Origin of the sequence: Francisella salimarina, from assembly GCF_007923265.1 — a bacterium.
GTDB classification, from domain to species: Bacteria; Pseudomonadota; Gammaproteobacteria; order Francisellales; family Francisellaceae; genus Francisella; species Francisella salimarina.
Genome location: NZ_VOJA01000005.1, coordinates 1 through 115,343, shown reverse-complemented (window position 1 = coordinate 115,343; position 115,343 = coordinate 1). Strand labels below are relative to the sequence as shown.

Genomic DNA, 115,343 nt, shown 5'->3' with positions numbered 1-115,343 from the left:
CCCGATGGTTCATTCCTATGCACTATTCCGAACTCAGCCATTCTAATAGGCAGATCCCTATAACTGTGAAGCTTTGTATTATAAACTTGTACACAAGTTGGACAGTTCATCGGTCTAATTGCAAAATCTCTATTTTCAGATTTTGTTGCAAACATATTCTCAGCATATTTTGAAGCATGTCCTGACTTTTCCCACAGACTAAAATCTGCTATCAAAGGAGTCCTTATTTCACTACACCCATATTTTTTATTTGAAGCACGCATGTAATCCTCTACTTCACGCCAAATTCTAACACCATTATCATGCCAAAAAGCAATGCCTGGTGAATCTTCTTGAAAGTGAAATAAATCCAAAGCTTTACCAATTTTTCTATGATCGCGCTTTTCTGCTTCCTCTAACATATTTAAGTACTGATCTAAATCTTCTTTAGTCGCCCAACACGTTCCATAGATACGAGTCAACATTTCATTATTAGAATCACCTCTCCAATATGCTCCTGCTAACTTAGTAAGCTTAAAAGCTTTGATAACAGATGTGCTTGGTATATGTGGACCACGACAAAGATCACTAAACTCCCCTTGAGTGTAAATCTTAATTTGTTGATCTGCTGGAATACTATCTATTATATCGACTTTATAATTCTCACCTTGAGCTTTAAAAAACTCTATAGCCGCGTCTTTAGAAACAACTTTATAACTTACAGGGGTCCCTTTCTTAGCAAGCTCTTTCATTTTCTTTTCGATCTTCGGCAAATCCGCCTCACCGATAGCTTCTTTGAAAGAAAAATCATAATAAAATCCATTATCAACAACAGGTCCAATCGTAACTTCTGTATTTGGATACAACTCTTTGACTGCATGAGCTAAAAGATGCGCACATGAATGGCGTAAAATTTCTAAGCCTTCAGAATCTTTTGTTGTGATAAGCTTTAATTCACAATCATTCTCAATAATATCTTTAGCATCTGTTAACTGGCCATTTATGTATACTCCCACAGTTACTTTAGCCAAACCTGGAGAAATAGATTTTGCAACTTGTAATGAATTAACGCCTTTTTCAAACTCTCTTATCGAGCCATCAGGAAATTTAATATTTATCATATCTACTAAGTCTTATCTGTTTAATAAAGTTATCGAAAATTTTATAGCGTTTATTATATGTTATAGGCTTTGCTATGTAAATTAATAATCAATTCATGGAATATAATTTGACACAAGTCTACTCTAACAATTTCAACATATAATAATATTATCAACATACCTAAAACCATAATATAAACTTATGCAAAGTTTAAATTTATAACCTCAAGTCAATTGATATTTTATAAAATCCCTCTTTATTAAATAAAAATTAAAGGTATAAATTAACTAGTCACAATATTCATTAATTTTTAATTTAAAAGTCCTTTTTATTAATTTTCTGTAACCCGAAAGTATTAATACACAGGCATTTCAATTTACTTTTAGTAATTGATAATATAGAAATGCAGGTATTTTATTGATATCTGTGTTATTAGATAATGTAGATAAGGAGTCTTATTATGAAACTTAATAAAATCACTTTGACTACCGGGCTAATTTTATTAGCAAGCACACAAGCTTACTCACACGGATATGTTGAAAGTCCAGCTTCTCGTGCGCTGTTATGCAAAGAAGGGAAAAATAAAAATTGTGGAGCTCGTGCTCAGTACGAACCTCAGTCAATTGAACAAGCAGATGGATTATTCAACTTAGGTGCTTTAGATAATAATATAGGTAGTGCTGATGTGGCAGGTTTTGAACCATTAGATGAGCAAGAGCAAAGTCGCTGGGCAAAAACTGTAGTGCGTCCAGGACAACCACTACAAATAAAATGGTTCTTTACAGCTAATCACAAATCTAAGCATTTCAAATTCTATATAACTAAGCCTAATTGGGATCCAGACAAATTACTTACACGTGACAGTTTTGAAGAGCAACCTCTAAATTGCTACAACCCACAACCAACATGGATAGCTCCTAACCAGCCACCTCAGGAGGGTCTAACATTTACTTGTACACTACCTAGTAGATCAGGTTATCAAATTATAATGGCTGAATGGGATGTAGATGACACGAGAATGAGTTTTTACAATTTATTAGACTTAGACTTTACAAACGACAAGCCTGCTGGATCTGTTATCTTACCAAATGGTGATACTACCAACCCTGATGATAATTCAGGTGAATCTAGTATTCCTATATACGATCCTGCTAAATCTTATCCAACACCAGGAACAGAGGTCATCTTTGAAAATAAAATATATCAAAACAAATGGTATGTAAATCCTGGGCAAAAGCCTGGTGCTGGACAGTGGGGACCATGGGAATACGTTAGAGACCATAAACAACAAAATGATCCTACAGATAAGTTTCCAATAGAGGCAACTAAATTCACCATCAACCCTTTAAATATTAAAGAAGGCGATAAGATCACTTTACAACTGTTCAAAGATGGTACTATGTATGAATATCCTTTGCTAACGGTACCAAAAGCTATGAGCACAAGTGATTTATTTACACAGCTAACAAATAAGATAAATACTCTTAGCGCTACTGACTTAGATAATCATGTTATCGCAGGTGTTAAAAATGAAAACAATGATGTTGTTCCAAATAATAACGCTGTTTATGTTTATCAAACTGCTAACAAGCCATATAGTCAAATTAGTTTCTACTATCAGCAAGCAGATCAAAATGTTAAAAATGAACTGCATTTGATGGACTTCAATAGTGAATATAGCGTTGGATCTGACAATAAACTATATATAAATGCTAAAATAATGTCTCACAGTTCAGCTAACGCAAATGTATCTATTGTATTGCAAGATCAAAATGGTAATCAAGTTTATAGAAAATCAGATATTGAAATATCTCCAATGGATACATATAACTTAGCACTACAGATAGGCAATATCAAAGCCGGAAATTATAAAATTGTTATTTCTAGTGAAATACCTGGAGCTGAAGCTTGGCAGAAAGATCTCGATATTAAAGTAACAAATTCAGAAGACTCAGGAGATACACCTCCTGTAGTCGACAAAGAAATAAATGTTACTATCAACGCGAATACTCCTTTCTATCAAGTTAATTCAGATGATACTGTAACTGCACGAGCATGGTCTAGCAGCCTAGGAAATATAAATCTAGCTAATAATCAGATAACCATTACCCCTTGGAATAAAACTACTACATCTAAAGGTAATGACAGCTCTGCATACATAAAATGTCCATTACCTACAAACAACCAAACAAGTGTTACATATCTGGTCAGTGGTGACTTAAACAACATATCTTGTGTAATAAAATAATTCTTAGATCTTTGTAACCACATATAAAATTATTCATATTCACATAGCTCTTATTAGCTATTATGATTATCTAGATTATCACGATATATAAGGTGCATTGTTGCCAATGCACTATTCGTATTATATAGACCCTGATAACCATTCATTTTTGCATTGCACTTATTATTATATTTCTTGTTACACTTATCTAAATAGTAAAGACAAAAGTCTAAAGATATTTTGGTATGAGTTTCATACTCTATACCTTTTTTAGGATTATATATTTTGCAATAATTAAGGTATTCATCACTAGCTTGACCAGATGATATAAGTAAAAATATAGAAATAAATAAAAAGAGTTTATTCAACATGACTCCTGTAATCTTCAGGGAGTAATAATTCTTCAGCCTCTCCAGGTTGAGACATCTCAATTTCAAACAACCATCCCTTTATATAACACGATTGGTTAATCAACTTTGGATTATCTATCAACTCTTTATTTATACTTATAATCTTCCCTGATAGAGGTGTATAAATATCTGATGCCGTTTTAACAGATTCTATTACACAAATTTCATCATCTTTTGAATATTGATTACCTAATTTAGGCAAATCAACATAAACGATTTCTCCAAACTCATTTTGAGAATAATCATCTATTCCTACTCTTGCAGTATTACCCCTGATTTCAACCCATAAGTTAGAGTCTGTGTATAAGTAGTTTTGATTTATTTCAGCCATAATTCCTCTTTAACAAAACATCTTTATATTTTAGCTAATAGATGATAATAACATAAAAATCCTTTAAAATTAATTTGAAAATCAAAAGTTAATTTGTAGGTATTTATGAGCTTGAAAAACAAAAACATAATTATTACCGCTGGCGGTACCGGTGGACATATATATCCAGCTCTTGCAGTAGCTGAACTATTAAGAAAATACGAAGCTAATGTGATATGGGTTGGAACTCCTAATAGTATGGAGGCAGAAATTGTACCTACACACTTTAACATGCAACATATTAAATCTTCTGGAGTGAGAGGCAAAGGGATTATAAGAAAAATAACTTTTCCATTTAAACTTATATCAAGCACTCTAAAAGCACGTAAGATACTCAAAAAACTAAAAATAGACTTAGTTATAGGTTTTGGAGGTTATGTATCTGGGCCTATATGCCTAGCTGCTGCACAAAAAAATATTCCTATAATAATACATGAACAAAATGCAAAAATTGGCTTAACCAACAGAATACTAGCTAAACTTGCAACAAAAATATGCTTAGCCTTCGAGATACAGGATATACATCAACGACTTAATTCTAAACAGATGGCAAAAACAAAGATTGTTGGTAACCCTGTTAGAGACGATATTGTTAATCTTAATAGTAAAGTAAAAAATATAACTAAAAACAGTGAATTAAATCTTCTTATTTTAGGAGGCAGTCAAGGAGCTAAAAGTATAAATGAGATTATACCAGAGCTAATTATAAATACTGCTAAACAAAAGATAAACATAAATGTATGGCACCAAACAGGTAAGCTATCTTTTGAAGCCACTAAAAAGAGCTATGACAAAGTACCTCAAGGTCATATTAAGGATATATCTGCATATATAACAAATATGACCGAAGCTTACGAGTGGGCTGACATACTAATTTGTCGAGCAGGAGCTCTAACTGTTTCAGAATCTGCTATAGCTGGCGTCCCCGCAATATTTATACCATTACCATCAGCTGTAGATGATCACCAGTTTTTTAATGCTCAAACTATGGTAAAGAATCACGCAGGATTCTGTCTCAGACAAGATCAAATGACTTTAGAGAATTTAATAGATATAATAAAGCCACTTTATGATGATAAAAATAAACTCCAAGAATTATCAGAAAAAGCAAAAAAAACATTGATAAAAGACTCTAGTGAACAGATATTAAGATCTGTAGAAGAAATTTTGAATAAAAAATAAGGATTAAAAATGAACTTTGATATGTCAAAGCTAATGCAGCAAGCTCAAAAAATGCAAGAACAAATGAAAAAAGCTCAAGAAGAGCGTGAAAATATGGAAGTAACTGGTGAATCTGGAGCTGGACTTGTTAGCATAATAATGACTGGTAAGTATGATGTTAAAAAAGTCACTATAGATGACTCTCTACTGTCGGAAGATAAAGAAATGCTAGAAGACCTAATCGCAGCAGCGATAAATAGTGCAGTGAAAAAAGTAGAAAGTGACTCATCTTCTGCAGATATTGGTAAAATGGCAAAGGATGCCGGTATAGATTTACCTAATGGATTTAACTTCCCTTTTAAATAATGGACAGTAAGATATTCTCTCCTAAAATCACTGCTGTAATGGAGTCTTTACGTAAATTACCAACTATTGGTAAAAAATCATCACAAAGACTCACTTTACACCTGCTTGATAAGTCTCCAGAAACGGCTGTTGCAATTGCTAACTCACTCTTAGATGCGGCTGAAAACATCAAAAAATGTAAATATTGCCAATCTCTTACAGAAGAAGACATTTGTCAGATTTGTAGTAGCCAAAGTAGAGATGAATCTAAATTATGTATTATTGAGAGTATGCTAGACCTGATTGCTATCGAAGAAGCTGGTTTTTTCAAAGGGAAGTACTTTGTACTAAATGGTAGAATATCTCCTCTTGATGGTATCGGACCAAACGAGCTCAAACTTGATATCTTAGAGCAAATTATTACCGATAGAGATATCAGTGAAATCATCTTGGCAATTAGTCCTACCGTAGAGGGAGAGACAACAGCTCACTTTATTTCCCAAATGATTGATAAAAGTATAAAAATCTCTAGAATTGGATTTGGTGTCCCTTTTGGTGGTGAATTAGAATACTTAGACCAACAAACATTAATCCATGCTTTTAATGCTAGGACTAACATTTAAATAAAATTTATTTATTCAAGATTCTCTCGATATCCGCACAAACATCTATTTTTCTTACTAAACGGATTAGTAAATATAACTCTCTTCTGTTCCTGACAACTACTACACAAGCAAGTTTCGCATGCTTTTTGTCAACAAACATCATATCAAAGCTTCTAATATTCACTCCTTCTCTTGCAAAAGTAGCCGTTATCTTAGCTATAGCTCCTGGAATGTTTTTGAGAGTAATAGAAAGTCTAGCTCTAAAACTAGGATCATCATCAGCATTTGTAAACCAGTCAGCATTGATTTGTTTTACTTGCCCATCTTTAGTTTTAGAGTAAAGTTCATTACAGCTTTTTCTATGCACCTCAACATTGCCATCATCGTTAACAATACCGATTATTTCATCATTTGGTAATGGTAAGCAACAATCTGCTATACGTGAATCATCTCCATAGCGAATTTGTATTTTAGACATAGATGATTTCTTATAAGCACTACGCATATCATTGAAGTTTTTAACAATAAAATCGATAAAATTATTAGGATCAATTAAGCCAAGCCCAGTATCTAAATAAAAACGATTTATAGTATCTATTCCTTCATAATTAAATAAAGCCCCATCTACAATTTCATTAGGGACCTCTCTCAAGTCTACACCAAGTAATCTAAGCTCCCCTTCTACAATATCTTTTCCTCGAATATAATCTATATTTTTATATTGTTGCTTCAAGAAATCTTTTATAGCTGATTTCGCCCTACTAGTTTCTGCAAACTCCAACCAAGCAGGGTTAGGATCAGCAACAGCTGAGGTTACAATTTCAATATTGTCACCCTGTTTTAAGCGATAATTTAGAGGTACTGGCTTTCTATTTACTCTAGCAGATATAGATTTATTACCAATATCTGTATGAATAAAGTAAGCGAAATCTATACATGTAGAATTAATAGGTAACTCAACGATATCTCCTTGAGGAGTAAATACAAACACATCATTACTAAATATATCTGATTTGACATTTTCTAAGAATTCAACCGAGCTAGCTGTATAAACATTTATATCTGATATCTTTTTAAGCCATCTTTGCAATGCTTTGTCAGTTTTCTCGCCTATTTTATAGCTCCAATGAGCTGCGATACCGTACTCAGCTTGACGATCCATATTATTTGTTTTTATCTGTATCTCTAAAGGTATGTTATATGGCCCTAAAACAACTGTATGTATCGAACGATAGCCATTAGCTTTTGGTGTAGCAATATAATCTTTAAACCTTTGAGGAATAGGCTTATAAAGCTCATGAACTCTACCAAGAGCAACATAACAATCAATTCTATTAGGAACAATAACTTTATAAGCATACATATCCATAATCTCATCAAATGAGATACCTTTTTTACGCATTTTATTATAAATGCTATATAAGGTTTTTTTACGTGCTTTGATACCATCATCGATAACAATACCACTTAGCTTATCAACTAATGCATCCTTAACTTGCTGAAAAACTTTTTCCTTATTTTTTTCTACTTTTTTTACTTTTTCTTCTAATATATGGTAACGATATGGATTCATCCCTTCGAATGCAAGAGTTTCTAACTGCTCTTTAAGAGTGTTGATACCTAGCCTATGAGCTAGAGGAGCGAATACATCTAAAGTCTCTTTAGATATCCTACGTTTTTTCTCTGGCTTTAGTGGAGCCAATGTTCTCATATTATGCAATCTATCAGCAAGTTTAATAAAAATAACTCTTACATCTTTAGTAACCGAAAGCAGCATTTTACGAAAATTTTCTGCTTGCTGCTCTATTTTGTTTTTATGCCTAATTTGTGTAAGCTTAGTTACTCCTTCAACCAGCTCTGCTACTTTATCTCCAAATAAGTTAGCAATATCCTCTGCTGTATGATCAGTATCTTCAACTACATCGTGTAGCAATGCGGCTATAATAGTGTCAACATCCATATGAAGCTCAGCAAGTATACAAGCTACAGCTACAGGGTGAGTAAAATAAGGCTCTCCTGAACTTCTTACTTGAGTTTCATGAGCATCAGCACCGAATATATATGCTCTAGCTATCTTAACTCTTTCTTCAATAGGAAGATATTTAGAAATTAAATGGTTTAGACTATAAAAACAAAACATATTTAACAAATATTTTTTAATAATATCTAATTAAATGATAAATTGAATTAAAGGCCAAAGCAATTTATAACTACTTTGATTTGAAAGAAATTAAATATTTTCTTGAAATAAATGCCATAAAGGCTATCAATGCAATATCAATAATAAGTAATGCTGCTGCTAATGTAGTATTATATTTTTTCTGCGAGAACACAGCCCCCTGTCCAGGTGGAACTACAGTAGTTGGATTATAAGTCATACCATATGTTTTAATGATACTAGAGTTTATATCTCTAACATTTACTACAGGTATATCATCTTTCAAAAAATTAACAGCTACAGAGTTCACTGTATTATATTCAGGAGGAAGCTTAGTAGTTACTCCTGTAGGGAAACTATGTAGTTTAATAATTTGCTCATCAGAACTTTTAGTAGTTACTTTTTTATCTTTCTTTGACTTCTTATCAGAGTCTTCAACTTTTACTTTTGGCTGCTTCAAACCAATAGAAGCCATATTACCACCTACATTTACGTAAGCTTTTATACTATTCTCGCCTGCAGCTTCTTTGTACATTTCAAGACGCTTTGCAACAGAAGTGTTTGTAGAATCTTTATATGGAATATTAATTACCTTAAAGTCATTTCTTTTTATCGCATCATTTAATTTAAGTATAGCACCAGGAGTCATTCCATAACCATTATCATGAGAACCTCCCAAAGTAATACCTATAACATCATAATCAAAAACTCCTTTTTCAACTAAGTTCTTGTATATGTCAGGCCATGTAAATCCTGGTCTATTTGCACCGAACTGCGATGCTCCAGCTGAAAATATAATTAAAGGCTTAAGCTTCAATGTCTTAATAGCTGATAACATAGCTATATCTAATGCAGGGTACGATCCTGTTTCTTGTAACGCAACTGTATCGCCTTCTTTTAGATTGAGCTGGCTTAACCAACTAACAAAAATAGCAGCCATATTAGGATTGACAGAAGATCTTTTTGCATACAAATCACCAGAATCTGTAGTAATCTCGGTCATAGACAAACCTATAAGTCCTGTACAAGAGACATCACCCATCGTTCTACATAGATACCCTTTTGACATAAAATATCTTTGAGTCAAATTAAATGCTTTCTCTGTCAGCTCTGCTGCTTGCAATTTTTGAGTGTAACCCTTAGTTTCAACAACTAGGTTTTTCTCAACTATGTATAAAGATATAATCATAAAAATACTTAAAAATAAGATGATATACCTAGATAAAAATTTACGGTGCCAATACATCGTTTTCATATTATATTCCTACTATTTGAGGTCCAATTAAAACTATTAATAACAAACGTATAATAATAGAAGCAATCAATAAAGATCCTATTGTTTCGATAAGACCCTGTCTATCTATTGATAAAGTTATAAGTCCTGGAATAATATATCCTATAACCTGAATCTGATTTGAATAAAAACTCGTTGTCAGATATTGTGAGAACAATATATTAAAAATTGTGCCCAGTATAAATGATAAAAGAACTGTTATAGCAATTCTTCTTCTACCATAAATAATCATGAATTTTGACATAAATCTAACTATACCAAAGATTATGATTGATATAATAATAGTTACTATAACTCTGTCAGGAGCACCCATCTCTAGTGCAAAGTAACCTGGTACAACCATACCACCTGTAGATAAACCTAAAAGCGATACAAAAACTAAACCAACAATAAGACCAATACCTATCGAGAGCGTTAATGGATCCATATTTTCTCCTGTTTATTTTAAAAAATTATAAATTATGCTTTTGCTTATGACTCTGATCACAATAATCAACTAAGCTCATACCAATATCTTTAATATTACCAACTCCCACAAGCATATATGAGCCCGCTGGTTGTGTGGCATTAATCTTTTCCAAAATCTCTAGAGGCTGCATATCTTCACACACAGTAACTTGAGCAGGCTTAATACCCAAAGATTTAGAGTATTTTTTATAAAAGGAAACAAATACATCTGTACCAGTACCTATAAGAGTAACTAAGTCTGGTTTTTCCCAATTTAGTATAGCTTCTGCAATTTGCTTAGATCTATCTTCTCTATCAGCTCTACAGTTTACAACTAAAACTTTTTTATCACACTCTTTATACTTTTCATAAAGTTTATCCCAAAGCATTTTAGTTGAGACAGGATCATTCGCAGCAAAAGCATTAGCAAAATTCATTTCGGAATCTTTAATATCAAAATTATACTCCGTCATAGCACCAGGATCTGGAGTAGCCTCCCACATACCTTTAAGTGCGACATCTCTAGGAATCCCTAGATCATCAGTTATTTTTAAAGCTAAAGCAACATTAATTTTAAATTCAGAATAAACAAACCTATTGATTTCTTCTTCTGAAATTAACTCAGCATCATCTGCTGTAGCTACAACAAGCTCTGTATCTCTATCTTTACAAGCATACTCAAAAAAATCAATATGCACATCTTCTGCTGTAAAGTACTTAGACTTTACCGGAACTGTTCCAGCTAAAGCTTTCGCTACATCTCTTTCAGTTGGACCCATAACATCTAAATGATCTGGGCGAGCATTAGTCAAAACACCATGAGTTGCTTTAATCAATTTCAATTCACACAACGATTGAAGTAATGGTTGAAGAGCCATACATTCAATTATTATAGCATCTGCTTTCGCACGTCTTGCTTTAAACATAATTTTAACCTGTTCAGCAATATTACTGAAACCAATCCTAAAAACTGGCGTCTCAGATCCATCAACATCTATATATCTAGCCAATGTACCGGTAGTTTTTGCTACAGTTCTATATCCTCCAGCCCTAACTCCAGCAGCAATTAACCTTGCAACACTTGATTTACCTCTGGTTCCATTCACATGAATTCTAATTGGAATGCTTTTGATACTAGCATTATGTACAATATTCTCTATTATCAGATACAAACATAAAATTATGAATACTATTATAATTAACCAAAAATCCAAAGCATTTACTCCGTATATAACAAAATTCAAAAATAATTATAACACTATGATTAATAAATATACAGCACGAGAAAACTAAATTTATTTTTCACTAAACTTCCACATGTCTTGTTTCAGGCATGAGATATACTACAGGTATCATACATATTGAAGCCACAATCAAAAGCCATGCCGGAGCTAATAAACTTCCTGTAGACACAACTAGCGACGTTGCAATAAATGGGATTGTACCTCCAAAAAATGAATTACCAATATTGTAACTTAGACCATTACCACTATAACGATACTTCGTACTAAATAACTCTGGCGCCGCTGCACCATAAGCTCCCCATACAGCCATTAACGGTACACTCAAAACAATCATTGAAAGTACAAGTGCTGCAATTCCTGTACCCATAATCATGAAACTAGGATATGAAAAAAATAAATAAACTATAATAGAAAATTTGACCAATGGCTTCCTGCCTAAACGATCACTCAAGTATCCCCATAAAGGTGCAGAAAAAGAGAATATCAAACTAAATATGGTTACCACAGCTAAAGAGAAAAATTCAGAATAATTTAATTCAACAAAGTAATTACTCAAATAAGATAGAACCAAGTAATACATAATGTTCGCATACGCAGACAAAGCAATTGCAAAAAAGAGAGGTTTCTTTTGAATACTAAACATTTCCCTAACAGGCTTTACTGAAATATCACCTTGAGCCTCTAACTCTTCAAAAGAATTACTTTCGGGTATAAGCAATCTCATTACTAAAGCAAGTAATGCTAGAACAAGCCCAATAACATAACCCACTCTCCATCCCCACAGTTCAAGAACCTCATGACTAAATACCCCAAATAAAATCATTGCGACTAATGATGCTAAAAACACTCCCGTACCTGAAGACATCGTAGCAAAACTTGCAATAAACCCTCTTCGATCTGGTTTCGTAGACTCAATCATAAAAACCATAACACCACCATAAGATCCTCCAATAGAAAACCCTTGTAGTAGCCTCATCACAACCAAAATAATTGGAGCCAATACTCCAATACTTTGATATGTAGGAAGTATAGCGATTACAAATATTGGTAATATCATCATAACCACAGAAATAATTAAGGCTTTTTTGCGACCAAAACGGTCACCAAAACTCCCCATAACCATACTGCCAATAGGCCCCATAAAGAAGCCCGCAGCAAAAACACCAAAAGTCATCAATATAGCAGTATATTTGCTAAAATCCGGAAAAAACACGCTTGCAATGATAGGTGTTAAGTAAGCAAAAAGCATAAAATCATACCATTCAACAATCGTACTTGCTGAAGCAAAAAAAACGTGTCTTTTTGAAAAACGATTCATTTATTATAAAAAAATTTATATATTTGAGAATTATACTTTATATTTAAATATATGACTTTTCAATCACAAAATAGATATGATAAAAACTTTGTAAATATTGAAAAATGAATAAAATTTCTTTGTGGTGCGGACGGGGAGACTCGAACTCCCACGGTTGCCCGCTGGAACCTAAATCCAGTGCGTCTACCAATTTCGCCACGTCCGCAATATTCTGGGGTGATTGATGGGACTTGAACCCACGACAACCGGAATCACAATCCGGGGCTCTACCAACTGAGCTACAACCACCATTACAAATTGCTAATTTACATTGTAATGGCACGTCTGGCAGGATTCGAACCTGCTACCCTCGGCTTAGAAGGCCGATGCTCTATCCAGATGAGCTACAGACGCATCAAAAAATGGTCGGAGCAGAGGGATTTGAACCCCCGACCCTCTGGTCCCAAACCAGATGCGCTACCAAGCTGCGCTATGCTCCGACAATCTTAACTTAATGGTGGCCTGAGGCGGAATCGAACCACCGACACGAGGATTTTCAATCCTCTGCTCTACCGACTGAGCTATCAGGCCAATGACGAGTATTATACATACATCTACATGTTTAAGTCAACACTTTTATAAGTATTTTATTACATTTTTTCTTCATAAAAAGTTTTTAGATCATTTCCATCTGCATAAGCATATAAGGTCTGTGCTACAGATGTCGATCCTGAACAAATATTTCCTTTTTTATCAATAGCTATAAGACCAACATAATCTCCATAAACATCACTCTCAGCAATAGATTTATCTATTGCTTGCGATAATGACATCCCATCTTTGACTCTTGTCGCTATTTTTGCAGCTACTGCTTGATTGATAATATGCTCACCAATACCAGTACATGATATGCCCATACATTCGTTCGCAAAATTACCTGCTACAGTTGGACTGTCGCCTACTCTACCAGGATATTCAAAGCCTGCTCCTCCAGTTGAAGTAACTGCACAGATTTTGCCTTTAGAATCTAAAGCTACAACTCCTATTGTACCTGTGTAACCTTTTTTAAGTTCTAAATATTCTTGATATCTTTTTTTAGTCATTGGATCATATTCTGCTAAACCCATGACATCATGCGCAAATGTAGTAGCTTGATTCCCACCCAAAACACTATGATGTTGTTGCAATAATCTATTTGCAACATCTATAGGATTCTTTATATTTTGAATATTTATTACACCTGCAAACTTTTGTTTTTCGCTATCGATTATAGATGCAGACATTCTAATTTGTCCGTCTTGCTGAACTCTTGAACCTGTACCGGCATTAAATATCTCATCGTCTTCGAGAAGTTTAGCTGCAAACACTGCAGCCTCGTTTGCATCGTCGATATCTCTTAGGTAATTATATGCTTTTTGAACAATTGGTAATAAATGTTGGTGATAGTCGCCAAATGATGTGTTTTTATCTTCTCTAGCTCCACACCCACCATGAATTATAATTTTTTGCATAATAGCTCCAGTTTCAAATTATCACTCCATATTAAATAACGATTATATCTAAGATACTTAAAATGTCATACAACAAATATAAATGAAACTGGCTAAAAGATTAGAAGATAAATAAATAAAGTATTAGAACTCTACAAGACAAGTATTAAGATCAAACTTTTGACCTTCTAAAAGCATATGCATACGAATATCAACTAAACTAATAGGAGCATTGTTGCGAGCATTATGTAGTGATGAATGCTTAAGGTGAGAGAAGTCTATAATAGTTACCATACCAGAACCAACAACCTCAATCACATTTTCAGAATTTAGTAATGCTGATGTATCTTCATCAATACCAACACCAACCATGTAAGGATTGTATGATAATGCAGCTAGAAGCCTCCCTAATCTATCTCTTTGAGAAAAATGCTGATCTACTAATAATTTATTAGTTAAACCTAATCCAGGAGCAAGGTTAACCATATTGCACCTAGGCATAAGACCTGCCTGACCACCTGCAATCATAAAACCAGATATAAAGGCCGCACCGGCAGAAGTACCTGCAACATTTACACCTTTTGCATTTAATCTACGAATAAGCTGTGCTATTGGGGTACCACCAAGAGTAGTAGAAAGTAAAAGTTGATTCCCACCTGTCATAAAGATACCTGTGCTTTGAGCAAGCTGATCTTGATAATCTTTATTAGTAGTCGCATCTAAACGAGTTTCAATCTTTAGGTTATAAACATCTTTGACTCCCATTTTAGAGAAAATATCAACATATATATCTCCTGTATCTGGCAGTTTTGATGCTGTAGGAATAACAGCTATCTTTGCGTCGCTTCCACCTGAAAGCTCAACAAATTTCTCTAGTACCGTTGGGCTTGCAAATTTATCTTCTCCACCACCAATTGGCATAATATACCCACGGTGATCCTTTTTTACTGGCTTAGACGGCATCTTGGAAATCTCCTTTTATAAAATTTATAAAAACTATGCATAATAATATTTTGTTAGAATAATACTAATTTATTAGACATTTTTCTATAAAAAAGGTTTATTTTTAGCATATAAATTGATACGCAGTTAATATTATTTACCCTTATTGTAATTGATGGTATGCTATGCGGTAAATATTACTATTAATTTTCAAGTATCTGTGAAATGAAAAAGATCAAAGCTCTAACAATCGGTGGCGCAACACTTGACACCATTATAGAATATGAAGAAATGTTCACTATGAATATGCAAAAAAAGGATACAACTCAATCTTTTATGCTTCTCGAAGAAGGAGCTAAAATTGAAGTTACTGAGCAAAAATCTTTTTCAGGTGGTGGAGCAACTAATGCGGCAGTCTCTTTTAAGAAACAAAATATAGACGTTAGTTTCTTTGGAAAGATTGGCAAAGATATTGCAGGTGAACAAATAACTAACGAACTTAAAGAACACGGTATTGACATTTCTAATATTCGTTATTCAAACAGTTATGGTACAGCAACATCTTACGTTGTACCCACTCTAAGTGGAGATAGAACAATTTTTGCCTATAGGGGTGCTAACAAAGATATTTTGCAAGATGACCTACCATCCAAAGCAATTATAGAGAGCGACTTTATCTATATCACATCGCTGAGCAAGTCATCTGCTGCTAGACTACCAGAGATAGTCAAATTAGCAGCGGATAACAATACAAAAGTAGCCATCAACCCAGGCTCTAGTCAGCTGAGTGTTGGTGAAAGTTTTATCAAAGATTCAATGTTTGGTATAGATATTCTCGTTTTAAATTTCCAAGAAGCTCAAAAACTGATGTTGTCACTTTTGTCATCTGATGACAAAGATATTATAGAATCAAAAGATAGGCTGGAAACTCCTCTTGACAGTAATAAGAGTGACTTTTTGAACTCTACCTTTAGACTTAAAGATTTCTTTAGAATCTGTTTAGATTTAGGTGTAAGAATAATTGTAGTTACAGATGGTGCTAATGGTGTATATGCTGCTTCTAAAGACAAGATATACCATAGTGAATCTTTGAGAATTAATAACGTTGTTAACACTCTTGGTGCAGGTGACTCATTTAGCTCAACATTCTGTGCAAATATTTATAAAGATAAGCCTATAGAACAGGCTATCAAATATGCTCTAATTAATTCTAGCCATGTAATACAGCACTCTGATGCAAAATCAGGTTTACAAACATCCGAAAATCTTGAAAAGATAAAATCAAAAATGAACAATGGTTTAGATAAAAAAATTACAATTACCTCTTGGTAATTTAATTTTAGGACTATTCACCTCGTCTCTCCCTCTATTTCACTCCATCATTCTCTTGTAGATGAGAATCTCATAAATCATAAGTACTAGCCTAAAGATACTCGCCTACGCGGGTATGACAAATTATTTTTATTTACAAATATATTCATATAATCCTACCCAATTGGGATTTAACTCTTTAATGATCCGTTCTTTCCAAGACCTGTTCCATTTCTTTAATTGTTTTCCCTCAATATAACTTCTTTTATACCTTCGTGTATTTTCGTAATAAACTAATTTTTATACTCAAAAACTTTTCTTATAAGATTTGATGTAATACCTATAGTTAATCCGAAAGAAATATGTCATTCTACAACTTGATCGTAGAATCCAAGTTTAACGCTCATAATAAGTGGATCCTATGGTCAAGCCATAGGATGACAAAAATGATTTCAAAAGTTATTTGGATTAGCGATATAGAACAGTATTATTTTTATCTGCAAGTATATAAACATATCCTGCTTTCTTACAAAAACCTTAGTTTATATTTACCCTAGTCACCTACTATCACTTGGCCATTTCCTCGAAGAAAGAAATCTCTAAAACTGTAACTGTATATTACCTACTAGCTAAATAATCTCCATCAAAAAATGACTCCACATCTGCGACATAATAATCTATTTCTTGATTATCATAAAAATTAGCCTCTGACTTATGATCATCTGCATGAACTAATACAGTTTGCATACCTAAATGTTTAGCAGGTACTAAATTGTGTGATGAATCTTCAAAGAATATTGCATTGGTAAAATCAATATCAAACTTGTCTCTACCTATCTCAAAATATTTAGTCTTTGGCTTGGAAACTAAGCCCGTATCTTCTACAGTCAAAATACCATCAAAACTATCATCTAAACCTAACTGTTTTAAAACTCTATAAGTATGAAAGTTAGAAGCATTAGTAAAAATATAAGTACGATTACTTTTTCTTAAATCATTAATATGTTTATTTAGTTTTTCATTTGGTTTGAAGTGACTAATCTCAATATCATCAATATAATCAAGAAATTCTTTAGGTTCGATATTGTGATAACGCATCATGCCAAGCATAGTTGAACCAAACTCATAATATAGTTCATCACGAATTGCATTAGCTTTGTCGGTATCTGAAATATTTAGTTTTAGTTTGATATAATCACTCATTCTTGCCATTTGGCAATCAAACAAACCGTTATTATATGGATATAGTGTATTATCCAAGTCAAATATGTAGGTTTTCATTTCATTCCTTAAAATTTTCTATAATAAATTAAGCTTTTTAAGTTCATCTTCGACAATACTCGCTGTCTTATCCCAATTAAAATCTTTTGCCCTATTTAGTGATTTACTTACTTTCTCAGCATACATTTTTTTATTATCTACAATCTGTTGCATCTGCTTAATCAACTCATCTGCACAATAAGGATCAAAATATAAGCCAGCATCTAATGCTATTTCCTGTAAGACTTCTATTTTAGAGGCTAAAACAGGAGTTCCACAAGCCATAGACTCTACTAATGGTAGCCCAAACCCTTCTTCAAAAGAAGGTAGTATAGTTGCTGTTGCTAATTGATAATATTTTGCCAAAACTTGATCGGTAGTGTCTAACCCTATTGTTTGTATCTTTGAAAGGCAAATATTATATTTATGAGCATAGCATCGTAGTTTATGATCGACCCCTCCTGAGAATACTAAATTATACTCATCATAATATTTAAAGTTTTTAAATGCTTTAAATATTATCTCAACATTCTTATGAGGACGTCTATTACCAATATATAAAAAATATTTTTGTTTAACTATAGTCGGATTGTAATCAAAAGCCAATGATATTCCATTATAAGCAACTGTAACTTTATTACTATCAATACCTGACCACTCTAATATTTGATTTTTTGAAAAGTTTGAAACTGTCATAATTTTGACATTTTCTCTCTTAATAATCGGCTTTAGTATTTTTTCAAAATAGAGTTTCTTTATAAAACTGCTCTCATATTTAGATATAATTGGTATAAGATCATGTATTGTTATAAGTAGTGCTTTATCTGTTTTCAAAAATATTGATAACGGAACATTCGCAGCAAAAGTATAATAGCCCTTAACATCTTTTTTTCTAAGCAAAAAACTTAAATAAAACAAATCTTTTAGAGAAAATGGTTTTATATGCTTGGAAGTAGCAATAAAATTCTGGGGTAAATATTTGATTATTTCACAAGCATATCTACCTATTCCATGTTTACCTTGCCAGCGTGTATCTATTAATAATTTTGGCATAAAATTTATCTATCATCATTAATTAGTAAAAATATTTAATAGTTGTTTAATAACAGCTTTTTTACTATATTTTTCGCAGTAAGTATAATATGCATTCATACCTAAATCACTTCCTTCAGAGAAAACCTTCTCTAAAGCTAATGCTAATGCAGTAACATTTGCCTCTTTCACTAAATAACCATTTACACCGTCTTCAATCAAATATCTAGGTCCTCCACAATCGAATGAAATCACTGGTTTACCATAACTCCATGCTTCTATAATTGTTCTACCAAATGTTTCAGGCCCACCATATTTACTTATAGAGGAATTAACTACAACATCTGCATTATTGTAGTAATATGACAAATCTTTTTTATATGAAAAAAACTTAACCTTATCACTAAGCTCTAATCTATCAATTAAATCTTTTAATTCTTTAAAATATTCATTGTCGATAATCTTTCCAATAATCCATATTTCAAATATAACAATATTTTCTATTTTTTTGGATGATTCAATTAAATAATCAATCCCTTTCCAACGATTTATCATAGCTGGTAATAAAATAATTTTTCTATCAACTATTTCTTTTTCCCCTAAAATAGGCTCACTTGTCCAATTAGGTATTATTTCATAAGAATCTATTATTTTTTTAGAGAAAAAACTCTTATAATCGAAAAATGCTTTCGTTGTTATAATATATTTAACATTTTTTCTTTTTAAAAAAAAAGAAATAAAATGTTGGTATTTCCACTGAAAATCTCTAATATAAATCAATATATTCGTTTTTTTAAATAATCCTAAAAAAGAAAGTATTGAAATAAAAAATGCACCTTTGTTAGTATTTATCAAAATATTACAATATGTATTTGTTTTACAAAGATTTAGAATTATATTCAAAGATTTCACTATACTTAATATTTTATTTCCTTTCGGTAAAGAAATTATATTCGCTTTTTTAGAAATGCTATTTTCATGTTCATCATTTTCAACCAACACATCTACACGGTATAATTTCACTAATTCTTGTATAACTAACTCTATGCTTTTTTCAGCACCTCCATATCCACTTGCATTTGATAGAATCAACACCTTTTTCATTTACATTATTTCAACATTCATGGAAAATATCTCTCGTATAAACTTTATCATTTACATCAAAAAGCTTTTCATCATTCCTATTACTAATAATTAAATCACAAATCTTTTTAAAAGTCTTTAAGCAATCAATTTTGGTAAAACTACTATCCATAGTTTTTAATAATGGTTCATATACTAACACTTTAATATTAAGCTTAACTAACTTGTCAATGATATCAAATACTGCAGATTTTCTAAAATTATCACTACCTTCTTTCATTACTAGTCTATATATACCAACAATATTTGGTTTTTTGCATAGTATTTGTTGTGTAATAAAATCTTTACGTGTTTCATTGGACTGTACGATCGCACTAATTAAATTATTAGGGATGTTTAAGTAATTTGCTTTTAATTGCTTCGTATCTTTAGGTAAACAGTAACCTCCGTAACCAAAACTAGGATTATTATAATAATCACCTATTCTAGGATCTAAACATACTCCTTTAATAATATCTCGTGTATTTAAATCATGTGTCTCAGCATAAGTATCAAGCTCATTAAAATATGCCACACGCATTGCCAAGTAAGTATTAGCAAAGAGTTTAACAGCTTCTGCTTCTGTAGAATCCATGTATAAAAGAGGAATATCTTTTTTTGATGTGCCACCTTTTAACAAATTTACAAAATTTTTAGCAACTTCTGATCTCTCACCTACTATAATTCTACTAGGATAAAGATTATCATATAAAGCCTTTCCTTCTCTAAGAAACTCTGGTGAGAATATAATGTTATCTATTCCTAGCTCTTGTTTTAGAGAGTTTGTGAACCCTATAGGAACTGTTGACTTAATAACAATAGTAGAACTTGGTGATATTTCTAGACAATCTTTAATAGTTCCTTTTAGTACAGATGTATCAAAAGTATTTGTAGTCTCATCATAATCAGTTGGCACAGATATCACAATGTAATCGGCACCAGTATATGCTTCATATTTATTAGTTGTAGCTATATAATTTAATTCTTTTTCAACTAGATATTGCTCAATAAACTTATCTTTAATTGGAGATATTGCATTATTAAGCAGATTAACACGATCTTCATCAATATCTAAAAAACAAACCTTATTATTTTGAGCTAACAAAATACCATTACTAAGGCCTACATAGCCTAAGCCTACTACTGTTATCTTCATTTTTCAGTCAATTTACCCCATAAATTAAAATAGTCAAATACTTTATTAATTTGTATATCATTTAGGTTTTGATGATGATTTATATGATAAAGAGCTTTTTTTTGAGTATTATCTATTTCATGTAAATTCCAAACTATCTTAGAATCTATTTTTTTACATTTGACATTATTCAACAAAGACATAGCTTTAAACCATATATCATCTGCTGTAGGTGCAAGTTCCATAAAAAGTTTTTCATTAGTTACAAACTCACTTAAAAGGTCTAATGAATATATAATCCCTGCACAACCTGTCGGAAAGATTAAAAAAGAAGCTTGTAACTTATTGCTTTCCATTTGCCATTTATTATATGGCTTTAACTTCCCTTTAATATTTATTCTCATATAATGCATTCTATGACAATGGACATAATTTGGTTCATTTAAATATGCTTTATATAACTGCTCAAGCCAAAATTTCGGATAAATAATATCATCATCTGCAGTAACTATCAGATCATTAGGGTAGTCTTTTAAAGCATATATTAGTTTTTTATAACTTTTTATATCTTTACAAAAAATAATTTCTAATCCTCTAGAAATAAATCGTCTTAGATTTTCTGGTATATTTTGCTCAGTAAACTCATCTTCAGCTAAGTACAATAAAACTTTATCAGGTTTTATACTTTGTGAAAAGATAGATTGTATAGTCAGAAATACTGTATCAATCCTATAACTATAGCTAGTTAAACTTACTATTAACTTTTTATCTCTTTTGTTTGCTGTAACACCCATATCATTATCTAAATATGCTTTAGTCATATTTTCAATAGCAATATTCTGTTTCAATAATTGTTGATATGACTTATATGAATACAAAGGAAATGCAAATAAAATTTTTAAAGACTTTTGAATTTTATGTTTTAATACTTTTAACATCCTATATTCACTTATGTTTTTTATTTAGAATTCTATATTTAGATATAGCAAATTTATAAACTATAGGATAATTAACCTTTAGCTTCAATATCAACATCTTTAGTGGTTTTTTTTCTGTATACAATCCATAATAAAAGTTAAATAAAGATAAGTTCAACTTATATAAATCAGTATTCTTTGGAGTATATTTTATTCTCTCAGCAATAGAAAAGCATGCTTTCATATAAAAAAGATTTTTAATAGCGCTCATTTTCTTTTCTATAAGTTTCTTTTGATTGTTTAAAAGAAAAACTAAGCTATAATACTTTTCCCAATTATAATTACTGTTTATTCTACTTCCCTTTCTTTGCAAATAATAATATTTAACCTGATTATTTACATAAATTTTTTGGGATTTGAAAAATAAACTTAGTAGAATATATTCATCTTCATAATATACTCCTTCTGGAAATCTTATTTTATCAAATAAATTACTAGCAAAAAGTTTATTACAAACGCTTGTTGTTCCTAATTTGTTATTCATATAGAGGTTAATTGCTTCGGAAGAAGTTAATACAGTTTTCGGAATATTATCTATATCATTAGTATCAGAAAAATCTTCTTTATCTATTTTTTTGTGCCCTATTATAGATATACCAACGTTTTCTTTTTTTATTCCCTCTAACAAAGACTCTATAAAGTCTTCTTCAACCCAATCATCACTATCTATAAAAGATATATAATCACCCCTACAAATATCTAAACCTAGATTTCTAGCACTTGAAGAGCCTCCATTTTCTTTATTCATCATACTCATACGACTATCTTTTTTTGCATAACTTTCGCATATTTCTAGAGAGTTATCTGTAGAACCATCATTTACTAGGATAATTTCTAAATTTTTATATGATTGATTAATAACTGAATCTAAACATCTAGATAAATAATTTTGCGTATTATAAATTGGAATTATTATAGAAACTAAGGAAAACATCTAACGTCCTTTTTTTAACAGAATTTTTAAAGCTTTATATATCTTAGTATTTCCAAAAGCATTATAGATAAAAACTCTATAAGTTTTGTAAAAGTAGAAAGCATTCGTAAATAATATATTTTTTTTATATCTTATAGCCACTTCTTTACTTTCTCTAAACCTTTCTATGATAGCTGTGCTACTTATTCCCCCCATGTAAAAATAACTAAAACCATTATCTATAAAAATACTTTTGTCTGTTTGTAATATAAGCCTATTAAAAAAATCTAAGTCTGCAGCAATGTTAAGACTAGTGTCAAACTTAATATTTTTCACAAAATGGCTTTTAACAAATAAACTCATATGAGACATTGGCATATATTGATATGCTTTTTTCGTAATTTTGCTTTCAGCTTTAATATATTTTTTTTCACTATTTTTAAAAAAATATGTATTTGAATAAATATAATCATAGTTACTATTTTTTAAATGCATACTATATTCTTCAAAAATAGCTTTTGTATAGTAATCATCAGAATTTAAAAATCCTACATAATCACCTGTTGCTAACATTGCACCTTTGTTCATAGCATCATAGATACCATTATCAGGTTCAGAGACTAAAATGTCTACAATATCACTATACTGATTAATAATCTCTAAGGTTCTATCAGTAGAACCTCCATCAATAATAATATATTCAATATTTTTATAAGTTTGATCTTTGATACTTTGTAGAGTTCTCTGTATAGTTTTTTCTGAGTTATAACAAACTGTTATCACACTAAACTTTAGATATCCATTATTATCTACCATTACTGAACTCTATATATTATATTGACATGCTATATTATTTTTTTTACATCAAGAAATTTTTTATAATATTTTTTAAAATATTCGATATCCATATCCCACCACTTAACTTTTAAAAGTTTTTCAACTTCATCTTTCTCAAATCTAAATTTTATAACTTTAGCAGGTACTCCACCTACAACAGCATATGGAGGCACATCTTTCGTAACAACAGAGCCTGCTGCAATTATGGCACCACTCCCAATATTAACACCATCAACAACTAAAACATTTGCACCTATCCAAACATCATTACCAATATTGATATTTTCAAACTCCGTAAAATAATTTTTATCTACAAATGTAACTTGAGATTGTTTTGACATAGAAAAGAAAGCAGGATGTGTCGATACAAATCTCGATGTCGGATGTTTTCCAAGACCTATTCTACAGCCAGGACCAATACTACAAAACTTACCAATCTTAGTTTGATGAATATGTGTTTTAGAAGCCACATAGGTAAAATCTCCTATACTTACATTCTTTAAAAAAATTTCATCGTATAAGGTAGTATACATTCCAAATGAACAATTATTAACTTCTGTCATATAACCTATTTTGAGATGACTTTTCCTATATTTAAATTCTAACCTCTTAGCTCTCAATAACCTGTTAAACCAAATAGATAATGGATTTCTTAATATTCTTTTCATTGATCAAACAAATCCTCAAACTTCACCTTAGGAAACACCTTTAACAAACTAGAACTAGATGTATTGAAGATCTTACAAGAGTAATTATCATCAAAAATTTTATATTTACTAAATATTTTATACTGTCTCAAAAACTCATTTATATAAAACATATTACCAAAAGTTCTGGCAAATTCATTCTTTTGATGTTTAGCACTACTATACATTCTCATCTCACTCTCATCATTATATAAAAAATAATCATGATCCATACCTACTAAGTATATTTCATCAAATCCCATATAGAGAGCTACAATTAAAGAATAAATACTAACCGCTTCTCCTTCATATATTACTCCTGTAATATCCATTGCGGACTTATCAAAACTCTCATAAAAAAACTTTTTACCTGCGTAATACCAATTTATTTTATGATGTTTAAATATCTTATACTTATCAAATATATACTTTATATTTATATCATCACGATTAATTCCAAACAGCATATTTATATTATTTGGCATATATTTTTCCATATCCTCAAACCATTCCTTCCATTCTTTTTCCGTCTGTGGAGAATGAATTGGGGCTGTCATATAATACTTCTCTATATTTCCACTCATAATTTCAGAAAAATCTTCATGTACATAAAAATTATTTAGAGCAAAAACTATTTCATTTTTTAATTTTTTCAAATTTTCTTTTTTAATAGATGTGCCACTTCCCAATATAAAACATCTCTTACCTTTGTGAATATCTTTTAATTCAGAATTTTTTACAACTAATTTTCTATATCTTGAAAAATATTTATAGTCTTTAGCAAACTGCACTATGTCCCAGAATAATGGTGGGATCAAATTTTTTATAAACTTTTTCACGTTATAAACTTTCATTTTTTCTCAAAATCTATGTTGAAATATCTTCTTATCAATCAATCTAATTTAAAATTTTTTCTATAAATTCTCTAACAGCTCCATCTCCACCTTTTTTTGACAATTTAAGAATATTTGGAATATTTTTTATTTCTTTAAGTGCTGAACTTGGACACGCTGCCATACCAACACTTGCCAATAACTCTCTACAGTTAATATCATCTCCTACATAAGCAACTTCACTTAATGATATATTTTCTTTTTTACATATTTCTTTCACAATATTCAGTTTACCATGATGTTCTAAACCCTGATACAAATAATCAACTTTTAATTTTTTAGCTCTATTTTCAACTATTTTGGTATTCTCACTAGTAATAATACCCGTCTTTATTCCAGCATCCCTTAATAGTTCAAATCCTTTACCATCATGTGTATTAAACTTTTTAAACTCTTCACCATTAGTTCCGTAATACATCCCAGCATCTGTGAGAGTACCGTCAACATCTGCTAGAAATAGTTTTATAGCCGTTTTTGTTCGTTTAGAAAGAACATATTTATACATAAGGCTTTCCGCTATTTCCCAGTCATCCTCTTCATCTATCTCAACTGCCGTAAACTCTTTCATTTCATGTATAGCCACTTTACCACTGAGACGGTTCTTCTCCTTTTTTATATTACCTATAGTATTAATATAAAAAGCTCCATTTTCCATAAATAAACCTGCGAAATCTTGTCGCCTTGGACGCTCCTTATAATTATAATTTAATGGTACAGCATCATTATCCCAAAAAAATCTTTTTGTCCGTACACAAGTAAGAAGTGAATTAGCATTTTGTTTTTTCAATGTTTCTAATGCCATATCAAAGTCTTTTGATTGAGTAAATGGTGAAGTAGCTTGTACTAAAAAAAATAAATCATCATCCTCAAAAGTATGCTTTTTTATAAACTCTAACATTACTGATTCTGAACTTGATGTGTCATTTGCATTTTCATAATCTCGATCATAAATACTAACCTTATCAAAACCAAAGTTATCAACTACAAGCTTGATTTCTTCACAATCTGTAGCTACAAAAACTTTTTCTATACTTGTAGAGTTTTGAAGCGCTTCAAGGCTCCAATAGACTAACGGTCTACCACAAAAATTTTTAATATTTTTAAACGGTATTGATTTACTTCCACACCTTAAAGGAATAAATGCTATATTCATTGATATTTACTTTCTATATTTTAACTTTTCTCTCTGTAATTTTTCTATTGTAAGTATTTCATCTACCTTATACTGAAGTGCTTCATATGTAGCATCTAAATCCCTACATAGCTTCGATAACCCACATGGCTCTAATGATGCTGCATGATCTGTTCCTTTCCATGTTCTATTTTTTGTAAAGTGTCTTTCAATCCATTTTGCACCTAGCGTATATGCTGCTATGTCAATGGCAATACCATTGTGATGGCCAGAAAAACCTATTTCTGAAACTCTATCTCCATAATTATCATATAACCATTTAATTTCTAGCAAAGCCACATCATTAAATGGCACAGGATATCCAGATGTGCAAGCATATACTAAAAGCCTTGATCTTGCCTGATCAGTTTTTTCGAAGAAACTAATAATATCCTCAATTTCTTTTTTTGTTGTCATACCTATAGATAATTGAACTTGTCCACCATACTCATCTCTTAATATTTTTAACAACTCAAAATTATTATTGCATGCAGATGGTACCTTTAAAAATTCTGGTCTAATAGAAATCATTTCCTTCGCACTAGTTACATCCCAAACAGATGTTGAATAAATAATACCTAATGAGTCACAGTACTCTTTCAATTTGCGATGTTGTTCTTGAGTAAACTCAAGATACTCTCTATGCTCTCCATAAGTACTACCATAAGAATTATATGGAACTGGATGTGGCATATTGTATTGTTCTTCTGTTAGTAAATCTTTATTATTTCTTTTTTGAAACTTCACGTAGCCAGCACCACTTTGTTTTGCTAAATATATAAGTTCTTTAGCAATTTCAAAACTGCCCATGTGATTACAACCTATTTCTGCAATAACCTTAGGTTTCTCATAACTAAAATTAAATGACATTTCAAATACTCTCTCTATACCAAACTTATCAACAATCCATCATCTATACTATAAATTATATCATACCCCTCTATAGTAGAAAGTCTATGTGCTATTGTTATTATAGTTATATCTTTTAACTCTTTTATCACATTTGTGACTTCTTTTTCAGTTTCTGTATCAAGAGCTGATGTTGCTTCATCCATCACTAATATTTGTGGATTTTGATACAATGCTCTAGCTATACCTAGTCGTTGGCGTTGACCACCTGAGAGTCTAATACCATTCTCACCAACAAAAGTATCCAAACCTTTATTCAAATTACTGACAAAATCATCAAGCTGCGCCATTTCTAGACATTTCCAAACTTTAGTTTCATCTATATCTGACTTTAACTCACCAAAAGCAATATTTTCTTTGATAGATGTATCATAGAGTATAATTTGTTGTGGAATATATGCAAATAGTCTTTGTATTACCTTAGTACTATTAATTTGCTTATCATCTATATGAAAGTTACCTTTTTGTGCAGTGTAAAATCCCATTAATAAATCAACTAAAGTACTTTTACCAGAACCTGAAGGGCCTATAAAAGCAGTTTTTTTACCTTTTTCTATTGTCACAGAAATATTTTTTAAAGCTTGAGTACCATCAGGATAACTGTAACTAATATTTTCAAAACGGATATTTTTTTCAAACTTTATCTCTAATTGGTGATTATTACCCAATCCATCTGAATAGTTTTGATATTTCTCTAACTCTCCATATATTAGTTTTAATGCCGGAATAGAATATTTGATATTTGAAATTGCTTGCATAATCCTATTAAGTGCAGGTAGTAACTGTGTTGCAGCAACTCCAAATACAGAAAGTAATATAAAGATTGAATTTATTGACTCACCTAAAGCTACAAAAATTAACAAAGTAATCAAAATAAATGTAATTGCTATAGCTTCTATAAAAAATCTTGGCAGAATTTGAGATATTTGACTAATCTGAGATGCTCTATTGAGCATCGCTGCTTTCTCATTGAATTCATTCATAAATACTTTTTCTTTATTATAAAGCTTTATTTCCTTTATTCCTGATAGACCATTCATAGTTGTCTGAGTCATGTTTTTCCAAGCTTCAGCTCTTTGTTTACCGTATTTAGTTAAAATTCCTTTTATTTTTAACATAAAAATAAACAACGAAACTCCCAAAATAAGCAAAGTAAAAAAACTAAACAAAAAATTTATATATAACAACAAAACTACAATAAATATGCATGAAAACAAATCAGTAGCTAATATTCCTAGAGGATTAATTATTCCTCCAGATAATTGATTAGTTTCCGAGTTTATATTACGTATAAGAGTCGGTGTGCTTCTAGTTAAATGAGATTCATAATCCATGGATATATATAGTTTAAATAGCTTCTTTTGAATACTAAGAACTATAGAGTTTAAAAATTTGGTTTGAAACCAAAATAGTGCCACACCAATTATATTCTTTATCCAAAAAGCTAAGATCAATAAAGCTATGCTTATAAGCACTATTTGAAAATGGCTAAAACCACTCAGCAAATGTATATTATCAAACTGATTTGGATTAACTAACACACTCACAAAAGGAATAACAGCTCCAACACCTAGTATCGAAGACATCGAACCTAAAAATAATAAAACAAGGTATAAAAAAAACCTTTTTTTCTGAGTAGTATCTAAAATACCAAAAAAATATTTAAAAAATTGCTTCATTTCACACCACTATCTATCACTTCATCATAAACCGACTTATAACTGACAACCATTTTATCCAAGCTAAAAACATCACCAAATCTAACTTTAGCATTAGCTCCGTACTCTTTAGCTTTTTGCTCATATTGCCAAAGCTCTTTGAGCTTGTTAGCTAGATCTTGATTATCATCTGGCTTTGCTACCAATCCTGTTTGTTTATCAATATTTACAAAGGTTGTACCTGTACCAATCTCGCAAGTTATCATTGGCTTAGCAAATATACTTGCCTCTAGTAAGACTAATCCAAAAGCTTCTGTCCTTATGTTTGAGGGTAACACCAGAGCATAACTTAGCTTTAGTAATGATAGCTTGTCCTTATCATCTAATGCACCGACAAATTTTACATTCTGCAGATTATTTTGCTTAACTTTTTGCTCAAGTAACTCCCTTTGATCACCATCACCAACTATAACAAGTGGATAATCTTGCCCTTGCATAGCATCAATCAAGATATCTAAGGCTTTGTAATACCTCAACCCACCAATATAGATAAAGAATTTCTTAAAACCAATATTATTTTTCCAATATAAATAGTTTTCCTCATCAATATTATAATCTGATTTATCCAAACTCATTGGAATAACTTTTTTAGGTACTTTTATTTCCCTAAGAATCTCACTACTCTCAAGATAATTAGGAGATGTTGGTAAAATATATTTTGCACCATCGAGAAACTTTCTCATTAAAGGTTTATACAATATCATCAACTTTTTTTGCTTGATAATATCTGAGTGATAAGTAACTATATATGGCTTATTTACTCTACAAATAGTCTGCAACAAGTCAGCATAAGGATATGGAAAGTGATAGTGAATAATATCAATTTGTTTAGCTAACTCTTTGAATTTCTTAATTGCCGATAATGAAAAAGTTGTTGAAGCTATATTCAAATTTGTTTTAGCAAAATGCAATGTATAAAAATCTTTGTGTATAGTTTGATTCTCTTTACCCATAGCCAGAATATGTATATCTAAATCATACTTTTTAAACATAGCAACTGATAGCTCATGTATGAACTTTTCTATACCACCATAAGTCTCAGGATAAAATGATTTAAATACATGTAAGATTTTCATTCTCTAAATATCATTCTCTTTGGCGTAATTCTGCCATCTAACAATATCAACGCATATATCATCGATAGTTTTTTGTGTCTCAAAACCTAGCTCCTGTTTAGCTTTGGCAACACTCGCGGACATCTCTGTAATATCACCAGCTCGTCTAGCTACTATTTGATATGGAATCTTTTTACCTAGTGCTTTCTCATAAGCTGTGACAATCTCTAGTACGCTACATCCATGACCAGAGCCTAGATTATATGCTCGCCAATCTGGCCTAACCTTTGAGATATGCTCAATTGCCAATATATGCCCTATAGCCAAATCTACTACATGGATATAATCTCTAATACAAGTACCATCCCTAGTATCATAGTCGCCACCAAAAATGCTAAGTTTAGGCAATTTACCTGACCCCACTTGCCCAACATAAGGCATTAAATTATTAGGAATACCTTGAGGGTCTTCACCAATCAATCCACTACTATGAGCCCCTACAGGATTGAAATATCTGAGACATGTAATACTAAAATTATTATCAGCCTTATACAGATCTGCTAGAATATTCTCTATCATTAGCTTAGTAGCACCATACGGATTAGTTGCACTAAGCTGCATGTCCTCTACAAATGGTGGTATATTGTTCATGCCATATACCGTCGCTGAAGAACTAAATACGAAATCATAAACTTGGTACTCTTGCATTAACTCAAGCAAATTTAGTGTACTTAATAGATTATTATGATAATAAGCCAAAGGCTTCTGTACACTCTCGCCAACAGCTTTCAGACCTGCAAAGTGAATCACCGCATTTATACTATGCTCTTGAAAGATTTTCTCTAACTTATCTTTGTCTAAAAGATCTATCTGATAAAAATCAAAATCTTTTCCTGTGATTGTCTTGACTCTATCAACTACAGATAATTTGCTATTTGAAAGATTGTCAACGACAACAACTTGATATCCTCTATCAAGAAGCTCAACAACCGTGTGACTACCTATGTAGCCTGCACCACCTGTTACCAATACTTTTTTATTCATATCTATACTCTATATAATTGACATTTACTTGATTCACTACTTTGGTATTTACTACTTTCTTCTTGGGCAAAAATATTCCTAATACTTTCATAAAAATAACTCTAACTGTCTCGATAATAATAAGTAAATCAAAAACAAAACTCCATCTTCTAATATATACAAGATCAAGCTTAAGTTTATTCTCAGGAAGAGTTGCATAGCTTGTCAAAACTTGAGCGTATCCTGTAATCCCAGCTTTAACTTTGGTTCTACATAAGAACTCTGGAGTCTCTTTTGCAAACTCATCAATTAACTCTCGTCTTTCTGGGCGTGGCCCCACTATAGACATATCACCTTTTAAGACATTAAAAAACTGCGGTAGCTCATCTAACCACACAGGCCGAATTATCTTACCAACCTTAGTAATTCTATCGTCATCACTACTTGCCCACACGGCACCTGTGTGAGATTCAGCATCTACTTTCATGCTCCGGAACTTTATCAGTTTAAATTTTTTTTCGTTTTTAGAAACTCTTTCTTGAACGAAAAAAGGTGACTTCTTATCTTCTAAAAATATAGCCAAAGCAACTATCAACATAATTGGAGCAGTCAGAATAATAATCACAACACTAAAAATCATATCAAAAATTCTCTTCACTGCTTGAGCTTCAAATGACAAACCAAAATTTTTAACACTCATCGCTAGACTATCACCAAGAGGTATAAGTACAGCTCCCCAAATAGATATTTCATACTTTCGAGGAATAACCACCATCTCAACATTATACTGACTCAAAAGTGATAAATCATTATCAGCAAGTAGCTTTAGAGCTTTATCTGAAATAAAAACTTTAGTATAACTTTTGATAATATCAACCAACGTTAAACCATCCATATCTATACATAGGTAGCCATTCACGGTTTCATTAGGCAACTTAGAATGCATTGCTTTATCAAAAAGCCAGTCTTGTTCACCATGACATCCTATAATCAATACACTGTTATAAATAGTATTCCGCATCAGCCTCCTAAAGTAGACACGTAATACCGATAAAGCTATAAACTGAATAATAAAACCAATAAGAATAATACTACGAGGAAAAGCAAAACCTCTCAAAAAAAAGGCTAAAGATGTAATCACTATTGCTATCGTAAATGAACATAATATTACTTTTAGTATATTTCTTGATTTTGAAATCTTCTCACCATTTGTGTATTCAGCAATAAGAAATGTTAGCAGTGCAATAGCTACTATAAATGATGCTAAAAAGTTAAAGCTACTAAAGTTGCTAATATCATAATCAAAAATATGTAGAGGTATAAAATAGCTCAATAAAACTATTATTACAGAAAAAAAGAGTTCTATAATTTTAAGCTTAAGTATCATACTAGATTTTCTTGAGCTCATCTCTCATCTTATCAATAGTTTGTTTGTAGCTATCTGAGTTAAAAATAGCCGACCCAGCTACAAAAGCATCAACTCCGCAAGCTGCAATCTCTGCAATATTATTAGGGTTAACGCCACCATCTATCTCTAGTAAGATATCTCTACCAGTTGATTTAATCCACTGAGAAACTTCTTTAGCTTTATCCAGCATTGCTGGTATAAATTTTTGCCCACCAAAGCCTGGATTTACTGACATTATCAATATCCTATCAATATGACTTTCAACATATTTTAGACAATCTATTCCTGTAGCTGGATTTAGAGCTAGACCCGCATCAATATCAAAGGACTTGATAAGCTGTAAACTTCTATCTATATGCTCACTAGCTTCTGGATGAAATACAACACTACTAGCACCAGCTTTAGCAAAACTCTCAATCAAGCTATCTACTGGTTTAACCATAAGATGAACATCCATGCCAGCTGTAATACCATAATCTCTCAAAGCCTTAAGAACCATAGGGCCAAACGTAAGGTTAGGCACATAGTGATTATCCATTACATCAAAATGAATATTATCAGCTCCTGCTTCTAAAACTGCTTGAACATCTTCACCTAATCTTGCTAAATCTGCAGATAATATCGATGGATTAATCTGGAATTTTTTCATGGCCATTTGTCTAAATATATAAAAATTAAAAATAATTTTAACATAACAATAAAAAATATTTGAGCTAATAAATCTCAAAAACTATAATATCTAGTGCTAATTGCTTTTTATAATAAATAAAGGAAAATAACAAAATGGATCATATTGAAAATGCCAAACAAACATTTGAACTTGAAATACAAGCTTTAGAGAAGTTAAAGGAATCTATTGGTGATGACTTTAAAAAAGCATGCGACATCATTTTGAAAAACAATCAAGGTAGAGTGATTATAACTGGCATGGGAAAATCAGGCCAGATTGGCAAAAAAATTGCTGCCACACTTGCAAGCACAGGAACACCTGCTTTCTTTGTCCATCCTGGCGAAGCTGGTCACGGTGATTTTGGTATGATTACAAACAAAGATGTTGTAGTAGCAATATCTAACTCTGGTAATTCTAGTGAGATTATGGGAATTATGCCGATGATCAAACATCTCAATATACCTATAATTTCTATTACTAGTAATAAAAATTCACTAATGGCTAAAAATAGTGATGTAACACTCAATTTAGGCGTTGATAAAGAGGCTTGCCCCCTTAACCTTGCGCCCACATCTAGTACAACTGCAACATTAGTTCTAGGCGATGCCTTAGCAATCGCTTTGCTTAAGGCTAAGAACTTTTCTGCTAGAGATTTTGCTTTTTCTCATCCTAGTGGCGCACTTGGTAGAAAACTAATACTAAAAGTTGAAAACATTATGCGCAAAGGTAATGAAATACCAAAAGTCAAATCTACGGATAACATACGTAAAGCAATATTAGAAATAAGTGATAAAGGAGTCGGCGGCACATTGGTTGTTGATGATGACAAGCTCTTAGGCATATTTACTGATGGTGATTTAAGAAGAATGTTTGAAGCCGAGAGCTTTAATTCTCAGAGAGCGATTAGAGAAGTTATGAGTCAGAATCCTAAAACAGTTTCAAGTGATGAAATGGCAATTATAGCACTTGAAGAAATGGAAAAATTTGAGATCACTAGCTTAGCAGTGGTTGACGGTAAGAATAATGTTGAAGGTATAATCACCATGCACGACCTAGTTAAGTTAGGGCTTAGATAACACTAGTTTCTTATAAAAATTTTCTTCAGCCAATGGTCAGCACTTACGTATCTTCCACCACCGTATAAAAATAATGTAAATAACATGATGAAGTATGTAACAGAAAACTCCATACCACCATTAAGCATTACAGGATCACCTAGCGCAGTAACATAGTTATATCTATCTGGGAAGTTTTGTGATAACCATACAAATAGATCATTTAGTCTCTGTGTAGATTCTGCAGTTTTGTCTGCAATCGCAGGCCATCCATGAGCCCAGTGAACCGCAGCACCAGCAACACCCATCACAAACATCATTGGAATAGAAACAAGCCTAGTAAATAAGCCTAATGCAATACCAACACAGCCAATAACTTCTGCAGAAGTTGCTAAGAATGCCATAACTTCTGGCATAGGCATACCTAAACCACCTTGAGAAGCTGGAGCACCAAACCATGCCACAGTTGTACTAAAACCCTCTATTTTTGATCTAGCCCCTACAAACATAGTCGGTACTAAATAGAGTCTTATACCTAACAAAAGTAAAAAGTCGATAGACTGAAACTTTTGGATAATCTTGTAATATATATCATATATTCTATTTATCATAAATTGCTCCTTATACTGATAAAGTAATCATATTTTGGTTATGCCAAGAGACTAAACGATTAATTAAGTACTCTTGTTGTTCATTTTTTATTTGCTTAAAATCATCTGATTCAAAAATATCCACTCCTTTTTCTAATGCTGAACTTAACACAGCGTACTCAAGTGTAGATATTCTTTGGTATGAAGTTCTATGGTTTATATTGCGATAAAGCGCATACATAATATTTTGCTCTGTACTTATTTCTTCATCCAAATCATTTATATCAAAAGGAAGTAGTATAAAAGTTAGTGTTGGATTTTCTTTTATATCTCGGATATCTTTAAAACTTATACTTTTAGCGATTCCTATATTTTCAACAACTTTAGATTCATCTATTTCTATAGAGAAAAGTAGCCACTCAAACTCTATTAATTTAGATAATTTTTCATTCATTTTCACGGACTTTGAAGATTTTAGTATCTCTGTAGCTATTTGATGAAATGCTGGCTCAGATGATATATTATCCTCAAAAAAAACTTTTAAAATCTTATCTTTAATCTCTTGAGAGGCATGTTTATTAAAGTAAGGAAAAGTATTTTCTAAAACACTAGATACATTACCAACAATAAACTCACGATACATTTGTATCTTTTCATCACTAGCATTACCGTAACGAATAGCATGAGTAAAGTTTTGCATTTTAGTCTTTATAGATTCTGATATATTCATATTTTGCCCTCTATAACATTTGTTATGCTATTTAACTCACTCACCAAATCATCAAGCTTTGGTATAAAATGATCGCGTTCAAGTAACATTGGATGCCAACCATGTTGCTCCACAGCAAACTTAGCTAACTCTTTTACTTCCTGTATTACATCTTTACCATGAGTATCTAAAATGAAATCATCTTTTTTATAGTGTCCTGCTATATGGTAATAATTGACGCTACCTTTATTTATACCTTTTATAAATTCATAAGCATCATAGTTGTGATTATGTCCGTTAACATAAACATTATTTATATCAAGAAGCATTTTCGCACCACTTTTCTGTAGAATCTCATTGATAAAATCTAGCTCATTCATATCATTATCATATTGGTAGTAATATGAGATATTTTCTAATGTAAGCGGTCTTTTTATAATCTCTTGAACCTGCTCTATACGATTGCAAATATAAGAAATATTTTCTTTCTCTCTAGGAACTGGTAAAAGATCATATAAGTACCCTTTTTCATCATCAGAAAAACATAAATGATCACTATATATTTCAATACTATAATCATCTAAGAATGCTCTAATTTCATTCAGAAATTTCTTATTAAGTGGTTGAAAACCTCCTATTGATAAACTCAAGCCATGGGCTATGATAGGATAGATATTGGCAACCTTGTCAAGATAATCTCTCTTAAAACCTCCTAAACCCATCCAGTTTTCTGGAGAAAGCTCAAGAAAATCAATCCCTTCAACTTTTTGTGTTGATAATATTGATTGATGCTCAGATCTTAAGCCTATACCTTGACTCTTACCAATCATTGTCCACAAACTCCATTAGAGCATTTACCTAGTTGAGCTACTTCTTTTTTATCTTGCTTACCATAACTTTTACAAACATTTGTACCACAGTTACCATCTCTTGCTCTGACAAGTTTTCCATCTTGCTCATCAGCATCAACATCAACCACCCCAAATTTTTTAAGTGAGCCACATTTACCACTTGCACATTTGCCTTCGCCTTGAGCTATTGGACTACTCTCAGATGAATCCTGAACCTGTGTAACTGGTGCTTTTGCTTCTTCTGCTAAAGCAATACCAAACGACATAGAAGCTGTTAAAGCAATTGTTAAAGGTATTTTTTTCATATTAAATTCTCCTATTTAACTCCATTAACTGGGAAACATGCTAAATCTCGACCTTCATAAACAGGTCCTTTATAATACTTTTTAACTATTTTTGTTGACTCGTCTTTAAGTACCAAACCTTTACCTAAGAAATGACTTAAAACTAATGCTTTTGGATTAACTGCTGCAGCAACTTGTCCAATGACTGATGGTTTAGCATGTAAGAAACTACCTGCTGCATCAGCACTTTCATCAATCGGCATTGGCATCATTAGAATATCTGCATTTTTTGCAAATTTAACAAACGCATCTCTAAACTTATCATGATCATTACTACCACCGGCACCTGTTACAACAATAGTACCTTTCTTAGATACAATCTTATATGCCAAAGTTGGAACATCACCTTTAGGAATACCTAACGCCCAAACAGTAAACTCATCATTTGAAAAGACCTTCGTTGGTTCTAATTTTGTATAGTCAATATTTTTCACAGGGTCAAGCTTAAACGGGAAACCATCAGTAGCTGTAAGTATTCCATGTAAATATGCAAAAGAACCATGCTCTTCACCAAAAACTCGTTGAAGAAAATCAGTTGCACTAGGGAACAAGCCCGAGCCTGTAGGTCCTGAAAATGGGAGATTCTCTGTTCTTTTGGAGAAATATGCTCCTTTTAATATCGCTGGAATATCTGCTGAATGATCGGCATGAAAATGAGTCATATTGATCGAATCTAAATCTTCTAATCTAGCCCCTGATTGACCAAATCTAAGATATGTACCTCCACCAGCATCAATCAAAATCTTAGATTTTCCATCAATCCATATTAGTTCACCTGCTGACGCTCTAGCATCATCTGTAATCGGTCCGCCAGAACCAAGAAGCTGTAGAGTGAAAGATTTATCTAAACACTGTGGGTTTGTTTGTGCAACACCTTGTGATACTCCAAAAGCACATATTGAAGCAAACACAAAGTTTAAAGCTCTTTTTTTCATAAACAACCTTATAAATTTAATTTTGTAAGGTTATTATCAACGATTAAAACAAATAATTAAAACTAATATTTTTTATAAAATATATCAATTTTTATTATAAAAAATATATAAGATTGAGTTAGATAAAACTAAATTAAGATATTTTAAAACTAAAGAACATTACCCATCAAAACGCTATGATAACCAGCATCAACGTGGATGTTTTCGCCTGTAATACCAGAAGCCATATCAGAACATAAGAATGCAACTGTATTACCAACTTCCATAATATCTACGTTTTTCTTAAGTGGCGATACTGTAGCATTATAATCTAACATCTTTTTGAAGTTAGAAATACCTGAAGCTGCCAAAGTTTTGATCGGACCTGCTGAAACGCAGTTTACATTTATTCCATCTGGACCTAAAGCAAGAGCTGTATATCTCATAGTAGCTTCTAAAGATGCTTTAGCAATACCCATAGTATTATAACTAGGCATAGCTTTTTCAGCTCCAATGTATGTAAGACCTACGATAGAGCCTTTTCTACCTTTCATCATTTCACGGCCTTCTCTAGCTAAAGCTGCAAAAGAATATGCACTAATATCATGAGCTATAGAGAAACCTTCACGAGTTACAGTATCGACGAAATCTCCACCTAACTGATCACGTGGAGCAAATGCAATCGAATGAATAATACCATCTAGACCATCCCAAACTTTACCAAGTTCCACAAATAAATCTTTCATCTCTTGATCAGAGGTTACATCACAAGGCAAAACTGCAGCTGGATTAAACTCATCACTTAATTTTTCAACTCTTTCTTTGAATTGACCAACATAAGTAAACGCAAGTTCTGCACCTTCTCTATGAAGAGCTTTGGCAATACCATAAGCGATTGATTTATTACTTAACAGACCAGTAACAAGTATCTTCTTTCCTGCTAAAAAACCCATTTAATATCTCCTTTAGTAGATTAAATTTAAACTCGGCTCGGACATACACAGCCGGCACCGACGATGTAGTATTATCTCAAGCTAATGGATATAATTATATAATAATTTAATAGTATTATAAAACACTAGTTTAATTTAAAGGTAATTATCAATGCATTGGAAAGAAAAAAAAATAGTCTCGGCACCATCTAGCGAAATGGGGTTTGACAAAGCTAAAGCAAGTTGGGATATTATGAAAATATCATCTGAACTTGTCGAAGGATATGAAAGATTAGATAAGATATCTCCGGCTATCAGTATATTTGGTTCAGCAAGAATTTCCGAAGATGATAGGTACTACAAAGATACTGTTGAACTAGCTAAATCTTTGTCAAATCATGGCTTTGCTGTTATCACAGGTGGTGGTCCTGGAATTATGGAAGCAGGAAACAAAGGTGCACAGCAAGGCTCCTGCTCCAGTGTTGGTCTTAACATAACGTTACCGCATGAGCAAAAACCTAACAGCTATCAAGATGTCTTTTTGATTTATAGATATTTTTTTACGCGTAAGGCGATGTTTATCAAACACTCTATGTCATATATAGTTATGCCTGGTGGCTTTGGTACTCTAGATGAGCTTTTTGATATTACAACCCTGATACAAACAGGTAAAAAAGTCAAAATGCCAATTATACTCTATGGTAAAGATTTCTGGGGCGGATTAATGGAGTGGATAAAAACCACCTTGGTTCAAAAAGGCGTAGTTAGTAAAGAAGAAGTTAACCTTCTAACCCTTGTAGATAGTATTGATGAAGTATTAGAAGTAGTAGCTGAACATTATATGCATACCTATAGTTCAAAAGCACACTCAAAAATTGTATTTTAAAGGTTTTAAATATGGATGTAAGTACTATTTCAACAACATTAATCAACAATTCACTACCCATTATTACTGCCTTTACAGTTTTGATTCATATTTTTTGTGGTTTAGGGATAGCTAAAGATATCCCCAGAGTCTTAGACAGAAGAATAACCACAATACTTTTACCAAAAAATATTTGGATACTTGTTGGATTAGTCTTTGGTATATGGGGCTTGCTTATATATTGGTTATTTCATCACTCAACTATATCAAGAGGTTAAAATAAACTATGAGCAATAATAATTTATGGGAACCAAAATCATATAACTCAATAGGTAAGTTTGTCACAGAATATGGCAACGAAATTGTTGAGCTTCTAGGCCCTCAAAAAGATGAGAAAATTTTAGATATTGGATGCGGTACGGGTGAGCTTACTAATAAAATAAGATTACAAGGAGCTAGCATAGTTGGTATTGATGTTTCAAATCAGATGTTAAATCAAGCTAAGAAAAATTATCCAAATATAGAGTTCATAGAAGCAGATGCTCAACAAAATTTACCATTTAACTCAGAGAGTTTTAATGCTGTTTTTTCAAATGCCGCATTACATTGGATGCTAAATCCAACAGCTGTCATAAAAAATGTAAATAAAATTTTGAAGAAAAATGGCAGATTTGTTTTGGAGATGGGCGGTAAAGGAAATATAAAAAATCTATTAGCAAGTTTAGATAAAGCATCTCAAAAATATGCTATCCAAGACTATGCTCTTGAAAATTTTTACCCAAGTATTTCGGAGTATACTTCTCTACTTGAAAGTAATGGCTTTTTAGTCAAATATGCCATCTTATTTGAAAGACCTACTCTATTAGAAGGCTCTGATGGCTTTAGAAACTGGGCTATGACTTTTAGAAAGAATTTATTAGATAAAGTAACTAATACTGATGAATTCTTAGAATATGCTGAAAGAATTGCTAAACCATATCTGTATAAAAACAATAATTGGTATGCAGATTATGTCCGATTAAGAATTATTGCCTATAAGACACAATAGCTAACAGACTTCTTCTCCACCAAAAACTTCTTTTCTCAAATTCTCAATATCTTTTCTAATAATATCTTCAACTACCTCTTTAGTCAGGGTATGATCTATTCCTTTGATTAGATTGACACTTCCCCAAGTACTCTCAAAAAATTTATTATCAACAACGTTATCGTTCTCAGCTAAAGTAACCTTTATTGCTTCATGGAATTTCCCAAGTTTGCCATTAAACAATAGTAATAAGTATGCTCCTAACATCTTTCTAATCTTGATCTTACCAAGAACTCTCATTGTTTTATGATGAATAAAAAATGGTGTAATTAAGTGTAGTCTTTGATATAAGGCTTCATCAATTAAAGATGAAATCCCAGCAGACATTGATATCGCGTAGATAAGATCGTAATTATCAGCACTAACTTTATACTTATTGATAATTCTTTTAAGCTTACGCTTTACAAATACTGGTCGACCTAAAGCCACAGTTGTTACTTTAATTTTGATACCATCAATATCAATATGCTCAACACTATCGCCTTTACTATAGTATCCCCTAATTACTAGTATATTTAACTTGTCTTTATTCATTAATCGATAAGCTCTATTTGATAACCATCTGGATCTTTTATAAATGCTATAACTTGCGTACCACCTTTTACAGGACCTGCTTCACGAGTTACAACCCCGCCCTTTTCCTTGACATCTTCACATGCCTTATAGACATCATCCACCTGCATACACAAATGACCAAAAGCATTACCATGATCATAATCATGATCGCCCCAGTTATATGTCAGCTCCAATACAGTATGATCCGAAACATCCCCATAACCAAGAAATGCTAAAGTATATTTATACTCTGAGTTATCCATCCTTTTTTGAACAGTCATACCTAATATTTTTGTATAAAAATCTATAGATCTATCTAAATCTTTAACTCTCAACATCACATGAGCAAAACGCATTTTAACTCCTTTATAAAGTTTATTTGTTATTGATAAACTATTTTGCTATATTATAGCAGATTTTTGATCCCCTGTTCGTAACTATCCAGGGTTAACAAAACTAAAGGAATATAAATGACAAATTTCAACCTTTTAATACTATTCACTTTTGTAGACTTCTTTGTCTTGTTTCTAGCTTATAAGCTTTTTGGCAAAAAAGGATTACATGTATTTATAGTTATTAGTGTTATTGCCGCAAATATCCAAGTTAACAAAGGCGTTGCTTACGATATTGCTGGTTTTCATATTGTTGCAACACTCGGTAATGTAATGTTTGGTGGCATATTTACAGCAAATGACTTGCTTAACGAGAAATATGGTCGGCAAGAAGCACGCAAAGCTGTCCTAAAATCGATCTTTTTTGGTCTAACATTCGTGCTTTTGATGTTTATCTCAACGCTATTCACAAGCTTAAATGATGATTTCTATAATGATATAAATAACTCTTTAAATTTATTTTTCTCAATAAATGGTGGCGCTTTAAAAGCTGTAATTATCGGAAATCTAGTTTATCTTGTATCTCAACTATTTGATGTACTTATATACTCTAAGATAAAAAACTTTAGTTCTGATATAAAATGGTTATGGCTAAGAAACACTGGTTCAACTTTGATATCACAGATTCTTGATACTACGCTTATAACTTATGGATTTGCATTTACTGGGATTATCCCAATGGAATATGTTTTTGAAGTTATAGTTTCAACATTAGTTATTAAATATATAATTGCGCTTATAAATGCTCCTCTTTTCTATATTTTAGCATTTACAAAGCCTAGAGAATCATAACTATAAGTATAATAATCATAATCACTAAATAAGCCCTATTCTGTATTTTTTGAGAGACTCTACCTGATAAATTAACTCCCATTGATACCCCCATGAATGATCCAACTATCAAACTAATCGCTACCGGTAGATATACAAATCCTAAGCAATAATCAGGTAGATTCGATAACCCATAACCAGCTACAATATATGAGATAGCTCCAAAAAGTGCTAAAAAAGGTACTATTGATGATGCAATTGCAGCTGCTGTTGTGAGTCTATAGTTGCGACCTCTTAAAAAAGGAACAATAATTATACTCCCTCCAATACCCAATACAACTGAAACAAAACCTGTGAAAATTCCATAAATATATAGCAATATTGGCAAAGGTTTATCTACATTAGTATAATATTCATCAGCTGTTGATTTCGCACTATTCAGCATTTTTAAGACTAACTTAATAACTGTATATATCAAAAATATTATAAACAAAGATTCTAATAGACTGCTAGAAAGATAACTTGCCATAGTAGCTCCTAAAACTGTACCAATTATTAACCCCATCTTTAGCTTTAAGGCAATACTCCAGATTATATTGTTAGCTTTATAGTGAGCATATGTTGTTTTTATAGAGGTGAAAAACATAACAAATAACGATGTTGCAACAGCAATATGCATAGAATTAGATACAAATAATGATTCATGAATAGAGATAAATGTTACAATTGCTGGAACAATAATTAAGCCTCCTCCAAAGCCAAACATACCTGCTAACACACCCACCAAAACACCAATTAATACAAAGCTTAAAACTATAACAAACATATTCAATACCCAACCTATTAAACAAGATCTATATCAAGAGACTATTTAGATAAAAATAAGACTGACAGAGTTACTTTTTAGTAATTTTTTCAAGCAACAAAGTATCTCCGTCAATATTTTCTGTAACCAAACCAACACCTTTGCAATAAATCTCATAATCTATTGCATGATGACAATTCTTACTATTATCTTCTTTATTCTTGTAACAGTTATTAACGTTATTATCCATACGTATACAATCTTTATATGTATTACTATTTATTACTATCTCTGGAATTACTTTAGTAAATACCGAAGTCCCTTGACTATCAGACATCTCATCAGAATAATTTATAATTTCAGTCTTATTAAGAATAATTTCTTTAGGAAAAAGTTCTTGTGGTTTACTATCAATATTTTCTATTGTGCCATCAGGTTTACCACTTTTAATAGATGAGAAATAAACTACCCCATCTTTAATCTCATATACTGACTCATTAGCTAAATAAGGTTTATCACTACCCATTTTAGTTACCGTATCATAAACACATTTTGTCTTAGATTCATTACAGCTTTTAACAGTCAGATCAAATGCTGCGGTAAGTTTAGCAGGCTTATCTAAATGATTGTAAACATAAGTATAAGTAGATCCAACATCTGTTGTAATATAATCACTGCCTTTCAATGCTTCTTCATTTGCATAGGCTGTTGATAAAGCCAAAAAACAAAAAGCTAATACAGCTAACTCTCTTTTCATTGTTAACTTTCCTTTTTGCCATTTTTAATTATTGAATGTAAAGATTGAACAACATCTTTTTGACCCAAAACATATTCTCCCTTGTAATTAAACATGCTGTATTTACGATATACCTCTCCAATACCTTCACAGTAAATAATCTTAGACTTGTATATTGTATCTTTGTCAGGATGATCTTTAAAATCAACAACATTATTTAATTCGAGTTGCACACAATTTTTGTAGAGATTATCATTAATACTAATTTCAGGAATCAATTTAGTATATTTTGATGTTTCTTTAATAGTATAGTTATCATAAGTTTCTATGCTAGTTTCAGCTTTGTTTAACTCTATTTTTTGAGGAAATAAAGGAGTATCTTGAAGTTCAGAACCTCCAAGCTTCACTGTCCGAATAGCGCCATCATTATCTTTAATTTTCATGGTATTCGTTTGAAAAACTGCACCATTCTTAATGACATAGGTATACTCACCATATCCATTAACCTTACCTTCTTTATCGTAGTTTCTTAACTGATAAGTACACTCTATTTTGTTTTCATTACAATTTTCAACAACTGTTTCAAATTTTTGATCAGGAGTGTTTGGCGATATATAAGTATAGATGGTTCCCGTATCTGTTGATATTAAATCAGAGCCCTTTAAAGATGTTTGATTTTGATCTGCTGCTAATGCTAGTAGAGGTAAAAAACTTAGAGTAAATATAATTTTCTTATTCATTTATCTTCCTTTGTTTGTTAATTTTAGCCCCCACCACTAAACAAACTACAGAAGAATAAAGTCTAAATCAAGCCTAGCTTTAATAAACCATAATATACACCATCATTATAGTTTGCTTTAGTTATTAGACTTGCTTTTTCTTTTAATTGAGGGGAAGCATTATCCATAGCAACAGCCACATCAACTCGATCAAACATTTCTAGATCATTATTACCATCACCAAATGCGTATGTCTCATATCCTTCAAGATCTAGATATTCTACAACCTTATTTATACCATCTGCTTTGGTATGTCCTGCTAAATAGCAGTCAACATAACCATTTTCATTATGCGGAGCTATCACACACTCGTCTCCAAGCGTATGTTCTAAGGCTACAGTATCAACATTTCTACCCAAAACTAAAGCATTGTAAATTGTTACGTTATATAAGTTATGTGTTGTGATAATCTTATCTTTACTTACTATCACATTATCATAAAAGTAACTAAGATCTTCTGATTCAAGGTTGTTCACATACGCAAATTCACCTTCAAAAAGCCAATCATGATTATGTTTTTCACAAAACTCTAAAACATTATCAATCGCACTTTGTGGGAATAGCTTCTCATAAACAAGTTTATCACCAACACTAACTACAGAACCATTAGCTGTAACATAACCATCCATAGGCAAATCAAGGACTGCTGAAGGAATGAAACTCGGCGATCTACCCGTAGCTATAAAAGTCTTATAACCTTGCTTTCTTAATTTTTTGATTGCTTGGATATTTTTATCTGAGACAAAAAGCTCTCCTTTATGTTCGTATACTAGAGTGCCATCAATATCAAAAAAAAATGCTTTCTTCATTCTCTAACTAACTTAATTTTCATTAATATTGATAATAATAAATTACTAAAAGCTAAAAGGATATAGCTATTGCAAAGAAAAGATTATAATTATCTTAAAGGTGTTAAAAGTGACTATTCACCATCAACTATATTTCTTGAATCGTGACCTATGCTTCTTGTCACATCTCTTGCTGCATGTCCTATTGAGTCACCCATATCTTTAAAGTTACTTTTAATTGATGCATTACTGCTAGCACTTGAAGTATCTTGCTCGTTTGAGCATGAACCTAATAAAACAATTGATATTACACACACTATTGTCTTTAAGTACTTCATTTGAAACACTCCTTATTTTTTAAAAAATAAGCATCGCATCACCATAACTAAAAAATCTATATTTTTCAGCTATAGCATGCTCATATGCTTTCATAATCTTTTCTTTATCCGCAAATGCACTGACTAGCATAATTAGAGTAGACTTAGGCAAGTGAAAATTAGTAATCATTGCATCAACCACATTAAACTTTTTACCTGGATATAAGAAAATATCAGTCTCACCCTGATAAGGCTGAATTTCTCCACTTTGACCTGCTGTTTCAAGTGAGCGTACAGAAGTTGTACCAATAGCTATTACTCTACCACCATTAGCTTTAGTTTGGCGAATTTTCTCACAAACATCTTCAGATACAGATATAACTTCTGAATGCATCTTATGGTTATTGACATCATCAACTTGAACAGGTTTAAAAGTTCCTGACCCAACATGTAAAGTGATATAGGCTATATCAGTACCTTTAGCTTTTATTTGTCGGATTAGCTCTTCTGAAAAGTGCAAACCAGCTGTTGGAGCAGCAACAGAGCCTAAATCTTTTGCATAAACTGTCTGATATCGTTCAGCATCAAACTCTTCATCATCTCGCTTCATATACGGAGGTAAAGGAATATGCCCAAACTCTTCCATCAATTGATAGATATCTTTATTACCCTGCAGTTCAAGTAGATACATTCCGCCATCTTTTTCTAATACTTTTGCTAAAGTGTCTTGGACATATATTTCACTACCAATAGTTGGTGAGCGATTTGCTTTAATATGTGTTTCAAAAATTTTGGGTGTTTTAACTCTTTCTATAAGATATTCAAGCTTTGCGCCTGTAGTTTTTTCACCATATAGTCTAGCTAGCATTACTTTACTATTATTAAAGATAAGCAGATCTTCAGGATTAATAAAATCAATAAAATCAGTAAATTTATGATCTAAGATCTCGCCAGTTTGCTTATTCAACTTTAGCAACCTACTAGCATCTCTGTTTTCTAAAGGATAGCTAGCAATTAACTCTTCTGGTAACTTATAATCAAAATCGTCCGTTCTCATTTAATAAATTTATTTTTAAAAAAATCTTTTGAGCAGAATATTATCATATCTTAGATAATAGATATAACAATTTAGGCCATTATCATCCTAATATGCTATTATCCATATATAACAATTTAAATATACATATTTATGTTATTTTCAGACTTAAACTTAAGCCAAAACATCATAGAAATATTAGAAAATAAAAATATCAAAATACCTACAAACTCACAGATTTTAAGCTTTGAAAAAATCTCAAATGGAGAAAATATCTGGCTAAAATCACCAACTGGTAGCGGTAAAACGCTTGCTTATATTTTGCCAATTATGAATAAATTATTAATAGATAAAAAACCTCTTACACAAGTTGTTTTTTTTACACCTACTCATGAGTTAGCCATTCAAATTAGTAATTTCATAAATGAGACATTCTCAAGTATAGGCATTAAATCACTAGCACTAATTGGCAAAGCATCGATAGACAGACAAAAAGAAAAATTAAAGAAAAAACCAAATATTGTAGTTGGCTCTGTTGGGAGGATTCTAGAACTTATCGATCAAAAAAAACTAAAGGCTGCTCATCTACAATACTGTATCATTGATGAAGCGGATCGTATGCTTGAAGATGACAGCTTAAAGCTTTTAAAACAAATCATCTCTAAAACCACAAATCTACAATATATATTAGGCTCTGCTACTATCAAAAACCACGCCTTTGATATTGCGATTAGTTTTATCGAAAATTTAGAGCTTATTGATAACTCCAAAGAAAAAGAAACTATAGAACATAGCTATATCACAGCTGATGGTAATCGTAAAACCGATACATTACGAAAGTTACTAAACAAAATATCTCCTTCCAAATCTATAGTATTTCTACATAGAAACAATGATGTTGATTTCGTCACAAAAAAAATAGATAAACTAGAATGTGGGGTTGGCTCTATTCATGGTGAACAAAATAAAATTGATAGAGCTAATACCCTCAAAAAATTCAAGAATGGACAAATCAAAGTTTTAGTTGCATCTGATGTTGCAGCTAGAGGACTTGATATTAATGATGTTGATTTTGTAATAAATTATGATATCCCATCCAAAGCAGAAGATTACCAACATCGAGCAGGTAGAACAGGTCGTATGGGTAAGTCAGGCAATAGCATTCTAATTATTAAAGAAACTGAATTTTCTTATGTTGAAAAACTACAAAAGAAGTTAGGAATTGATATTAAGAAGTTTTAATATTTGTAAATTCGCCTATTTAAAAATCTAATTTATAGCCAAAATCATCTGTTTTTATATTTACAACAATATAAAGTTACTGTTAGAAATGATAACTAAGGGATAAATTTATAAAGATTTACTCTTAACTAATATTTTCTAAACATCTGAATATGTTAATATAATTTTCCAAAACTAATTTAATACCCAAAAAGCTAACTATGAAAAAATTTCTATCCATTACAATTATTATATTTGTAACATTATCAGCCTCTTTTGCTAGTAACTGGCCTAGTGGATATATACCCAAAAATCAAATCATAAATATAGATAGTATTATCGGAGCTCCTCCAAGTACAGATTCATTAGCATTTTCTAGTGATAAAGCGATATCAGAAGCAGTATTTAGCCAAAATAAAAATACTACTGATTATAAAATAGCAACTCATGACGCATCTAATGACCAAGATGTTCATATCGCTGATTTTAGCAAAGCTTTTGGCCAAGAAATTACTAAAGACAAAACTCCCGCAATATACACTTTATTAAATAGATCAACGACTGATGTATCGAATATAAAGCAATCAGCTAAAGAAAAATACAAGAGAATAAGACCCTTCGTGTTTTTTGATAGAAAACCTTGCGATCCTGATGAGGATCCTAATAGCTACTCATACCCTTCTGGACACTCATCTAGAGCTTGGAATTACGCTATGATTCTAGCAGAGCTAAAACCTCAAACAGCTAAGCAACTTTTTGAGTTAGCTAATAGAAAATCCCAAAGTCGAGTTATTTGCGGAGTACATTGGAAAAGTGATGTCCAAGCTGCTAGAACTGTAGCTTTGGCAAACTTTGCAATTTTGAATGGAAACCAAGAATTTCTAAAAGATTTAGAAAAAGCTAGACAAGAAATTAATCAATAAGTCTACAACGCCTGTTTTACTACCAAACTTTTGACGATACTATACTTATCAACAAACTCAAATCCAGCTCTACGAGCTTTTTTAATATAGTCACTCTCACTACCAAACACCTCTTTAAAAGCTTTCATAAGAGCTATCATCTTAGTATTATCAAGCTTTCTTTCGCGTTGGTATTTATCTAACGTTGAGATATGGCCAATTAATCTACCTTTAGCAAAAGCTTCACTTACAACTTTACTCAAAGCTATAACATCTTTAAAACCAATATTTACACCCTGACCAGCTAAAGGATGAATAGTATGTGCTGCATCACCAACTAGTACAACATTACTTTTAATATAGCTCTTAGCGTGACGTTGAATTAGTTCAAAGCTAAATCTTTTTGATAAAAGTTTTACACTCCCAAGAGTATTATTAATTGCTTTTGCTAACTCTAATTCAAACTTCTCATCAGCTAAACTCATTAAGAAATCAGCATAATCAGTTTTTACAGACCAAACTATCGAAGCTTTATTAGGATTTTCTAACGGTAAAAATGCTAAAACTCCCTTATCATAAAACCTTTGATATGCAGTTTGATTATGTTGTTTTTCAAGCTCAAGAGTTGCCACTATCGCAGTATGTTTATATGGTTTAACTTTAGTTTCAAAATTAAAATAATCTCTAACAAAAGAGTTAGCTCCATCTGCGCCGACGATCAAGCTAGTTTCGATAATTTCATCAGCTAAAACAACTAATTCCGTGTTACCATTTTTTTGAATTTTTTCTATTTTCTGATTCGTAAAAATTTCAATACCCGTATTACTAATTTCAGTAATGAGCGCTTGTGTTATAACATCATTTTCTACAATATTACCCAAACTATGCTCAGATATCTCTTCTGCTGAAATAGTAATGCTTTCACTAGGAATATCATCCCAAACATGCATTTGATAATACGGTGATATACGATTGATTTTAATGGCATTCCAAACACCCAAATCTTGTAGCAATCTCTTAGAGGTATGATTAACCGCACTTACTCTTGTTTCTACTCTATCTGAATTGAGATGCTTATAATTCATTTCTCTTGCTTCTATTACAGCGACTTGTAGACCATTTTGATGCAAAGATAAAGCTAAACTAAGCCCAACCATACCACCACCAACAATCACCACATCTTTTTGGAGATTTTTAATGTTCATCTTCAACCACCTTTCTCATTAGTGTTGAACCTCTTGTCAGCTTACCCATCATCACTCGAGATAGAACTTTTTTGGCCAATTTGCTTCTTTGTAACAAGTGTAATCCAACATTTCTACTTGCCACAAACTTAAGATCATTTGATACAAACCATTTCACAAATCCATGTGTAATATTAATTGTTCTATCATGATCGGGCTTTCTAACTTTGGCAAACTCTTCTAAAACTGCTGCTATAGAGCTTTGTGAAAAATCACTTTCAACAAGTAAATCATATAAAAAGCCGATATCTCGAATACTTAAATTCATGCCTTGACCAGATACAGGATGTAAAAAATGCAAAGCATTACCAAAAAATAGTACATTATCTTTATATACTTCATTTGATTGAACAAGATATAAAGGAAAAACAGCAGGCTTAGTAGCAACTTCAATCTGACCTAATCTATAACCAAATCTATCTTGAACCAGTTCCTCAAACTCTTTTTTACCTAAGCTTAACTTTGCTTTTGAGTCTTCTCGATCAACAGTCCAAACACAGCCCATTGTAGTTTTTGACTTAGGAAGTATTGCAAGTACACCATCAGTCATAAACCTCTCAAACGCTGTATTATCATTATCAAGATCTGTTTGGATATCAAAAACGACTGCATCTTGTTTATAATCAGTAGTTTGAGCTCCTACATTTAGCATTTTACGTATACTTGAGCTTGCACCATCACAAGCGATTATTAATGAAGCCTGTATTATTTTATCTTGTTGTTCTTGCTCAACAACTAGCGAATAATCATCAGCGTTCTTTTGCAAACTAACCACATTAGTCTTAAAAGCTTTTTCGATGTTTTCATTTTCAGCAACATTCTGCAGTGCAACTGCTAATAGTTCACGCATTGGAGCAATAGCGCCAAGAAATGGCAGATTCTCATCCTTAGCAAAAATCTCAGCTCTACCATATCGTCCTTTATCAGAAACATGAACCTTTTTTATGGATTGAGTTTTACTAGCAACTTTATCCCACAAACCAAGAGTATTCAAGAATGCAATCGATGAATAAGACACAGCTATACTACGGTTATCATTTTTGACTTCTAGTTCATCTTTTTCAACATGAATAATTGTACAACCTGTCTTTGCAAAGGCTAAGGATGTAAGTAAACCAACAACTCCGCCACCAACAATTGCTATATCGTATTTAATATTCATAGAATAACCTAAACTTTCTCGCTATCAATCAATAACACTGCAACCTTTGTATACTCTAACAACTCTATAAAATCTTGTTCACACTCATCATTATCCTCAAGAGCTTCATAATCCATATATGATATTTGCATTAAATCATTAATTGCTTCTTTTACTTCTTTATCTTTTGAATTTTCGAAATCTAGTCCAAATAATCCAACACCTGATAAAAAACCCTTTATCCAATATGTAAGAGCTTCTGCTTTATAAGTTAGCTCTTCTTCATCTTCTGGTAGGAAAAGGTCAAAGGTTAAACCTTTCTCATCAAATTGCGACTTTGTATAATCATATAGTTTTTTCATGGTCTGTAGTGCCGATGTAGCTACTAAGTCTCCTTCTTGTATAGACTTTGTCATCAAAGAATCCGACCAAGCAGTAAATTTAACTTCAGCACCAAAACTAAATAATGCACACAGTAAGCCATGTGCTTCTGAGGCAGAAGTCAAGGCTTGCATTACTTTTAGAGCTTCTACAACATCTTCAAAATTAGGTTTCTCATTTTTCATAGATTAGAATTTATTTTATATATTACTAACTGATATTTTACTTCATATAGATAATTAGTTATAGGTCTTTTTTAATAGTATTAGTCTAAAAAAATATTCATTTCTTAAACAAAAAAACAGATAGCTTAAATCAAACAAAGTCAAGCAATATATCTATAAACTTTTTACCATAAATCATTCAAACGCCGCATTTAGTCGTTTATAATAATCACGTATTCAAAAGTTTAGTTGTCTGGGTTATTGGTGATTTAGCTACAATCTTGAGCCGATACTACTTAGAATAGGGAGTCTTGGTATCCCAACTAGAGAGCAAGCTTTGGTGCCTAGCACTTACAAAGAAGCCCAACGTTGAGATTATGACACCCACTTGATACCAAATGGGATCAAGAATATTGGGCTAAAACGGTACTCCGGACAACTAATTATTTATAGTCTTAGTCATGAATAAAGATAATATACGCCAAAAGCTCTTAAACATTAGAAATAGTTTAGGTAACAAGGATAAGTTATCCTCTAAAATAAACCTTAGAGTTATAGACTATATTCAAAACAACTTTTCAGATCCAAAAATAGCTAGTTTTGTTTCACTCAAAAATGAAGTCAACACATCACTGATCAATGACAGCTTTAAAAATATTTATTTACCTATAGTTCATCCTTTCATAAAGCATGGAATGTGGTTTGCTAAGGATTCAAAAAAATATTATTTAAATAAATATAAAATAAAAGAACCTAAATATTCAGCAAAGGATATTATCTCAGCTTGGGAGCTTGATATTGTTATAGTGCCAATTGTTGGTTTTAATCGTGACAAATTCAGAATGGGAATGGGAGGAGGCTTTTACGACTATACTCTAAGCTTCAAAAAGAACTCTAATTCCCCTTTAACTATAGGCATAGCCTTTGATGAACAGCAAAATAATGATATTATCATAGACATATATGATATTAAGCTTGATTTAATTATTACACCGACAAGGATATTATGAGACATGGATAGTACAGCTGTAGCAACTCAAATTAAAAGTGAAATACTATCCAAAATTGATTCTCAAGCATTAATTGAAGTAATAGATGAGACGCAGAAGCATACCAAACATAAAGGGTTTGTTGAAGGCAAATACCATTATGTCGTTAATATCTCTTCTAAAAAGTTGAGCGACACCTCAAAAATCAAAGCTCATAAGGAAGTATTTAAATCTGTAGAAAAGCTCATGTCATATATCCATGCGTTATCAATAAAAATCAAGCCGGAGTAAAGTAATGTTTGATTTTATTATACACTTTAATGAATACATAAATTATTTTATAGATATGCTAGGCGTGTGGTTTTATATACTACTGTTTTTTATAGTTTTTTGTGAAACTGGCATAGTCCTAGGTATTTTTTTTCCTGGTGACTCGCTTTTATTCACAATAGGCTTAACTGCCGCTGCAACAAGCATCAACATTCATTTAGCAGTTCTGTCAATCTGCTTAGGAGCTATTATAGGAGACTCGTGCAACTATATTACGGGTAAATTTATAGGAGAGAAGCTATTTAGCACACATGCTAGAATTCTCAAAAAGGCATACTTGATCAAAACCAAAGAGTTTTTGGACAAATATGGTACAAAAGCAATAATTTTTTCACGCTTCATAGCTTTTGTTAGAACAATTACTCCTTTTGTTGCTGGAGTCAGCAATATGAACTATGCAAAATTTGTCACATTAGGTATCATATCGGCAGTTATATGGTCTTTCTCAATTACCTATACAGTATACTTTTTTAGTGATAACCATTTTGTTAAACAATATCTAAGCTTGATTATTGTTATAGTCATAACAGCCGTTATGATTCAAATGATTCTCAAAGGCATTATAAATAAAATAAAAGCAAAAAGAGCTTAACCTTTAAGTATTATTTTTTTATAATCTAACGACAAAACATTCAAAATGAATAATTTATGGATACCATTTCAGCGTTGTTTCATATTATCCTGCATCTAGATCAATTTATTAGCACATATATTAATATACTTGGTGACTGGACTTACTTGTTACTTTTCTTAGTCATCTTTTGCGAAACAGGACTTGTTGTAACCCCTTTTTTACCAGGTGACTCATTACTCTTTGCACTAGGACTTACAGGTGCTGCGACTAGTCTAAATGTACACATATTAGCTCCGATACTTGTAACTGCTGCCGTTTTTGGTGACTCCTGCAATTACTTCCTTGGAAGAATGGTTGGTAAACGGATATTTAAAGATGATGCAAAAATCCTCAAAACAGCTCACTTACTTAAAGCACAAGAGTTCTTTAATAAGTACGGTGCTGCAGCAATTATATTAGCAAGATTCACGCCACTTGTAAGAACATTCATGCCTTTTACAGCTGGTATGGCACGCATGAAATATCCTAAATTTGTATTAATGGGAATTATAGGTGCTTTTATATGGGTTTATTCTATTATTTACCTAGCATTTTTCTTTAGCAACAATGCTTTTGTCAAAAAATATTTCGGTTTATTTGTCATTTTAATTATTGTTGTATCTTTAATACCACCTACAGTATCTTTCATCAAAGCTTTTAAGAACAAGCTATCTAACAAAACATAATTACAAAGACTATTTTTTGCCCAAATTCAAATAATCTATCAAAAGTTTGCGGCTTTTTAATTGCTTACCAGCTAAAGCATAATCAATATGGGCACGAGTAACTTTAGAAATGGCTTTTAAATCTTCAGCTGTCCATGAACTGACTGATTGACTGATTTTCAAGAGGCTTTTACCCACAATACTATTTGGTATAGCCGATAGAGTTCTTTTAAATCCAGTGGCATATATCGAATAATTAAGACTTTCATCAATAAGCACACCATCGACATCACAATCAACATAAACTCCCTGTCCAAGACTATCTAGTAACTCAAGCTCAAACATTCTCAGCAAATATTTATAATTAATTTCATTTATATTTTTTAGAATAAAAACATATTTTTCAAATAAAAACTCCTCTTCATGAGAATAGTTTAATAACAAATATATCAACTCATTCATGTACTGCAGTGACAATAAATTAATATATGAACTTTGATAAAATGACTCAACAAACTCTACGTTGTAAATTTTAGATAATCCATCTGACTTTTTCGCAAGACTAATTTGTCCTCTTAACTTGACCAAGGGTTGATATAAATTTATTGTTTTTTTATTAACTCTTATTAATCCAGAAATTTTGCCAAATTCTCGAGTAAATATACTCACTAGTAGAGAATTCTCTTTATACTTACGTTGATGTAATATATAAAAATCATATAGTTGTTGCATTGATTTTCTCGATAAGCTCGATTAGTTGAGAAGCATTTCTGTATTTAAAATCAGGCAAGTTAAATTTATCTACAAGCTGTTGGATCGTTATTTGTTTAATATCATATTTACTCTTTAGCTTTTGCTGTAGCCATTTTGTCATTGCAACTATATAAGCATCTCCATAAACCCTAAATGATATCTTTTTATCACAAATATACATCTGTATTGTCGAAAAACTATCCTTTACTTCATACCTAATTTGCTCAGGTAGAATAATAGCATCATCAAAGTTAACATCTAATAGAAATTTTTTTACTATATCATTATACATTCTCTTCTCCTTCTGGAGATATAGCTCTTAAAAGTTGTACTTTTTCAACCACTTTATTAGCTGCAAAGATGACCTGCTCTTTTGATGTTTGCAAACCGAATGAGATTCTTATTGTAGATTCCGCTTGATCTGCACTCAGGCCGATAGCAGCTAAAACATGGGATGGCTCAACAGCCTGAGAATTGCATGCAGACCCCATAGACATACAAATACCATCAAGCATTGCTAATAAAGTTTCACCTTTTACTCCAATAAAAGTAATACTTAGTATACCTGAATAGCTATTATCAAGTTTTGTATTTATCTTTATATCATCAGTTTCTTTAATAATGCCAAAAAAAATATCTCGTAAATCCTTTATGTACTGAAGATTATTCTGTCTATTAGCAAATATCTCTTTAGCAGCTTCAGCTAAAGCAAATATTTGATAGTTCGCCAGTGTTCCAGCCCTTAGATTAAACTCTTGCGCACCACCATGAATCTGTTTTTCTAGTTTAACTCTTGGTTTTTTAGACCTTACATATAAAAATCCCACACCTTTTGGGGCATAAAGTTTATGACCAGATACTGATAGTAAATCAATATTCATATCATTTATATTAATATCAACCTTACCATACCCCTGAGCAGCATCAACATGGAATATCACACCGTTTTGCTTAGTTACCTGACCAATTCCATAAAGATCATTTAGAGTTCCTAGCTCATTATTCACGGCCATTAAGCTTACAAGTATAGTCTCTGGTTTAATAGCATTTTTAAGTTGCTCTAAATTAATCTGTCCAAATTCATCAACATCCAAATATGTGACCCTGAAGCCTTGAGTTTCTAAAGACTTACATACATCAAGTACAGCCTTGTGCTCAACCTTTGAAGTAATTATATGATTACCTTTATTTTGGTATGCATAAGCAACTCCTTTTATTGCAAGGTTATTCGACTCAGTAGCCCCTGATGTGAAAACAATCTCTCTAGGCAAGACGGACAAAGTTGTTGCAATTGATGATCGAGCCTCTTCAATTTTATCACTAACAAACTCAGCTTGTTCATATGTGGATGACCCCGAGTTAAAAAAGTCAACATCATTATTAATTGAGCTTAGCATTAAATTTTTAACGTTTGCACTGAGAGGCGTTGTCGCTGCATAATCTAAGTAAATAAGACTCATTAAACCCAATAATTCTTTTAATTAATATCTAATATTGCTATTATATCAAATAATTGCGTACATAGTACTTTAACAAAATCGCAAGCTAAATTGGCGCTTGACTAAAGATGGTAAATTTGGTCGGTTTCATATTTAAAGAAATAGCCTGTTAGCACGATTTATTAAAATGGCCGAAATAGGTCTAAACAAAACGAACTAACTCGTTAAACAGTTAGTTATGAACATTATATTACTGAAGGAATTAATAAAAAAATGAAGAAAATACTAATAAATAGTAAAAGTAGTGAAGAAACAAGAATTGCTACTCTAGATAACGGAAAACTTATTGATCTAGATATCGAAAACGTAGATAGAGAACAAAAGAAAGCTAACATTTACAAAGGTTACATATCTAGAATTGAACCTAGCTTAAATGCTATATTTGTTAACTATGGTGAAGATAAAAATGGTTTTTTACCATTTAAAGAAGTTTCTGAGTATTATCTAAAAGATGTGCCAAATGGTGAAAATATAGCACCTCTTCTCTCTGAAGGACAAGAATTAATCGTACAGATTGACAAAGAAGAGCGTGGTGACAAAGGTGCTGCACTAACTACATTTATCACACTAGCTGGTTCATACATGGTTTTACTGCCAAACAACCCAGATGGTGGCGGAATTTCTCGTCGTGTTGAAGGTGAAGATAGAGAGAAATTAAAAAAATATCTAAAGGACTTAAATATCCCTAAAAGTATGAGCGTAATCGCAAGAACTGCTTGCGTAGAATGCTCATTTGAGGAGTTAAAGCATGACTTCGACAATCTAGTTGAATTATGGAACTCAATATTCAAGGCTTATCACAAAATCAAAAAGCCTGCCCTACTTCACAAAGAGAGCGACATAATTGTAAGAACAGTTAGAGATCATCTAAAAGAAGATGTTAAAGAAATTATTGTAGACTCTAAGGAATGTTTTGCAGATGTTAAAAGGCAGCTTGGTCTACTTAGACAAAGCTTCGATACAAACAAGGTTAAACTATACAACGAAGAGCTACCGATATTTGCTCAATTTGGTATCGATCAACAGATAGAAAATGCATACAAGAGAGAGATTAGATTACCTTCTGGTGGATCTATTGTTATTGATACTACAGAAGCTTTAGTTGCAATTGATGTTAACTCATCTCGAGCTAACAAAGCAGAGGATGTAGAAACTACTGCTTTCAAAACAAACTTAGAAGCTGCTGAAGAAGTTGCTCGTCAACTTAGAATTAGAGACCTCGGAGGACTTGTTATAGTTGACTTTATCGACATGTCATTCTATCCAAATAGAAAGCAAGTTGAAGAAAAGTTAATGGAAGCTCTACAGCAAGATAAAGCACGTATCCAAATGTCTCGTATATCTAAACTTGGACTTGTTGAGATCTCTAGACAACGTTTGAGTTCATCAATCAACGAGAGTGTAATGCAAAAGTGTCCTCGTTGTGACGGCCATGGCTTTATTAAAACTACTCAAGCTACAGCACTTACTATCTTACGTAAAATCAGAGCGGAAGCTATCAAAGAAGATACTAATGAAATACGTGTCCAAGTACCTGTGGATATAGCTGCATATATCCTAAATGAGAAAAGAGATAGTATTGTTGAGATTGAAAGAATCTCTGAAGTTAAAATAATGCTAATCCCTAACTTCAACATCGAATCTCCAAAATTTCAAATGCAAAGAATCTGGGGAGCAAGCTACAAGTCTAATCGTACAAGCTCTGATTTGATAGAAGATGTATACAATGTTGAAATTCCTAAAGCAGGTAAAAAGAAAGTAGCCGCTGTAGAGCTAAGTAAGACAACATCAAACAGTGAAAATCAAGCTCCCAAGGAAGATAAAAAAGCCCAAGACAATATAGCTAATAAAAATACTCAGAACACTAAAAAAGAGGCTATCAAAGAAGAGCCAAAGAAAAAAAGTTTTTTGAGTAAATTGCTAGGTAAACTTGGTGGTAATGCTGAAGATACGACTATTGAGAAGACTAAGCCTCAGGATAAACAACACAAAAATAAAGGTCAAAAGCCTCAACACCCGAAATCTCAAGATAATAGACAAGAAAGAGATAACAGGCAACGTAATGACCGTAAAAACGATAACAAAAACGATCGTAGTGATAATAAAAATAATAACAAAGGTCAAAAGCATCAACATCAGAAGTCTCAAGATAATAGACAAGAAAGAGATAACGGCCAACGCAATGACCGTAAAAATAATGACAACAAAAATGATCGCAATAAAAATGATCGTAACAAAAATAGATCAAATGATAAATTTGATAAAAAGTCAAATAACCGTAGCAATAACAGAAGCAATAACTTGAATCTTAACAATGCAGAAGAAGTTGTCGATATTACTCAGCTCAAATATCAAAATCAAACAGCTGAAAAAACTGATAACATCAAAAAAGTAATATCTAAAAACCCTGAAGAGTTCGTCTCTGTTATGGTTAAAGATGTTTTAGAAAATTATGATAGCCTAAAAGATGATGGAGCTACTAAGGTTGCTACTCAGGAAAGAGCTAAAACAAATAAATATCTAAAATTTGATACTGTTTCTGTAGATAAAGAAATAAGTACTTTAAAAGCTGCGCAACAAGCTAGTAGTGTAGAAACTGATAATAAAAAAATTATAGAGACTGACAATGTTCAAGAAGAGCAAGTAAAAGAAACAATTGAAGTAGTAGATAAAGTTGTCGTCAAAGAGGAGCAGCCAAAAAGAATAAAAAAAATAGATAAAAGTAATGAAACTTCTGAACAAAATGATCTTAAAAAAGAAAAGCCTAAAGCTGCTAAAAATAATAAAAAAGAGAAAGCGGTAGAAAAAGCTAATAAACAGGATCAAATTAAGCCAGAATATATAAATTACTCTCCAGCTATTGATTTTGAGTCTCAGACAATAATCTAAACTAAAAGGCTATTAAATCTAATGTTACACTACCCTCAAATTGACCCAGTTGCTTTACACTTGGGTCCAATTAAAGTTCATTGGTATGGTTTAATGTATTTGTTCGGTATTTTTGCTGGATGGTATTTGATGAGGTATCGCGCAAAAGTTAAAACTTGGGCACCTATCAAACCAGAGCAAGCAGGAGATTTAACATTTTATATTGCCTTAGGTGTTATATTGGGAGGTAGGATTGGATATATAATCTTTTACAACCTTCCTTATTACTTCCATAATCCAGCTCAAATGTTTTTCTTATGGGATGGTGGCATGTCATTCCATGGGGGATTTATAGGTGTATTAATAGCATTTGCACTATATGCACGCAAACTTGGAGTAAACTTCTTTGACCTTGGTGAATTTGTAGCTCCAGTTGTGCCTATAGGTTTAGGTGCTGGCAGAATTGGTAACTTTATCAATGGTGAACTGTGGGGCAAAGTTACGGACTCACCAATAGGTATGGTATTTCCCACTGGAGGTCCTTTACCTAGATACCCTTCCCAGCTCTTTGAATTCTTCTTAGAAGGTGTTGTACTATTTACAGTATTATGGATAGTTAGTATCAAAAAAAGACCCCGCTACTTAATATTGGGGTTATTTATGTTCTTATATGGTAGCGCTAGGTTTATTTGTGAATTCTTTAGGCAACCAGATCCTCAATATGGCTATATATTCTTTAACTGGATGACTATGGGACAAATATTATCTATTCCAATGATAGTATTAGGAGCTGCAATTCTTATTATGGTATTTATTAAAACAAGGAAGAGTAAATGCGAGAGTATCTAAATTTTCTCAAGTATATTAAAGAAAATGGTACTATAAAAGGTGATAGAACTGGTACTGGGACTAAAAGTGTTTTTGGCTATCAGATGCGCTTTGACTTACAAAAAGGTTTCCCCTTAGTTACTACAAAAAAAATTCATATCCCAAGTGTGGTTCATGAACTATTATGGTTTTTAAGTGGTAGCACAAATGTAAAATATCTAAACGATAATAAAGTTAGAATATGGAATGAATGGGCAACTGAAGATGGAGAGTTGGGTCCGATATATGGTAAGCAATGGCGTGATTTTAATGATCAAGGTATAGATCAAATTACTGAAGTAATTGAAATGCTAAAAACCAATCCAAATTCACGCAGAATCCTAGTCTCAGCATGGAACCCTTGTGTTGTACCTTCAGAAAAAATTTCTCCTCAAGAGAATGTTACAAAAGGTAATTCTGCCCTACCACCTTGTCATGCAATGTTCCAATTTTATGTTGCTGATAACAAGCTATCCTGTATGCTCACACAGAGAAGTGCAGATGCGTTTTTAGGAGTTCCATTTAACATAGCAAGCTACTCATTACTAACGCATATGGTTGCTCAGCAATGCGACCTTGATGTTGGTGAATTTATTTGGTCTGGTGGCGATTGCCATATTTATAACAACCATATTGAGCAAGTAAATGAGCAGCTTAGTAGAGAGCCTTTAGGCTTACCAACACTCAAAATCTTAAGAAAGCCAAGCTCTATATTTGATTACAAATATGAGGACTTTGAATTTCAGAATTATAAATATCACCCAGCTATAAAAGCAAAAATTTCTGTATAAGGATATTATAAAATGAGCCAACTATCTCTTAATAAAAAGAAAATTCCAATTCTTCTATTAGAAGGTATTCACTTAAATGCTCTTGAGACATTCAAAGCAGCTGGATATGAAAATATTGAACTACTAAACACAGCTCTTGAGGGCGAAGAACTTATCAATAAACTCAAGGATTTTAAAATTGTTGGTTTGCGCTCTCGTACGCAATTAACAAAAGAAGTACTTGAAAAATCCCAACATCTAACAGCTATCGGTTGCTTCTGTATTGGTACTAACCAAGTTGATCTAAAAACAGCTCAAAATCTAGGAATACCTGTATTCAACGCGCCATTTTCAAATACTCGTAGTGTCGCTGAGCTTGTATTAGCTGAAGCTATCTTATTGATTCGCAATGTAATTGATAAAAATGCTAAAACTCATCGTGGTGAATGGCACAAATCAGCTGACAATGCTAATGAAGTGAGAGGTAAAACTCTTGGAATTATTGGCTATGGTCATATTGGTATGCAGCTTGGTATATTAGCTGAAAGTGTAGGCTTAAATGTCATCTTTTATGATGTTGAAGAAAAGCTTCCTTTAGGTAATGCCAATGCTGTAGAAAGTTTAGAGACTCTACTGAAAAACTCTGATGTTGTTTCACTACATGTGCCTCAGTTATCTACAACTGCAAATATGATTTCTACCAAAGAATTGAGCTTTATGAAAGAAAACTCTGTATTGATAAATGCATCCAGAGGAAATGTGATCGATATCGCAGCTTTAGTTGAGGTTTTAGAAAGCGGCAAGCTCAAAGGTGCCGCTATAGATGTTTTCCCTAAAGAACCTTCTGCAAAGGGTGAAATATTTGAAAGTCCACTAAGAGGTTTTGATAATGTTTTCTTAACTCCACATATTGGTGGTAGTACTATTGAAGCACAAGAAAACATTGCTAATGAAGTTAGTGCCAAGCTTATTAAATATTCTGATAATGGTTCGACCCTAAATGCTGTAAACTTCCCAGAATTATCATTACCTAGTCATACTGAAACACATAGAATATTACATATACACCAAAATATACCTGGTACTATGAATGAGCTAAACAAGATACTGGCAGCAAAAAATATTAATGTTGAAGGTCAATATCTTAGAACTCTAGAAGATATTGGCTACGTTGTAATGGATATTAAATCAACATCTGATGAGGCAAGAGACCTTGTTGATGAATTCAAAAAAATAAAAACAACAATAAAAGCTCGTTTTCTTGTATAAATGTCTCTAGATAAAACTCAAATTATCTCTCAAATTTTAAAACACTCCCCTTCACACATAGTTATCGGTTATAGTGGCGGTGTAGATTCTAGTGTTTTATTAGATATAGCAAAAGATTTAGATATTCCTATCATAGCAGCTTATGTTAATCATAATATTCATCCTGATGCACTAAAATGGCAATTACATTGCCAAGCAAAATGTAATAATACAAATATAAAATTCATAGCTCACTCTCTAGATCAAGCCCCAAAAGGAGAAAGTTTTGAAGCTTGGGCAAGTAAGCAAAGAATGGATTTCTTCATTGAGATCATGAGTCAGTATTCTAATCCGATTCTTCTACTAGGTCATCATCTAGACGATCAAGCTGAAACATTCTTAATCCAAGCAATAAGAGGGTCAGGATTAGCTGGCTTGGCTAGTATGCCGTACTATAAAGAATTAAATCATGGGAGCGTACTTCGCCCTCTTTTAGATTATACAAAGAAAGATATTCAAGACTATGCAAACCAAAACAAGATTAGTCACATCTATGATGATAGTAATGAGGATATAAAATATCGTCGAAATCTTATTCGTAATCAGATAATGCCAATATTAGAGCAAATTAATCCAAATATTAGCAGAACTCTTTCTCGTAGTGCTAAGATCTGCGCAGAAAGTAATAACATATTACAAAAGCTACTTAATGAAAAATTACAGAAGATTTCTAAAGATAATGGTCTATTTATCTCTGAATTACTTACCTTAGATAATGATATACAAAAAAGTTTGATTCATCATTGGTTTAAAGAAACAACAAATCAAAGTCTAAAAAGTAAACAAATTAAAGAAATACATAAAGCTCTTAGCAATATTCACACTGGTTGGCAGTTTGATATCAGTAAACAATATCAAATATCTGTAGAATATAATCAACTAATAATTAAAAGTAATAACCAATTAAATTTAATCTTAAATAATAAAGACATAATTGAATGGCTCAAAGAGAAATTGAATAAGGACTTTAATACTAAGGAGATTATAGTCCGAAAAAGACAAGCTTCTGATAAATGTAGATATCAAGGCAGAAACAAAGCAAATAAGTTAAAAGTACTATTCCAAGAGCTGAAAATACCAGCATCAGAACGCTCTAAAGCAAGAGTTATATTACTAAATGATAAAATAATCGCAGTTTATCCTTTTTTTATCTGTAACTAAAGTTATTATCTTAGTTTTTTTATAAGAAATGCTACTAGAAACCATAGTAAAATAGTCACGCCTAAGATAATCATAATATGAGTAAACAATCCTTCAAATAAATGAGCTTGTTTAACTAAATCAATATCCTCACCCGCTCCTTTAAATGCTGCTAAGTCAGCAACTTTTGCTCCTATAAATCCCGCAACACTTCCTGTAAAAAGCATATATGACGCTGCTAAAAAACCTGTATATTTTTTATCTTCAACGGAGGTAATCTCAGAAAGAGCAATAGGATCTATAAATAATTCAGATATTCCTAAGAATGCCAAAGCAATAATTACCAATAGCGCTGAAGTCGTACCATCCAAACTAGCATTTTTGGCAGCTATAAAGAATAAAATAAAACAGATTAGTTGAAATATAAAGCCAAATGAAAATTTTATCATCCTACCAAAATCATCATCTAAAGATTTTACTCTCTTCCAAATCCAAGCAAGAATCAAACCTCCAAATAATATTGACAGAGAATTCATAGAAGTGAATGTACTAGCCGGTATATCAATCCCAAACAAGTAAGTATCGACATTTCTATGTATAAATATTTCCACAGAAGTATATAACTGCTCATCAAAAACCCAGAAAACTATACCAAATATATAAAAAGGTAATAAAGTAACTAATGATTTACGCGTAGAGAAATCTGTCTTAATAAAAATAATTATAAAAAATAATGTTGTTATACAAGCAACCACGGCTAAAAGATAACCATCAAAAAGATACTCTAAAGCAAAATACGCAAGCACAACCATAATAACTATACTTAAAAGAAGTATAAAGCTATTAAAATATCTAGGTAAGGGTTTCTCAGGAAGAATATCTGGAATATATTTAGAACCAAGCATAAATACTATTAACCCAAATATCATACCAATACCAGCGACTCCAAAACCATAGTGCCAACCATAGTAATGGGCTATCAAGCCACATATCATAGGAGCGAATATACCTCCAAAATTGCCTCCTAAATATAGTAATGTAAATGCTGAATCTTTTTTAGGATCATGGGAACTATACTGCTGCCCCAGTAGGCATGAAACATTACTCTTAAAAAAACCATAACCACAAACTATAAAAGCCATTCCTAGATATAATTTAGCATCTCCTCCAAAACCTAAAATAATATGTCCAATAGACATAAGTGCTGCTCCATAAATAACAGCTTTCTTATACCCTAATACTCTGTCTGCGACAACTCCTCCAACAATCGGCGAAAGATATACCAGAGTCACATATGCCCCAGCAATTGCATAAGAGGTTGTATCACCAAACTTAAGGTGATCAACTAAATATAATATTAACAAAGCTCTCATCCCATAAAAGCTAAAATACTCCCACATATAAATTGCTATGATATACCACAAAGCTTTAGGGTGTTTATTTGAATGGTGGACTGTTTCTTCCATTAACTAACAAGTTTGATTTATATCTAAATAGATTATAAATAAACAAGTTAGTCAGTGAAAGTTTAATTTCAGCTATTAAAAATTATATATTGGCATCAAAATATGAATGGTATTAGTTTATTAAAACTATGCTAATATCAGCATAGCTAATATAAACAAAGGATAGTTATCAATGAAATCTTTACTCAAAAAAACTTTTACCTATATTTCTTTATTATTTATGTTATTTTCGCAATCTATAGCATGCACAGCTGTAACTCTAGTAAATAAAAAAGGTGATGTAGTATCGGGAAGAACCATGGAGTGGGCTCTTGATTGGAACTGGCAGCTTCTCTACATTCCTAAAAACACTTCTCACTATTTAACAGCTCCTAGTAGCACTAACCTGCCGAAACAGGAATACAAATCGAAATATCCAGTATTAGCCACAGGCTTATCAGAAAATGGACAAACTCTTGTAATTGATGGACAAAATAGCCAAGGGCTAAGCCTAAGCGCAAACTATTTACCTGGATTCACAAAATATCAGACTGTAAATAAGAGTGATTCCAAATATGCATCAATAATTGAGTCTACCACCCTTATATTAAGTCAATTTGCCAATGTTAATGAAGTAAAGCAAGCCTTAAAAGAATATAAAGTATGGTCTGATAAAAATATAGAAATTGATGGAATATCTCCAGAAGTTCATTTTTTAATAACAGATAAAAATGGTGCTGGCTTAGTTGTTGAGTACATAGATGGTAAAGTTAAATTCTACAATGTAAACTCAAACGTTAAAGTAATGACAAATTCACCAACATATGACTGGCAATTACTAAACTTAAAGAATTACTTATCACTAGATAATAAAACCCCAACAAATCTTAAAATCAGTGATGTTATAAATACTGAAAAACATGAAAGAACAGTTCAAGATATCAGTGGCTTTCTAGGTGGCGGATTACTTGGAATTCCTGGAGATTATTCTCCTCCATCAAGATTTGTTAGAACAGCTGCAATTGCTTATTATACAAATAACAAAAGTCCTAAAAATGATGATAATCTTGTATCAAAAGTAACTCATATATTACATAATGTTGATATTCCGAAAGGTGTTGTAGCCGATGAAATACAGAATAAGAAAATGTTTGATCATACAGCATACGTAGTAATCAAAGATTTAAATAATAATAAACTATACATAACAACATATAACAAACCTAATAATCCTGTTATTGTGGACTTAAATACTCTAGATAAAGATAATACAAAAAGTTTTGATGTTATCTTAGAAAAACTACCATTCCCAAATAATGATATTACAAATAAATTAGTTACTATGAATAAAAACTAAACAGTATATCTAATCACTTTCTTTTCAAAAGTTGGTTATAAACCTGCTGAATTCCTTCAGCCTCATTTTGGATTTTATATTTTGATGACACTAAATCATAGCCATTTTGAGCTATTTCATATCTTAATTCATCATTAGACATTAAGGTATCTAACTTTTCAGCAATCTGTTGACTTGATTTTGGTTCTATTAAATAGGCGTTCTGAGCATCAGAAATAATCTCAGGCCAAGCACCAGCTTTAGTAGCAATCACAGCACATTTAGATGCCATAGCTTCAAGAGCTGGCAAGCCAAAGCCTTCTTTATGACTAGCACAAACTACGATATCTAATGCTCTATACCAACTTGGAATCTCTTTGCTATTCTTGATAAACCCTGTAAATATTATCCGTTCTGGCAAACCTGCTTGCTGAACCATTTGCTCTAGTTGTTTTTTGAACTCTAAATCTTTAGGTGTTGCTTCACCAATAACTACAGCTGTCCAATCAGGATATTTTATTAGCATAGCTACTACTGCTTCAATAAACTCATAAGTTCCTTTAGACTTTCTGATTCTGCCAAATATTCCTATACCGTATTTACCTGGTAATTTTCTATTTTGCCACTCTTGAGCCTTATTGTCAGCAGGATAAAAAACTTCCGTATTAACTCCATGCGGCACTATATATGGCGGTCTCTCAAGATATTTCGCAGATATTTCAGATGGACATATAACTGCCTCCATTCTGTTTATATAAAATTTTGTCAGTTTTTTATGATGCCTTTGTGCTACAGAAGTAAAAACTAGTATTATCTTATATCTAAAAACGTATTTTAAGATAATGCCCACAAGCATATCGATATTTCTACGTGCATGCCAAATACGCCATTTATCACGCCAACACTTAAATAAAAAATCTCTAAATCTAATTGTCTTAATACCATTGGAATCAATATTAAAACCCATACCTACAATATTTATTAGCTTAGCTTGCTCTGGCATCACAGCCAGCATACTAGCATTAATCCCAGAAAATCTACGACCTAATGACAAGGCAACAACTTCAATATCTTTTATATCTTTAGTTTCCACTGATTTAATTATAATAATAGGTTATATCAGACATACTAAAGCAATATCTGATTATTTACAAGAGTCTCAAAATCCAAGAAATAGTGATTACTAATATTTATTAATCTCTAATAATTGTAATCTAAGAATTACTGGCTTAAAGTGTTATAATGTTTTCATATATTAGTTATTTGTTTGAAGTAATAGATGTACTTTTTAAAAAAAATTTGTAATATTTTTTCTTACAAAAAACCCATCATAAAAGACAATACATTCTTGCTATGGGAGCCTTGCACACACAGCCATGCTGAAATAGTTCCTGGATTTGCGAAATACTTACTTGATTTGGGTTACCATGTTTCTATCCTAATCAATCCTAAAAGATACAATGAAGGGTTATTCTGTAGATTTGATAATGAAAATATCTCGTACAATAAAATGTCTAAAAGACAAATTCGCAAGTTTTTCAAAAAAAATAGTTTGGCTAATGTACAAGGAGTACTAATCACAACAATTGGTAAACTATATGATGGTAAAGACCTAAACCAAGCATATAACTCGTTTAATAAACAAATAGATAGAAATAAACTTTTCTTTGTTGAACATGAAATTGATAGCTACTTTGATAATAATTCTGAAACACGTAAGGATATTATCACACTTAGAACAATGGACTACAAAAATGCGACTACTACCGCTGTTAATCCTCACTATTTTGGACAGTTCAAGCTAAATAATAAAAACTCTCTGACAACTTTTGTTACTATTGGTGCAATTTCAGAAAAAAGAAAAAGCACTAAACTGCTTGTAAATGCTGTAGAAGAACTAGTAAATACGGGTGTTACTAACTTTAAAATTGTCGTTATTGGTAAAGGAAATATCAAAGATTTACCAACATACCTGCAAAAGTATTTTGATATTAAAGGACGTCTTGATTTCAAAAAAATGTATACTGAAATTGAAAAAGCTGACTTTATCCTATCAGCATACGAAGATAATCCTGATCATATCAAATATATTACTTGTAAGACTAGTGGTACATTTCAGCTTGTCTATGGTTTTCTAAAGCCAATTATTATTAGAGAAAGTTTCGCTCCAATAAATGGCTTTAATCAAGATAACGCCATATTATATAAAAAAGATGATGATTATGCAGAAGCTATGGCTAGAGCAATAGAGTTATCTCGGCACGATTATTTGCAAATACGCGAAAACCTCAAAGAATACTCAGATCAACTATATTGCCAATCACTGAAAAATTTACAATGCGAAATTAAAAATAGGCATTAATTCTTGAATTGCTTTTCGTTCTTAATTATTTTTCTAATAAGAAATAAACTACGAGTTGGTTGTAATAAGATATATTTGATACCTGTCAATCTAGCCTTATTAAGCTTACCTTCAAGATAGAGTGAATCGATAATATAGCGCCCTTTTCTCTTATTAAAGAATTTTGACTTAATTCTATCAATTTTTCCAGAAGCAAAACATTTACCAGTAAACCAGCATAACGAATAATTACCAGCAAAATTTTTCTTTAGATTTACATGAAGGTCTTTTTTATATGAACGATTATACTCAGGCTTTATAAACATCGCGTTTTGATGTGTATATATCGCGTCTTTTATATATGGAAAAAGCTCAAATCTAAAGTTATTTATATTATTAGCACCTGAGTGTAGTGGAGTCTTTTCTTGTTGATTAACTGTTAGATTAATTGCTTTGCCCAACAAACCTGGACCTGTGATGCTTAAAGGATCATTACCATAAAAACCATTCTTTGAATTCTCTACTATCATATCAATAGCTTTTTTTAGGAATGGATGCTTTGGCTTTGAGCACATAAATGCCTGGTAAATATAGCCATCAAACTCGTAGTCTGGTTTATATTTATCCTTAATTGAAGCAAATTCAGTATCAGAGCATAAAACATCATCAAGACCAACTAATAACTCTTGCTTAATATCACTATATACTCCACCATGAATATACAACACACAATATCGCCATAAATCACATTTATAAGCCCCAGGTATTATATTATCATATGCATCAAGTACATCTTTCTCAAAGTTCTCTTTAAGAAACTCGCGACACGCTTCATCATCAAAGAAATGAAATTCCCAATCAGGGTTTTTATCAACCCATGTATAAACTGCATTATACATCTCTTGACTTACTTCACTTGTTCTCCAAGTTTTAAAAATCTTTTTGGTAATATACTGATATTCTATAGAATTTGATGATTTAGCTCTTGAGGGAATAAAAGCCGGAATTTTTTTAATCGAAGTTGACATAAATAAAAGTCCAAATAGGTTTAATGTTTATACGCTAAGTTATTCCAGTATAAAATTTAACAAATACTATGAAAATATACTAACTCAAAATACGTTTTTTGCAAATATAGCAATAAGATTTAAACTATTAAGAAGTTATAATATTAGAATCTTTATTGTCTTCACACTTTCTTTGAGCTAAGAATATTGCCGTTAAATTAGCAAATAAAATAACCATTATCTGTGTAGTAAAGAAATAATCAAATAAACAACCAATAAACATTGCTAATATTAAAACTCTAAAATAGACTCGATTTCGATAGTCCAACCATCTTGCTTCAACAAAAAATGCCACAAAACATAATAAAAGGGAAACCCCAGCGACTATACCTGCCCTAAAAATATAATTGATAAATTCATCATGAGCCATAATACCGTCATTAACTACACGAGGATCATCTCTTAATCGTTTATTTTCATTTATCAAAATTTTAGTACATTGAATAACATCAGTAGTACTTGTAAGATAAGGACACCCCAGTATATAAAGTTTAGGATATTGTCTTAAAACCTTAAATGAAGAGCTATAGTATAACAATCTAAGCCCTGTCGAAGTCTCATATTGTTTCCTAGCATCTATATTGTTATAGTCTTGATTAAAGAACACTTGCGACTCTTCAACAGAGGTTTGTAATCTATAATGGAAAATACCAGAGAACTTATAAACAATTCCAAAGATAACAATAATCACTATGATGCAGGTAGTTACAATACTAACCAAACGTTTTATACTTAACTTATTATGTTTAAAGCTAAAGTATTTTAAGGCTATGAATGAGTAATAAATAAATACTACAAATTCAATAACATAGCCTGCCTTACTACGATTTACAAAAAGATCAATAAAAATTACTAATAATCCAGCAGCAAACATCAATATTTTTAACAGTAAATTTGGCATTCTAATAGCTTTACCAATAATTACCACAGCAGAAAAAGGAAAGGTCAATGCCACTATTGACTGGATAACACTACCTCCATGTATCCCAAAGTATATCTGACTAACTACAAAATTTGCATGTAGTACATATCTAAATAACGCATACAAAGAAAATATAACTACAATAGCTAGATAAAAATTCAAAAGATAATTAGCATACTTAGTATTTTTAGATAGAAAGTAACTGGCTGAACATATGTATAGAAATATAAATATAGGATTTGAAAAACCCAATATTGACTTAATATCTAAATTGCCACTAGCAAAAGATGCATAAATCATACCAATATTTATCATTATCGCAGATAACAGTAAAAACTGAAGTGACTTATTGTTTTTGAGGACTTTAAAAACCTCTTTATTAAAAAGAGAGAAAAAAATAATTAATATAAACCCCACCGAGATAAAAAATCTAGCAAAAAAGAAAATACTTACAAACATTACCAACATAAGCATAAATACTATCTTGGTGTATATTTCAGATCTCAAAACTTTTCTCCCAACATAAAATATATAATTTTACTGCGATACTACAAATTATAGTATAACAGCTCTTATTTTTAATAATAAAACGATTCTGTTAATTAAACTAAAGTTTTTAGTAGTTTAAATATTTCCTTAAATGACTTATTTGGCTTATTTTTCTCAATCTCTTTATGGTGATTTCTAATTAACTGACGTAACTTCTGTACATCTATGTTAGCATATTCTTCTATAAGCTTATCTAAAGTAGCGTTAGATTTGCTAGGATCCAAGAGATTACTACGAATATTCTCTAAGCGTTGAAGCATAAGGTTTGTACTTTTATCTTTATTCACTAGAACATCATAAGCTTGATAAATTTCTTCTAGATTGTCTGTTTTTCTTAGTAGCTTACCTATGAACTGTATTTGTCTTTTTAAAGCTATCTTTTGTAAATTTTTAGCATTAAGAATATTATTTTTTAGATTTTCATCTATTGGTAACTTACTTAACTGTTCTTTACTTAGTTCAGTGAGAGATTTACCAAAGTCAGTTATTTCTAAAGCATCTTTTTTTATAGTTGTTTTACTTTTTACAGCTTTATAATGAGAATTTTCTTCTTCTCGCTCTAAACGTTCTATTTCATCTAAGTCAATTACTTTGCTCATGGCTATTATTTTAATTTGCTAATATATATATATAATATAAGCTATAATTTTAAACGTTTAATTTATTTTATCCACCTAAAAGATATCAGGAGACTACCAAATATGTTTAGCTTTGAAAAAAATAGCTTAAAAAACACTGATAAAGAAATATTTGATGCTATAGAGCTTGAAGTTAAAAGACAACATGAGCATGTTGAACTTATTGCATCAGAAAACTATGCTAGCCCTGCCGTAATGGAGGCTCAGGGTTCTCAACTTACAAATAAGTATGCCGAAGGATATCATGGTAAAAGATATTATGGCGGCTGTGAATTCGTTGATATAGCTGAGAAACTAGCTATTGAAAGAGCTCAAAAGCTATTTGGCGTTGACTATGCAAATGTTCAGCCTCATTCTGGTTCACAAGCAAATGCCGCGGTATATAATGCTGTACTAAAACCAGGCGATACTGTCCTTGGCATGGATCTTGGTGCTGGTGGACATTTGACTCATGGTAGTAAAGTGAATTTTTCAGGTAAGATTTATAATTCTATCCAATATGGTCTAAATGAAAGTGGTGATATAGACTACAAACAGGTAGCTAAACTTGCTGAAGAGCACCAACCAAAAATGATAATCGCTGGATTTTCAGCTTTTTCAGGAATCATTAATTGGGAAAAATTTAGAGAAATCGCAGACTCAGTAAATGCTGTACTTATGGCTGATATTGCTCACGTTGCAGGTCTTGTAGCAGCAGGATTATATCCGAACCCTTTCCCTTATGTCGATGTTGCAACCACAACTACTCATAAAACTTTAAGAGGACCGAGAGGTGGATTAATACTTTGTAACAATAATCCTGACCTAGCTAAAAAATTCCAATCTGCTATTTTTCCAGGTATTCAGGGTGGACCTTTGATGCACGTAATCGCAGCTAAAGCAGTTGCATTTAAAGAAGCATTAGAACCTAGCTTTATTGACTACCAAAAGCAGGTATTGAGAAACGCTAAGGCTATCGAAAAAGTTCTAAAAGAACGTAATATTAATATTATTTCAGGCGGTACGAATAATCACCTATTATTACTAGATATAACAAATACAGGATTCTCAGGCAAAGAAGCTGAGGCTGCTTTAGGTAGAGCGAATATCACTGTAAATAAAAATTCTATACCGAATGACCCTCGCTCTCCATTTGTGACAAGTGGCTTAAGAATAGGAAGTCCCGCTATTACAACTAGAGGATTCAAAGAAGCTGAGTGTGAGCAAATCGCAAATTGGCTAGCAGATGTAGTATACAACTGCGGAGATGAGAAAGTTGAAACTGAAACAGCTGCAAAAGTTTTAGAACTTTGTGACAAATATCCAGTTTATAAGTAAAAAATCTCTTTTCGTATAATAATTTTTAATTTGATATTTTTTAATTTAAATCACTCAACATCTTTTTTTTAACAAATGATCTAAGCTCTATTTTAGCTATCATTAACTATCGTAAACCTCATTAATTGAGGGATACTATCTAGACAAATCAAATAAAGGATAAGCTGTTACACAATTTCTAACATAATAGATATATTTTAAATCCTGCTAGTATCAGCACCTCCAACTGAAACAAATAGTTGCTAATAAGACAAATTATTAATACTAACAGCTAAAACTAGGTTTATATAACTATAGAAATAATTATGCTAAGAAATAAAAGTCATTCTTAAACCTTTTTACATTAGAGCAATTGTTTATTTACGACACATACCACCTTCTTGCCAATATTCACTACCTACACAGTGATGACAGTAAAATAAACCATTCGGATCATATTTGTTTTTGATTTTAAGAAGCCTATTATAATTATCACCCCAAAAAACTTTCTGCCAGTTTTTTTGGAAATAATCTGCCTCATTTGCATAAGTTCCCGCATTAGGAGCTAATGCCATTATCATTCCCATAGCCTTATAAACATTATCTACTTTTTGTTGTATTTGTGGAGTCATTTTTGGTTTGCCAAGCTGAGGTTTATCTGTACTATAACTCATGATAGCCAAAGCTCCAGCATTATAAACACCTGGATGCATAGATGTCTGCTCAGTTAACTTTAGAGCTTGTTCAGAAGCTCCTGCCAAACCTTTGTTAATTTGAATAGATACTGGTGCAAGCTGAGAAACCTTGTAAAAAGTTTCTGTCGTTTTATCAATATTTTTAGGATCAAACAACTTCTCAGGTAAATACCAAGACTGATAAGTATACCAATATGCAGAAACTTCTCCTGTATTAGAAGCCCACCAAAACTCTCCATCACGTGCATCTTGACCAGTATTTTTAACAACCATATCAGGATAATTTTTATGCCAATAATCATAGTTCCAGATTTGTGTTGGTGGAATATCTATATATTTGGCCTGATAATGAAGACCAGGTTGATTTTGTACCCACTTTTTAAATGGCTGCCAAATTTCTAAAGCCTCTTTTTGACTTAAATCTTGTGTAACCATGGCTATTGTCATTTTATTATTTGGACGAAAAGCAAACTGCTCACCCCAGTTCTCATTATTCAAGTTAGAATAATAAAATGAAAGAAACTCTTTTATCAAAGCTTTATACACCTCATCTGAACTCGCTGTTATTTCACCACTAATCAAACCAAAGTGACTAGGAAGCTGATGTGTTCTTAGTGTTAAATTTGTAACAACTCCATAAGTTCCACCACCACCACCTTTAATTGCCCAAAACAAATCTTGATTTTGACACTCATTAGCAATCACTGTCTTACCATCTGCAGTAACAACCTCAGCCTGTACTATTCCTCCTGCACCTGTACCATATTTTTTAGACCAGCTACCAAAACCACCACCTTGAGGAAAACCACCAGCTGCCCCAACAGTTGTACAACCTCCTCCTTGGACGTATTCATGATATTTGTTAGTAACAACATCATAAGCCTCAAGCCATCTTGTTCCAGCTCCAACTGTAACAGCTGAATACTCTTTATCCTTTGGACAACTCTGAGGGTGAAAATGCTTATCATATTTAATATCACGCATATTGTGAGTCCATATTAACAAGGCATCTGGAGAACTAGAACGCCCTAAATAGTCGTGTCCAGCCCCTTTGATAACAATACGTAGATTATGTTTTCTAGCAAAGTTAATAGCATTCACAACATCTTGAGTATCCTCTGCTTCAACAGCATCGCTACTTGGCTGAATATGCCATGCTCCATACCACCCTTGAGATTCATTTCTACTAGAATCTGACTGCATATAGAAAGGATTTTTCATATTTTGTAAAATTGATTTACAGCTATCATTTTCTGAATCTTTTTCACATGTGGAAAAAAAAGAAGTTGGCTTTATGAGTTTACCTTTAAGTGATTTTGCTAGATCATCCCATTGTTTAGAATCAGGCCAGCATACCTCTGAAGGTAAGCAACGACAACTAGACTTTGAAGTCTCATTTGAGAGATTTGAAGATGTTTGACTATGAGCAAAACCAAATATTGAGGTTAAAATACAGCTTGTAATAATTTTTTTGTACATTTTACCAAGAAATTACTCTGTGATAATAGATATACTAAAGGATTAATATTTTAAAGAAAAGTTATCATGCGTTTTCAAAAATAAATTTTCCACATTTTTTTTACAACCAACCAAACCATCTATCAAACCAAGTGGGATTTTCTGTACCATCTGGACGTAGGTTATTTACAAATTTATTTTTAGGATAATTTTTCTTAAGCACTCGTATATTTGCTTTAGCCTGATCATACAATCCAAGCTTATTATAAGCCTTAATTGTTAATACCAAAGCATCTTGAGTTGCAGTACTCTGAGGATAGTTTCTTATAATTTGAGAAGCTCTATCCAAAGCCGCGTTATATGCGCCTCTTTTATAGTAGAAAATAGCAATATCATAATAATGCTCCGCGATTATGTTATTTATATACAACATTCTGCGCTTTGCATCAGGGACAAAACTACCTTTAGGATCAAGCTTTATCGCTTTTTCAAAGTTAACATAAGCATCTTGATAGCCGGTTGGATCATGATAGTTCATATCATAAGGAGCATAAGTTTGTAAGATACCCCTACCATCTTCAAACCCAACAACACCAATCATATAGTATACATAGCCCTTATATGAACTATACGGATACATCTTAATAAACTGTTGTCCTAATGCTAGAGCCATAGTTGATTCATCATCCATATAGTAAACATAAATCAAATCAACCATACCTTTCTCAGCTAGTGGAGTAAACGGATACTGTGCGACTAATGACTTATAAGACCTAATAGCATCAAAATACTTTTCATTTTGCATTTGCTCATGAGCTTTTGCATAAATGAAACTCGCCGTAAAACCTGTATAAACTTGCGGAAGCTCACTATCTTTTTTGGGTCCACAAGATACTAACATCATTACCATAGATATAATGGTTATTAAATATAAAAACCTTTTCATTTAATTTAACTATCCTTAGAATTTTCTTATATAATTCTACGTAAAAATCAATTTATTTAATAAAAAATACTTATATTAAGCATATAACATGGCAAATAATACACTATCTAACGAATTTCATCAAAAATTTATGATGCATCCAGATTATGCAGGCAAGAGAATCGATTCGGCAGTAAACGAGATGTTTGATCAATTTTCCCGTTCACAAATACAAAAATGGATTAAAGATGGCCTAATTACGGTTAATGGAAAAGCTACAAAGCCTAAATATATCATATTAGGAGATGAAGAAATTGATATCAATGTCGAGCTCTTACCAACAAATGAGTGGATAGCTGAGGATATTGATTTAAGTATCGTATTTGAAGATGATGACATTGTAGTAATTGATAAACCTATCGATATGGTTGTACATCCTGGTGCTGGCAATATAACTGGCACCATATCAAATGCTTTACTCCATAAATATTCTAATCAAGACAAATTACCAAGAGCAGGTATCGTTCACCGTCTAGATAAAGACACTTCAGGCTTAATGGTTGCCGCTAAAAGTAGTATTGCTTATCATAGCCTAGTTCAGCAGCTATCAGAAAGACAAGTGTCTAGAAAATATCTTGCAATAGTAGAGGGTGAAATCTATGAAGAAGGAACAGTTAACCAACCCATAGGAAGAGATCCAAATAATCGCACAAAAATGGCTGTCAATTATAGAGGTAAAGAAGCTATTACTCACTATAAGCCTGTAGAGGTATATGATGGTTTCACTCTAATTGAGTGCCAACTAGAGACTGGAAGAACTCATCAAATAAGAGTTCACATGAAAAGTATCAAGCATCCTTTAGTTGGTGATCAAACATATAACAAATCATCAACAAAGCTAGAAAAAATTGGAATAGAAAATATACATAGACAAGCTCTACATGCATATAAACTTTCTTTCATCCACCCTATATCTCAAAAGATGGTACGATTTAAAAGCAAACTTCCTGAAGATATGCTAAATTTGAAACTAGAACTACAACAAACAATCGAAGTCTACGATGACTATGAGGAAGATTATTACGATTATGAGTAATATAGATAACAAACTAATTCTAAAATATTGCCTTTATTTACTACTCATAATCATATCAGCTGCAATACTATCATCTATAAATAGCTCCAAGCATGAAAAAATGAACTATTTTTTAGAATCCAGAGCTCCTTTTATAGTCAAAAAACCTAATTTTTCTGAAATAAAAGACTTCAAAGAAAGAAAAAAAGCTTTTATATCATATATGCTCTCTGCTATTGAAAAAGCTAATAATGAAATATGCTTACAAAGACAGCAAATACATAAACTACAAAAAGATTTGGTTGAAAGCAATACTCTTAGTAGCAGACAGCTTAACAAACTAGATCTATATTTAAGATATTATAAAATTGATCCCGCGCATAATACTGCTGATGAATTAAGTTATCTAGATATTAAAGCAGAAAGAATTCCAACGAGTTTTGTGCTAGCTCAAGCAGCTCTTGAAAGTGGCTGGGGAACATCTAGATTCTCCAGAGATTATAATAATTACTTTGGATTACACTGTTTTTATGAGGGCTGTGGTGCCAAAGCTAAATCAGCGAATGTTTATCTTGAAACATTCAATAGTGCCGCAGAAAGCGTTCTTGGGTATTATTATAGACTTAATACCGGTTCTAAATTTAAAGACTTTAGAATAATTAGAGATAAAATCAATAATAATGAACTTCCCGAACAAGACTTATTGAATACTCTAGAAAACTACTCTGCTCTCGGTGGTGATGAATATAAAAACAGACTTATTTCAGTTATTGAGCATAACAATTTGACTCGATATGACTCTATTAAATACTGCAAATAGCCTGCTTCTAGTTGGTATTAGTGATAATTTTTAGTATATTTGACTAATAAAGATAATACTATACAGAAAATAAATGGAAATAATAATCAAGCAAAATACTATTTATTTTGAAGGTATATTAACTCTAAAACAAATTGACTCTAAGCTCATTGATAAAAAAATAAGTCGTAATAAAGACGATATAAAACAAATTGATTTGACTAAAGTTACATCATTAGACACTGCTGGTGCTTATATAATTATCAAAACAGCAAAGGATCTAAGCTTATCAAAAGAGAATATTATTTTCGCTAATGAGAAGGATAAAAACCTTGTAGATATTGTATTTAAAAACTTCCCAACTACTGCTGAGGAACAATTATCGAATAAATCAAACGTTGTTTTCAATAGTATCTATACTCTTGGTAAAAACACAAATAACTTATTATCAGAAGTTAAAACAAGCATAAGCTTCCTTGGAGCTATCTTTTTAGGTTACATAACGTTAATTCGTAGACCTTATAAAGCTTTTTTTTCAATTGTTCTAAATATTTGCTACGACTCTACAATCAGAGCATTAAGTATAGTAATACTATTATCACTAATTATAGGCTTAGTATTAACCTATCTTCCTCTTAATTTACTAATGCAGTATGGAACTCAAATATTTGTAGTTGATATGCTTGGAATCTCCTCATTTAGAGAATTTGCCCCACTATTCACAGCTATAATAATTGCTGGTAGAAGTGGCTCAGCATTTACCTCAGAAATTGGCATAATGAAAGTTAATGAAGAAATCGATGCTCTACAGACAATAGGTGAAGACCCTATGCAACGTCTTGTTTTACCAAGAATAACAGCACTAGTTATCAGTTTACCTGTACTCACGGTTATAGCTATGATTGCTAATATTGCTGGCGGTATTATTATTGCCGACCTAATCGCAGGAATCACACCACTACAGTTTATAGAAAGACTATTTTCCAATGTAAATGTAAATCACTTCTATATAGGTCTTCTAAAGACACCTTTTTTTGCATTAGTAATTGCTGGAATAGGTTGTCATCAAGGATTATCTGTTAAAAGGGACTCCCAAAGTGTTGGTAAAGCAACTACAACAAGTGTTGTTTACTCAATATTTTTGATAATACTGGTTGATGCTATCTTCGCAGTAGGTCTAAATGGATCTTAGGAGAAAAAGATGAATGAAAGCCTAATTCAAGTGAGAGATTTGAGTACAAAATTTGGTAAGGAATGGATTCATAAAGATTTAAACTTAGATATCCACTTCGAAAAAATTAGCTGTATTATCGGTGCTAGCGGTTGTGGTAAGACGACCTTAATGCGAGAAATTTTAATGTTGCAACCAATATACTCTGGCAAGATTTTTTTGTTAGGTCAAGAGATCTCAAAACTAGCAGACAATCCGATTAAGCGTAAAGCAATATCCAGCACAATGAGTATGATGTTTCAACATTGTGCCCTCTTTTCATCTTTAACAAACTTACAAAATGTAATATTTCCACTTAAACAACATACAAACCTCCCATTAGATATTTTAACTGATATAGCTATTATCAAATTAAAGATGGTAGGATTAAAAGAAGAAGCATTCCATAAATATCCGTCAGAAATAAGTGGTGGTATGCTCAAAAGAGTCGCTCTAGCTAGAACTATAGTACTAGATCCCAAGGTTGTATTTTTGGATGAGCCGAATGCGGGTCTAGATCCATATTCTGCTAGGGCTATGGATGATCTTATTTTATATCTAAAAGAAGAGCTTAAGATGTCTGTTGTGATGATTACTCACGATTTAAACACTATTTGGCATATTGTTGATGATATTATATACATGGATGAAAAAAAGATTATGCTTCATGATACTGTTGAGTTTGTATCACAACAAACTCAATATGAAAGTATCAGAAAGTTTTTTGACTCACATAATGATGGTAAGTATTAGGAGCTTATAATGAATGAAAATAGTATAAAAAACCTAATTGCAGGACTATTTGTGATTTTTATGGTATTCGTAATGGTGTTTATAGGTTTTTTTCTATCAGGAGGTTTTAAAAACCAAGATACCACCACATTTGTCACAAACTTCAAAAGTATTTCTGGACTAAATATAGGTTCTGATGTCTCATACAAGGGGTTTAATATCGGTAAAGTATCTGATATTTCAATAAATAAAGAAAACCCTAAACTTGTTAGTGTTTACATGAAAATAAATAGTCAAATTCCTATATATAAACAGACTGTAGCAACTCTACAAAGTGTAGGTATCACAGGCCAATCTAAGGTTGAGCTTTCACTAAACATTTCAGAGAAAAACACTAGCTTGGATTTAATTGACTTAAGAAAAGGTCAAATACCAGAAATAAAATCAAAGCCATCACAGCTTGAAACTATTTTAGGTAAAGTCAATGGCATTGCTGGATCTCTAGAAGAGATCTCTAGTAAGTTTAATAAGATGATGTCTAAGGAAAATATTCAAAGATTCAACGAATTTGCAGATAGTTTGAACATTCTTCTATACAATCTAAGTAATTCATCAATATATTTCAATAGAACTCTTATGAACTTTAATGAAACAATGATCGAAGGACAAGAAACTCTAACTAGACTTAATAATGTAGTTAGTGTTTTGGAATATGATCCTTCGACAATTGTTAGAGGTGTAACCCATAAGGATGAGGATTAGAATAATGAAAAAATATATAATATTATTTACTATACTTTTACCCTTTCAATTGCTTGCTTTTTCGATATTTGGTGACCCTTTAGAATTACCTGCACAAAAACAATATGTAATTTATAATCAAGAGATGGAGTCAAAAAAGCTTCCTGATACCGGTGATGCTTATATAAATACAACTTTACTTATCTATAACATCCAAACTCAAGCATCTAAATCAACACAGATGTTCTATATCAAGGGTAATCGTTTATACACCTTTAAAAATAGTGAGTGGGCTTTACCTGTATCAAAAATGCTTACAGTTGCTACATTTGAATATATTTTAGATAATAATATTGTCAAGAATCTTGCTTTCCAAGATATAAATATTAGACAAGAGTTCACGTTATCCGGAACCACCACTTATGGTCCTATACTAGATTTAGACAATAAACAATTCTTCTTCTATATTACTTTCTATTTAAAAAATGAAAGAACGGGCTATACAGATATAAAGACTATAAAGTATCATCATAAAATTGATAGTGATAACATAACTCCTGATAGTTATGCTGAAATGACAAATAAAGCTTTAGTTCATATATTCTCTCAATTAAAACCTTGGTTATTAGAAAACCTTGAAAAAGAAAAACATAAAAACAAGCAAATTGAGAAACGACAAAAAACTATGCCTAATAATATCCAAGCCTTACTAGCAACTAAGCAATAAAGCTAGCTACTAATCCTATTATACCGCCAAAAACTCCGCCCCAAACAACTAACCAGCCTAAATGTTCACGAATTATTCGTTGAATTATTTCTTTTACCATTAACGGCGTTAACTCATCTAGTCTACTATCAATAAGTTTTTCTATTTTCTCAGATGCTTTTTGAGAAATTTTATTAGTATCAATATCTATCTCATCTAAAAGGTTAATAATCTTAGCATCTAGCTTATTTATAAATGGCTCACGCAAGCCTTCTAGGGCATCTTTACCACCCAAGAACATATCAATCATTGAACCATATTTACTACTCATTAGCATATCAACGAAACTATCAAAAATCTTGTTATAATCAATTTTTGCGGCTATATTATCTGCAATATACTTTTTTATATCATTATTACTAAGAAATTTACTCAAATTATCTTGAGAGAAAAATTGCTCCATAATCATCTTTTTTATGGCTTTTTTAAAGCTTTCAAACTTATTGGGAATTATTCCTGAGCCGTATAGAAACGGTATTTTTTCAAAAAGCATATATATCGCTATCCAATTAGTTAATGCTCCTGACAAAGCATAAAAGCCTATATTCTTAATATGCTGCTCAGCAAAGTACCACCCTGCTACTGCCAATATCACAGCAACAATATTAGTAACAAAACTTTTATTAAAAATACCCATAAATATACCCTACTCTTTAAATGATTTAGAATTTATAATAAGAACAGTATTCTATCAAATTTTAACTTTATGAGAACTATTCGAGGCTTTTTTGCAGAAATTTCAACAAAAACAATGCATATCTCAATCACTGGTGAATATTACAACTATTTCAAAAATGTATTAAGACTCAAAAAATCAGATTCTGTAGAGTTATTTAATAATAGTGATGGCTTGCAATACAAAACAAAAATCATTGATATAACTAATAAAAATATAGCATTACAAGTATTAGAAAAAAAAGAAATCCATAATGAAAATGACTACATTACCAATATCTATCAAGCTATTGTCAAAAATGAAAACTTTGATCTTATTGTACAAAAAGCTACTGAACTCGGTATAGATAATATTTATCCGATTATCACAGAGTTTACAAACCACAAATTTGATAAGAAAGGTTTTGATAAAAAGTTAGATCGTTGGAACAAAATAGCTATAGCTGCAGCAGAACAATGCGGTAGAGTCTTTGTACCCAAAATACACCACCCTACTGAACTTAAGACTATACAACTACCAGATAATTATATTAATTTGACTCTTTGCCCATATTCAGATACCCCTAAAAACTTTGAGAGCATTGTCAAAGACAACGATAAATTTAATATTTTCATAGGTCCTGAGGGCGGTTTCAGTAGTAAAGAAATGGATTTTTTTAAGATTAAGAATTTCAATACTATAAATTTAGGTAAAAGAATACTCAAAGCAGAGACTGCCCCAATAAATATTCTTTCAATAATCAACTTCATCAAATAGTATAATGCCTGACATATAATTATTGCAAAACATCTGTTGTAATGATTTAATTAAGTATCTAAATACTGTTAATTTTCAGGGTACATTCATGGATAAAAATTATCATACCTTATCTCGTCCTTTTTGGATAGTTTGGGCAATTGAGTTCTGGGAAAGATTTGGTTTCTACGGTTTTCAGGCGATTATCGCATTATATTTCACCCAACAGTTACATCTTAGCGAATTAGAAACTATTTACCTAATGGGGTCTTTTTTTGCTTTTACATATGGATTTATATGGGTTGGTGGCATTATTGGTGATAAAGTTCTTGGAACAAAACGTACAATACTTATTGGGGCGGTGATCCTTTGTTTATCTTACCTAAGCTTCATTTTTGCTAATGAAAAATCAATATACTACATATTTGCAGGTATTATTGTTGGTAACTCTCTATTTAAAGCGAACCCTTCTTCTTTAATATCAAAAATGTTTGATAAGGGTGATGGTCGTTTAAATAGTGCTATGACACTTTACTACCTTGCTATCAATATGGGTGGTCTTTTGTGTATGGCCTTAACCCCTATAATATCTCAGGCCTATGGATACACAGAAGCTTTTATAATTTGTGGTGTTGGTTTGCTTATAGGCATACTAGGTTTTATTATGTTCTTCAAACATCTTGAAGACTTAGGATCAGAGCCAGGTAAAAAACCTCTAAACATTACTCATGCAGCATATGTAATAATTGGAAGCATCATATCTATAATTTTCATAGCAAATATTCTTCCGAACACTGGATTATGTATCACAATAACAGCTATTGTTGTTATTGTTGCTACTATTTATTTTTTAGAAGTAGCGATAAAACTCAATCCATACGAAAGAAATAGAATGTTAGTTGCATTAGTACTAATTATTGAAGCAATATTCTTCTATGCATTGTACTTCCAGATGCCAACAACTCTAACATTTTTTGCACTACACAATGTTGACCTATCTATATTTGGATGGCATGTACCAGCCGCACAATACCAGTTCTTAAACCCTCTTTGGTTGATGCTACTGTCTCCGATTCTTGCTATTTTATATAAGAAAAGCAAAATGACTCATGCAACTAAATTCAGTATTGGTATAGCTCTTATGTTTGTTTCCTATGCTATCCTTTATTGCACAAAATATTTTGCTACAAATGGGATTATTTCAGGATACTGGCTAATTCTAACTTATGCCTCCTCATCTCTTGGAGAACTATTAATATCTGGTCTAGGATTAGCTATGGTTGCAGAACTATGTCCTGCAGCGATATCAGGCTTTGTTATGGGATTCTGGTTCCTTGCAACAATGGTAGCTTCTTATTTAGCTTCATATATCGGATCATTTATAGCTTTACCTCTATTTGATAACAATATCACTAGTCAACAAAGCTTAGATACTTATACATCTGTATTTGGATATGTTGCTATATGTATATTAATAGTTACTATTATAATGGTTATTTTAACACCTCTACTTAATAGATATATTAAAAAAATAGATGTAACTGACGATCATAGAGCAGATGCTCCTAGCGTTGTAATTAAACAAAAATAACGATAATCACTCACATACTTATATTCCTTCATGGATTTAATTTCTTAAAATCATTTCAAAACGTTCTATTTTTGCTAGAATATCTAATAACACATTAGAAATAATATTGACTATGAGTACTTTTTCTAGCAAGACTTGGATATCGAATTATCCAGAGTATGCACCAGCAAATATCCAAGAAAATCAATTTACAATCCTTGATATGTATGAAAAGTCGATTATGCAATTTCCATATAGAGACGCAGTTTCATGTCATGATGTAAATTTATCATTCTCCAAGCTCGATGACTTAGCTACCAGAGTAGCAAGTTTCTTACAAAATGACTTAAAGATTGAAAAGGGAGATAGAGTAGCTATTGTACTACCTAATTGCTTGCAATTTACAGTTTGTTTATTCGCTTGTATCAAAATTGGTGCTGTTTTTGTAAATACTAATCCACTTTACAAAGCTGATGAGCTCGAATCAATTTTTAATAATTGTGATATTAAAGCAGCTATTGTCATGGATATGTTTGCGCACCACATTCAAAAAGCTAAGCTAAATATTAATTCATTAGAAAATATAATTGTTACAAATATTGCTGATTTATACCCATTCCCTAAAAAACAAATTATTGGCTTCGTATCAAAAAACTTAATAAAAGATAAACCAAAGTATAACAAAAAAATCTTTATCCCATTTACTAAAGCTATTAAGGCTAATAAAAAACTATATAAAAAACCAGATATAGATAAAGAAGATATACTATGCTTACAATACTCAAGTGGCACTACTGGTAAGCCTAAGGGAGCAATATTAACTCACAATAATCTTGCCTCCAATATTCAACAAGTATGGGCTTGGGTAAAACATGATATGGACATGTCCGATCAAGTTATAATAACAGCTTTACCTCTCTATCATATATTCTCTTTGAGTGCGAATTTATTGTGTTTTTTCTTTGCTGGAGCTAAGAATGTTTTGATTCCTAATGCTAGAGACATAAAAGATTTGATTAAAACCATGTCAAAAAATGAGTTTACTATTTTTAATGGCCTAAATACTCTTTATATGGCTATGCTAGAACATCCTGACTTTGAAAAAATAAATAAGACAAGATATCAGTATTCACTAAGTGGAGGCATGCCTATTTCTCGTAAGATATACTTGCACTGGCTAGATAAAACTGGTGTAGAACTCAAAGAGGGATATGGAATGACAGAAATGTCTCCAGCTATAGCCCTAAATAAGTTTAATGAATCAGAAGATGATTACTTTGGCACATGCGGCTATCCTATCCCAGGCACAGAACTTAGCATCAGAGATATTGAGACAAATCAAGAAATAGATGAATGCTACAAAGAAGGAGAAATCTGGCTTAAAGGACCTCAAAAATGTCATGGTTTCTGGAATGATAAACAGAATAATGAACTATATTTTACAGCTGATGCTTGGTTAAAAACGGGTGATATTGGCTATATAGATAAAAAAGGTCGCCTAACCATATCAGATAGAATAAAAAACATGATTATTGTATCTGGATTTAATGTTTATCCTCGTGAAATTGAAATATGCATTCTAAAACTAGATTACATAAAAGAAGTTGCCGTAACAGGTGTTAACTCTAAAGTTTCTGGAGAAAGAGCAATCGCTTTTATATCTTTAGAAAAAGGTTCTAAGGCAACGGAAGATGATATTATAAAGCACTGTAAGGAAAAATTAGCTAGCTATAAAATCCCTAAATCATGTATTTTTGTCGAGACTTTACCAAAAAACAACACAGGTAAAATAGATATCAAAAAACTAAAAAAAGACTTTTTATAAAAGACATTATTAATTTTCTTTAGAAAAGTATTGCTTTGGTGTTTTTCCAAAAGCCTTACGAAACATAGCTATAAAATTACTAGGTGATGCATAACCAAGTGAATCTGCAACTTCAGTAACTGATATATCTCTAGCTAACATATCTAATCCACGTGCTAGCTGAGCTTGTTGGCGCCAACGTGAAAAACTAAGACCTGTTTCAGATAAAAAGATTCTTCTTAACGTTCTAGCTGACATTGCTCCAAATGAAGCCCACTGCTCTAAACTTGTTGCTATTGATGGATTATCAATAATTGCATTAGCAACTTTTAAAGCCCTTTCAGTCTTTGGCATCGGTAGGTGAAGAGCCTCTTCCGGCGCAGAGCTAATTTCATTGCAAATAATCTTTGTAATATATTCTTGATCTACTTTTAACTTTTGTTTTTTATTCCATTCTGTAGCTCTAAGTGCAAGTGCTCTAAGTACTTCACTCATTGGAATAACCCTAGAGCTTTTCGGCATTTCCTCACACATACTAGGTAGTATAAAAATAACCCAGCCAGTTACTAATCCACTTATACGAATTTTATGAGATGTACTAGGTGGAATCCAACCTGCCCTATTAGATGGGAGCACCCATGACCCATCAGGCGTACTTACGTGTACTAGTCCAGATTCAATACAAAATATTTTACCTCGAGAATGTTCATGCCAGTCAGTTTCTTGATTACTTATTCTATTTTCACTATCAGAAGTATTGCCACCCTTTATAGCAATTATTGACGGCCCATCAAGCCATTGACTATAATTTGATATTTCTTCATCAATAATATTTTGGCCAATTTTCAATATTTATTGTCCATACAATGCTATAATACATTACTAAAATTGTGCAATAATTCTACAATAAAATAAACTGTAAAATTAAATTCCTTAGTAATATAGCTAAAAGCTATAGTATATTAACAAGATTCTAACTATAAAATAATAGGGTTATGCAGACTGATAATACAGCAAACACCGGCTTCTGGAGTCAGAAAAGAACAATAGTTGCACTAGCAATAAGCTTGTTAGCATTAGCTGAAATTGTTGACTTAACAATTGTAGCTGTTGCCATACCTCAAATCATGGGAGCAATCGGTGCAAACGTTGAAACTATTGCTGATGTTACTACAGTATATATTGTTACTGCAGCAATCTTTATATTATTATCAGGGTTAATCATAGAGAAATATGGCATAAAGCGTGTAGCTTTAGTTTCATCTGTAATTTTCGGAATTTCATCAATCATGTGTGGGCTATCAACATCTCTAGCTGAAATGATTGTATTTAGAGCTTTTCAGGGTATGGGAGGAGCATTTCTACCATCAGTAGCACAGACATATATCTCTACAAACTTCAGAAATGAAGAATACAACAAAATGATGACTGTATACAGTATGGTTATCGTTATGGGACCTATCATAGGGCCTGTTCTTGGTGGAGCTATTTGTGAAAATATGTCTTGGGAATGGATCTTCTATGTAAACGTTCCTTTATGTGTCGTAGCTTTTATAATTATTTTCTTTATGATGGAAGCCACAAAAATCAAAAAAATCAAAATTGACTACATTAGCTTTGGATTTATGGCTCTTGGTGTCGGATGCCTAGAACTTTTCATAGATAATGGAAATACCAATGGTTGGTTCTCTTCTATAGAGATGATTATACTTTTAAGCATATCGATTGTTTCATTAGGATTTTTTATCTGGAGAGGTTTAATATACTCTTCTGTTGTAAAATTCAGAATATTTAAGAATTTCAATTTTATTTTAGCATGCTTTTTATGCTTTATGTTTGTGCTATTATTTTCTGCTGCTATGGCGTACTTACCAACAATGCTACAACAAGTATATGGCTACCCAGTTGATTTAGCTGGTTACATAACAGCTCCTAGAGGAGTTGCCGCAATTTTTGGTGCTGTAATCACACAAAACTTTTTAGTGAAAAAACTGGGAGTTAGGACAACGATAAGCTTAGGAATGCTTACATTCGGAGCCTCTTGTCTAATGCAAGCAAGTTTCTCACCCACAGCTAGTGAATTTGATATAGTCTTAACTACTGCTATTCAAGGACTAGGCATGATGATGTTTTTCGTTCCATTCATGAGTGTGCTTGTCGTTGGAGTAGCTGATGAAGATATGGGCGATATGTCAGGATCATTCAACTTTTTCAGGAACTTTGGTAGTTCGGTAGGTACTGCTTTTGTAGCAACTTTTATATCAAGAAACCAACAAACGACATATCAAGAACTATCACAGAATATTTCATATATGAACGATAGTTTTCAAAATTGGACAAGCACATTACCAATAACCAATAATACCGAAGCGATGGCCATGGCAAAGCAACAAGTGTTACATCAAAGTAGCTTATTGAGTTATGTCAATTCTTTTTATGTTGTAGGTATTCTTAGCTTATTACTAGCTATTGTACCATTTTTGCTAAAAGAACCTCCTAAAGACGCTGCTGTTCCAGCAATGCATTAATTTTATTATAGGAATAATTTAAAATGTCAGAAGAAAAGAAACTTGATAATCAAACATCAAAAGAAGAGCAAAACCCTAACACTAAAAAAGAGTCTAAATTTTCAACTAAGAAAATAGCTATTGGATTAAGTATAATCACAGCAACAGCTTTTGGTATCTATGGATATTATAAATATAATAAAGTTTTTCCAAATACTGATAATGCTTATGTAAAAGCTGATGTTATTAATATTTCTCCAAAGGTTGGAGGATATATTGAAAAGGTGTATGTACAAAATAATCAGTATGTACATAAAGGCGACAAGCTAGTGCAAATAGATCCAAAAGATTATCAACTACAAGTCGCTAATGCTAATACAAAAATCATACAAGCCAAAGGCCAGTTAGCTGTAGCTCAAGAACAAGTTAGTGTTGCAAAATCAAACCTTACTAAAGCCCAATCATCTCTGGATACAGCTACAAGTATGGCTGATAGATATATAAAACTCTATAAAGAAGATGCCGGTTCTTTACAAGATGCTCAAAAATACATAAACCAGAAAATACAGGCCGAAAAAGCTAAAGATGAAGCATACTCATCTCTTAAACAAGCTCTTGTACAAGTAGAAATAGCTAAAGCTCAAGTTAGTGCTGCAAAAGTTGGTTATGATAACGCAAACTTAAATCTCAGCTACACAACTCTTTTCGCTCCAGATGATGGTTATGTTTCTAACCTAAAAATATACAAAGGACAGCTAGTTTCAACAGGGCAACCTTTATTTGGTTTTATCGATAACAGAACATGGTGGATAGATGCTAACTTTAAAGAGACTGATCTTGATAGAATCAAACCTGGTCAGCCAGTAAAAATTGAACTAGATATGTATAGTCATACATACACTGGTAAAGTAAATAGTATAAGTTATGCAACAGGTTCGGTATTTTCACTACTGCCTCCTGAAAATGCCACTGGTAACTGGGTTAAAGTTACACAACGCTTTCCTGTCAAAATAGTGCTTAAAAATGATCCTAAATATCCATTAAGGGTTGGTGCAAGTGCAACAGTAAAAGTAGATACTTTGTAGGTGGCTATACTATGATAAAAAATAAATTTATTTCATTTACATTAATTACAGCAACATTATTAACCTCTAGCTGTAGTTTTTTTAATCCCAAATATGAAAGACCTGAGGTTAAATCTCCTGCTCTTTGGAATAGCCAAGATAAAAATATTGAAGTAACAAAAAACTGGAATCTTACAAAAATTGCATGGTGGAGAGAATTTCACGACCCTGTATTAAATAATCTTATAACTACAGCATTAAAAGATAACAACAAGTTACAAGTTTCTATAGGGAATATTCTCCAAGCTAACGCTGAAATAAATAAGGCTAATTATGGTTGGTTACCCACGGCAAGTGTTGGTGGTGGCGGATTTGTAGCTCAAGCCTTTGATATCAACTCAAACTCAAGTATCCCTCAACTCAACAATGTTGGCACTCAAACTGCTGGTGGTTCTTTAGTAGGTATCATCCCCAGCTATACAGTAAATATTGCTAGACAGTTTAAGCTAGGAGAAATCTCTAGATTAAGCAAGAAAATGCAGGTCAACCTTAAAAATACTACAAGACTATCAATTATAAGTCAGGTCAGTGCTGCTTATTTCTCACTAATCACTGCTCAAGAGCAACTAAAATTACAAACTAGAATGGTAAATCAATTAGAGCTACTCTTTCACTATGCCCAAAACCAGCACAAACTTGGAGCTACTTCCCCAATGCTTGAGGAAATAATAAGACAACAGCTTGAAGCTCAAAAAGGGAAAGTAGCTATGATCGAAAATGATATAGTCCATTTCCAAAACACTCTCAAAATTTTGATGGGTAGAAATCCGGGTAAAATTGTGACTTCAAGAACCCTTGATGACATAAATGCAAATGTAAAGGTTCCTGTTAATATGCCCTCTCAAGTACTAGAAAATAGACCTGATGTGGGTATTGCAGAATACAAACTTGAAACAGCTAATGCTAATATTGGTTTAGCTAGATCTCAATTTTTCCCAAGCATTGATTTAACAGGTACTTTCGGAAACGCCACTTTAGCACTTGGTGAGCTAGCTACAATGAATGCATGGGCATGGGCTGCTGAAGCTGTAGCTGCTGTACCAATATTTAACTTGAGCATCCTAGCTGATAGTGACAAAGCAAAAGCTCAGTTCTATCAAGCGTACTATGATTATATAAATACTCTACAGAAGGCATTCCAAGATGTTGACGATACCCTGTCTGAAAGATCTGCAAATGAAAAAAATTATAAAAAACAAACAATCTCTCTAAAATCAACTGAAACGCAAGAGAGTATATTTGCTAAAAAATATAGTTCAGGTGCTATTAGTAAAGCTCAATATACAGGTATCACGCTTAATGTTCTGTATCAGCAAATGCAAGTAAATCAAGCTAAACTAAAATCTTTAATAAGCATCGTTAACCTATATCAAGCTCTAGGTGCTGGCTATAATGTAGACAACTATAAAGATCCTCATTATAACAACCCTGCTTTTGATAAATAGCTCCTTCTAAAAAGGTATATATATTAATTTCGTAATATTTTTTGTTATGATAGAATCCCTGCAAATTAAAAAAAACATCTAATAAAGGCTATATAATCATGAAAATAGTAAAAAACTTTATTGTAGAACAGTATTCTAATAATTTAATAAAATGGTTAAAAGAGACTTGTATAAAATATCCTGCTGAAGGTTTTGTGATTGGTATTAGTGGTGGTATAGATTCGGCAGTAGCCGCATCTTTAGCAGTCAAAACAGGATTACCTACAACTGCTCTAATATTACCATCGAAGAACAATCAAGACCAAGATATGCAAGATGGAATAGAACTAATCAAAAATCTTAATATAGAGTATCATACTGTTTCAATACAACCTGCTTATGATACGTTTATAGAGTCAACATTTAACTTTACAAACTCACAAAATGATCGCCAACATGTTATCAAAGGAAATGCTCAAGCCCGTCTTAGAATGATGTATTTATATGCTTATGCTCAGCAAAATAATAGAATTGTTATAGGTACAGATAACGCATGTGAGTGGTATATGGGATATTTCACTAAATTTGGTGATGGTGCAGCAGATATATTACCACTTATTAATCTCAAAAAATCTCAAGTTTTTGAACTAGGTAAATACTTAAAAGTGCCAAAAAACATTATCCAAAAAGATCCTTCTGCCGGTCTATGGCAAGGTCAAACTGATGAGGATGAAATGGGTGTCACATACAAAGAAATTGATGACTTCTTAGACGGTAAAGAAATCTCAGAAAAAGCTCTCGAAAGAATAAGCTTCTGGCATAATCGTAGTCACCATAAAAGATCCATGGCTTTCACCCCTAATTTTTAATAAAGCTTATCTAAAATTATATTTGACTAAAATCAAAAAACTAATATATCATAATTAAAAATAATCATCTAAAAATCATTATGAAAAAACTATTTACAATATCTCCTCTTCTACTGTCACTCATTGCTTGTGCTCACCTGGACAACAACGACAAAATGACCGAGCTTTATGTTGATAAGAAAACTCCAAATATCCAAGATATAAGCTTTAATAAATTAGGTACCCTTCCAACAAATATAGAACACCAAAGCTATTACAACGTCATAGTTTCTGGCTCTGCAATAGCTAACTGTAATGTTTTTGATTATGGTAGTAAAAAAATCGATGAACCAGGAAAAAGTCAAATATTTATAGGTGATGCTCGAGACTGGGATATTGTTAGGATTGATTGTCGTAAAAATAATGGTAAAGGCAAAGCTGATGAAATATATGATCTAAAAATAAAACTTCTTTCAAATGATACAACTTACTATGCTTCAACAAAAGTTAGACATGGATAAGTCCTAAAAGAAGCCTAGAGAAATAAATTAATAGAAATACTAATGTTAATAAAAATTTGAAGAAACTAGTTCTAATAAAAACTACTACTATTCAAAAAATTTCTTGGCATAATCTTTGACATTATCAAACCAAGTTTTGCTTTTTGGAGAATGTTTATTTTGGTAATCTTCACCTAGACTATTAGCAAATTTTTCTAGTAGCTCTTTTTGTTCTGCATTTAGATGAATAGGCGTCTCAACAACTACTTTACAAAGAAGATCGCCTCTTCTTTGGCCTCTTAGAGACTTCATTCCTTTTTCTCTTAAACGAAAAACTTTACCTGTTTGTGTTTCAGGTATAACCTTAAGAACCACCTCGCCATCAAGAGTTGGTACTTTGATCTCACCACCAAGGCAAGCTTTTGTGAAACTAATTGGCATTTCACAATATAGATTCATATCTCTTCTTTCAAAGATTTTATGCTCTTTGACTAATATCTGTACATACAAGTCACCACTCATAGAGCCATCAGATCCAGAATCACCCTCGCCTTGAAGCCTGATTCTATCACCGTTATCGACACCTTCAGGTATCTTCACTCTTATAGTTTTTTGCTTTTTAACTTTACCACTACCATAGCAGTCATCACAAGGATCAGCGATACTATTACCACTACCATTACAAACAGGGCAAGTTTGCTCAAAAGCAAAAAACCCTTGCTGTCTACGAATAGTTCCCTGTCCGTGACAAGCATGACATGTTGTTTTAGTTTTGGATTTAGAACCTGTACCTTCACAACTATCGCAAGATTCCATTCTTGGTACACTTATCTCTTTTTCAATACCAAAAAAAGCCTCTTCCAAACTAATCTCAATAGTATATTCTAAGTCACTACCTCTAGAGGCTCTAGATCTACCTGACCCACGTGATGCACCACCACCAAAGAATGTATCAAAAATATCTTCAAAGCCACCAAAGCCGCCAGCTCCTCCAGCACCACCTTGCTGATTAACTCCAGCATGACCAAATTGATCATATCTAGATCTCTTACTATCATCACTTAAAATTTCATAAGCCTCTGATACTTCTTTGAATTTTATTTCTGCTTCTTTATTATCGGGATTACGATCTGGATGATATTTCATTGCGAGCTTTCTATAAGCTCTCTTGATTTCAACACCCGAAGCTGTCTTAGATACATTTAAAATTTCATAATAGCATTTCTGTTGCATTTTACCTAACCTAAAAATTTTGGACAGAGTATTATAACAAAAAGAAAAGTGTGGATAAACCACACTTTGTTGACTTGTTTAGATTTTATTTATTTTTTGTCTTCTTCAACATCTTCAAAATCAGCATCTACCACATCATCATCTTTCTTTGGCTCTTCGGCTTGAGCATCACCTTGAGCACCTGCAGCTTGAGCTTGTTCAGCATATGCTTTTTGAGCAATTGGTGAGAATACTTCCTCTAGAGCTTTTGTCTTAGCTTCAATAGCTTCTTTATCATCACCTTTAGTTACAGACTCAAGATCCTTACAAGCTTCTTCAACTTTTTCTTTTTCTTCTGCAGTTACTTTTTCACCTAACTCAGCAATAGCCTTCCTAGAGCTATGGATTAGATTATCAGCTGTGTTTCTCGCAGATACTAATTCATGGAACTTCTTATCTGATTCAGCATTAGCTTCTGCATCTTGTACCATTTTTTCGATTTCTTCTTCAGATATACCACCACAAGATTTAATCACAATATTTTGCTCTTTACCCGTAGCTTTATCTTTTGCAGATACATTCATTATACCATTTGCATCCACATCAAATGTTACCTCAATTTGTGGCATACCACGTGGTGCTGGTGGAATATCTGCCAAGTCAAATCTACCTAAAGATTTATTTGCAGAGGCCATTTCACGCTCACCTTGAAGTACATGTATAGTTACTGCCGGCTGATTGTCTTCAGCTGTAGAGAACACTTGTGACTTCTTAGTAGGAATCGTTGTATTTCTCTCAATAAGCTTAGTCATCACACCTCCCATAGTCTCAATACCTACAGACAAAGGAGTTACATCAAGTAATAGTACATCTTTAACATCACCAGAAAGTACACCACCTTGGATAGCTGCACCAACTGCTACAGCTTCATCAGGGTTTACATCTTTACGTGGCTCTTTGCCAAAGAACTCTTTTACTTTTTCTTGTACTAGAGGCATACGAGTTTGTCCACCCACTAATAATACTTCTGTAATATCAGATTTGCTTAAACCAGCATCTTCAAGAGCTTTTTTACAAGGCTCTAAAGATCTAACTACTAAGTCAGAAACTAAAGACTCAAACTTAGCTCTAGTCACTTTAATATTTAAGTGCTTAGGTCCAGTAGCATCTGCTGTAATATATGGTAGGTTAACATCAGTTTGCTGAGCTGAAGATAATTCCACCTTAGCTTTTTCAGCTGCTTCCCTTACTCTTTGTAAAGCAAGCTTATCATTATGAAGATCTATACCTTGCTCTTTTTTGAACTCATCAATTAGGTAGTTCATTAAGGCAACGTCAAAGTCTTCACCACCTAAGAAAGTATCACCGTTTGTTGATAATACTTCGATTTGGTTATCACCGTCGACATCAGCAATCTCAATAATTGAAATATCGAATGTACCACCACCTAGGTCATATACCGCTACAGTTTGCTCACCTTTCTTAGAATCTACACCATACGCTAGCGCAGCAGCTGTAGGCTCGTTAATAATTCTTTTTACTTCAAGACCTGCTATTTTACCAGCATCTTTTGTAGCTTGTCTTTGACTATCATTGAAATATGCTGGCACTGTAATTACAGCTTCTGTAACTGACTCACCTAGATAATCTTCTGCAGTTTTTTTCATTTTTCTTAGAACTTCTGCAGAAACTTGTGGTGGAGCCATTTTTTTGCCTTCTTTAGTAGCAACCCAAGCATCTCCATTATCAGCTTTAACTACCGCGTAAGGTACTTTCTTCTTAATATCATCCTGAACGACTTTGTCGTCATACTTACGACCAATTAGTCTCTTGATTGCAAAGAATGTATTATCAGGATTTGTTACAGCCTGTCTTTTAGCTGCCTGACCTACCAAAATTTCTCCTCCATCTGTGTATGCAACAACAGACGGTGTAGTTCTATGGCCTTCAGCATTTTCTATAACTTTAGCATTCTTACCATCCATGATAGCAAGACAAGAGTTAGTAGTACCTAAGTCTATTCCTATAATTTTTCCCATGAAAATTCTCCTGTATTATTTTAATTTTATTTTTTAAACTTTTTTCAATCTCGACTTATAGATGGGTATATCTATTAGCTTTTCAAGTATTTTTTTTAATTTTTTACTATAACTACTTTAGCAGCTCTAACTACACGACCATTCAACATATAACCTTTTTGAAATACATCAAAAATAATATTATCTTCAAGCTCTGGATTAGGAACCATAGCCATAGCCTCATGAATATTGGGATCAAACTTTTCGCCTTTTGGATCTAGCTCTTCCAGGCCATTTTTCTTAAGGATATCCACAAGCATTTTAGATGTTAGCTCAATCCCCTCTTTCATTGCTATAGCTTCTTCAAGCTTAACCTCATGCTTTAGAGCTTGTTCAATACTATCAATTACAGGCAAAAGTTCCTTAGCAAATTTTTCTATGCCAAATTTACGAGCATTAGATACATCTCTTTCGGCTCTCTTACGAATATTCTCCATCTCTGCTTTAGCTCTCAAAGCTTCATCTTTAAAAGAATCGCAAGTTCCCTCTAATTCCTTAATCGTATCTTTTGCTTTATCTAGTTGCTCTTCAATAGATATTTCTTCAACAGAATTATTAGAAGAATCCTGATTCACTTCTTCTGCGTTATCTAGAACCTTATCTTCTGTATTATTTTTTTCTTCTTTACCCATAAAACAACCTTTTCTTTTGATCTTGTTAATACTACAATTTGTTAGATGTTTTTATACATAGTGGTTATTTTTATATTTTCAAGAAATTATTGGCATTTTTTATTATGAATATTAAAAAAGTAAAAGAGAGTTTTAAAAAAATAGGTGTTATAACTCTTCTAATTCTCATAAGTAGTTGTACCAATATAACAGCGCAGCGCTATCTATCTAAAAAATACTCTGATAAGGTTGATTATAAAAAAGCAACTTTCAATGACTTAAATAATTGGAACTCTAACAACCATCTTATATCTTTTAATACATTTAAAAAGTCATGTGTAAAAATAATTGATGAAAACAAGTCAGAATATGCAAATTGGATAAACATTTGTAATAAAGTAATAAATGCTAAAATAAAAACAGAAGATGAAGCTAAAGCATTTTTTGAGCAGAACTTCACCCCATACCAAATAGTATATAAAAATAAAGATACTGGAACATTCACCGGATACTACGAACCTACCATAAAAGGTAGCTTAGTAAAAACTCTACAATACACTATACCTATCTATAGAACTCCCAATGACTTAATTAAAAAATCTAAAGGTGATGATTCTTTTGCTTTTGGCAGATACAAGGATGGCAAATTTGTTCCCTACTACACGCGCGCAGAAATATCAAATGGAAACCTCCTTACCAAAAAAGATGTTTTGGTATGGGTGAAATCGAAAGTTGATAGAACATTCCTACAAATTCAAGGTTCTGGAAGAATAGAAACAGATAGTGGTGATATCTTAGTTGGTTACGATAGTCAAAATGGACATGAATACAAACCGATTGGAAGGTATCTGCTCGATAATGGCTATATGAGTAGAGATGAGATGTCGATGCAAGCAATTAAAGCGTGGCTAAGAAAGAATAAAAGTAAAATGGATGAAGTTCTAAATTATGATCCCTCTTTTGTATTCTTTAGATATGTAGATCGCAAGAATGCGGTTGGTGCTCAAGATGTTGAATTAACTCCTGGTTATTCTCTGGCTGTTGATGACAGATACTATTTATATGGAGTTCCTCTTTGGCTAGAAACCGATTACTACGAAGATAACCATCATGACACTAAACCACTTGATAGATTAATGATAGCTCAAGATACAGGAGGGGCAATTCGAGGTCCCATACGAGGTGATGTATTCTGGGGGCATGGTCAACAGGCTGAATTTAACGCTGGACACATGAACAATCAAGGTAAACTATGGATTCTGTTACCAAATGAATAATCTTAAATATTTTGATACTATAATTATTGGTGCTGGTATCTCAGGCATATCTCTTGCACAAAAACTATCTAAAGCAAACATTGAAAGCTGCATATTTGAGTCAGATAGTATCGGAGGTTGTATAGACTCACAAAGATATAAAGACTTTTGGTTTGAGATGGGGGCACATACAATATACAACTCTTATAACGAAACTATAGACTATATTTGTAATAACTCTCTTGAACAAAACATTCAATCAAGGGAAAAAGCTCCGTTCCTATTTGTACAGCCTAATAATAAAATTCAAAGTATTTTTACCAATATAAATCCTTTTACGGCTGCTTTTAGTTTCTTAAAGAATAGAAATATCTCAAAAGAAGATAAAACTGTTAGCGAATATGCAATAAAGCTATTTGGCAAAAAAAATTACAACCGAACATTAAAGTTTTGTTTTGATGCTGTATTATCTCAAAATAGCCAAAACTTCCCAATGGAATACCTATTTAAAAAATATGATAGAGATACTTCTTTACCACGAAGTTTTACATTCAAAAATGGCTTATCTGAATTATTTAATAATCAAAAACAAAAAATTATCAAAGAAAAAGTTATCAGGATTTCAAAACAAGATACATGGATAATTGAAACAAACCATGCTAATTATCACTGTGATAACTTATGCATTGCAACACCATGGAATATAACGGAGTCTTTGCTAGAAGATATACTACCAAATATAGCAAAACATCAATACCGACCTGTCATGTCAAATCTAACAAGTATAGGAATTGTTACTAATAAAGAATCACTAAAACATATTAAAAGTATTGCTGGCTTAATTGGTAAAGAACAGTTCTTTTTCTCAGCCGTCTCCCGTGACGTCGTCGATAACCCCAACTACAGAGCTATAGTATTTCATTGTAAAGGTAATTACCCTCAAAAAGAGTTAACATATAAAATCACAAAACTTCTAAATATAACTGACGAAGATATTCTCCATACATATACAAAACAGAACACATTACCCTGCTATCATCGTAATCATAGCACTTTCCTACAGGATTTAGAAAAAGAGCTTTCTCAATTATCTAACTTGTATATTACAGGTAATTTTTTTGATAGATTAGCAATTGAAAACTGTATTAGAAGGTCAAACAAAGAAGCCGATAGATTGATCTGCTCTCAAAAAAAATAAGCTAAAACATACTCAGCTCTAGGAGCCACAAACCAATGATAAAAACCCTTGCTGTCAACAATTATCGTTCATTATTAAACCTAGTAATACCATTATCACAACTAAATATTATAACTGGCGCTAATGCAAGCGGTAAGTCAAATCTATACAAAGCTTTGAGACTACTAGCAGAAACAGCTCAAGGGGGTGTAGTAAACTCACTTGCTAAGGAAGGTGGTCTACCTACAACATTTTGGGCAGGTCCTGAAAAAATTTCCAAAGAAATGCTTGAAGGTAAAATTCCAATACAAGGAGGACCCAAACAAAAAGAACCTCGTCTACGCTTAGGGTTTAGTGATGAAACATTTGGCTATGCTATTTCTCTCGGCTACCCAGGCCCACTAACTGCAACTTCTTTTTCTCTAGATGCCGAAATCAAACGTGAAACAATTTGGGTTGGTGAAAATTATAAGCATCCAAGCACCCTGGTCGATAGAGATAGTCATATCATAAAGATCCGAGAACAAAGACAATGGCAAGTCATCGAGCAACACTGTCCTAAATATGAAAGTATATTTACTCAAGCTTCGTATATTGATAAAACACCTGAAATTATAACCCTACGAGAGAAAATCAAACAATGGCGTTTTTACGATCACTTTCGCACAGATATTGATGCTCCAGTACGGACTCCTCAATTAGGCACTCTTACAACAGTGCTAAGTCATGATGGCCACGATCTTGCCTCAGCACTGCAGACTATTATTGACATTGGAGACCAACAATCTCTAAATGAAGCTATCGAAGATGCTTTCCCAGGTAGTAATCTAAATATTAGAAAACATGCTGATGGGCAATTCATTACAGAGCTAAGTCAACACGGTCTACTTCGCCCTCTATCCGCTCGTGAACTCTCTGACGGAACACTACGATACTTATTATTAACAGCTGCGCTATTCACCCCAAGACCTCCTGAACTTATGGTTCTAAATGAACCTGAGACGAGCTTACATTCTGACTTGATACCTCCTCTTGCAAGACTAATTGCAAAAGCATCTACTAAAACTCAAATTTGGGTAATCTCACACTCTAAAGAACTCATAAAATATCTAAGACAACTACCAACCCATAGCCTAATTGAAATAGAGAAAGAACTTGGACAAACTAAAATTATTGGACAAAATCTTCTAAATACTCCAAATTGGAGGTGGCCAGATATAAAATAAGCTATATATAATTTTTCTGTATCAATTTTATTTGCTTATCTCACATAGACAGTGTACCATATAGACTGCTTAAATTTTTAAAGTGTGGTGAACTGTATCTGTTCACAAAATTAAGAATTTTTTGCAAAAACTGAGTAATTGACAACAATAAAATAAAGGAAAAAAGATGAAAACGTTTACTGCAAAACCATCAGACATCAAAAGACAGTGGCTTTTGATTGATGCTACAGATAAAACTTTAGGTCGTCTAGCTACAGAAGTAGCAATGATCCTAAGAGGTAAAAATAAACCAGAATATACTCCTCACATGGACACTGGTGATTATGTTATTATCATCAATGCTGAAAAAGTAGCTGTAACTGGTAACAAAAGAAAAGGCAAAATTTACCACCACCATACTGGATATATTGGCGGTATCAAATCAATCTCTTTTGAGAAGCTAATTGCAACTCATCCAGAAAGAGCTATTGAAAAAGCTGTTAAAGGCATGCTTCCTAGAACTCCTCTTGGACGTGCTATGTACAAAAAGTTAAAAGTTTATGCTGGTGAAAATCACCCACATACAGCTCAACAACCTCAAGCTCACAATATTTAATAAAGGATGGTAAAAATGTCAGAATATAATTATGGTACAGGTCGTCGCAAAAGCTCTGTAGCTCGTGTATTTATGAAAAAAGGTACTGGTCAATTCATCGTAAACGGACTTCCATTAGAACAGTACTTATGTCGTGAAACAGATTGCATGGTTGTAAAACAACCTTTAGAGTTAACTAACAACACTGATAGCTTTGATTTTAAAGTAACTGTAAAAGGTGGTGGGACTACAGGTCAAGCTGGTGCTATTCGCTTAGGTGTTACTAGAGCTCTTATCGAATTTGATGAAGATTTAAAACCAGCTCTTCGTGAAGCAGGCTTTGTGACTCGTGATCCACGTAAAGTTGAGCGTAAGAAATTTGGTCTTAGAAAAGCTCGTAGAAGAAGACAGTTCTCTAAGCGTTAATATACGTCATACCACCTTTCTATTATTCTTTTTATTTTTTATCACTAGGAGGATAAAATCTTGTTATTATATACAAAAAAGGATGATATCTATAGCGACATAGTTCGTATGATTCTTCTTATCAAAGGAGCTAATGCAAAGATTATAGATGTTTCTGAAGAAGAAAACTCCAAACACTTAGAAGAATTAAATATCATAACGCCTAATGGTAACATCCCTACTCTTAGTACAGATGAATTTGCTGTATATAGGCTTAGTGTTATTATAGAGGCTATAGAAGATTTGTACCCTTTTCCTCCGATGTTTCCAGTTTTTCCAAAGCAAAGAGCTAATGCAAGAATATTATTAGAATATGTTAATAAAACATTTCTACAAAATATTATTAAATTACAGAGCTCAGATTTGACAGACGAAGAGGCATCTGAGATAAAAGTAAAAATGCAAAAAGATATTATTAGTACTTATAAGACAGTTGTTAGCGAAAGAGAGACAAATGCAGAAAGTAATCCTGATGCGCAAAACATTAACGTTTTGACTCTTATCATAACCTTTGTTTTTTATTACTTTATTAAGCTTAAGATTTCTATACCTACAAAAGATAAAAATATTATTAAAGAAATCAAAGAGCTACTTAGTGAGCCTAATTTCATTAAAACAATTAAAGCACAAGGAGCTTGATATGGCTATGCTTAGAGCTTATGTGGCTAAAGCTACATACAACTGGCTAGTTGATCACGGATTTACACCATATGTCTTAGTTGATACTGAATATGAAGGTGTAATCGTACCTAACAACTATATTGATGAAGATAATAAGATCTTACTAGACCTATCTCCTCAAGCAATACAAGGCTTAGAAATTGACGATAATCATATTAGCTTTGATGCTACTTTTGATGGTGAACCAATTTCGATAAATATTCCTATAGAAGCTGTTTTAGAAGTTTTTTCTAAAGAAACAGAACAAGGGATGTATGCTCGAGAATTTGGTTATGGAATCAATATTAATGAAGGTGAAGATGATGAAACAGTTAATCCTAAAAAATTAGGAGAAACAAACTCAGATAATGTTCTTTCACTAGATTAATTCTCTAGGAATTTTTCCTATCTTATCAGAAATTTCATGTAGTCAATTTATCTGAAACAATATAGCCATCTTTAATTATTAATTTTATGCTTTCATTAGGATTTACCAATAAGTCTATATCCTCTAAAGGGTTTCCTTCAAATACAATGATGTCAGCAAAGGCACCTGATTTTATAATGCCTAGTTTATCTACCATATTTAATAGCTCTGCATTTTTATAGGTAGCTGAGTATAGAGTTTGGAATGGTGTTTCAACTTGAGATCTAATCTTAAACTCAGTATTTTGATACTTCATCAATCCACCTAGTAGATCTGTACCAAAACCAACATTAATACTATAATCATGCGCAATTTTAATAGCCTCAAGACTATTTGATCGAACTCCACCTAACTTCTCTAAGACATGATCTGGGGTATTAAACTCTTTACCATGAAGATAAAATGCTTCATAAATTGCTAACGTAGGTACAATGAAAGCATTATTTGCAGCAATTATTTTTGCTGCCTTTTCATCAAGGAGATTCGCATGCTCTAAAGATCTTACACCTAATTTAACGCAGCGTATTAAAGCTTCTGGAGTATAAGCATGTGCCATGACATAAGTTCCATTACGTTTAGCTTCATCAACAATTGCTAGTATTTCATCATCAGAGAATTGTAAGTTAGTAATTTTATCTGCTGGTGATGCAATACCTCCAGCTGCCATAATTTTAATCTGAGTAGCACCTTCTCTTAGCTGCTCTCTTGTAGCTTTTAGTACCTCTGGCACACCATCACATATTGTAGAAATATTTGAACCACTAACTTGACAAGAACAAATTTTCGACTCAGTAGTTCCTCTAAAATCTCCATGACCTCCAGTAGCACTGAGAGCCTTACCACTATAAAACAATCTTGGTATTGTTGCTTTTCTTTTCTCAAAAGCCTGAGCTATTCCATAACCAACTCCACCAGCATCTCGTAATGTCGTAAATCCTCTCAGCAATGACTCTTCTGCTGCTTGAAGTGACTCTATAGCCATGTAATCACTTGATATATTATCATTTGCTAGATTGACTGATGCTGCTGAAGATAAATGCACATGAGCATCTATAAGCCCAGGCATCAAAAACCTATCTTTTAAATCTATAATTACCTCAGCACTAAAATTAGAAATTTCATTATTAGTCAATGATAAAATCTTATCATCTTCCACATAAACATAATTATAGTGATTAATTTGATTGTCTTTACCATTAAAAACATTTGCATTTTTTAATACAATCTTAGCCATTTTATATTACCTTTTTTGATTAATTAGATTCTTTTTCGGTTTTATCAACATTTGTTAAACTTTCTAGATTAATAATCATCTCATCTAGTTGCTTAGTAAAGACATTTAAATCTTTATTATCGAGATGTCCCAAAGACTTTTGCCAATTTATGTTTATAAAATCTTGAGTCTTAACTGAAAACTCTTTTCCTAGTTCTGTTAATTCAAAACGCACAACTCTTTTATCTTTTGTATCAACATATCGCTTCAATAACTTTTTAGATAGCAGGCTGTTAATCGCTCTAGTAATACTCTGAGGCTCACATCTCATATAGTTAGAAATATCCGACTTTGAAGGTTTATTAAGTGATAAAGTAGCTAGTAAAACAATAGACTCTGTGTAGGTAAAATTTCTTTGCTCCAAATAGTTCATGAATATTTTATACCATAAGGCATTAATTCTTCTCCATTGTTGACTTAAATTTGTAAATTTATCTAGTAACATAAAAGCTATATATTTTTTACTTACAATTATATGAAGCATTGCGTTATATTTCAACTAATGATAATATCTCATCCGTAATTATCTAACTAGTCTTGAAACATGATCACATTAAATCAAAAACAAATCTTACTTGACAAAGCTATCATGCAACAAAAATCACCTTTTTTTATAAAAGATATTGATAGCAAATATATATATATCAATCATCAAGCAGCCGCACTAGCAGATTTAACTCCAGAAGATTTTATAGGATTCGATGACTCAGAAATTTTTGGGGCTAAAATTGGGGCTATATATCGAAAAAAAGATCAAGATATAATTGCTGGTAAAGACATTAACCCTATTGATATTTTCACTGATAAAAAAGGCGTTACAAGAGCATATTTTATATTAAGACAACCTATCTATGATAAGGATAAAATTATCGGAGTATCTGGAATTAGAGCTGATATAACTAACTTCATAGAAAAAATTGCAGCCATCAAAATTTAATTTATATGACAAAAAATATTTTTACAGATAAAAATAATTATATTTTTGCTTCGACGATTACAGCTTCTGTATTTTTTTCTAGCTTAAGCTCATCCTACCTTTACAATCATCAAATGCTACCTATGATTTGGGCTTTTGTTTTTGGGATATTTCTACCTTTTTATCGCTTTGGAAATACTAAGCTTGAACAAATCAAAAGCCTAACCACAAATACAATTCTAGTTCTAATAATGATGCTTCTAGCATCTTTTGTCAGTTTGATAAGTTCGCCAATATTGCAAGAACTAGCTCGTGGAATTTTAGTTTTTTATTGTCTATGTTCACAACGATATTTCAATGGTGGGCGTATTTTAATTATATTCTTGATAGTATATGTACTACTTTTTTTCTATCTTGATCCAATTCTATCTGAGAATACTCTATTACCTTCTCTTAATTACTGTCTAACTGGATTATTAATGGGCTACATATCAACTTCATTATTTACAATAATTATGCCAAGTGTTGATATCAAAACTCCGACTATTAATAATGACTCATTTGTTTTTAAACAAGCTATTATCATTACCATCCTTATAGTCTCTGTTTATATAACTGCTAGATTTATACATATAACTAATCCAGCTTGGATTTGCTATTCTATAGTTATAGTATCTACAGGAAACTATATAATATCGATAAAAACATCTCTGCATCGATTAATTGGCACTCTTATTGGTGCCGTTATAGGTATTGTATTATCACACTTTATTTTTGATAAATATCCATTAGCAATATACTCCTGTTTTATCTTCATTTTTCTTACATATTTTATGATTAATCATAATTATGGACTTGGTATTGTTTTTGCAACGATTTGGTTAATTGCAGTATTTTATTTTCTCAAATCAGATATGACGGTAATCAGGTTTACTATAGCACGAATTTTCGACACGCTAATTGGCATAGGTCTTGGAATATTTGCTGAATTCATATTACTTAAGAAACCTAGAAAAGATAGACTATAATTTTTTAAAATATCCTAATACCACAGGCAAATACCCAATCATAAAACTTAAAGGTATACACACACTTGCCCAATAGAAAACAAAATCATCTTGATTAAAAATCAAATAGCAACATAAAGCACTTATCACACCTATTACAGTACTTAGAATAGCTCCTAATAAATTAGTCTTGCTACCATAAAACCCATATAGCAAACTAAATGCTAAGGCAGCTATAGGAATATTAAAAAGTAACATTTTATCAAGAACTTGGTCTATAAAAGTATTAGCAAGTATGTAGCTAAAAATTGCAATAATAATTACTGTAATGATATTTTTGTGCTCGCTTTTATTATCTTGAAAATGTACAGAACACATTGATGCCATAGTATTCCATAATGCTGCTATAGTTGTCAAAGCTATCATAAACATCATAAGATAAAATATAACTAACATAGGTTTACTGAAGAGATTTCGCACAATATACACAAAAGCTTTATCAGGATTTGTAGAGCTAATCACACCTGCATATTTAGCCGTAGTATAGACAGCTATCAGATAAATCAAACTCACAATAAATGATGTAATCAGGACAGCATAAAAAGCTACTTTCTTAGATTTTGCAGCAAATATTTTTTGTCCATACCATGGTGAAAGTATGTAAGTAAATGCTGTAAGAATTGCTAAAGATATAGAAAAAGAAACTGGTAAAGTTGGTATTTGTGCATTATTAATATATCCAAGTGCAGAAGCATCAGCATTATATGCTGAATACCCTAAATATATAAATAGAACTATAGATAATAAAAAGCTCAATTTATCTATTTTTACTATCATTAGTAGCCCATCTCTTATGGTAAATAACAACATTAAACTACAAGCAACCCCACTTATTAACCAATGATTATAAGAAGGAAAAATCTGTTGTAGATAAATTGTAGTAGAGTATATAAAGTTAGCTCCAAACCCTGCCATCGCAGTTAACAAACATAATGCTACTACTAATCCAAATACTGGATTATAACGTTGAGAAAAAAATTCAGAAACACTAATTGCATCAAAGTTTTTCCACTTTTTAGCGACACTAAAAGAATAAAATAATAATCCAGCTAAAAACACAATTCCTAGAGATAGTGCTGAGAATCCATATAAATATCCCAAGCTCGAGAAACCTATCAGAGTTGATATATTTAGCTCTGTCATTACAAGAGTAGCTATAAGTGCAAAAAGTCCTAAACTCTTTCCTGCTGTGTAGTAGTTTTCAGAGTTATTCATTTATAACAATAGTTGAATTGGTTTATAGCTTTTTCTGTGGATATTTAATACACCATATTTTCTTATATTTTCAAGATGCTCTTTTGTTGGATAACCTTTATGCTTGGCAAAACCATATTGTGGAAATAATCTATCATGCTCAAGACAAATATTATCTCTATGTACTTTTGCTAATATTGAAGCTGCAGATATTTCTTGAACTTTTGAATCACCTTTCACAATAGCTTCTGAATTATAATCCCAGTTTGGTAATTTATTACCATCGACCAGCACTTTGTCAAATTGTCCTTTTAAATTATCTGCAACTTGATTCATCGCTTTGAGCGTTGCTTGAAGGATATTTAATTCATCAATTTGCTGAGGTGAAACTTCAACTATTGTATATGCTTTTGCATGAGAAATTATTTGTTCATATGATGATTGACGTTTTTTTTCTGTTAATTTTTTAGAGTCTGCAAGACCATCAATAGTTTTTTCAGGATCTAGTATTACTCCAGCAGCAACTACAGGTCCTGATAGTGGTCCACGCCCTGCTTCATCTATACCAAGTATAATCATTTTAATTTATCCAAATTATCTAGTGATGTTAAAAAGCCTCTCAAGATATTAACCTCTTGACTCTCTAATTCAGATCTTTGAAAAAGTCTACGCACCTTATCCATTACATGACCAGGTTTATCTTTATCCAAAAATCCAGATTGAAGCATACTATCTTCAAAATGTTGATATAACCCTTGTAGCTCTTTGACAGAAGCTTTTTTATGCAAATGAGTATATTCAGGAACTTCTTTTAAGTCACTAATCTCTACAGCTTGCTTATAAATCTCATAAGCTACTAGTTGTACAGCTTGGGCTAGATTAAGAGATGTATATCCTTCATTTGACGGAATATACGCATGCACATTACTCATCAAAAGCTCTTCATTTAATAGTCCTGTTCTTTCTCTGCCAAATAATATTGCTATTTTTTCATCAGATTTTTGGATTTTATTAAGTATGTTTGTAGCAACTTTATATATAGGCTCTATAGGCAGAGATACTCTACGCACTCTTGCACTAGTCCCTACTACATAATCTATACCGTCAAGTGCTTCTTGAAGATTAGATACAATCCTAGCACTTTTCACAACTTCTGTAGCATGACATGATAATGCTATGGCTTCGTCATCTATGCCTTTTTTAGGATTGACTAGCCACAAATTTGTTAATCCCATATTCAGCATTGCTCTAGCAGTGGAACCTACATTACCACTATGAGAGGGCTCTACTAAAACTATACGTATATTATTAGATAAATTAGTCATTGTTAGTATTAATAATTAAATTATACAAATCATCAGAACTTTCAGCTTGCTGAAAATATTGCTGGGTTCGATCCTCTTTTAGATAAAGAGCTAACTGCTTTAATAATTCCATATGAATATCTGATATCTTATCTGGAAAGAAAACACCAATAGCTATTTTAATATCATCGTCTATGGAATTATCATAATAACTATTTTTCAATGTAACTATCATTATTCTAGTAGTCATAAGGTTTTCAACCCTACAATGAGGAATATAAATATTCTTGCCAATATATGTATTACCTATTCTCTCACGCTTATAGATGTTTTTTAGAACGATATCTTCACTTATATCTGGATAACTATCAGATACTCGATTTGCTAAAAACTCAATTAAGCGCTTTTTTGACTCAATATTTAAATTTAAAATTATATCTTTTTTACTTATTAGAGCTTTTAAGTTCATGAATTTTATATAGAAAAATATGACAAGATACTTATTCAGAATGACCAGTCGCGTGGTTATCTCTTAATTTATTTTTATGTTTTTTTATCTGACGAGCCAACTTATCTTCAAGCATATCAATAGCTGCATATAAATCTTTATCCTCCGCCTTTGCCACAAATTCACTACCTGGAACTGTAACTATGGCTTCTGCCACTTGATGATCTTTTTCAACATCTAAAATTACCTTTGTTGAAGTGATGTTGTCAAAATAATGTCCCACCTTACCAATTTTCTCATTAACATACCTTTTGATTGGGTCAGTAACTTCAACATGTCTACCAGTAATTTGAATATTCATATAAACCTCCAGATTTTGAATAACACGCCCACAGAATTATATGGAGCTCTGTTTTAATAACCACCTAAGTGATATACTTGTATTCATATTATACAAGCTAAATACTATAAAGCAAAGCAATGAACAACAATGTAAAACAAATTTTAACCTCTCTAGGTCTTATTGCGGTAGCAGTTATATCATTTATTATTTTTGCTCCTTTATTTGTTTTTCTAATTATTTTTTTTATGATTTTCTCATTTTTTATACGTAGGAAAATAATTAAAGAAAATCCCGATTTTTTTAAGCAATATACAAATAAAAAAGGTCGTGTGATAGATCAAGAAGAAGATGATACTGATATTAACTCAAACTACAAAATAAAATAAATATGTATACTAAAGATACTATAGTTGCAGTTGCAACACCCCAAGGTAATGGTGGTATAGGTATAATACGTATCTCTGGCGTAAATGCTTTATCAATAGCCAAAAAGCTCACAAAAAAACGTCTCAAACCTAGATATGCCACATTCTGTAATATTTATAATGCAAATGAAATAGTTGATCATGGTATTGTAATATTTTTCAATTCTCCTAATTCATATACTGGTGAAGATGTTGTTGAAATACAAGCACATGGCAATCCTTTTATACTTAACTTAATAATCAAAGCTACCCTAGAATGTGGCGCTAGAATGGCAAATGCTGGAGAGTTTACAGAAAGAGCATTTCTTAATAATAAGCTTGATTTAGCTCAAGCTGAAGCTGTAGCTGATATTATTAATGCATCTTCAGAAATAGCTGCAAAATCAGCAGCAAAATCTCTTCAAGGAGATTTTTCTAGAGAGATTAATAGTCTTTTAGAAAAACTTATCTATCTACGAATGTATGTTGAGGCATCTATTGACTTTCCAGAAGAGGAAATCAACTTTTTAGAAGATCAAAAGATTCATACCAGTTTACAAGAAATATATAAAACAATTCTCGATGTCAAAAATAGTTGTAAACAAGGAGCAATCCTTGTTGAAGGCGTAACACTAATACTAGTCGGTAAGCCTAATGCCGGTAAATCTAGTCTTTTAAATGCTCTAGCTGGTAAAGAGTCTGCCATTGTAACATCAATAGCAGGTACAACTCGAGATATTGTAAAGGAGCATATTCAAATAAATGGTGTTCCAATGCATATTATCGATACTGCTGGATTACGTAGCAGTGATGATGTTATCGAAAGCGAAGGAATCAAAAGAGCAATCAAAAAGATTCAAGAGGCAGATCAAATATTATTTGTAACCGATGACTATACAAATAGTCAGGTTAAATTTAGTGATATAAAGGATATAATACCTGAATTTTATAATCAAATACCTAAAGATATAGATATTACTTATGTTCACAATAAGATAGATCTTCTTGAAGAAGCGCCTATGAATCATAATAATCATATTTATATATCCGCAGGTAACAACATAGGTATTGATAAGCTAAAAGATCATATTCTTGCCAAAGTTGGTTACACAACTCAAAATGAGAGTGTTTATACAGCTCGTGAGAGACATATTACAGCTATAAATAATGCTTTTGAACATATCAAACTTGCTAGAGAACAATTAGAACTTGGGAATGGAGAACTCTTAGCAGAAGAATTATTAATAGTTCAAGAGCATCTTAACTCAATCACAGGAGATTTCAGCTCTGATGACCTATTAGGAGAGATTTTCTCAAGCTTTTGTATTGGAAAATAGTATAAAAAACTTCTTTTTTACTTATAATTAGTTTTAACCATAGTTATATCATCTTCTAACTGACGACTATTAAAAGGTTTGTTAATATTCTTATCAACCTCTACTGTTTTAACTTTACTGCTAGTTATATTTAATGAATTACCAGCTACTATCGCATACAAATCTGCACTAATAATCAATATAACAAAAGCTACTAATACTTTATTCATTTAATAATCCTGCAAACAAACATTAACAAATTTAACAAACTCTTGCTCAAGATTATTTCTAACTCCAGTTGCTCTTACCAAATAAAAGTTAGTTTCGCCAAAATAATAATCATTAAGCACTGGTAATATATCTAATCTGCTATTAGCAAAAATATCCAAAGTATTAACAATCTTATTACACTTAGTTGCTAAATTAATATCACATATAAAATTATTAAAAAATAGATTTGGATTAATATTAACCTCTTCTTTAGAGTCATCTCTCTCTAAAAAACCTATCAGACTAGTCTGATATTTATCATGACTTAAGAACCCAACAACATCATGATTTTCTAAATCTTTCAGAGATTTTGGCTGTCCATATTTTTGAATATACTCTTCACTAGCATAAAGTTTATTTTTAGCTCTTACTAACGTTTTTATAGTACAGTTTGTAACTAAAGGTTTTTTAATAGTAATTGCCACATCTATGTCATCCTTAACCAAATCTACTACTCCTGCAGTATAACTAAATACTAATCGGACATTAGGATATCTAGCATAAAATAAATCCAACCTATCAGCTAGTATGTTATCAAGAAAAAGTTTTGGTATACCTACCTTTAAAGTTCCCGTTATTTCTTTAGATTTATTCATTAGCTGCTGAAATATTGTACTTGCTTCTTGCTCAATATCTTTAAAGTTTTTATAGAATGACTCTCCATCTTCAGTCATTTCTATTAGGCCTCTTGAGTTACGCTTAACCAATTTCATATTTATAGATTCTTCTAAGCTTTGAATTCTACGAGAAACTGTACTTTGAGAAATATTTAAATGTTTAGCTAATTCTGTAAATGTACCTATATTAATAAGTTTAATAAAAATAAAAATATCATCAAAATTCATCACTAACCTCATTTGCGCATAGCTGTTATGCATTTTTTGCTACAGACAAATTAATACTACTACAAATATAATAGCCATGTAAGCTGATAAATTAACTTTAGCTTTTTAAATAACAAATAAGGAAATAAGTAATGAGAAAAACACTATCAAAAATTATTTTAAGTAGCGCAATATTAGCAACATCAATACCAGCTATGGCTTGCTCTGAAATCAATCATGATTTTGGAAAAAATATTGGAGTTTATACTACTAGAACTATGGATATCTTTATTGACTTAAAACCAAACTTAACTGTATATCCTAGAGGAACAAAAGAAAGTGGTGGTCTAAATAAAAATCCTCTTAACTGGACTGATAAATATGGTTATGTATCAATTGATGAAACTAATTTAGAAAATTTAACAGGTGAAGGTGTAAATGAAAAAGGCCTAGCTGCCCACCTGCTTTATTTAGGGGATACTGTTCAACCTAAAAGAGATCTAAGCAAACCAGGAATCAATGGCGTTGATTGGGTTAGATATGTACTAGGAAACTATTCTACAGTTCAAGAAGTTCTAGAAAACTTAGATAAATATCAAATATACAATCCGCCAGTAAAAATTAATGGTAAAGATAGTTATTTACCAGTTCATTATCTAGTAGAAGATAAAACTGGAGATAGTGCGCTTATTGAATATATTAATGGAAAGTTAACTATACATAGAGGTGTAAAAAATCTTAGTAATGAACCTAGCTATGATAAGCAACTTAAAATTTTAAAACAAGCCAAAGATTTGGGATTCTATAATATAGATAAACTACCAGGTGGTGCCAACTCTGGATATAGATTTGTAAGGGGTAGTTTTATAAATGAAAATTTACCAGATGCAGACTCTGCTGATCAAGCTGTCAATTACATGTTTGCAGCAGCTGACTCTGTATCTGTTCCATTTATCAAAGGCTACAGAAATGAGAGTTTTAATAACCCAAGTTTAGAAGATAAATGGCCAACACAATGGAAGTCAGTAACATCCTTATCTCAGAATACTATCTATATTTCTGATACATTAGTTGGCAATAGAGTTTCTGTTAACCTTAATGAGGCTAATTTAAGTGAGGGACAACCAATTAAAAGCATATCAGTTATGGATAAATCTTTAACTGGAGATGTAACTAGCAAACTAACACCTAAAGATAAATAAAACTTAGGCCTAAGTAACTTTAATGCTTTTCATCAGTAATTTCTCAACTATCCAAAATCAATATAAGTTTTAGTGACTATGTTCATTTATGCATAACTGCTATGTAGCTTTTGCTAGAGACATATCACCGCTACTAAATATATACTAAATATTAACTAGATTATAATAAAAACATAAAGGAACAAATGATGAAAAAAATACTTCTATTAATTTTGATATCAGTTATAGCTACTACTTTTGCTAATGCTAATCCAACAAAGTTAAGATCTTACTCTGTTGGTATCAAACGTAATCATATATCACTTTATGAGTCTCACAATATCACAAAAGCAACTCATTATTATACTCATTACAGATAATTAAAAGATTCTACAGCAAACATTTTGCTAAAATTACCTAATTTAAAATATAGTAAAAATATCATGATCTCTCTAATAGGCAAAACTCCTATTATCAAACTAAAAACCAACAACGCTCATAACTTATATGCCAAGTGCGAATGGCTTAACCCTACAGGAAGTATAAAAGATCGAGTTGCAAAATATATATTAGATAATTTAATCAAAAATAAAAAAATAAATCCTGAACAAGCAATTATTGAAGCAAGTTCTGGAAATATGGGAACTTCGCTAGCTGCAATTGGAAAATTATATAATCATCCCGTATATATTACGTGTCCAGAAAAAACTGGAAGAATAAAAAGAGAAATGATCAAAAGTTTTGGAGCAAATTTAACAATATGCAAAAATACTGCCAATTACACAGATGCTGATTTTTATGTAAATAAAGCTAAGCACTTAGCAAAAGATTTAGATGGGGTGTTAATTAATCAATATGATAACCTACTAAATACAGAGTGTCATTACAAAACTACAGGACAAGAAATAGTCAATTACTTTTTAACTCACTCAAAAAATATAGACTTCTTTATAACAGTTGGAGGATCTGGTGGAACTATTACTGGTTGTGCTAAAAGAATAAAAGAGATATTCCCAGAAACTAAAATTCTTATGCCAGACCCTAAAGGATCTGTTTATTACGATATTTTTTATCATGGCAAACCAATAGAGCAAAATATATACAGTTATAAAGTTGAAGGCCCAGGCAATCCCGTATTTTGTAAGTCTATGGACTTATCATACATTAATGAAATAATTCAATTCACAGATAAACAAGCTATACAAGGATGTAACGAACTAGCCCAAGAGCAAAGTATTTACGCTGGACACAGTAGTGGTGCAAATTATTTTATAGCCAAAAAGCTAATTGAAAAACTTCCTAAAGACAAAAGCTACAACATCTTAATTATGATTTTGGATAATGGTATGAAATATAGTTTCGACTAGTCTTAGAAAATATAAAATGAAATGATATTCAAATACTGCTATTATTAAATTGATGTATCAATATATAGGAGTGTTTCATATGCCAGGTATATTAATAAGTTTCATACTGCTCTTTTTATCAGTCATATTCGCTTGGTTTAATAGACGATGGGGACTTATAGCATTTTGTATTTTTCTAATCGTAACATCACTAGTATTTCTTCATCATGCTAGTGATCATTTGTCAATTTATCTATAGATAAGGAGAGCAAATATGAAAAAATATTTTAAAGAAGATTTAGTAAAACTCCTAAGTGCTATAGAACTTGCAGGTATTACAGTTACAATTATTTCTGCATTCTACTTTCAGTTTGTAATGGGAGAAATCCCTTGCCCATTATGCCTTTTGCAAAGATTAGGACTACTAGCAATAGGATTCGGATTTTTATTGAATATGCATTATCATATCAGACCTAGCCATTATGCGCTATCGCTACTAGCTTCTGTATTAACAGCATTTATTTCATTACGTCAAATTGCTCTTCATGTTTCAGATCCAGTTGGCTTTGGTTCAACAGTTTTTGGACTACACATGTATACATGGGTATTCATAATATGCATGATTGCGATCATTTATATTTCTGTAGTTATGTCTTATCCTAACCAATATAAAATCAATAAAGATCCTAATGAAATAGCAGATGCAAAAAATAATAAAATCCGAACATTAAGTCATATTATATTTGTCATTTTCATAATTGCTATTTTTGCTAATATTGCTTCAACTTTTATTGAATGTGGTATACATGAATGCCCAGATAATCCAACAAAATACATTCTCGCATAAACTCTAAATAATGCTACATGATTTATCCTAATAAGATATTTCTTTATTAGCAATAAAATAATATATAATTAATAGATGTAATATCTGATACTGTTTATAGCAAAGTATTATAAGGAGCTTAAGATATGAAGTCGAAGCTATTAATGTACTTATTATTGATATCATATTCT

General features: G+C 32.0%; 121 protein-coding genes, 5 tRNA genes and 1 other RNA gene (1 of these 127 running past the window's edge). 55 read left to right on the top strand and 72 right to left on the bottom strand.

What is annotated here, in order from left to right:
* A protein-coding gene (thrS, locus tag FQ699_RS08760) for a threonine--tRNA ligase (RefSeq protein WP_146421989.1) crosses the window boundary here: on the bottom strand, positions 1-1,100 show its 5' portion. Its footprint begins 808 nt before the window's first position; 1,100 of the gene's 1,908 nt are visible here — the first part of the coding sequence; it begins with the start codon at positions 1,098-1,100; its stop codon lies beyond the left edge, outside the window.
* Between the two features lie 440 nt (positions 1,101-1,540).
* On the opposite strand from thrS, the gene FQ699_RS08755 reads away from it, so the two are divergent.
* Positions 1,541-3,328 (top strand): lytic polysaccharide monooxygenase, encoded by a 1,788-nt coding sequence (locus FQ699_RS08755; RefSeq protein ID WP_146421988.1) that lies wholly within the window; start codon positions 1,541-1,543, stop codon positions 3,326-3,328.
* 53 nt (positions 3,329-3,381) lie between these two features.
* On the opposite strand, the gene FQ699_RS08750 is transcribed toward FQ699_RS08755, so the two are convergent.
* Together FQ699_RS08750 and gcvH are read right to left on the bottom strand one after the other, a co-directional pair.
* Positions 3,382-3,678: a hypothetical protein gene (locus FQ699_RS08750; RefSeq protein WP_146421987.1), complete on the bottom strand. Its 297-nt coding sequence runs from the start codon at positions 3,676-3,678 to the stop codon at positions 3,382-3,384.
* The gene (gene gcvH / locus FQ699_RS08745) at positions 3,668-4,048 is read right to left on the bottom strand and encodes a glycine cleavage system protein GcvH (RefSeq protein ID WP_013922893.1); all 381 of its coding nucleotides are present in this window, start codon (positions 4,046-4,048) and stop codon (positions 3,668-3,670) included. Before gcvH ends, FQ699_RS08750 begins: the two co-directional genes overlap by 11 nt.
* Positions 4,049-4,153: 105 nt before the next feature.
* On the opposite strand from gcvH, the gene murG reads away from it, so the two are divergent.
* From murG to recR, 3 genes are read left to right on the top strand one after another with little or no spacing between them, the layout of a single operon-like run.
* On the top strand, positions 4,154-5,269 hold the full coding sequence (gene murG / locus FQ699_RS08740) for an undecaprenyldiphospho-muramoylpentapeptide beta-N-acetylglucosaminyltransferase (protein WP_146421986.1): 1,116 nt from the start codon (positions 4,154-4,156) through the stop codon (positions 5,267-5,269).
* Positions 5,270-5,278: 9 nt separating this feature from the next.
* The gene (locus tag FQ699_RS08735; protein WP_146421985.1) at positions 5,279-5,614 is read left to right on the top strand and encodes a YbaB/EbfC family nucleoid-associated protein; all 336 of its coding nucleotides are present in this window, start codon (positions 5,279-5,281) and stop codon (positions 5,612-5,614) included.
* Complete coding sequence (gene recR / locus FQ699_RS08730; protein WP_013922890.1) at positions 5,614-6,216, top strand: recombination mediator RecR; 603 nt, start codon at positions 5,614-5,616, stop codon at positions 6,214-6,216. Before FQ699_RS08735 ends, recR begins: the two co-directional genes overlap by 1 nt.
* 7 nt (positions 6,217-6,223) lie before the next feature.
* On the opposite strand, the gene FQ699_RS08725 is transcribed toward recR, so the two are convergent.
* The 12 genes from FQ699_RS08725 to FQ699_RS08670 all read right to left on the bottom strand — a co-directional run bounded on the left by FQ699_RS08725 (position 6,224) and on the right by FQ699_RS08670 (position 15,091).
* Positions 6,224-8,338: a RelA/SpoT family protein gene (locus FQ699_RS08725; protein WP_179951697.1), complete on the bottom strand. Its 2,115-nt coding sequence runs from the start codon at positions 8,336-8,338 to the stop codon at positions 6,224-6,226.
* Positions 8,339-8,408: 70 nt separating this feature from the next.
* On the bottom strand, positions 8,409-9,611 hold the full coding sequence (gene pgsW / locus FQ699_RS08720; RefSeq protein WP_146421983.1) for a poly-gamma-glutamate system protein: 1,203 nt from the start codon (positions 9,609-9,611) through the stop codon (positions 8,409-8,411).
* 1 nt (position 9,612) lies between these two features.
* Positions 9,613-10,077, bottom strand: coding sequence for a poly-gamma-glutamate biosynthesis protein PgsC (pgsC, locus tag FQ699_RS08715; RefSeq protein WP_013922887.1), 465 nt, complete (start codon positions 10,075-10,077; stop codon positions 9,613-9,615).
* A 25-nt stretch (positions 10,078-10,102) separates the two neighbouring features.
* Positions 10,103-11,311 carry a poly-gamma-glutamate synthase PgsB gene (gene pgsB / locus FQ699_RS08710; protein WP_146422122.1) on the bottom strand — a complete coding sequence of 403 codons (1,209 nt, stop codon included), beginning with the start codon at positions 11,309-11,311 and terminating at the stop codon, positions 10,103-10,105.
* Between the two features lie 91 nt (positions 11,312-11,402).
* Entirely contained in the window at positions 11,403-12,659 is a 1,257-nt protein-coding gene (locus FQ699_RS08705) for an MFS transporter (RefSeq protein ID WP_013922885.1), read from the bottom strand.
* Between the two features lie 122 nt (positions 12,660-12,781).
* A tRNA-Leu gene (locus FQ699_RS08700) sits at positions 12,782-12,864 on the bottom strand.
* A 7-nt stretch (positions 12,865-12,871) separates the two neighbouring features.
* Positions 12,872-12,947, bottom strand: a tRNA-His gene (locus FQ699_RS08695).
* Positions 12,948-12,975: 28 nt separating this feature from the next.
* Positions 12,976-13,052, bottom strand: a tRNA-Arg gene (locus FQ699_RS08690).
* 9 nt (positions 13,053-13,061) lie between these two features.
* Positions 13,062-13,138 (bottom strand) — tRNA-Pro (locus FQ699_RS08685).
* Between the two features lie 15 nt (positions 13,139-13,153).
* A tRNA-Phe gene (locus tag FQ699_RS08680) sits at positions 13,154-13,229 on the bottom strand.
* A gap of 59 nt (positions 13,230-13,288) precedes the next feature.
* Positions 13,289-14,149 (bottom strand): isoaspartyl peptidase/L-asparaginase, encoded by an 861-nt coding sequence (locus FQ699_RS08675; RefSeq protein WP_146421982.1) that lies wholly within the window; start codon positions 14,147-14,149, stop codon positions 13,289-13,291.
* 123 nt (positions 14,150-14,272) lie between these two features.
* A complete protein-coding gene (locus tag FQ699_RS08670; protein ID WP_146421981.1) occupies positions 14,273-15,091 on the bottom strand; it encodes a cyanophycinase in 819 nt (272 codons plus the stop codon).
* A 204-nt stretch (positions 15,092-15,295) separates the two neighbouring features.
* On the opposite strand from FQ699_RS08670, the gene FQ699_RS08665 reads away from it, so the two are divergent.
* Positions 15,296-16,402, top strand: coding sequence for a carbohydrate kinase family protein (locus FQ699_RS08665; RefSeq protein ID WP_146421980.1), 1,107 nt, complete (start codon positions 15,296-15,298; stop codon positions 16,400-16,402).
* A gap of 597 nt (positions 16,403-16,999) precedes the next feature.
* On the opposite strand, the gene FQ699_RS08655 is transcribed toward FQ699_RS08665, so the two are convergent.
* From FQ699_RS08655 to rpe, 16 genes are read right to left on the bottom strand one after another with little or no spacing between them, the layout of a single operon-like run.
* Positions 17,000-17,662, bottom strand: a complete 663-nt coding sequence (locus FQ699_RS08655) for a pyrimidine 5'-nucleotidase (protein WP_146421979.1) — start codon at positions 17,660-17,662, stop codon at positions 17,000-17,002.
* Between the two features lie 18 nt (positions 17,663-17,680).
* A complete protein-coding gene (locus FQ699_RS08650; protein ID WP_146421978.1) occupies positions 17,681-18,694 on the bottom strand; it encodes a glycosyltransferase family 4 protein in 1,014 nt (337 codons plus the stop codon).
* Positions 18,695-18,712: 18 nt separating this feature from the next.
* Entirely contained in the window at positions 18,713-19,777 is a 1,065-nt protein-coding gene (locus tag FQ699_RS08645; protein WP_146421977.1) for a glycosyltransferase, read from the bottom strand.
* 10 nt (positions 19,778-19,787) lie between these two features.
* Positions 19,788-20,951 (bottom strand): nucleotide sugar dehydrogenase, encoded by a 1,164-nt coding sequence (locus tag FQ699_RS08640; RefSeq protein WP_146421976.1) that lies wholly within the window; start codon positions 20,949-20,951, stop codon positions 19,788-19,790.
* The gene (locus FQ699_RS08635) at positions 20,948-21,868 is read right to left on the bottom strand and encodes a glycosyltransferase family 2 protein (RefSeq protein ID WP_146421975.1); all 921 of its coding nucleotides are present in this window, start codon (positions 21,866-21,868) and stop codon (positions 20,948-20,950) included. The genes FQ699_RS08640 and FQ699_RS08635 overlap by 4 nt, the downstream gene beginning before the upstream one ends.
* 7 nt (positions 21,869-21,875) lie before the next feature.
* The gene (locus tag FQ699_RS08630) at positions 21,876-22,841 is read right to left on the bottom strand and encodes a glycosyltransferase family 2 protein (protein WP_146421974.1); all 966 of its coding nucleotides are present in this window, start codon (positions 22,839-22,841) and stop codon (positions 21,876-21,878) included.
* Positions 22,842-23,636: a glycosyltransferase family 2 protein gene (locus FQ699_RS08625; protein ID WP_146421973.1), complete on the bottom strand. Its 795-nt coding sequence runs from the start codon at positions 23,634-23,636 to the stop codon at positions 22,842-22,844.
* A 29-nt stretch (positions 23,637-23,665) separates the two neighbouring features.
* Positions 23,666-24,325, bottom strand: a complete 660-nt coding sequence (locus FQ699_RS08620) for a CatB-related O-acetyltransferase (RefSeq protein ID WP_146421972.1) — start codon at positions 24,323-24,325, stop codon at positions 23,666-23,668.
* Positions 24,322-25,197 (bottom strand): motility associated factor glycosyltransferase family protein, encoded by an 876-nt coding sequence (locus tag FQ699_RS08615; RefSeq protein WP_146421971.1) that lies wholly within the window; start codon positions 25,195-25,197, stop codon positions 24,322-24,324. The genes FQ699_RS08620 and FQ699_RS08615 overlap by 4 nt, the downstream gene beginning before the upstream one ends.
* A 43-nt stretch (positions 25,198-25,240) precedes the next feature.
* Entirely contained in the window at positions 25,241-26,389 is a 1,149-nt protein-coding gene (locus FQ699_RS08610) for an acylneuraminate cytidylyltransferase (protein ID WP_146421970.1), read from the bottom strand.
* A 6-nt stretch (positions 26,390-26,395) separates the two neighbouring features.
* Positions 26,396-27,277, bottom strand: a complete 882-nt coding sequence (locus FQ699_RS08605) for an N-acetylneuraminate synthase family protein (RefSeq protein WP_146421969.1) — start codon at positions 27,275-27,277, stop codon at positions 26,396-26,398.
* A 14-nt stretch (positions 27,278-27,291) separates the two neighbouring features.
* A complete protein-coding gene (locus FQ699_RS08600) occupies positions 27,292-28,995 on the bottom strand; it encodes an ABC transporter ATP-binding protein (RefSeq protein WP_146421968.1) in 1,704 nt (567 codons plus the stop codon).
* Complete coding sequence (locus FQ699_RS08595; protein ID WP_146421967.1) at positions 28,992-30,110, bottom strand: glycosyltransferase family 4 protein; 1,119 nt, start codon at positions 30,108-30,110, stop codon at positions 28,992-28,994. Before FQ699_RS08595 ends, FQ699_RS08600 begins: the two co-directional genes overlap by 4 nt.
* Before the next feature lie 3 nt (positions 30,111-30,113).
* Positions 30,114-31,133, bottom strand: a complete 1,020-nt coding sequence (galE, locus tag FQ699_RS08590; RefSeq protein ID WP_146421966.1) for a UDP-glucose 4-epimerase GalE — start codon at positions 31,131-31,133, stop codon at positions 30,114-30,116.
* Entirely contained in the window at positions 31,126-32,520 is a 1,395-nt protein-coding gene (locus FQ699_RS08585) for a sugar transferase (RefSeq protein WP_146421965.1), read from the bottom strand. The genes galE and FQ699_RS08585 overlap by 8 nt, the downstream gene beginning before the upstream one ends.
* Positions 32,501-33,169: a ribulose-phosphate 3-epimerase gene (gene rpe, locus FQ699_RS08580; RefSeq protein ID WP_146421964.1), complete on the bottom strand. Its 669-nt coding sequence runs from the start codon at positions 33,167-33,169 to the stop codon at positions 32,501-32,503. Before rpe ends, FQ699_RS08585 begins: the two co-directional genes overlap by 20 nt.
* A gap of 134 nt (positions 33,170-33,303) precedes the next feature.
* On the opposite strand from rpe, the gene FQ699_RS08575 reads away from it, so the two are divergent.
* On the top strand, positions 33,304-34,266 hold the full coding sequence (locus tag FQ699_RS08575) for a KpsF/GutQ family sugar-phosphate isomerase (RefSeq protein ID WP_146421963.1): 963 nt from the start codon (positions 33,304-33,306) through the stop codon (positions 34,264-34,266).
* A 2-nt stretch (positions 34,267-34,268) separates the two neighbouring features.
* Here the strand turns inward: FQ699_RS08575 and FQ699_RS08570 are convergent, their stop codons facing one another.
* The 6 genes from FQ699_RS08570 to FQ699_RS08545 all read right to left on the bottom strand — a co-directional run bounded on the left by FQ699_RS08570 (position 34,269) and on the right by FQ699_RS08545 (position 38,606).
* The gene (locus FQ699_RS08570) at positions 34,269-34,856 is read right to left on the bottom strand and encodes an HvfX family Cu-binding RiPP maturation protein (protein ID WP_004287493.1); all 588 of its coding nucleotides are present in this window, start codon (positions 34,854-34,856) and stop codon (positions 34,269-34,271) included.
* A gap of 10 nt (positions 34,857-34,866) precedes the next feature.
* Positions 34,867-35,565, bottom strand: a complete 699-nt coding sequence (locus tag FQ699_RS08565) for an HvfC/BufC family peptide modification chaperone (protein WP_146421962.1) — start codon at positions 35,563-35,565, stop codon at positions 34,867-34,869.
* Positions 35,562-36,374, bottom strand: coding sequence for an MbnB/TglH/ChrH family RiPP precursor modification enzyme (locus FQ699_RS08560; RefSeq protein ID WP_179951696.1), 813 nt, complete (start codon positions 36,372-36,374; stop codon positions 35,562-35,564). Before FQ699_RS08560 ends, FQ699_RS08565 begins: the two co-directional genes overlap by 4 nt.
* Positions 36,371-36,700 carry a hypothetical protein gene (locus tag FQ699_RS08555; RefSeq protein ID WP_146421960.1) on the bottom strand — a complete coding sequence of 110 codons (330 nt, stop codon included), beginning with the start codon at positions 36,698-36,700 and terminating at the stop codon, positions 36,371-36,373. The genes FQ699_RS08560 and FQ699_RS08555 overlap by 4 nt, the downstream gene beginning before the upstream one ends.
* An 11-nt stretch (positions 36,701-36,711) precedes the next feature.
* Positions 36,712-37,674, bottom strand: a complete 963-nt coding sequence (locus FQ699_RS08550; RefSeq protein WP_146421959.1) for an MBL fold metallo-hydrolase — start codon at positions 37,672-37,674, stop codon at positions 36,712-36,714.
* A gap of 149 nt (positions 37,675-37,823) precedes the next feature.
* Positions 37,824-38,606 carry an enoyl-ACP reductase FabI gene (locus FQ699_RS08545; RefSeq protein WP_013922865.1) on the bottom strand — a complete coding sequence of 261 codons (783 nt, stop codon included), beginning with the start codon at positions 38,604-38,606 and terminating at the stop codon, positions 37,824-37,826.
* A gap of 151 nt (positions 38,607-38,757) precedes the next feature.
* Here FQ699_RS08545 and FQ699_RS08540 point away from each other — a divergent pair, with 151 nt between their 5' ends.
* The 3 genes from FQ699_RS08540 to FQ699_RS08530 are packed head-to-tail and all read left to right on the top strand — an operon-like array spanning position 38,758 to position 40,498.
* Entirely contained in the window at positions 38,758-39,471 is a 714-nt protein-coding gene (locus FQ699_RS08540; protein WP_013922864.1) for an LOG family protein, read from the top strand.
* An 11-nt stretch (positions 39,472-39,482) separates the two neighbouring features.
* Positions 39,483-39,728, top strand: coding sequence for a hypothetical protein (locus tag FQ699_RS08535; protein ID WP_013922863.1), 246 nt, complete (start codon positions 39,483-39,485; stop codon positions 39,726-39,728).
* A gap of 8 nt (positions 39,729-39,736) precedes the next feature.
* The gene (locus FQ699_RS08530; RefSeq protein ID WP_146421958.1) at positions 39,737-40,498 is read left to right on the top strand and encodes a class I SAM-dependent methyltransferase; all 762 of its coding nucleotides are present in this window, start codon (positions 39,737-39,739) and stop codon (positions 40,496-40,498) included.
* Here FQ699_RS08530 and FQ699_RS08525 read toward each other — a convergent pair whose 3' ends face one another.
* Both FQ699_RS08525 and gloA read right to left on the bottom strand, forming a co-directional pair.
* Positions 40,499-41,071: a hypothetical protein gene (locus tag FQ699_RS08525; RefSeq protein WP_013922861.1), complete on the bottom strand. Its 573-nt coding sequence runs from the start codon at positions 41,069-41,071 to the stop codon at positions 40,499-40,501.
* Entirely contained in the window at positions 41,071-41,448 is a 378-nt protein-coding gene (gene gloA / locus FQ699_RS08520; protein ID WP_146421957.1) for a lactoylglutathione lyase, read from the bottom strand. Before gloA ends, FQ699_RS08525 begins: the two co-directional genes overlap by 1 nt.
* Positions 41,449-41,562: 114 nt before the next feature.
* Here gloA and FQ699_RS08515 point away from each other — a divergent pair, with 114 nt between their 5' ends.
* Positions 41,563-42,276 (top strand): queuosine precursor transporter, encoded by a 714-nt coding sequence (locus FQ699_RS08515; RefSeq protein ID WP_146421956.1) that lies wholly within the window; start codon positions 41,563-41,565, stop codon positions 42,274-42,276.
* Here FQ699_RS08515 and FQ699_RS08510 read toward each other — a convergent pair.
* The 6 genes from FQ699_RS08510 to queA all read right to left on the bottom strand — a co-directional run bounded on the left by FQ699_RS08510 (position 42,263) and on the right by queA (position 46,737).
* On the bottom strand, positions 42,263-43,081 hold the full coding sequence (locus FQ699_RS08510) for a sulfite exporter TauE/SafE family protein (protein ID WP_146421955.1): 819 nt from the start codon (positions 43,079-43,081) through the stop codon (positions 42,263-42,265). The two genes, FQ699_RS08515 and FQ699_RS08510, sit on opposite strands and share 14 nt — an antisense overlap.
* 70 nt (positions 43,082-43,151) lie before the next feature.
* Complete coding sequence (locus FQ699_RS08505) at positions 43,152-43,817, bottom strand: hypothetical protein (RefSeq protein WP_146421954.1); 666 nt, start codon at positions 43,815-43,817, stop codon at positions 43,152-43,154.
* Between the two features lie 2 nt (positions 43,818-43,819).
* Complete coding sequence (locus FQ699_RS08500; protein ID WP_146421953.1) at positions 43,820-44,536, bottom strand: hypothetical protein; 717 nt, start codon at positions 44,534-44,536, stop codon at positions 43,820-43,822.
* Between the two features lie 62 nt (positions 44,537-44,598).
* Positions 44,599-45,384, bottom strand: a complete 786-nt coding sequence (locus FQ699_RS08495; protein WP_013922854.1) for a Cof-type HAD-IIB family hydrolase — start codon at positions 45,382-45,384, stop codon at positions 44,599-44,601.
* Between the two features lie 113 nt (positions 45,385-45,497).
* Positions 45,498-45,701, bottom strand: coding sequence for a hypothetical protein (locus tag FQ699_RS08490; protein WP_013922853.1), 204 nt, complete (start codon positions 45,699-45,701; stop codon positions 45,498-45,500).
* A gap of 19 nt (positions 45,702-45,720) precedes the next feature.
* Positions 45,721-46,737: a tRNA preQ1(34) S-adenosylmethionine ribosyltransferase-isomerase QueA gene (queA, locus tag FQ699_RS08485; protein WP_146421952.1), complete on the bottom strand. Its 1,017-nt coding sequence runs from the start codon at positions 46,735-46,737 to the stop codon at positions 45,721-45,723.
* Between the two features lie 132 nt (positions 46,738-46,869).
* Between queA and FQ699_RS08480 the strand changes: the two genes are divergently transcribed.
* Both FQ699_RS08480 and FQ699_RS08475 read left to right on the top strand, forming a co-directional pair.
* Positions 46,870-47,958, top strand: a complete 1,089-nt coding sequence (locus FQ699_RS08480) for a DEAD/DEAH box helicase (protein WP_146421951.1) — start codon at positions 46,870-46,872, stop codon at positions 47,956-47,958.
* 200 nt (positions 47,959-48,158) lie between these two features.
* Positions 48,159-48,860: an acid phosphatase gene (locus FQ699_RS08475; protein WP_146421950.1), complete on the top strand. Its 702-nt coding sequence runs from the start codon at positions 48,159-48,161 to the stop codon at positions 48,858-48,860.
* A 2-nt stretch (positions 48,861-48,862) separates the two neighbouring features.
* On the opposite strand, the gene FQ699_RS08470 is transcribed toward FQ699_RS08475, so the two are convergent.
* From FQ699_RS08470 to FQ699_RS08460, 3 genes are read right to left on the bottom strand one after another with little or no spacing between them, the layout of a single operon-like run.
* Positions 48,863-50,044, bottom strand: a complete 1,182-nt coding sequence (locus FQ699_RS08470; RefSeq protein ID WP_146421949.1) for an FAD-dependent oxidoreductase — start codon at positions 50,042-50,044, stop codon at positions 48,863-48,865.
* Positions 50,034-51,245: an FAD-dependent monooxygenase gene (locus FQ699_RS08465; RefSeq protein WP_146421948.1), complete on the bottom strand. Its 1,212-nt coding sequence runs from the start codon at positions 51,243-51,245 to the stop codon at positions 50,034-50,036. Before FQ699_RS08465 ends, FQ699_RS08470 begins: the two co-directional genes overlap by 11 nt.
* An 8-nt stretch (positions 51,246-51,253) precedes the next feature.
* Positions 51,254-51,790 carry a UPF0149 family protein gene (locus tag FQ699_RS08460; RefSeq protein WP_013922847.1) on the bottom strand — a complete coding sequence of 179 codons (537 nt, stop codon included), beginning with the start codon at positions 51,788-51,790 and terminating at the stop codon, positions 51,254-51,256.
* A 226-nt stretch (positions 51,791-52,016) separates the two neighbouring features.
* On the opposite strand from FQ699_RS08460, the gene ssrS reads away from it, so the two are divergent.
* The 5 genes from ssrS (at position 52,017) to FQ699_RS08435 (ending at position 54,387) form a co-directional block, all read left to right on the top strand.
* Positions 52,017-52,211, top strand: a non-coding RNA gene (gene ssrS, locus FQ699_RS08455) — 6S RNA.
* A 19-nt stretch (positions 52,212-52,230) separates the two neighbouring features.
* The gene (locus tag FQ699_RS08450; RefSeq protein ID WP_013922846.1) at positions 52,231-52,779 is read left to right on the top strand and encodes a 5-formyltetrahydrofolate cyclo-ligase; all 549 of its coding nucleotides are present in this window, start codon (positions 52,231-52,233) and stop codon (positions 52,777-52,779) included.
* Positions 52,780-52,782: 3 nt separating this feature from the next.
* Positions 52,783-53,049, top strand: a complete 267-nt coding sequence (locus FQ699_RS08445; protein ID WP_146421947.1) for a BolA/IbaG family iron-sulfur metabolism protein — start codon at positions 52,783-52,785, stop codon at positions 53,047-53,049.
* A gap of 4 nt (positions 53,050-53,053) precedes the next feature.
* A complete protein-coding gene (locus tag FQ699_RS08440) occupies positions 53,054-53,680 on the top strand; it encodes a VTT domain-containing protein (RefSeq protein WP_146421946.1) in 627 nt (208 codons plus the stop codon).
* 56 nt (positions 53,681-53,736) lie between these two features.
* Complete coding sequence (locus FQ699_RS08435) at positions 53,737-54,387, top strand: VTT domain-containing protein (RefSeq protein ID WP_041263707.1); 651 nt, start codon at positions 53,737-53,739, stop codon at positions 54,385-54,387.
* A 9-nt stretch (positions 54,388-54,396) separates the two neighbouring features.
* On the opposite strand, the gene recO is transcribed toward FQ699_RS08435, so the two are convergent.
* From recO to FQ699_RS08420, 3 genes are read right to left on the bottom strand one after another with little or no spacing between them, the layout of a single operon-like run.
* Positions 54,397-55,098, bottom strand: coding sequence for a DNA repair protein RecO (recO, locus tag FQ699_RS08430; RefSeq protein ID WP_146421945.1), 702 nt, complete (start codon positions 55,096-55,098; stop codon positions 54,397-54,399).
* Positions 55,082-55,411 carry a hypothetical protein gene (locus FQ699_RS08425; protein ID WP_013922841.1) on the bottom strand — a complete coding sequence of 110 codons (330 nt, stop codon included), beginning with the start codon at positions 55,409-55,411 and terminating at the stop codon, positions 55,082-55,084. The genes recO and FQ699_RS08425 overlap by 17 nt, the downstream gene beginning before the upstream one ends.
* Positions 55,404-56,579: a cysteine desulfurase family protein gene (locus FQ699_RS08420; RefSeq protein ID WP_146421944.1), complete on the bottom strand. Its 1,176-nt coding sequence runs from the start codon at positions 56,577-56,579 to the stop codon at positions 55,404-55,406. The genes FQ699_RS08425 and FQ699_RS08420 overlap by 8 nt, the downstream gene beginning before the upstream one ends.
* A 252-nt stretch (positions 56,580-56,831) precedes the next feature.
* Between FQ699_RS08420 and FQ699_RS08415 the strand changes: the two genes are divergently transcribed.
* From FQ699_RS08415 to tilS, 5 genes are read left to right on the top strand one after another with little or no spacing between them, the layout of a single operon-like run.
* A complete protein-coding gene (locus FQ699_RS08415; RefSeq protein WP_146421943.1) occupies positions 56,832-59,507 on the top strand; it encodes an Rne/Rng family ribonuclease in 2,676 nt (891 codons plus the stop codon).
* A 21-nt stretch (positions 59,508-59,528) separates the two neighbouring features.
* On the top strand, positions 59,529-60,335 hold the full coding sequence (gene lgt / locus FQ699_RS08410; RefSeq protein ID WP_146421942.1) for a prolipoprotein diacylglyceryl transferase: 807 nt from the start codon (positions 59,529-59,531) through the stop codon (positions 60,333-60,335).
* A complete protein-coding gene (locus FQ699_RS08405; RefSeq protein WP_146421941.1) occupies positions 60,320-61,144 on the top strand; it encodes a thymidylate synthase in 825 nt (274 codons plus the stop codon). The genes lgt and FQ699_RS08405 overlap by 16 nt, the downstream gene beginning before the upstream one ends.
* 12 nt (positions 61,145-61,156) lie before the next feature.
* Positions 61,157-62,392: a phosphoglycerate dehydrogenase gene (serA, locus tag FQ699_RS08400; protein ID WP_146421940.1), complete on the top strand. Its 1,236-nt coding sequence runs from the start codon at positions 61,157-61,159 to the stop codon at positions 62,390-62,392.
* Positions 62,393-63,592, top strand: a complete 1,200-nt coding sequence (gene tilS, locus FQ699_RS08395) for a tRNA lysidine(34) synthetase TilS (RefSeq protein ID WP_146421939.1) — start codon at positions 62,393-62,395, stop codon at positions 63,590-63,592. It abuts the gene before it with no gap.
* Positions 63,593-63,597: 5 nt separating this feature from the next.
* Here tilS and FQ699_RS08390 read toward each other — a convergent pair whose 3' ends face one another.
* Positions 63,598-65,037: a peptide MFS transporter gene (locus FQ699_RS08390; protein WP_146421938.1), complete on the bottom strand. Its 1,440-nt coding sequence runs from the start codon at positions 65,035-65,037 to the stop codon at positions 63,598-63,600.
* A gap of 172 nt (positions 65,038-65,209) precedes the next feature.
* Between FQ699_RS08390 and FQ699_RS08385 the strand changes: the two genes are divergently transcribed.
* Positions 65,210-66,373, top strand: coding sequence for a linear amide C-N hydrolase (locus FQ699_RS08385; RefSeq protein WP_146421937.1), 1,164 nt, complete (start codon positions 65,210-65,212; stop codon positions 66,371-66,373).
* 13 nt (positions 66,374-66,386) lie between these two features.
* Here the strand turns inward: FQ699_RS08385 and FQ699_RS08380 are convergent, their stop codons facing one another.
* The gene (locus FQ699_RS08380) at positions 66,387-67,445 is read right to left on the bottom strand and encodes a glycosyltransferase family 4 protein (RefSeq protein WP_146421936.1); all 1,059 of its coding nucleotides are present in this window, start codon (positions 67,443-67,445) and stop codon (positions 66,387-66,389) included.
* A 186-nt stretch (positions 67,446-67,631) separates the two neighbouring features.
* Between FQ699_RS08380 and FQ699_RS08375 the strand changes: the two genes are divergently transcribed.
* Positions 67,632-68,714: a hypothetical protein gene (locus FQ699_RS08375; protein WP_146421935.1), complete on the top strand. Its 1,083-nt coding sequence runs from the start codon at positions 67,632-67,634 to the stop codon at positions 68,712-68,714.
* On the opposite strand, the gene FQ699_RS08370 is transcribed toward FQ699_RS08375, so the two are convergent.
* The 3 genes from FQ699_RS08370 to yjgA form a co-directional block, all read right to left on the bottom strand.
* Positions 68,711-69,721, bottom strand: coding sequence for a glycosyltransferase family 32 protein (locus FQ699_RS08370; protein ID WP_146421934.1), 1,011 nt, complete (start codon positions 69,719-69,721; stop codon positions 68,711-68,713). The genes FQ699_RS08375 and FQ699_RS08370 overlap by 4 nt on opposite strands.
* Before the next feature lie 127 nt (positions 69,722-69,848).
* Positions 69,849-71,189 (bottom strand): hypothetical protein, encoded by a 1,341-nt coding sequence (locus FQ699_RS08365; RefSeq protein WP_179951695.1) that lies wholly within the window; start codon positions 71,187-71,189, stop codon positions 69,849-69,851.
* Positions 71,190-71,284: 95 nt separating this feature from the next.
* Complete coding sequence (gene yjgA / locus FQ699_RS08360; RefSeq protein WP_146421933.1) at positions 71,285-71,830, bottom strand: ribosome biogenesis factor YjgA; 546 nt, start codon at positions 71,828-71,830, stop codon at positions 71,285-71,287.
* 102 nt (positions 71,831-71,932) lie between these two features.
* Here yjgA and glyA point away from each other — a divergent pair, with 102 nt between their 5' ends.
* Positions 71,933-73,186, top strand: coding sequence for a serine hydroxymethyltransferase (gene glyA / locus FQ699_RS08355; protein ID WP_013922827.1), 1,254 nt, complete (start codon positions 71,933-71,935; stop codon positions 73,184-73,186).
* Positions 73,187-73,542: 356 nt separating this feature from the next.
* On the opposite strand, the gene FQ699_RS08350 is transcribed toward glyA, so the two are convergent.
* Both FQ699_RS08350 and FQ699_RS08345 read right to left on the bottom strand, forming a co-directional pair.
* On the bottom strand, positions 73,543-75,339 hold the full coding sequence (locus FQ699_RS08350; RefSeq protein ID WP_146421932.1) for an FAD-dependent oxidoreductase: 1,797 nt from the start codon (positions 75,337-75,339) through the stop codon (positions 73,543-73,545).
* Between the two features lie 100 nt (positions 75,340-75,439).
* Positions 75,440-76,264 (bottom strand): outer membrane protein assembly factor BamD, encoded by an 825-nt coding sequence (locus tag FQ699_RS08345; RefSeq protein WP_013922825.1) that lies wholly within the window; start codon positions 76,262-76,264, stop codon positions 75,440-75,442.
* Positions 76,265-76,352: 88 nt separating this feature from the next.
* On the opposite strand from FQ699_RS08345, the gene rluD reads away from it, so the two are divergent.
* The 6 genes from rluD to FQ699_RS08315 all read left to right on the top strand — a co-directional run bounded on the left by rluD (position 76,353) and on the right by FQ699_RS08315 (position 81,527).
* A complete protein-coding gene (rluD, locus tag FQ699_RS08340; RefSeq protein WP_146421931.1) occupies positions 76,353-77,339 on the top strand; it encodes a 23S rRNA pseudouridine(1911/1915/1917) synthase RluD in 987 nt (328 codons plus the stop codon).
* A complete protein-coding gene (locus FQ699_RS08335) occupies positions 77,311-78,138 on the top strand; it encodes a glucosaminidase domain-containing protein (protein ID WP_369853074.1) in 828 nt (275 codons plus the stop codon). The genes rluD and FQ699_RS08335 overlap by 29 nt, the downstream gene beginning before the upstream one ends.
* A 73-nt stretch (positions 78,139-78,211) precedes the next feature.
* The gene (locus tag FQ699_RS08330; protein ID WP_146421929.1) at positions 78,212-79,309 is read left to right on the top strand and encodes an MlaE family ABC transporter permease; all 1,098 of its coding nucleotides are present in this window, start codon (positions 78,212-78,214) and stop codon (positions 79,307-79,309) included.
* Positions 79,310-79,318: 9 nt separating this feature from the next.
* Entirely contained in the window at positions 79,319-80,080 is a 762-nt protein-coding gene (locus FQ699_RS08325; protein ID WP_146421928.1) for an ABC transporter ATP-binding protein, read from the top strand.
* Between the two features lie 9 nt (positions 80,081-80,089).
* Positions 80,090-80,821 (top strand): MlaD family protein, encoded by a 732-nt coding sequence (locus tag FQ699_RS08320; protein ID WP_013922820.1) that lies wholly within the window; start codon positions 80,090-80,092, stop codon positions 80,819-80,821.
* A 4-nt stretch (positions 80,822-80,825) separates the two neighbouring features.
* Positions 80,826-81,527, top strand: coding sequence for a hypothetical protein (locus FQ699_RS08315; protein WP_013922819.1), 702 nt, complete (start codon positions 80,826-80,828; stop codon positions 81,525-81,527).
* On the opposite strand, the gene FQ699_RS08310 is transcribed toward FQ699_RS08315, so the two are convergent.
* Positions 81,517-82,203 (bottom strand): DUF445 domain-containing protein, encoded by a 687-nt coding sequence (locus FQ699_RS08310; protein WP_013922818.1) that lies wholly within the window; start codon positions 82,201-82,203, stop codon positions 81,517-81,519. The two genes, FQ699_RS08315 and FQ699_RS08310, sit on opposite strands and share 11 nt — an antisense overlap.
* Before the next feature lie 69 nt (positions 82,204-82,272).
* Between FQ699_RS08310 and FQ699_RS08305 the strand changes: the two genes are divergently transcribed.
* From FQ699_RS08305 to FQ699_RS08295, 3 genes are all read left to right on the top strand, one after another.
* The gene (locus tag FQ699_RS08305; RefSeq protein ID WP_013922817.1) at positions 82,273-82,998 is read left to right on the top strand and encodes a 16S rRNA (uracil(1498)-N(3))-methyltransferase; all 726 of its coding nucleotides are present in this window, start codon (positions 82,273-82,275) and stop codon (positions 82,996-82,998) included.
* A gap of 88 nt (positions 82,999-83,086) precedes the next feature.
* Entirely contained in the window at positions 83,087-84,568 is a 1,482-nt protein-coding gene (locus tag FQ699_RS08300) for an oligopeptide:H+ symporter (protein ID WP_013922816.1), read from the top strand.
* A 112-nt stretch (positions 84,569-84,680) separates the two neighbouring features.
* On the top strand, positions 84,681-86,372 hold the full coding sequence (locus FQ699_RS08295) for a long-chain-fatty-acid--CoA ligase (RefSeq protein ID WP_146421927.1): 1,692 nt from the start codon (positions 84,681-84,683) through the stop codon (positions 86,370-86,372).
* A gap of 9 nt (positions 86,373-86,381) precedes the next feature.
* Here FQ699_RS08295 and FQ699_RS08290 read toward each other — a convergent pair whose 3' ends face one another.
* Positions 86,382-87,203 carry an AraC family transcriptional regulator gene (locus tag FQ699_RS08290; RefSeq protein ID WP_146421926.1) on the bottom strand — a complete coding sequence of 274 codons (822 nt, stop codon included), beginning with the start codon at positions 87,201-87,203 and terminating at the stop codon, positions 86,382-86,384.
* 143 nt (positions 87,204-87,346) lie between these two features.
* Here FQ699_RS08290 and FQ699_RS08285 point away from each other — a divergent pair, with 143 nt between their 5' ends.
* The 5 genes from FQ699_RS08285 to FQ699_RS08265 all read left to right on the top strand — a co-directional run bounded on the left by FQ699_RS08285 (position 87,347) and on the right by FQ699_RS08265 (position 92,775).
* Positions 87,347-88,879, top strand: a complete 1,533-nt coding sequence (locus tag FQ699_RS08285; protein WP_146421925.1) for an MDR family MFS transporter — start codon at positions 87,347-87,349, stop codon at positions 88,877-88,879.
* Between the two features lie 23 nt (positions 88,880-88,902).
* Entirely contained in the window at positions 88,903-89,943 is a 1,041-nt protein-coding gene (locus FQ699_RS08280; RefSeq protein WP_013922812.1) for an HlyD family secretion protein, read from the top strand.
* An 11-nt stretch (positions 89,944-89,954) separates the two neighbouring features.
* A complete protein-coding gene (locus FQ699_RS08275) occupies positions 89,955-91,427 on the top strand; it encodes a TolC family protein (protein ID WP_146421924.1) in 1,473 nt (490 codons plus the stop codon).
* A 98-nt stretch (positions 91,428-91,525) separates the two neighbouring features.
* Positions 91,526-92,275 (top strand): NAD(+) synthase, encoded by a 750-nt coding sequence (nadE, locus tag FQ699_RS08270; RefSeq protein WP_146421923.1) that lies wholly within the window; start codon positions 91,526-91,528, stop codon positions 92,273-92,275.
* 80 nt (positions 92,276-92,355) lie between these two features.
* Positions 92,356-92,775, top strand: coding sequence for a hypothetical protein (locus FQ699_RS08265; RefSeq protein ID WP_146421922.1), 420 nt, complete (start codon positions 92,356-92,358; stop codon positions 92,773-92,775).
* Positions 92,776-92,862: 87 nt separating this feature from the next.
* Here FQ699_RS08265 and dnaJ read toward each other — a convergent pair whose 3' ends face one another.
* From dnaJ to grpE, 3 genes are all read right to left on the bottom strand, one after another.
* Complete coding sequence (dnaJ, locus tag FQ699_RS08260; RefSeq protein ID WP_146421921.1) at positions 92,863-93,987, bottom strand: molecular chaperone DnaJ; 1,125 nt, start codon at positions 93,985-93,987, stop codon at positions 92,863-92,865.
* Between the two features lie 89 nt (positions 93,988-94,076).
* Positions 94,077-96,005, bottom strand: coding sequence for a molecular chaperone DnaK (dnaK, locus tag FQ699_RS08255; protein WP_146421920.1), 1,929 nt, complete (start codon positions 96,003-96,005; stop codon positions 94,077-94,079).
* Between the two features lie 95 nt (positions 96,006-96,100).
* Positions 96,101-96,676: a nucleotide exchange factor GrpE gene (gene grpE, locus FQ699_RS08250; RefSeq protein WP_013922806.1), complete on the bottom strand. Its 576-nt coding sequence runs from the start codon at positions 96,674-96,676 to the stop codon at positions 96,101-96,103.
* A gap of 104 nt (positions 96,677-96,780) precedes the next feature.
* Between grpE and mltA the strand changes: the two genes are divergently transcribed.
* The 7 genes from mltA to mglB all read left to right on the top strand — a co-directional run bounded on the left by mltA (position 96,781) and on the right by mglB (position 102,401).
* The gene (gene mltA / locus FQ699_RS08245; RefSeq protein WP_146421919.1) at positions 96,781-97,932 is read left to right on the top strand and encodes a murein transglycosylase A; all 1,152 of its coding nucleotides are present in this window, start codon (positions 96,781-96,783) and stop codon (positions 97,930-97,932) included.
* Positions 97,925-99,109, top strand: coding sequence for an NAD(P)-binding protein (locus FQ699_RS08240; RefSeq protein WP_146421918.1), 1,185 nt, complete (start codon positions 97,925-97,927; stop codon positions 99,107-99,109). Before mltA ends, FQ699_RS08240 begins: the two co-directional genes overlap by 8 nt.
* 35 nt (positions 99,110-99,144) lie before the next feature.
* The gene (locus tag FQ699_RS08235) at positions 99,145-100,314 is read left to right on the top strand and encodes an AAA family ATPase (protein ID WP_146421917.1); all 1,170 of its coding nucleotides are present in this window, start codon (positions 99,145-99,147) and stop codon (positions 100,312-100,314) included.
* Between the two features lie 166 nt (positions 100,315-100,480).
* Entirely contained in the window at positions 100,481-100,909 is a 429-nt protein-coding gene (gene rplM / locus FQ699_RS08230; RefSeq protein WP_013922802.1) for a 50S ribosomal protein L13, read from the top strand.
* A 15-nt stretch (positions 100,910-100,924) separates the two neighbouring features.
* The gene (gene rpsI, locus FQ699_RS08225) at positions 100,925-101,314 is read left to right on the top strand and encodes a 30S ribosomal protein S9 (RefSeq protein ID WP_013922801.1); all 390 of its coding nucleotides are present in this window, start codon (positions 100,925-100,927) and stop codon (positions 101,312-101,314) included.
* A 60-nt stretch (positions 101,315-101,374) separates the two neighbouring features.
* A complete protein-coding gene (gene mglA, locus FQ699_RS08220) occupies positions 101,375-101,992 on the top strand; it encodes a transcriptional regulator MglA (protein ID WP_146421916.1) in 618 nt (205 codons plus the stop codon).
* Position 101,993: 1 nt separating this feature from the next.
* The gene (gene mglB / locus FQ699_RS08215) at positions 101,994-102,401 is read left to right on the top strand and encodes a transcriptional regulator MglB (RefSeq protein ID WP_146421915.1); all 408 of its coding nucleotides are present in this window, start codon (positions 101,994-101,996) and stop codon (positions 102,399-102,401) included.
* 34 nt (positions 102,402-102,435) lie between these two features.
* Here the strand turns inward: mglB and FQ699_RS08210 are convergent, their stop codons facing one another.
* Entirely contained in the window at positions 102,436-103,674 is a 1,239-nt protein-coding gene (locus FQ699_RS08210; protein ID WP_224728103.1) for a metal-dependent hydrolase family protein, read from the bottom strand.
* 19 nt (positions 103,675-103,693) lie between these two features.
* Positions 103,694-104,197: a MarR family winged helix-turn-helix transcriptional regulator gene (locus FQ699_RS08205; protein WP_146421914.1), complete on the bottom strand. Its 504-nt coding sequence runs from the start codon at positions 104,195-104,197 to the stop codon at positions 103,694-103,696.
* A 60-nt stretch (positions 104,198-104,257) separates the two neighbouring features.
* Between FQ699_RS08205 and FQ699_RS08200 the strand changes: the two genes are divergently transcribed.
* Both FQ699_RS08200 and FQ699_RS08195 read left to right on the top strand, forming a co-directional pair.
* Positions 104,258-104,650 carry a PAS domain-containing protein gene (locus FQ699_RS08200; protein WP_146421913.1) on the top strand — a complete coding sequence of 131 codons (393 nt, stop codon included), beginning with the start codon at positions 104,258-104,260 and terminating at the stop codon, positions 104,648-104,650.
* 5 nt (positions 104,651-104,655) lie between these two features.
* Positions 104,656-105,657 (top strand): FUSC family protein, encoded by a 1,002-nt coding sequence (locus FQ699_RS08195; RefSeq protein WP_146421912.1) that lies wholly within the window; start codon positions 104,656-104,658, stop codon positions 105,655-105,657.
* Here FQ699_RS08195 and FQ699_RS08190 read toward each other — a convergent pair.
* From FQ699_RS08190 to hpf, 5 genes are read right to left on the bottom strand one after another with little or no spacing between them, the layout of a single operon-like run.
* Positions 105,652-106,911: a sodium:solute symporter family transporter gene (locus FQ699_RS08190; protein ID WP_146421911.1), complete on the bottom strand. Its 1,260-nt coding sequence runs from the start codon at positions 106,909-106,911 to the stop codon at positions 105,652-105,654. The genes FQ699_RS08195 and FQ699_RS08190 overlap by 6 nt on opposite strands.
* Positions 106,912-107,469 (bottom strand): ribonuclease HII, encoded by a 558-nt coding sequence (gene rnhB, locus FQ699_RS08185; protein ID WP_146421910.1) that lies wholly within the window; start codon positions 107,467-107,469, stop codon positions 106,912-106,914. It lies immediately after the preceding gene.
* Positions 107,466-108,215 carry an RNA methyltransferase gene (locus FQ699_RS08180; RefSeq protein ID WP_146421909.1) on the bottom strand — a complete coding sequence of 250 codons (750 nt, stop codon included), beginning with the start codon at positions 108,213-108,215 and terminating at the stop codon, positions 107,466-107,468. The genes rnhB and FQ699_RS08180 overlap by 4 nt, the downstream gene beginning before the upstream one ends.
* Positions 108,208-108,663 carry a PTS sugar transporter subunit IIA gene (locus FQ699_RS08175; protein WP_013922790.1) on the bottom strand — a complete coding sequence of 152 codons (456 nt, stop codon included), beginning with the start codon at positions 108,661-108,663 and terminating at the stop codon, positions 108,208-108,210. Before FQ699_RS08175 ends, FQ699_RS08180 begins: the two co-directional genes overlap by 8 nt.
* Before the next feature lie 31 nt (positions 108,664-108,694).
* Positions 108,695-109,003, bottom strand: a complete 309-nt coding sequence (hpf, locus tag FQ699_RS08170) for a ribosome hibernation-promoting factor, HPF/YfiA family (protein ID WP_146421908.1) — start codon at positions 109,001-109,003, stop codon at positions 108,695-108,697.
* Between the two features lie 119 nt (positions 109,004-109,122).
* Here hpf and FQ699_RS08165 point away from each other — a divergent pair, with 119 nt between their 5' ends.
* Positions 109,123-109,371 (top strand): hypothetical protein, encoded by a 249-nt coding sequence (locus FQ699_RS08165; protein WP_013922788.1) that lies wholly within the window; start codon positions 109,123-109,125, stop codon positions 109,369-109,371.
* A gap of 2 nt (positions 109,372-109,373) precedes the next feature.
* Positions 109,374-110,726 carry a tRNA uridine-5-carboxymethylaminomethyl(34) synthesis GTPase MnmE gene (gene mnmE, locus FQ699_RS08160; protein WP_146421907.1) on the top strand — a complete coding sequence of 451 codons (1,353 nt, stop codon included), beginning with the start codon at positions 109,374-109,376 and terminating at the stop codon, positions 110,724-110,726.
* A gap of 17 nt (positions 110,727-110,743) precedes the next feature.
* Here mnmE and FQ699_RS08155 read toward each other — a convergent pair whose 3' ends face one another.
* Positions 110,744-110,935, bottom strand: a complete 192-nt coding sequence (locus FQ699_RS08155; protein ID WP_146421906.1) for a hypothetical protein — start codon at positions 110,933-110,935, stop codon at positions 110,744-110,746.
* Positions 110,936-111,820: a LysR family transcriptional regulator gene (locus FQ699_RS08150; RefSeq protein ID WP_146421905.1), complete on the bottom strand. Its 885-nt coding sequence runs from the start codon at positions 111,818-111,820 to the stop codon at positions 110,936-110,938. It lies immediately after the preceding gene.
* A gap of 131 nt (positions 111,821-111,951) precedes the next feature.
* Here FQ699_RS08150 and FQ699_RS08145 point away from each other — a divergent pair, with 131 nt between their 5' ends.
* The 5 genes from FQ699_RS08145 (at position 111,952) to FQ699_RS08135 (ending at position 115,173) form a co-directional block, all read left to right on the top strand.
* A complete protein-coding gene (locus FQ699_RS08145; RefSeq protein ID WP_146421904.1) occupies positions 111,952-113,001 on the top strand; it encodes a linear amide C-N hydrolase in 1,050 nt (349 codons plus the stop codon).
* Between the two features lie 188 nt (positions 113,002-113,189).
* A complete protein-coding gene (locus FQ699_RS09695; RefSeq protein ID WP_179951693.1) occupies positions 113,190-113,360 on the top strand; it encodes a hypothetical protein in 171 nt (56 codons plus the stop codon).
* 63 nt (positions 113,361-113,423) lie between these two features.
* Positions 113,424-114,347 (top strand): PLP-dependent cysteine synthase family protein, encoded by a 924-nt coding sequence (locus FQ699_RS08140; RefSeq protein ID WP_146421903.1) that lies wholly within the window; start codon positions 113,424-113,426, stop codon positions 114,345-114,347.
* 52 nt (positions 114,348-114,399) lie between these two features.
* Positions 114,400-114,585, top strand: coding sequence for a DUF5993 family protein (locus tag FQ699_RS09825; RefSeq protein ID WP_306669292.1), 186 nt, complete (start codon positions 114,400-114,402; stop codon positions 114,583-114,585).
* 15 nt (positions 114,586-114,600) lie between these two features.
* Positions 114,601-115,173 (top strand): disulfide bond formation protein B, encoded by a 573-nt coding sequence (locus tag FQ699_RS08135; protein ID WP_013922781.1) that lies wholly within the window; start codon positions 114,601-114,603, stop codon positions 115,171-115,173.
* Positions 115,174-115,343 lie beyond the last annotated feature (170 nt).

Bases quoted from the DNA above. Each gene is read 5' to 3' on its own strand.
- FQ699_RS08755 (WP_146421988.1), top strand. From the start codon at position 1,541: ATGAAACTTAATAAAATCACTTTGACTACCGGGCTAATTTTATTAGCA.
- FQ699_RS08750 (WP_146421987.1), bottom strand. From the start codon at position 3,678: ATGTTGAATAAACTCTTTTTATTTATTTCTATATTTTTACTTATATCA.
- gcvH (WP_013922893.1), bottom strand. From the start codon at position 4,048: ATGGCTGAAATAAATCAAAACTACTTATACACAGACTCTAACTTATGG.
- murG (WP_146421986.1), top strand. From the start codon at position 4,154: ATGAGCTTGAAAAACAAAAACATAATTATTACCGCTGGCGGTACCGGT.
- FQ699_RS08735 (WP_146421985.1), top strand. From the start codon at position 5,279: ATGAACTTTGATATGTCAAAGCTAATGCAGCAAGCTCAAAAAATGCAA.
- recR (WP_013922890.1), top strand. From the start codon at position 5,614: ATGGACAGTAAGATATTCTCTCCTAAAATCACTGCTGTAATGGAGTCT.
- FQ699_RS08725 (WP_179951697.1), bottom strand. From the start codon at position 8,338: ATGTTTTGTTTTTATAGTCTAAACCATTTAATTTCTAAATATCTTCCT.
- pgsW (WP_146421983.1), bottom strand. From the start codon at position 9,611: ATGAAAACGATGTATTGGCACCGTAAATTTTTATCTAGGTATATCATC.
- pgsC (WP_013922887.1), bottom strand. From the start codon at position 10,077: ATGGATCCATTAACGCTCTCGATAGGTATTGGTCTTATTGTTGGTTTA.
- FQ699_RS08705 (WP_013922885.1), bottom strand. From the start codon at position 12,659: ATGAATCGTTTTTCAAAAAGACACGTTTTTTTTGCTTCAGCAAGTACG.
- FQ699_RS08675 (WP_146421982.1), bottom strand. From the start codon at position 14,149: ATGCAAAAAATTATAATTCATGGTGGGTGTGGAGCTAGAGAAGATAAA.
- FQ699_RS08670 (WP_146421981.1), bottom strand. From the start codon at position 15,091: ATGCCGTCTAAGCCAGTAAAAAAGGATCACCGTGGGTATATTATGCCA.
- FQ699_RS08665 (WP_146421980.1), top strand. From the start codon at position 15,296: ATGAAAAAGATCAAAGCTCTAACAATCGGTGGCGCAACACTTGACACC.
- FQ699_RS08655 (WP_146421979.1), bottom strand. From the start codon at position 17,662: ATGAAAACCTACATATTTGACTTGGATAATACACTATATCCATATAAT.
- FQ699_RS08650 (WP_146421978.1), bottom strand. From the start codon at position 18,694: ATGCCAAAATTATTAATAGATACACGCTGGCAAGGTAAACATGGAATA.
- FQ699_RS08645 (WP_146421977.1), bottom strand. From the start codon at position 19,777: ATGAAAAAGGTGTTGATTCTATCAAATGCAAGTGGATATGGAGGTGCT.
- FQ699_RS08640 (WP_146421976.1), bottom strand. From the start codon at position 20,951: ATGAAGATAACAGTAGTAGGCTTAGGCTATGTAGGCCTTAGTAATGGT.
- FQ699_RS08635 (WP_146421975.1), bottom strand. From the start codon at position 21,868: ATGTTAAAAGTATTAAAACATAAAATTCAAAAGTCTTTAAAAATTTTA.
- FQ699_RS08630 (WP_146421974.1), bottom strand. From the start codon at position 22,841: ATGTTTTCCTTAGTTTCTATAATAATTCCAATTTATAATACGCAAAAT.
- FQ699_RS08625 (WP_146421973.1), bottom strand. From the start codon at position 23,636: ATGGTAGATAATAATGGATATCTAAAGTTTAGTGTGATAACAGTTTGT.
- FQ699_RS08620 (WP_146421972.1), bottom strand. From the start codon at position 24,325: ATGAAAAGAATATTAAGAAATCCATTATCTATTTGGTTTAACAGGTTA.
- FQ699_RS08615 (WP_146421971.1), bottom strand. From the start codon at position 25,197: ATGAAAGTTTATAACGTGAAAAAGTTTATAAAAAATTTGATCCCACCA.
- FQ699_RS08610 (WP_146421970.1), bottom strand. From the start codon at position 26,389: ATGAATATAGCATTTATTCCTTTAAGGTGTGGAAGTAAATCAATACCG.
- FQ699_RS08605 (WP_146421969.1), bottom strand. From the start codon at position 27,277: ATGTCATTTAATTTTAGTTATGAGAAACCTAAGGTTATTGCAGAAATA.
- FQ699_RS08600 (WP_146421968.1), bottom strand. From the start codon at position 28,995: ATGAAGCAATTTTTTAAATATTTTTTTGGTATTTTAGATACTACTCAG.
- FQ699_RS08595 (WP_146421967.1), bottom strand. From the start codon at position 30,110: ATGAAAATCTTACATGTATTTAAATCATTTTATCCTGAGACTTATGGT.
- galE (WP_146421966.1), bottom strand. From the start codon at position 31,133: ATGAATAAAAAAGTATTGGTAACAGGTGGTGCAGGCTACATAGGTAGT.
- FQ699_RS08585 (WP_146421965.1), bottom strand. From the start codon at position 32,520: ATGAGCTCAAGAAAATCTAGTATGATACTTAAGCTTAAAATTATAGAA.
- rpe (WP_146421964.1), bottom strand. From the start codon at position 33,169: ATGAAAAAATTCCAGATTAATCCATCGATATTATCTGCAGATTTAGCA.
- FQ699_RS08575 (WP_146421963.1), top strand. From the start codon at position 33,304: ATGGATCATATTGAAAATGCCAAACAAACATTTGAACTTGAAATACAA.
- FQ699_RS08570 (WP_004287493.1), bottom strand. From the start codon at position 34,856: ATGATAAATAGAATATATGATATATATTACAAGATTATCCAAAAGTTT.
- FQ699_RS08565 (WP_146421962.1), bottom strand. From the start codon at position 35,565: ATGAATATATCAGAATCTATAAAGACTAAAATGCAAAACTTTACTCAT.
- FQ699_RS08560 (WP_179951696.1), bottom strand. From the start codon at position 36,374: ATGATTGGTAAGAGTCAAGGTATAGGCTTAAGATCTGAGCATCAATCA.
- FQ699_RS08555 (WP_146421960.1), bottom strand. From the start codon at position 36,700: ATGAAAAAAATACCTTTAACAATTGCTTTAACAGCTTCTATGTCGTTT.
- FQ699_RS08550 (WP_146421959.1), bottom strand. From the start codon at position 37,674: ATGAAAAAAAGAGCTTTAAACTTTGTGTTTGCTTCAATATGTGCTTTT.
- FQ699_RS08545 (WP_013922865.1), bottom strand. From the start codon at position 38,606: ATGGGTTTTTTAGCAGGAAAGAAGATACTTGTTACTGGTCTGTTAAGT.
- FQ699_RS08540 (WP_013922864.1), top strand. From the start codon at position 38,758: ATGCATTGGAAAGAAAAAAAAATAGTCTCGGCACCATCTAGCGAAATG.
- FQ699_RS08535 (WP_013922863.1), top strand. From the start codon at position 39,483: ATGGATGTAAGTACTATTTCAACAACATTAATCAACAATTCACTACCC.
- FQ699_RS08530 (WP_146421958.1), top strand. From the start codon at position 39,737: ATGAGCAATAATAATTTATGGGAACCAAAATCATATAACTCAATAGGT.
- FQ699_RS08525 (WP_013922861.1), bottom strand. From the start codon at position 41,071: ATGAATAAAGACAAGTTAAATATACTAGTAATTAGGGGATACTATAGT.
- gloA (WP_146421957.1), bottom strand. From the start codon at position 41,448: ATGCGTTTTGCTCATGTGATGTTGAGAGTTAAAGATTTAGATAGATCT.
- FQ699_RS08515 (WP_146421956.1), top strand. From the start codon at position 41,563: ATGACAAATTTCAACCTTTTAATACTATTCACTTTTGTAGACTTCTTT.
- FQ699_RS08510 (WP_146421955.1), bottom strand. From the start codon at position 43,081: ATGTTTGTTATAGTTTTAAGCTTTGTATTAATTGGTGTTTTGGTGGGT.
- FQ699_RS08505 (WP_146421954.1), bottom strand. From the start codon at position 43,817: ATGAAAAGAGAGTTAGCTGTATTAGCTTTTTGTTTTTTGGCTTTATCA.
- FQ699_RS08500 (WP_146421953.1), bottom strand. From the start codon at position 44,536: ATGAATAAGAAAATTATATTTACTCTAAGTTTTTTACCTCTACTAGCA.
- FQ699_RS08495 (WP_013922854.1), bottom strand. From the start codon at position 45,384: ATGAAGAAAGCATTTTTTTTTGATATTGATGGCACTCTAGTATACGAA.
- FQ699_RS08490 (WP_013922853.1), bottom strand. From the start codon at position 45,701: ATGAAGTACTTAAAGACAATAGTGTGTGTAATATCAATTGTTTTATTA.
- queA (WP_146421952.1), bottom strand. From the start codon at position 46,737: ATGAGAACGGACGATTTTGATTATAAGTTACCAGAAGAGTTAATTGCT.
- FQ699_RS08480 (WP_146421951.1), top strand. From the start codon at position 46,870: ATGTTATTTTCAGACTTAAACTTAAGCCAAAACATCATAGAAATATTA.
- FQ699_RS08475 (WP_146421950.1), top strand. From the start codon at position 48,159: ATGAAAAAATTTCTATCCATTACAATTATTATATTTGTAACATTATCA.
- FQ699_RS08470 (WP_146421949.1), bottom strand. From the start codon at position 50,044: ATGAACATTAAAAATCTCCAAAAAGATGTGGTGATTGTTGGTGGTGGT.
- FQ699_RS08465 (WP_146421948.1), bottom strand. From the start codon at position 51,245: ATGAATATTAAATACGATATAGCAATTGTTGGTGGCGGAGTTGTTGGT.
- FQ699_RS08460 (WP_013922847.1), bottom strand. From the start codon at position 51,790: ATGAAAAATGAGAAACCTAATTTTGAAGATGTTGTAGAAGCTCTAAAA.
- FQ699_RS08450 (WP_013922846.1), top strand. From the start codon at position 52,231: ATGAATAAAGATAATATACGCCAAAAGCTCTTAAACATTAGAAATAGT.
- FQ699_RS08445 (WP_146421947.1), top strand. From the start codon at position 52,783: ATGGATAGTACAGCTGTAGCAACTCAAATTAAAAGTGAAATACTATCC.
- FQ699_RS08440 (WP_146421946.1), top strand. From the start codon at position 53,054: ATGTTTGATTTTATTATACACTTTAATGAATACATAAATTATTTTATA.
- FQ699_RS08435 (WP_041263707.1), top strand. From the start codon at position 53,737: ATGGATACCATTTCAGCGTTGTTTCATATTATCCTGCATCTAGATCAA.
- recO (WP_146421945.1), bottom strand. From the start codon at position 55,098: ATGCAACAACTATATGATTTTTATATATTACATCAACGTAAGTATAAA.
- FQ699_RS08425 (WP_013922841.1), bottom strand. From the start codon at position 55,411: ATGTATAATGATATAGTAAAAAAATTTCTATTAGATGTTAACTTTGAT.
- FQ699_RS08420 (WP_146421944.1), bottom strand. From the start codon at position 56,579: ATGAGTCTTATTTACTTAGATTATGCAGCGACAACGCCTCTCAGTGCA.
- FQ699_RS08415 (WP_146421943.1), top strand. From the start codon at position 56,832: ATGAAGAAAATACTAATAAATAGTAAAAGTAGTGAAGAAACAAGAATT.
- lgt (WP_146421942.1), top strand. From the start codon at position 59,529: ATGTTACACTACCCTCAAATTGACCCAGTTGCTTTACACTTGGGTCCA.
- FQ699_RS08405 (WP_146421941.1), top strand. From the start codon at position 60,320: ATGCGAGAGTATCTAAATTTTCTCAAGTATATTAAAGAAAATGGTACT.
- serA (WP_146421940.1), top strand. From the start codon at position 61,157: ATGAGCCAACTATCTCTTAATAAAAAGAAAATTCCAATTCTTCTATTA.
- tilS (WP_146421939.1), top strand. From the start codon at position 62,393: ATGTCTCTAGATAAAACTCAAATTATCTCTCAAATTTTAAAACACTCC.
- FQ699_RS08390 (WP_146421938.1), bottom strand. From the start codon at position 65,037: ATGGAAGAAACAGTCCACCATTCAAATAAACACCCTAAAGCTTTGTGG.
- FQ699_RS08385 (WP_146421937.1), top strand. From the start codon at position 65,210: ATGAAATCTTTACTCAAAAAAACTTTTACCTATATTTCTTTATTATTT.
- FQ699_RS08375 (WP_146421935.1), top strand. From the start codon at position 67,632: ATGTACTTTTTAAAAAAAATTTGTAATATTTTTTCTTACAAAAAACCC.
- FQ699_RS08370 (WP_146421934.1), bottom strand. From the start codon at position 69,721: ATGTCAACTTCGATTAAAAAAATTCCGGCTTTTATTCCCTCAAGAGCT.
- yjgA (WP_146421933.1), bottom strand. From the start codon at position 71,830: ATGAGCAAAGTAATTGACTTAGATGAAATAGAACGTTTAGAGCGAGAA.
- glyA (WP_013922827.1), top strand. From the start codon at position 71,933: ATGTTTAGCTTTGAAAAAAATAGCTTAAAAAACACTGATAAAGAAATA.
- FQ699_RS08350 (WP_146421932.1), bottom strand. From the start codon at position 75,339: ATGTACAAAAAAATTATTACAAGCTGTATTTTAACCTCAATATTTGGT.
- FQ699_RS08345 (WP_013922825.1), bottom strand. From the start codon at position 76,264: ATGAAAAGGTTTTTATATTTAATAACCATTATATCTATGGTAATGATG.
- rluD (WP_146421931.1), top strand. From the start codon at position 76,353: ATGGCAAATAATACACTATCTAACGAATTTCATCAAAAATTTATGATG.
- FQ699_RS08335 (WP_369853074.1), top strand. From the start codon at position 77,311: ATGAGGAAGATTATTACGATTATGAGTAATATAGATAACAAACTAATT.
- FQ699_RS08330 (WP_146421929.1), top strand. From the start codon at position 78,212: ATGGAAATAATAATCAAGCAAAATACTATTTATTTTGAAGGTATATTA.
- FQ699_RS08325 (WP_146421928.1), top strand. From the start codon at position 79,319: ATGAATGAAAGCCTAATTCAAGTGAGAGATTTGAGTACAAAATTTGGT.
- FQ699_RS08320 (WP_013922820.1), top strand. From the start codon at position 80,090: ATGAATGAAAATAGTATAAAAAACCTAATTGCAGGACTATTTGTGATT.
- FQ699_RS08315 (WP_013922819.1), top strand. From the start codon at position 80,826: ATGAAAAAATATATAATATTATTTACTATACTTTTACCCTTTCAATTG.
- FQ699_RS08310 (WP_013922818.1), bottom strand. From the start codon at position 82,203: ATGGGTATTTTTAATAAAAGTTTTGTTACTAATATTGTTGCTGTGATA.
- FQ699_RS08305 (WP_013922817.1), top strand. From the start codon at position 82,273: ATGAGAACTATTCGAGGCTTTTTTGCAGAAATTTCAACAAAAACAATG.
- FQ699_RS08300 (WP_013922816.1), top strand. From the start codon at position 83,087: ATGGATAAAAATTATCATACCTTATCTCGTCCTTTTTGGATAGTTTGG.
- FQ699_RS08295 (WP_146421927.1), top strand. From the start codon at position 84,681: ATGAGTACTTTTTCTAGCAAGACTTGGATATCGAATTATCCAGAGTAT.
- FQ699_RS08285 (WP_146421925.1), top strand. From the start codon at position 87,347: ATGCAGACTGATAATACAGCAAACACCGGCTTCTGGAGTCAGAAAAGA.
- FQ699_RS08280 (WP_013922812.1), top strand. From the start codon at position 88,903: ATGTCAGAAGAAAAGAAACTTGATAATCAAACATCAAAAGAAGAGCAA.
- FQ699_RS08275 (WP_146421924.1), top strand. From the start codon at position 89,955: ATGATAAAAAATAAATTTATTTCATTTACATTAATTACAGCAACATTA.
- nadE (WP_146421923.1), top strand. From the start codon at position 91,526: ATGAAAATAGTAAAAAACTTTATTGTAGAACAGTATTCTAATAATTTA.
- FQ699_RS08265 (WP_146421922.1), top strand. From the start codon at position 92,356: ATGAAAAAACTATTTACAATATCTCCTCTTCTACTGTCACTCATTGCT.
- dnaJ (WP_146421921.1), bottom strand. From the start codon at position 93,987: ATGCAACAGAAATGCTATTATGAAATTTTAAATGTATCTAAGACAGCT.
- dnaK (WP_146421920.1), bottom strand. From the start codon at position 96,005: ATGGGAAAAATTATAGGAATAGACTTAGGTACTACTAACTCTTGTCTT.
- grpE (WP_013922806.1), bottom strand. From the start codon at position 96,676: ATGGGTAAAGAAGAAAAAAATAATACAGAAGATAAGGTTCTAGATAAC.
- mltA (WP_146421919.1), top strand. From the start codon at position 96,781: ATGAATATTAAAAAAGTAAAAGAGAGTTTTAAAAAAATAGGTGTTATA.
- FQ699_RS08240 (WP_146421918.1), top strand. From the start codon at position 97,925: ATGAATAATCTTAAATATTTTGATACTATAATTATTGGTGCTGGTATC.
- FQ699_RS08235 (WP_146421917.1), top strand. From the start codon at position 99,145: ATGATAAAAACCCTTGCTGTCAACAATTATCGTTCATTATTAAACCTA.
- rplM (WP_013922802.1), top strand. From the start codon at position 100,481: ATGAAAACGTTTACTGCAAAACCATCAGACATCAAAAGACAGTGGCTT.
- rpsI (WP_013922801.1), top strand. From the start codon at position 100,925: ATGTCAGAATATAATTATGGTACAGGTCGTCGCAAAAGCTCTGTAGCT.
- mglB (WP_146421915.1), top strand. From the start codon at position 101,994: ATGGCTATGCTTAGAGCTTATGTGGCTAAAGCTACATACAACTGGCTA.
- FQ699_RS08210 (WP_224728103.1), bottom strand. From the start codon at position 103,674: ATGGCTAAGATTGTATTAAAAAATGCAAATGTTTTTAATGGTAAAGAC.
- FQ699_RS08205 (WP_146421914.1), bottom strand. From the start codon at position 104,197: ATGCTTCATATAATTGTAAGTAAAAAATATATAGCTTTTATGTTACTA.
- FQ699_RS08200 (WP_146421913.1), top strand. From the start codon at position 104,258: ATGATCACATTAAATCAAAAACAAATCTTACTTGACAAAGCTATCATG.
- FQ699_RS08195 (WP_146421912.1), top strand. From the start codon at position 104,656: ATGACAAAAAATATTTTTACAGATAAAAATAATTATATTTTTGCTTCG.
- FQ699_RS08190 (WP_146421911.1), bottom strand. From the start codon at position 106,911: ATGAATAACTCTGAAAACTACTACACAGCAGGAAAGAGTTTAGGACTT.
- rnhB (WP_146421910.1), bottom strand. From the start codon at position 107,469: ATGATTATACTTGGTATAGATGAAGCAGGGCGTGGACCACTATCAGGA.
- FQ699_RS08180 (WP_146421909.1), bottom strand. From the start codon at position 108,215: ATGACTAATTTATCTAATAATATACGTATAGTTTTAGTAGAGCCCTCT.
- FQ699_RS08175 (WP_013922790.1), bottom strand. From the start codon at position 108,663: ATGAACTTAAAAGCTCTAATAAGTAAAAAAGATATAATTTTAAATTTA.
- hpf (WP_146421908.1), bottom strand. From the start codon at position 109,003: ATGAATATTCAAATTACTGGTAGACATGTTGAAGTTACTGACCCAATC.
- FQ699_RS08165 (WP_013922788.1), top strand. From the start codon at position 109,123: ATGAACAACAATGTAAAACAAATTTTAACCTCTCTAGGTCTTATTGCG.
- mnmE (WP_146421907.1), top strand. From the start codon at position 109,374: ATGTATACTAAAGATACTATAGTTGCAGTTGCAACACCCCAAGGTAAT.
- FQ699_RS08155 (WP_146421906.1), bottom strand. From the start codon at position 110,935: ATGAATAAAGTATTAGTAGCTTTTGTTATATTGATTATTAGTGCAGAT.
- FQ699_RS08150 (WP_146421905.1), bottom strand. From the start codon at position 111,820: ATGAATTTTGATGATATTTTTATTTTTATTAAACTTATTAATATAGGT.
- FQ699_RS08145 (WP_146421904.1), top strand. From the start codon at position 111,952: ATGAGAAAAACACTATCAAAAATTATTTTAAGTAGCGCAATATTAGCA.
- FQ699_RS09695 (WP_179951693.1), top strand. From the start codon at position 113,190: ATGAAAAAAATACTTCTATTAATTTTGATATCAGTTATAGCTACTACT.
- FQ699_RS08140 (WP_146421903.1), top strand. From the start codon at position 113,424: ATGATCTCTCTAATAGGCAAAACTCCTATTATCAAACTAAAAACCAAC.
- FQ699_RS09825 (WP_306669292.1), top strand. From the start codon at position 114,400: ATGTATCAATATATAGGAGTGTTTCATATGCCAGGTATATTAATAAGT.
- FQ699_RS08135 (WP_013922781.1), top strand. From the start codon at position 114,601: ATGAAAAAATATTTTAAAGAAGATTTAGTAAAACTCCTAAGTGCTATA.